At 47.5% G+C, this 115,343-nt stretch carries 111 protein-coding genes and 2 pseudogenes (1 of these 113 only partly in view); 78 read left to right on the top strand and 35 right to left on the bottom strand.

The window, feature by feature from the left end; translation table 11 throughout:
* Window positions 1–767, top strand: the 3' portion of a protein-coding gene (locus AR442_RS10120) for an ABC transporter ATP-binding protein (protein ID WP_014418811.1). 340 nt of this gene lie to the left of the window's left edge; the window shows 767 of its 1,107 coding nt (coding positions 341–1,107); its start codon lies off the left edge, out of view; the stop codon is at window positions 765–767.
* A gap of 49 nt (window positions 768–816) precedes the next feature.
* On the opposite strand, the gene AR442_RS10125 is transcribed toward AR442_RS10120, so the two are convergent.
* Entirely contained in the window at window positions 817–1,686 is an 870-nt protein-coding gene (locus AR442_RS10125; RefSeq protein ID WP_014418810.1) for an endonuclease I family protein, read from the bottom strand.
* A 195-nt stretch (window positions 1,687–1,881) separates the two neighbouring features.
* Between AR442_RS10125 and allC the strand changes: the two genes are divergently transcribed.
* The 5 genes from allC to AR442_RS10155 all read left to right on the top strand — a co-directional run bounded on the left by allC (window position 1,882) and on the right by AR442_RS10155 (window position 8,471).
* Window positions 1,882–3,123 carry an allantoate deiminase gene (allC, locus tag AR442_RS10130; protein WP_053285178.1) on the top strand — a complete coding sequence of 414 codons (1,242 nt, stop codon included), beginning with the start codon at window positions 1,882–1,884 and terminating at the stop codon, window positions 3,121–3,123.
* An 18-nt stretch (window positions 3,124–3,141) separates the two neighbouring features.
* Window positions 3,142–4,395 (top strand): pyridoxal-phosphate-dependent aminotransferase family protein, encoded by a 1,254-nt coding sequence (locus tag AR442_RS10135; protein WP_014418808.1) that lies wholly within the window; start codon window positions 3,142–3,144, stop codon window positions 4,393–4,395.
* A gap of 121 nt (window positions 4,396–4,516) precedes the next feature.
* Window positions 4,517–5,713 carry an MFS transporter gene (locus tag AR442_RS10140; protein WP_014418807.1) on the top strand — a complete coding sequence of 399 codons (1,197 nt, stop codon included), beginning with the start codon at window positions 4,517–4,519 and terminating at the stop codon, window positions 5,711–5,713.
* A 57-nt stretch (window positions 5,714–5,770) separates the two neighbouring features.
* On the top strand, window positions 5,771–6,904 hold the full coding sequence (locus AR442_RS10145) for a hypothetical protein (protein WP_014418806.1): 1,134 nt from the start codon (window positions 5,771–5,773) through the stop codon (window positions 6,902–6,904).
* 439 nt (window positions 6,905–7,343) lie between these two features.
* Window positions 7,344–8,471, top strand: coding sequence for a Rap family tetratricopeptide repeat protein (locus AR442_RS10155; protein WP_014418805.1), 1,128 nt, complete (start codon window positions 7,344–7,346; stop codon window positions 8,469–8,471).
* Window positions 8,472–8,778: 307 nt separating this feature from the next.
* Here the strand turns inward: AR442_RS10155 and AR442_RS10160 are convergent, their stop codons facing one another.
* Entirely contained in the window at window positions 8,779–10,374 is a 1,596-nt protein-coding gene (locus tag AR442_RS10160) for a PucR family transcriptional regulator (protein ID WP_014418804.1), read from the bottom strand.
* Window positions 10,375–10,553: 179 nt separating this feature from the next.
* Here AR442_RS10160 and AR442_RS10165 point away from each other — a divergent pair, with 179 nt between their 5' ends.
* The 6 genes from AR442_RS10165 (at window position 10,554) to yunB (ending at window position 16,360) form a co-directional block, all read left to right on the top strand.
* Window positions 10,554–11,918 carry an allantoinase gene (locus tag AR442_RS10165; protein ID WP_053285179.1) on the top strand — a complete coding sequence of 455 codons (1,365 nt, stop codon included), beginning with the start codon at window positions 10,554–10,556 and terminating at the stop codon, window positions 11,916–11,918.
* Between the two features lie 72 nt (window positions 11,919–11,990).
* Window positions 11,991–12,344, top strand: coding sequence for a YunG family protein (locus AR442_RS10170; protein WP_007408736.1), 354 nt, complete (start codon window positions 11,991–11,993; stop codon window positions 12,342–12,344).
* Between the two features lie 26 nt (window positions 12,345–12,370).
* Complete coding sequence (locus AR442_RS10175) at window positions 12,371–13,222, top strand: DUF72 domain-containing protein (RefSeq protein ID WP_014418802.1); 852 nt, start codon at window positions 12,371–12,373, stop codon at window positions 13,220–13,222.
* 19 nt (window positions 13,223–13,241) lie between these two features.
* Entirely contained in the window at window positions 13,242–14,063 is an 822-nt protein-coding gene (locus AR442_RS10180; RefSeq protein WP_007613562.1) for a sulfite exporter TauE/SafE family protein, read from the top strand.
* Between the two features lie 17 nt (window positions 14,064–14,080).
* The gene (locus tag AR442_RS10185; RefSeq protein ID WP_014418801.1) at window positions 14,081–15,475 is read left to right on the top strand and encodes a bifunctional metallophosphatase/5'-nucleotidase; all 1,395 of its coding nucleotides are present in this window, start codon (window positions 14,081–14,083) and stop codon (window positions 15,473–15,475) included.
* Window positions 15,476–15,601: 126 nt separating this feature from the next.
* Window positions 15,602–16,360, top strand: a complete 759-nt coding sequence (gene yunB, locus AR442_RS10190; RefSeq protein ID WP_017419459.1) for a sporulation protein YunB — start codon at window positions 15,602–15,604, stop codon at window positions 16,358–16,360.
* A gap of 37 nt (window positions 16,361–16,397) precedes the next feature.
* Here yunB and lytH read toward each other — a convergent pair whose 3' ends face one another.
* A complete protein-coding gene (gene lytH, locus AR442_RS10195) occupies window positions 16,398–17,375 on the bottom strand; it encodes an L-Ala--D-Glu endopeptidase (RefSeq protein WP_021493979.1) in 978 nt (325 codons plus the stop codon).
* Between the two features lie 202 nt (window positions 17,376–17,577).
* On the opposite strand from lytH, the gene lipA reads away from it, so the two are divergent.
* The 4 genes from lipA (at window position 17,578) to AR442_RS10215 (ending at window position 20,232) form a co-directional block, all read left to right on the top strand.
* Window positions 17,578–18,474 (top strand): lipoyl synthase, encoded by an 897-nt coding sequence (gene lipA / locus AR442_RS10200; RefSeq protein ID WP_003151923.1) that lies wholly within the window; start codon window positions 17,578–17,580, stop codon window positions 18,472–18,474.
* 218 nt (window positions 18,475–18,692) lie between these two features.
* The gene (locus tag AR442_RS10205; RefSeq protein WP_003151928.1) at window positions 18,693–18,968 is read left to right on the top strand and encodes a YutD family protein; all 276 of its coding nucleotides are present in this window, start codon (window positions 18,693–18,695) and stop codon (window positions 18,966–18,968) included.
* Between the two features lie 25 nt (window positions 18,969–18,993).
* On the top strand, window positions 18,994–19,428 hold the full coding sequence (locus AR442_RS10210; RefSeq protein ID WP_014418798.1) for a DUF86 domain-containing protein: 435 nt from the start codon (window positions 18,994–18,996) through the stop codon (window positions 19,426–19,428).
* Window positions 19,429–19,461: 33 nt separating this feature from the next.
* A complete protein-coding gene (locus tag AR442_RS10215) occupies window positions 19,462–20,232 on the top strand; it encodes a TIGR01457 family HAD-type hydrolase (RefSeq protein ID WP_007613557.1) in 771 nt (256 codons plus the stop codon).
* 26 nt (window positions 20,233–20,258) lie between these two features.
* Here the strand turns inward: AR442_RS10215 and AR442_RS10220 are convergent, their stop codons facing one another.
* Entirely contained in the window at window positions 20,259–20,759 is a 501-nt protein-coding gene (locus tag AR442_RS10220; protein ID WP_003151934.1) for a phosphatidylglycerophosphatase A family protein, read from the bottom strand.
* A gap of 153 nt (window positions 20,760–20,912) precedes the next feature.
* On the opposite strand from AR442_RS10220, the gene cotNH reads away from it, so the two are divergent.
* From cotNH to AR442_RS10245, 5 genes are all read left to right on the top strand, one after another.
* Window positions 20,913–21,929, top strand: coding sequence for a spore coat-associated protein CotNH (gene cotNH / locus AR442_RS10225; RefSeq protein ID WP_029973819.1), 1,017 nt, complete (start codon window positions 20,913–20,915; stop codon window positions 21,927–21,929).
* A 201-nt stretch (window positions 21,930–22,130) separates the two neighbouring features.
* On the top strand, window positions 22,131–23,432 hold the full coding sequence (locus AR442_RS10230; protein WP_007613551.1) for a homoserine dehydrogenase: 1,302 nt from the start codon (window positions 22,131–22,133) through the stop codon (window positions 23,430–23,432).
* Entirely contained in the window at window positions 23,432–24,490 is a 1,059-nt protein-coding gene (thrC, locus tag AR442_RS10235) for a threonine synthase (RefSeq protein ID WP_014721762.1), read from the top strand. Before AR442_RS10230 ends, thrC begins: the two co-directional genes overlap by 1 nt.
* Entirely contained in the window at window positions 24,487–25,416 is a 930-nt protein-coding gene (thrB, locus tag AR442_RS10240) for a homoserine kinase (protein ID WP_014418794.1), read from the top strand. The genes thrC and thrB overlap by 4 nt, the downstream gene beginning before the upstream one ends.
* Window positions 25,417–25,519: 103 nt before the next feature.
* Window positions 25,520–27,496 carry a S9 family peptidase gene (locus tag AR442_RS10245; protein ID WP_014418793.1) on the top strand — a complete coding sequence of 659 codons (1,977 nt, stop codon included), beginning with the start codon at window positions 25,520–25,522 and terminating at the stop codon, window positions 27,494–27,496.
* Window positions 27,497–27,536: 40 nt separating this feature from the next.
* On the opposite strand, the gene AR442_RS10250 is transcribed toward AR442_RS10245, so the two are convergent.
* Window positions 27,537–27,872 (bottom strand): NifU family protein, encoded by a 336-nt coding sequence (locus AR442_RS10250; protein WP_169510385.1) that lies wholly within the window; start codon window positions 27,870–27,872, stop codon window positions 27,537–27,539.
* Window positions 27,873–27,951: 79 nt separating this feature from the next.
* Between AR442_RS10250 and AR442_RS10255 the strand changes: the two genes are divergently transcribed.
* Window positions 27,952–28,278: a YuzD family protein gene (locus AR442_RS10255; protein ID WP_014418792.1), complete on the top strand. Its 327-nt coding sequence runs from the start codon at window positions 27,952–27,954 to the stop codon at window positions 28,276–28,278.
* Between the two features lie 37 nt (window positions 28,279–28,315).
* Here AR442_RS10255 and AR442_RS10260 read toward each other — a convergent pair whose 3' ends face one another.
* Window positions 28,316–29,383, bottom strand: coding sequence for an NAD(P)/FAD-dependent oxidoreductase (locus AR442_RS10260; RefSeq protein ID WP_014418791.1), 1,068 nt, complete (start codon window positions 29,381–29,383; stop codon window positions 28,316–28,318).
* A 266-nt stretch (window positions 29,384–29,649) separates the two neighbouring features.
* On the opposite strand from AR442_RS10260, the gene AR442_RS10265 reads away from it, so the two are divergent.
* The 6 genes and pseudogenes from AR442_RS10265 to AR442_RS21090 all read left to right on the top strand — a co-directional run.
* Window positions 29,650–29,886, top strand: a complete 237-nt coding sequence (locus AR442_RS10265) for a YuzB family protein (protein WP_007408721.1) — start codon at window positions 29,650–29,652, stop codon at window positions 29,884–29,886.
* A gap of 134 nt (window positions 29,887–30,020) precedes the next feature.
* Window positions 30,021–31,238: a NupC/NupG family nucleoside CNT transporter gene (locus tag AR442_RS10270; protein ID WP_024085753.1), complete on the top strand. Its 1,218-nt coding sequence runs from the start codon at window positions 30,021–30,023 to the stop codon at window positions 31,236–31,238.
* Between the two features lie 123 nt (window positions 31,239–31,361).
* Window positions 31,362–32,216, top strand: coding sequence for a diaminopimelate epimerase (gene dapF, locus AR442_RS10275; protein WP_014418790.1), 855 nt, complete (start codon window positions 31,362–31,364; stop codon window positions 32,214–32,216).
* A gap of 76 nt (window positions 32,217–32,292) precedes the next feature.
* On the top strand, window positions 32,293–32,655 hold the full coding sequence (locus AR442_RS10280) for a HesB/IscA family protein (RefSeq protein WP_003151967.1): 363 nt from the start codon (window positions 32,293–32,295) through the stop codon (window positions 32,653–32,655).
* A 449-nt stretch (window positions 32,656–33,104) separates the two neighbouring features.
* Complete coding sequence (locus tag AR442_RS10290; RefSeq protein WP_032863915.1) at window positions 33,105–33,470, top strand: hypothetical protein; 366 nt, start codon at window positions 33,105–33,107, stop codon at window positions 33,468–33,470.
* Window positions 33,449–33,589 (top strand): annotated as a pseudogene (locus tag AR442_RS21090) (iron-sulfur cluster assembly accessory protein); the annotation flags it as partial. The gene AR442_RS10290 and the pseudogene AR442_RS21090, both read left to right, overlap by 22 nt.
* A 142-nt stretch (window positions 33,590–33,731) precedes the next feature.
* Here the strand turns inward: AR442_RS21090 and AR442_RS10295 are convergent.
* Window positions 33,732–34,493, bottom strand: coding sequence for an SDR family oxidoreductase (locus tag AR442_RS10295; protein WP_015387769.1), 762 nt, complete (start codon window positions 34,491–34,493; stop codon window positions 33,732–33,734).
* 331 nt (window positions 34,494–34,824) lie between these two features.
* On the opposite strand from AR442_RS10295, the pseudogene AR442_RS10300 reads away from it, so the two are divergent.
* From AR442_RS10300 to AR442_RS10330, 7 genes and pseudogenes are all read left to right on the top strand, one after another.
* A pseudogene (locus AR442_RS10300) lies at window positions 34,825–35,370 on the top strand (GNAT family N-acetyltransferase).
* A gap of 258 nt (window positions 35,371–35,628) precedes the next feature.
* Entirely contained in the window at window positions 35,629–36,201 is a 573-nt protein-coding gene (locus AR442_RS10305; protein ID WP_007613520.1) for a hypothetical protein, read from the top strand.
* 67 nt (window positions 36,202–36,268) lie between these two features.
* On the top strand, window positions 36,269–36,604 hold the full coding sequence (locus AR442_RS10310; RefSeq protein WP_003151973.1) for an uberolysin/carnocyclin family circular bacteriocin: 336 nt from the start codon (window positions 36,269–36,271) through the stop codon (window positions 36,602–36,604).
* An 82-nt stretch (window positions 36,605–36,686) separates the two neighbouring features.
* On the top strand, window positions 36,687–38,342 hold the full coding sequence (locus AR442_RS10315) for a hypothetical protein (protein WP_053285180.1): 1,656 nt from the start codon (window positions 36,687–36,689) through the stop codon (window positions 38,340–38,342).
* Window positions 38,335–39,039, top strand: coding sequence for an ABC transporter ATP-binding protein (locus AR442_RS10320; protein WP_017419446.1), 705 nt, complete (start codon window positions 38,335–38,337; stop codon window positions 39,037–39,039). The genes AR442_RS10315 and AR442_RS10320 overlap by 8 nt, the downstream gene beginning before the upstream one ends.
* Window positions 39,036–39,563, top strand: a complete 528-nt coding sequence (locus tag AR442_RS10325) for a stage II sporulation protein M (protein WP_053285181.1) — start codon at window positions 39,036–39,038, stop codon at window positions 39,561–39,563. The genes AR442_RS10320 and AR442_RS10325 overlap by 4 nt, the downstream gene beginning before the upstream one ends.
* A gap of 16 nt (window positions 39,564–39,579) precedes the next feature.
* The gene (locus AR442_RS10330) at window positions 39,580–39,801 is read left to right on the top strand and encodes a DUF5970 family protein (RefSeq protein ID WP_053285182.1); all 222 of its coding nucleotides are present in this window, start codon (window positions 39,580–39,582) and stop codon (window positions 39,799–39,801) included.
* 61 nt (window positions 39,802–39,862) lie between these two features.
* On the opposite strand, the gene guaC is transcribed toward AR442_RS10330, so the two are convergent.
* Window positions 39,863–40,843 carry a GMP reductase gene (guaC, locus tag AR442_RS10335; protein WP_053285183.1) on the bottom strand — a complete coding sequence of 327 codons (981 nt, stop codon included), beginning with the start codon at window positions 40,841–40,843 and terminating at the stop codon, window positions 39,863–39,865.
* A 217-nt stretch (window positions 40,844–41,060) separates the two neighbouring features.
* Between guaC and AR442_RS20640 the strand changes: the two genes are divergently transcribed.
* Window positions 41,061–41,204, top strand: coding sequence for a hypothetical protein (locus tag AR442_RS20640; RefSeq protein WP_003151982.1), 144 nt, complete (start codon window positions 41,061–41,063; stop codon window positions 41,202–41,204).
* 38 nt (window positions 41,205–41,242) lie between these two features.
* Here the strand turns inward: AR442_RS20640 and yumC are convergent, their stop codons facing one another.
* On the bottom strand, window positions 41,243–42,238 hold the full coding sequence (gene yumC, locus AR442_RS10340) for a ferredoxin--NADP reductase 2 (protein WP_007613496.1): 996 nt from the start codon (window positions 42,236–42,238) through the stop codon (window positions 41,243–41,245).
* 310 nt (window positions 42,239–42,548) lie between these two features.
* Between yumC and AR442_RS10345 the strand changes: the two genes are divergently transcribed.
* The 4 genes from AR442_RS10345 (at window position 42,549) to AR442_RS10355 (ending at window position 45,200) form a co-directional block, all read left to right on the top strand.
* Window positions 42,549–43,769, top strand: a complete 1,221-nt coding sequence (locus AR442_RS10345; protein ID WP_007408709.1) for an NAD(P)/FAD-dependent oxidoreductase — start codon at window positions 42,549–42,551, stop codon at window positions 43,767–43,769.
* 174 nt (window positions 43,770–43,943) lie between these two features.
* Window positions 43,944–44,069 (top strand): YuiA family protein, encoded by a 126-nt coding sequence (locus tag AR442_RS20325; RefSeq protein ID WP_007408708.1) that lies wholly within the window; start codon window positions 43,944–43,946, stop codon window positions 44,067–44,069.
* Between the two features lie 68 nt (window positions 44,070–44,137).
* Window positions 44,138–44,458, top strand: coding sequence for a YuiB family protein (locus AR442_RS10350; RefSeq protein WP_003151989.1), 321 nt, complete (start codon window positions 44,138–44,140; stop codon window positions 44,456–44,458).
* Between the two features lie 100 nt (window positions 44,459–44,558).
* Window positions 44,559–45,200: a 3D domain-containing protein gene (locus tag AR442_RS10355; protein ID WP_014418783.1), complete on the top strand. Its 642-nt coding sequence runs from the start codon at window positions 44,559–44,561 to the stop codon at window positions 45,198–45,200.
* A gap of 29 nt (window positions 45,201–45,229) precedes the next feature.
* On the opposite strand, the gene AR442_RS10360 is transcribed toward AR442_RS10355, so the two are convergent.
* Window positions 45,230–45,706: a divergent PAP2 family protein gene (locus AR442_RS10360; RefSeq protein WP_014418782.1), complete on the bottom strand. Its 477-nt coding sequence runs from the start codon at window positions 45,704–45,706 to the stop codon at window positions 45,230–45,232.
* Between the two features lie 147 nt (window positions 45,707–45,853).
* Here AR442_RS10360 and AR442_RS10365 point away from each other — a divergent pair, with 147 nt between their 5' ends.
* Window positions 45,854–47,344 (top strand): leucyl aminopeptidase, encoded by a 1,491-nt coding sequence (locus tag AR442_RS10365; protein ID WP_007408704.1) that lies wholly within the window; start codon window positions 45,854–45,856, stop codon window positions 47,342–47,344.
* A gap of 132 nt (window positions 47,345–47,476) precedes the next feature.
* On the top strand, window positions 47,477–48,805 hold the full coding sequence (locus tag AR442_RS10370) for a Na+/H+ antiporter NhaC family protein (RefSeq protein ID WP_007613482.1): 1,329 nt from the start codon (window positions 47,477–47,479) through the stop codon (window positions 48,803–48,805).
* 46 nt (window positions 48,806–48,851) lie between these two features.
* Here AR442_RS10370 and AR442_RS10375 read toward each other — a convergent pair whose 3' ends face one another.
* Window positions 48,852–49,445, bottom strand: a complete 594-nt coding sequence (locus AR442_RS10375) for a biotin transporter BioY (RefSeq protein WP_007408702.1) — start codon at window positions 49,443–49,445, stop codon at window positions 48,852–48,854.
* Window positions 49,446–49,544: 99 nt separating this feature from the next.
* On the opposite strand from AR442_RS10375, the gene AR442_RS10380 reads away from it, so the two are divergent.
* The 8 genes from AR442_RS10380 (at window position 49,545) to AR442_RS10415 (ending at window position 63,293) form a co-directional block, all read left to right on the top strand.
* The gene (locus AR442_RS10380) at window positions 49,545–50,141 is read left to right on the top strand and encodes a sulfite oxidase-like oxidoreductase (protein WP_012118333.1); all 597 of its coding nucleotides are present in this window, start codon (window positions 49,545–49,547) and stop codon (window positions 50,139–50,141) included.
* Between the two features lie 176 nt (window positions 50,142–50,317).
* Window positions 50,318–51,187 carry an alpha/beta hydrolase gene (locus tag AR442_RS10385; RefSeq protein WP_021495378.1) on the top strand — a complete coding sequence of 290 codons (870 nt, stop codon included), beginning with the start codon at window positions 50,318–50,320 and terminating at the stop codon, window positions 51,185–51,187.
* A gap of 135 nt (window positions 51,188–51,322) precedes the next feature.
* On the top strand, window positions 51,323–52,108 hold the full coding sequence (locus AR442_RS10390; RefSeq protein WP_014418780.1) for a 2,3-dihydro-2,3-dihydroxybenzoate dehydrogenase: 786 nt from the start codon (window positions 51,323–51,325) through the stop codon (window positions 52,106–52,108).
* Between the two features lie 23 nt (window positions 52,109–52,131).
* Window positions 52,132–53,328, top strand: coding sequence for an isochorismate synthase DhbC (dhbC, locus tag AR442_RS10395; RefSeq protein ID WP_021495377.1), 1,197 nt, complete (start codon window positions 52,132–52,134; stop codon window positions 53,326–53,328).
* 18 nt (window positions 53,329–53,346) lie between these two features.
* Window positions 53,347–54,972, top strand: coding sequence for a (2,3-dihydroxybenzoyl)adenylate synthase (locus tag AR442_RS10400; RefSeq protein ID WP_053285184.1), 1,626 nt, complete (start codon window positions 53,347–53,349; stop codon window positions 54,970–54,972).
* 18 nt (window positions 54,973–54,990) lie between these two features.
* Window positions 54,991–55,917 (top strand): isochorismatase, encoded by a 927-nt coding sequence (locus tag AR442_RS10405; protein WP_021495375.1) that lies wholly within the window; start codon window positions 54,991–54,993, stop codon window positions 55,915–55,917.
* A gap of 14 nt (window positions 55,918–55,931) precedes the next feature.
* Window positions 55,932–63,059 carry an amino acid adenylation domain-containing protein gene (locus AR442_RS10410; protein WP_053285185.1) on the top strand — a complete coding sequence of 2,376 codons (7,128 nt, stop codon included), beginning with the start codon at window positions 55,932–55,934 and terminating at the stop codon, window positions 63,057–63,059.
* A gap of 18 nt (window positions 63,060–63,077) precedes the next feature.
* Entirely contained in the window at window positions 63,078–63,293 is a 216-nt protein-coding gene (locus AR442_RS10415; protein WP_007408694.1) for an MbtH family protein, read from the top strand.
* 44 nt (window positions 63,294–63,337) lie between these two features.
* On the opposite strand, the gene AR442_RS10420 is transcribed toward AR442_RS10415, so the two are convergent.
* The 3 genes from AR442_RS10420 to AR442_RS10430 form a co-directional block, all read right to left on the bottom strand.
* Complete coding sequence (locus AR442_RS10420; protein WP_007613467.1) at window positions 63,338–64,015, bottom strand: YukJ family protein; 678 nt, start codon at window positions 64,013–64,015, stop codon at window positions 63,338–63,340.
* Window positions 64,016–64,132: 117 nt separating this feature from the next.
* Window positions 64,133–65,263: an alanine dehydrogenase gene (ald, locus tag AR442_RS10425; protein WP_003152011.1), complete on the bottom strand. Its 1,131-nt coding sequence runs from the start codon at window positions 65,261–65,263 to the stop codon at window positions 64,133–64,135.
* A 103-nt stretch (window positions 65,264–65,366) separates the two neighbouring features.
* Window positions 65,367–66,596 (bottom strand): sporulation transcriptional activator AdeR, encoded by a 1,230-nt coding sequence (locus tag AR442_RS10430; RefSeq protein WP_014418775.1) that lies wholly within the window; start codon window positions 66,594–66,596, stop codon window positions 65,367–65,369.
* Window positions 66,597–66,911: 315 nt separating this feature from the next.
* On the opposite strand from AR442_RS10430, the gene AR442_RS10435 reads away from it, so the two are divergent.
* The 16 genes from AR442_RS10435 (at window position 66,912) to AR442_RS10510 (ending at window position 84,600) form a co-directional block, all read left to right on the top strand.
* Window positions 66,912–67,205: a WXG100 family type VII secretion target gene (locus AR442_RS10435; protein WP_003152013.1), complete on the top strand. Its 294-nt coding sequence runs from the start codon at window positions 66,912–66,914 to the stop codon at window positions 67,203–67,205.
* A 75-nt stretch (window positions 67,206–67,280) separates the two neighbouring features.
* The gene (gene yukD, locus AR442_RS10440) at window positions 67,281–67,520 is read left to right on the top strand and encodes an ESX secretion system protein YukD (RefSeq protein WP_003152015.1); all 240 of its coding nucleotides are present in this window, start codon (window positions 67,281–67,283) and stop codon (window positions 67,518–67,520) included.
* 14 nt (window positions 67,521–67,534) lie between these two features.
* Entirely contained in the window at window positions 67,535–68,821 is a 1,287-nt protein-coding gene (essB, locus tag AR442_RS10445; protein ID WP_053285200.1) for a type VII secretion protein EssB, read from the top strand.
* A gap of 54 nt (window positions 68,822–68,875) precedes the next feature.
* On the top strand, window positions 68,876–73,351 hold the full coding sequence (essC, locus tag AR442_RS10450; RefSeq protein WP_053285186.1) for a type VII secretion protein EssC: 4,476 nt from the start codon (window positions 68,876–68,878) through the stop codon (window positions 73,349–73,351).
* On the top strand, window positions 73,348–76,464 hold the full coding sequence (gene esaA, locus AR442_RS10455) for a type VII secretion protein EsaA (protein ID WP_053285187.1): 3,117 nt from the start codon (window positions 73,348–73,350) through the stop codon (window positions 76,462–76,464). The genes essC and esaA overlap by 4 nt, the downstream gene beginning before the upstream one ends.
* Window positions 76,465–76,471: 7 nt before the next feature.
* Window positions 76,472–76,945 carry a type VII secretion protein EssA gene (essA, locus tag AR442_RS10460; RefSeq protein WP_021495371.1) on the top strand — a complete coding sequence of 158 codons (474 nt, stop codon included), beginning with the start codon at window positions 76,472–76,474 and terminating at the stop codon, window positions 76,943–76,945.
* A 60-nt stretch (window positions 76,946–77,005) separates the two neighbouring features.
* Window positions 77,006–77,737 (top strand): (S)-benzoin forming benzil reductase, encoded by a 732-nt coding sequence (locus tag AR442_RS10465; protein ID WP_007408685.1) that lies wholly within the window; start codon window positions 77,006–77,008, stop codon window positions 77,735–77,737.
* Window positions 77,738–77,901: 164 nt separating this feature from the next.
* Entirely contained in the window at window positions 77,902–78,432 is a 531-nt protein-coding gene (locus AR442_RS10470; RefSeq protein ID WP_007613450.1) for an HD domain-containing protein, read from the top strand.
* Between the two features lie 137 nt (window positions 78,433–78,569).
* Window positions 78,570–78,806, top strand: coding sequence for a DUF2642 domain-containing protein (locus AR442_RS10475; protein ID WP_014418770.1), 237 nt, complete (start codon window positions 78,570–78,572; stop codon window positions 78,804–78,806).
* A gap of 135 nt (window positions 78,807–78,941) precedes the next feature.
* Window positions 78,942–80,048 (top strand): AI-2E family transporter, encoded by a 1,107-nt coding sequence (locus AR442_RS10480; protein ID WP_014418769.1) that lies wholly within the window; start codon window positions 78,942–78,944, stop codon window positions 80,046–80,048.
* A gap of 61 nt (window positions 80,049–80,109) precedes the next feature.
* Window positions 80,110–80,331 (top strand): spore germination protein, encoded by a 222-nt coding sequence (locus AR442_RS10485; protein ID WP_014418768.1) that lies wholly within the window; start codon window positions 80,110–80,112, stop codon window positions 80,329–80,331.
* A gap of 71 nt (window positions 80,332–80,402) precedes the next feature.
* Complete coding sequence (locus tag AR442_RS10490; protein ID WP_003152028.1) at window positions 80,403–80,651, top strand: YueH family protein; 249 nt, start codon at window positions 80,403–80,405, stop codon at window positions 80,649–80,651.
* 65 nt (window positions 80,652–80,716) lie between these two features.
* Window positions 80,717–81,115, top strand: a complete 399-nt coding sequence (locus AR442_RS10495; protein ID WP_003152031.1) for a YueI family protein — start codon at window positions 80,717–80,719, stop codon at window positions 81,113–81,115.
* 96 nt (window positions 81,116–81,211) lie between these two features.
* Window positions 81,212–81,763: a cysteine hydrolase family protein gene (locus tag AR442_RS10500; protein ID WP_003152033.1), complete on the top strand. Its 552-nt coding sequence runs from the start codon at window positions 81,212–81,214 to the stop codon at window positions 81,761–81,763.
* Between the two features lie 17 nt (window positions 81,764–81,780).
* Complete coding sequence (locus tag AR442_RS10505) at window positions 81,781–83,247, top strand: nicotinate phosphoribosyltransferase (RefSeq protein ID WP_014418767.1); 1,467 nt, start codon at window positions 81,781–81,783, stop codon at window positions 83,245–83,247.
* A 129-nt stretch (window positions 83,248–83,376) separates the two neighbouring features.
* Window positions 83,377–84,600: an EAL and HDOD domain-containing protein gene (locus AR442_RS10510; protein ID WP_007613436.1), complete on the top strand. Its 1,224-nt coding sequence runs from the start codon at window positions 83,377–83,379 to the stop codon at window positions 84,598–84,600.
* Window positions 84,601–84,606: 6 nt separating this feature from the next.
* Here the strand turns inward: AR442_RS10510 and AR442_RS10515 are convergent, their stop codons facing one another.
* Entirely contained in the window at window positions 84,607–84,948 is a 342-nt protein-coding gene (locus AR442_RS10515) for a YuzC family spore coat inner layer protein (RefSeq protein WP_021495366.1), read from the bottom strand.
* Between the two features lie 464 nt (window positions 84,949–85,412).
* Between AR442_RS10515 and degQ the strand changes: the two genes are divergently transcribed.
* The 6 genes from degQ to AR442_RS10545 all read left to right on the top strand — a co-directional run bounded on the left by degQ (window position 85,413) and on the right by AR442_RS10545 (window position 90,239).
* Entirely contained in the window at window positions 85,413–85,553 is a 141-nt protein-coding gene (gene degQ, locus AR442_RS10520; RefSeq protein ID WP_003152043.1) for a degradation enzyme regulation protein DegQ, read from the top strand.
* A 151-nt stretch (window positions 85,554–85,704) separates the two neighbouring features.
* Entirely contained in the window at window positions 85,705–86,610 is a 906-nt protein-coding gene (locus AR442_RS10525) for a polyprenyl synthetase family protein (RefSeq protein ID WP_014418764.1), read from the top strand.
* The gene (comX, locus tag AR442_RS10530; protein ID WP_032863917.1) at window positions 86,610–86,780 is read left to right on the top strand and encodes a competence pheromone ComX; all 171 of its coding nucleotides are present in this window, start codon (window positions 86,610–86,612) and stop codon (window positions 86,778–86,780) included. Before AR442_RS10525 ends, comX begins: the two co-directional genes overlap by 1 nt.
* Entirely contained in the window at window positions 86,758–89,109 is a 2,352-nt protein-coding gene (locus tag AR442_RS10535; RefSeq protein WP_271259836.1) for a sensor histidine kinase, read from the top strand. Before comX ends, AR442_RS10535 begins: the two co-directional genes overlap by 23 nt.
* A gap of 80 nt (window positions 89,110–89,189) precedes the next feature.
* Window positions 89,190–89,834 (top strand): two-component system response regulator ComA, encoded by a 645-nt coding sequence (gene comA / locus AR442_RS10540; RefSeq protein WP_014418762.1) that lies wholly within the window; start codon window positions 89,190–89,192, stop codon window positions 89,832–89,834.
* Window positions 89,835–89,855: 21 nt separating this feature from the next.
* On the top strand, window positions 89,856–90,239 hold the full coding sequence (locus tag AR442_RS10545) for a hotdog fold thioesterase (protein ID WP_014418761.1): 384 nt from the start codon (window positions 89,856–89,858) through the stop codon (window positions 90,237–90,239).
* A 39-nt stretch (window positions 90,240–90,278) separates the two neighbouring features.
* Here AR442_RS10545 and mnhG read toward each other — a convergent pair whose 3' ends face one another.
* From mnhG to AR442_RS10580, 7 genes are read right to left on the bottom strand one after another with little or no spacing between them, the layout of a single operon-like run.
* Window positions 90,279–90,653: a monovalent cation/H(+) antiporter subunit G gene (gene mnhG / locus AR442_RS10550; RefSeq protein ID WP_003152056.1), complete on the bottom strand. Its 375-nt coding sequence runs from the start codon at window positions 90,651–90,653 to the stop codon at window positions 90,279–90,281.
* Window positions 90,637–90,921, bottom strand: coding sequence for a Na(+)/H(+) antiporter subunit F1 (locus tag AR442_RS10555; protein ID WP_012118311.1), 285 nt, complete (start codon window positions 90,919–90,921; stop codon window positions 90,637–90,639). Before AR442_RS10555 ends, mnhG begins: the two co-directional genes overlap by 17 nt.
* Window positions 90,921–91,397, bottom strand: a complete 477-nt coding sequence (locus tag AR442_RS10560; protein WP_022553708.1) for a Na+/H+ antiporter subunit E — start codon at window positions 91,395–91,397, stop codon at window positions 90,921–90,923. Before AR442_RS10560 ends, AR442_RS10555 begins: the two co-directional genes overlap by 1 nt.
* A gap of 5 nt (window positions 91,398–91,402) precedes the next feature.
* Complete coding sequence (locus tag AR442_RS10565; protein WP_021495363.1) at window positions 91,403–92,884, bottom strand: Na+/H+ antiporter subunit D; 1,482 nt, start codon at window positions 92,882–92,884, stop codon at window positions 91,403–91,405.
* A complete protein-coding gene (locus tag AR442_RS10570; protein ID WP_003152063.1) occupies window positions 92,877–93,218 on the bottom strand; it encodes a Na(+)/H(+) antiporter subunit C in 342 nt (113 codons plus the stop codon). The genes AR442_RS10565 and AR442_RS10570 overlap by 8 nt, the downstream gene beginning before the upstream one ends.
* Window positions 93,218–93,649, bottom strand: coding sequence for a Na(+)/H(+) antiporter subunit B (locus AR442_RS10575; RefSeq protein WP_007613424.1), 432 nt, complete (start codon window positions 93,647–93,649; stop codon window positions 93,218–93,220). The genes AR442_RS10570 and AR442_RS10575 overlap by 1 nt, the downstream gene beginning before the upstream one ends.
* Entirely contained in the window at window positions 93,646–96,048 is a 2,403-nt protein-coding gene (locus tag AR442_RS10580) for a Na+/H+ antiporter subunit A (RefSeq protein WP_053285189.1), read from the bottom strand. Before AR442_RS10580 ends, AR442_RS10575 begins: the two co-directional genes overlap by 4 nt.
* A 242-nt stretch (window positions 96,049–96,290) precedes the next feature.
* On the opposite strand from AR442_RS10580, the gene AR442_RS10585 reads away from it, so the two are divergent.
* Window positions 96,291–96,509 carry a hypothetical protein gene (locus tag AR442_RS10585; RefSeq protein ID WP_014721737.1) on the top strand — a complete coding sequence of 73 codons (219 nt, stop codon included), beginning with the start codon at window positions 96,291–96,293 and terminating at the stop codon, window positions 96,507–96,509.
* Between the two features lie 44 nt (window positions 96,510–96,553).
* On the opposite strand, the gene nupQ is transcribed toward AR442_RS10585, so the two are convergent.
* The 6 genes from nupQ to malK all read right to left on the bottom strand — a co-directional run bounded on the left by nupQ (window position 96,554) and on the right by malK (window position 104,003).
* Window positions 96,554–97,513 (bottom strand): guanosine ABC transporter permease NupQ, encoded by a 960-nt coding sequence (gene nupQ / locus AR442_RS10590; RefSeq protein WP_003152071.1) that lies wholly within the window; start codon window positions 97,511–97,513, stop codon window positions 96,554–96,556.
* A complete protein-coding gene (locus AR442_RS10595; protein ID WP_014418756.1) occupies window positions 97,514–98,560 on the bottom strand; it encodes an ABC transporter permease in 1,047 nt (348 codons plus the stop codon).
* The gene (locus AR442_RS10600; protein ID WP_014418755.1) at window positions 98,553–100,085 is read right to left on the bottom strand and encodes an ABC transporter ATP-binding protein; all 1,533 of its coding nucleotides are present in this window, start codon (window positions 100,083–100,085) and stop codon (window positions 98,553–98,555) included. The genes AR442_RS10595 and AR442_RS10600 overlap by 8 nt, the downstream gene beginning before the upstream one ends.
* 141 nt (window positions 100,086–100,226) lie before the next feature.
* Window positions 100,227–101,300, bottom strand: coding sequence for a BMP family lipoprotein (locus AR442_RS10605; protein ID WP_007408665.1), 1,074 nt, complete (start codon window positions 101,298–101,300; stop codon window positions 100,227–100,229).
* A gap of 401 nt (window positions 101,301–101,701) precedes the next feature.
* A complete protein-coding gene (locus AR442_RS10610) occupies window positions 101,702–102,409 on the bottom strand; it encodes a response regulator (protein WP_003152077.1) in 708 nt (235 codons plus the stop codon).
* Entirely contained in the window at window positions 102,402–104,003 is a 1,602-nt protein-coding gene (gene malK / locus AR442_RS10615) for a malate sensor histidine kinase MalK (RefSeq protein WP_014418754.1), read from the bottom strand. The genes AR442_RS10610 and malK overlap by 8 nt, the downstream gene beginning before the upstream one ends.
* Window positions 104,004–104,177: 174 nt before the next feature.
* Here malK and AR442_RS10620 point away from each other — a divergent pair, with 174 nt between their 5' ends.
* A complete protein-coding gene (locus tag AR442_RS10620; RefSeq protein ID WP_007408662.1) occupies window positions 104,178–104,735 on the top strand; it encodes a YufK family protein in 558 nt (185 codons plus the stop codon).
* Window positions 104,736–104,749: 14 nt separating this feature from the next.
* On the opposite strand, the gene AR442_RS10625 is transcribed toward AR442_RS10620, so the two are convergent.
* The 3 genes from AR442_RS10625 to AR442_RS10635 all read right to left on the bottom strand — a co-directional run bounded on the left by AR442_RS10625 (window position 104,750) and on the right by AR442_RS10635 (window position 108,393).
* Window positions 104,750–105,163 (bottom strand): thiol-disulfide oxidoreductase DCC family protein, encoded by a 414-nt coding sequence (locus AR442_RS10625; RefSeq protein ID WP_014305710.1) that lies wholly within the window; start codon window positions 105,161–105,163, stop codon window positions 104,750–104,752.
* Between the two features lie 21 nt (window positions 105,164–105,184).
* Entirely contained in the window at window positions 105,185–107,059 is a 1,875-nt protein-coding gene (locus tag AR442_RS10630; RefSeq protein WP_014418753.1) for a transglycosylase domain-containing protein, read from the bottom strand.
* An 89-nt stretch (window positions 107,060–107,148) separates the two neighbouring features.
* Entirely contained in the window at window positions 107,149–108,393 is a 1,245-nt protein-coding gene (locus tag AR442_RS10635; protein ID WP_014418752.1) for a multidrug efflux MFS transporter, read from the bottom strand.
* 150 nt (window positions 108,394–108,543) lie between these two features.
* On the opposite strand from AR442_RS10635, the gene kapD reads away from it, so the two are divergent.
* The gene (gene kapD / locus AR442_RS10640) at window positions 108,544–109,161 is read left to right on the top strand and encodes a 3'-5' exonuclease KapD (protein ID WP_003152084.1); all 618 of its coding nucleotides are present in this window, start codon (window positions 108,544–108,546) and stop codon (window positions 109,159–109,161) included.
* Between the two features lie 24 nt (window positions 109,162–109,185).
* Here kapD and kapB read toward each other — a convergent pair whose 3' ends face one another.
* The 3 genes from kapB to AR442_RS10655 all read right to left on the bottom strand — a co-directional run bounded on the left by kapB (window position 109,186) and on the right by AR442_RS10655 (window position 112,189).
* Window positions 109,186–109,572: a kinase-associated lipoprotein KapB gene (gene kapB, locus AR442_RS10645; RefSeq protein ID WP_014418751.1), complete on the bottom strand. Its 387-nt coding sequence runs from the start codon at window positions 109,570–109,572 to the stop codon at window positions 109,186–109,188.
* A gap of 47 nt (window positions 109,573–109,619) precedes the next feature.
* Window positions 109,620–110,903: a sensor histidine kinase gene (locus AR442_RS10650; protein WP_014418750.1), complete on the bottom strand. Its 1,284-nt coding sequence runs from the start codon at window positions 110,901–110,903 to the stop codon at window positions 109,620–109,622.
* 122 nt (window positions 110,904–111,025) lie between these two features.
* Window positions 111,026–112,189 carry a MalY/PatB family protein gene (locus AR442_RS10655; protein ID WP_014418749.1) on the bottom strand — a complete coding sequence of 388 codons (1,164 nt, stop codon included), beginning with the start codon at window positions 112,187–112,189 and terminating at the stop codon, window positions 111,026–111,028.
* A gap of 86 nt (window positions 112,190–112,275) precedes the next feature.
* Here AR442_RS10655 and AR442_RS10660 point away from each other — a divergent pair, with 86 nt between their 5' ends.
* Window positions 112,276–112,536, top strand: coding sequence for a DUF1871 family protein (locus AR442_RS10660; protein WP_014418748.1), 261 nt, complete (start codon window positions 112,276–112,278; stop codon window positions 112,534–112,536).
* Between the two features lie 24 nt (window positions 112,537–112,560).
* On the opposite strand, the gene AR442_RS10665 is transcribed toward AR442_RS10660, so the two are convergent.
* Window positions 112,561–113,382, bottom strand: coding sequence for an alpha/beta fold hydrolase (locus AR442_RS10665; protein ID WP_007408654.1), 822 nt, complete (start codon window positions 113,380–113,382; stop codon window positions 112,561–112,563).
* A 152-nt stretch (window positions 113,383–113,534) separates the two neighbouring features.
* Here AR442_RS10665 and AR442_RS10670 point away from each other — a divergent pair, with 152 nt between their 5' ends.
* The gene (locus AR442_RS10670) at window positions 113,535–114,035 is read left to right on the top strand and encodes an Lrp/AsnC family transcriptional regulator (protein ID WP_003152098.1); all 501 of its coding nucleotides are present in this window, start codon (window positions 113,535–113,537) and stop codon (window positions 114,033–114,035) included.
* The gene (locus AR442_RS10675) at window positions 114,036–115,205 is read left to right on the top strand and encodes an aminotransferase (protein WP_029973792.1); all 1,170 of its coding nucleotides are present in this window, start codon (window positions 114,036–114,038) and stop codon (window positions 115,203–115,205) included. It begins immediately after the preceding gene.
* Window positions 115,206–115,343: the final 138 nt, after the last annotated feature.

Raw genomic sequence — 115,343 nt, forward strand, 5'->3', positions numbered from 1 at the left:
GAGTCCGGACGGCCGCTGATATTTTGGAAATCGGGCATCTGCTCAAGCGGAAACCGAAGGCTCTCTCAGGCGGGCAGCAACAGCGGGTTGCGCTCGGCCGGTCGATCGTGCGGGAGCCGAAAGTGTTTCTGATGGACGAGCCGCTTTCCAACTTAGATGCGAAATTGCGAGTGACGATGCGCGCCGAAATCAGCAAGCTCCATCAGCGTTTGAAAGCGACCATCGTTTATGTGACGCATGATCAGACGGAAGCGATGACAATGGGCGACCGGATTGTCGTGATGAATGAAGGAGATATTCAGCAGGCCGCAAGCCCCCATGAGATTTATCATTATCCGGCGAATATGTTTGTGGCGGGTTTTATCGGTTCTCCGAGTATGAATTTTATAAAAGGCCTCATTGAAGAAAGTCACGGGCAATGGTATTTTGCCGGTTCGTCCGTTCGTCTGCCCATTCCGAAAGAAAAAGCGGCCGTTCTTGTGCAGAAAGGATACAGCGGTAAGGAGATGATTGCGGGGCTGCGTCCGGAGCAATTGACGCTTGCCGGACAATCAGAGCACCCGCCTGAAGCGGTGTGCCGCGCTGTGGCGGAAGTATGTGAAAACTTAGGCGCGGAGATGTACGTTCATGCGGTGAGCGGAAATAACCGCATGACGATCCGTCTTGACGGCGCTTCACAGGTGAAACCCGGCGATGCCATTCTGCTTGCGGTCAATATGAACCGGGCCGTCTTTTTTGATGCCGACACTAAAAACGCCGTATATTGAAAAAGGGAGCCTGATGATCGGGGCTCCCTTATCACTTCTTATGATACGATTACCAGATTTCGTCCGCCCATTCCGGATGGTCGATAAACGGATTGCGGTTATGCTGATAGTCTTCGTAAATGATTTCGTTCCGCCGTTTTTCCTTACTGTCGACGGGGTCTTGTTGATTCCATTTGAGCAAAACGGACAGTTTTCCCATGTAAGGAGCTGAGCCGTTTCCGGTTTTATCATTCAGCTCAAGGTCAGGATACCCGTCTTCTCCTTCATAACGCACCGCCATGTAAAACAGCATGCGGGCGACATCTCCTTTGACCTCATCGCGCGGTTCCCAGGAATCACCGTCGTAATAATTGCCCGGCGCTTTCGGGTATTCTGAGCCGCCGTTATCAAAATCCATGTTTCCTCTGGCACTGTTCACCTGGACGTCTGCAGGGCGCAGATGATGAATGTCCGTCCCGGGGCCGGCAGCTGTTCCGAAGTTTCCGTGTGACTTTGCCCATACGTGTTCACGGTTCCAGTCTCCGCCGCTGCCGCCGTTTTTACTTTTGGCCCGTGATTCTTGGGTGTAGAGCAAGATGACATTGTTCGGATTTGCCGGATCTTCGTCAGTTTCCTTCAATGCATTCCATACTTGGCTGTAAGACAGCTTTGTATGTCCGCTGATGATGCGGTGCAGGGCGCTCTTTAAGGCTGTTCCGCTTTTTCCGGAAGCTTCTTTGTAATATGTGTCCGTATCCGCAGACGGAGTGATGACAGCTGAGGCAGTTTGCGGAAAAAGAGTTGTGCCGCCGGCAGTTGAAACCGCCATCCGGCTGTACAGATTCGTGTCAGCCGGCGCGCCCGCAGAGGCTGACGGCGCGGCCCATCCAAAAATGAAAAACAGGCAGACAATCGGCAGAAACCAAAGTTTTTTTGTCATGACTTGCCCTCCTTTACCTCTATTATCCAAAAAATAAATCTAATATTCTATCTTTTTTGAAAAATGGTTCCTTCGGCTTATTGGTCAAAGTATCCGGAAAATCATTGATTTTTTGGAAGATATGATAATGAACTCGTTATGCGCTCCTTCTATAATGAAGATCATCTTGTCAGCAGTTTAAAAAGGAGGGCGTGTATGGAACACCAGCAGCTTTCGGCGGCGAATATCGGGATTTCCGATGATATACAATGGCTGTCTCAATTCGGCGCTTCCGCTTCCGGCGGAGTGACGAGGCTTTTATATACGAAAGAATGGATGGACGCCCAGCTTGCCGTCAAAAAGAAAATGGAGGCGTTCGGGCTGGAAACGGCATTTGACGATGTCGGTAACGTATTCGGCCGGCTGAACGGCACAGAATCGCCTGATGAGGTGATTCTGACCGGGTCGCATATTGACACTGTTATTGACGGCGGCAAATATGACGGTGCGTTCGGCGTGCTGGCGGGCATGCTGGCGATCCGGCATTTGCATGAGACGTGCGGGCGTCCGAAAAAAACGCTGGAAGCTGTGTCGCTCTGTGAAGAGGAAGGGAGCCGTTTTCCCATCACCTATTGGGGCTCAGGCAATATCACCGGTGCTTTCTCACTTTCAGATGCGGAAACGCCGAAAGACGCGTCCGGCATTTCTCTGAAAGAAGCCATGCGGCATAACGGCTTCGGTGCAGGCCGTTATCCGGCGCCGCTGCGCACTGATATTAGTGCCTTTCTGGAAATTCATATAGAACAGGGGCAAATGCTTGAACGATCGGGAAAGGATATCGGGATTGTCACCGGGATTGCCGGACAGAGACGCTATACCGTTACGCTTGACGGTGAATGCAACCATGCGGGGACCACTTCAATGAAATGGCGGAAAGATCCGCTCGCGGCGGGAAGCAGCATCATCCATGAACTCATGCTCTCAGCGGAAAGACAGCCGGAAGAGCTCCGCCTGACGTGCGGGAAAATGACGGTTGAGCCGAATATGGCGAATGTCATTCCGGGCCGTATCCAGTTTTCCGTTGATATTCGCCACCGGCAGGAAGACGTGCTGGCAGCCTTCCATCAGAAACTGGTATCGATTGTTGAAAACATCAGCCGCAGCAAAGGAGTCAGACCCTTTATTGATGAATATATGAGGATAGAGCCGGTTCAAATGGATCAGAAACTGACGCGAACCGCAGCGGAGGCTGCAAAAGAACAGGGGGCGGACCCGGAGAAAATCGTAAGCGGAGCGGGACATGACGCCCAGATGCTCGGCAGAACCTTTCCGGCCTGCATGCTGTTTGTGCCGAGCCGTGGCGGGATCAGCCACTCGCCGCTTGAATTCACATCCGCACATCAGCTTGAAACCGGCGTCCTTACGCTGGCGAATGTATTACATAAACTTGCCTATTAACGTAAAGGGGGAATCGGCATGCCGACCAGAAAAGAATTGTGCATTCCGCAAAGAACGATTATGACACCGGGACCGACAGAAGCTGAACCGAGAGTGCTGAGGGCGATGGGCGCTCCGATCATCGGCCAGTTTGACCCGGCATTTACCGGCATCATGAACGAAACGATGCAAATGCTCCGTGAATTGTTTCAAACGGAAAACCGCTGGGCCTATCCGATTGACGGCACATCAAGAGCGGGGATTGAGGCTGTTCTCGCAAGTGTGATAGAACCGGGCGACAGCGTGCTCATTCCGATATACGGACGCTTCGGATACCTGCTGACTGAAATCGCCGAGCGGTACGGAGCGGACGTTCATACGATCGAGTGTGAATGGGGAGCGGTCTTCCGGCCTGACGAGATTATCAGCGAGATGAAAAAGATTTCCCCGAAAATCGTCGCTATGGTGCACGGAGAAACATCAACGGGGCGGATTCAGCCGCTGAAAGAAATCGGAGAAGCGTGCCGCGCCCAAGACGCACTCTTTATCGTGGATGCCGTGGCCACGATCGGAGGCTGCGCCGTAAAAACGGATGAATGGAAGATTGACGCAGTCATCGGGGGAACGCAAAAATGCCTATCGGTCCCTTCCGGAATGGCGCCGATTACTTATAATGACCGGACGGCCGCTGTCATTGCCGCGCGTAAAAAGGTAGAACGGGGCATTGCGACGGCGGCTGACGGCAAAATGCTGTCCGGTCATCGGCCCATTACGAGCAACTATTTTGATCTGAGCCAGCTCGAAGATTATTGGAGTGAAAGAAGGCTGAATCACCATACAGAAGCGACAGCAATGCTTTATGCGCTGCGGGAGGGTGTGCGCCTTGTCCTGGAAGAAGGACTTGAAGAACGGTTCCGCAGGCATCGGCGTCATGAAAAAGCGCTTACGGCGGGACTTGCAGCGATGGGCCTTGATTTATTCGGCGATCCGGAGGCGAAGCTGCCTGTCGTCACATGTGTGAAGATTCCGCCGGAAGCAGACGGCGAATCGATCAGAAGGATGCTTTTGTCTCAATTCGGAATTGAAATCGCCAGCTCGTTCGGTCCGCTGCAGGGGAAAATTTGGAGAATCGGAACGATGGGCTACAGCTGCAGAAAGGAAAATGTACTGTTTGTGCTGGCCGGACTTGAAGCGATTCTGATCAGACACGGTGTTGCCGTTAAAGCCGGGGAAGCGCTGCAGGCGGCCCTTGACATATATGATCTGCCGGCTGAAACCGGTGTGCTGTCATGAAACATGAAAACGAGATTGAAATCATCTGGACTTTTTTCCCTTTTGCCCGTTATACTGAATGGTATAAAAAATGACAAATATGGAATGGTCATCTGTTTGTCTGGGGAGAAGGTAAGAAATCATGGCGTACATAGGCCGATTGTCAATTTTAATGCTGAATATGTTTATTGCGATGCTTGGAATCGGATTGATTATTCCGATTATGCCCGCATATATTACCGAATTCGGTGCGACGGGGAGCACGATGGGTCTGCTTGTTGCGGCGGCGGGGCTTACACAGCTTTTATTTGCGCCTATTGCCGGGGAAATAACCGACAAATACGGACGGCGGAAACTGATTATTTTCGGCATCGCCGCCTTTGCCGTGTCACAACTGATCTTCGCCTTTGCCGGAAGCCTGTGGCAACTGTTCGCATCCCGGCTTTTAGGCGGAATGGGCGCGGCGTTTTTAATGCCGTCAATGTTCGCTTACATAGCGGATATTACGACCGAAGAAGAACGCGGGAAAGGAATGGGGCTGTTCAGCGCGGCGATGACGCTCGGTGTCGTCATCGGGCCCGGTGTCGGAGGCTATTTGGTTCATTACGGCATGTCTGTGCCGTTCATCGTGTCTGCAAGTCTCGCCTGCTTTTCAAGTGTGCTTTCATTTTTCTTTCTGCCCGAAACGCTGGGACGTGAAAAGCAGCTGGAAGCCCGGGCAAAAACGGAAAAACGTGAGCATCTGTTTAAGCAAATGTCACGCGCGCTCAAGTCGCCGTTCGCGTTTATGCTGATTCTGGTTTTTGTGCTGAACTTCGGAATTATGAACTTTGAATCTGTTTTCGGCCTTTACGTTGACCATAAACACGGATTTAAAGCCTCTGATATTGCCTTTATTATTACGGCTGCGGGTCTCATCGGCGTGTTTGTGCAGGCGGTCGGCGTCAGTTATCTCGTCCGCAAGTTCGGGGAAAAGCGCGTCATTAACGTGACGTTGATCGGGGCTGCTGCAGGACTTGTGTGGTGCCGGTTTGCGGGTTCCTATTGGACTGTTTTTGCTGCGGCAATCTTTTTTCTGACGCTGACATCGCTGCTCCGGCCGGCGGTTAATACGATGCTGTCGAAGCTCGCCGGTGACCAGCAGGGGTTTGCCGGAGGGATGAACACCTCATTCATCAGCTTAGCGAATATCGCCGGACCGTCAGCCGCCGGTTTTCTCTTTGATGTAAATATGGAATTTCCGTATATGCTGGGAGCGGCCATTCTCGCCATCAGTTTTCTGGCCGCGCTTGGCTGGGGCAAAAAGACACAGACCCGGCCGTTCACGCAGCAAGGATAAGAATCAAAAGCCTCCGGGTATCCGGAGGCTTTTTGCTATCTCATAGGGAGGAAAAAAATGAATAGACTTAAAACCCTGTTTATTTTCATTTGCATACTGATCGTCACAACCTCTTGCGGTCTCATCCCAACTGGGAATGAAAAAGAGGAAAAAAGCAGCAATCAAAAGACTGTATTAAAGGATATTGACAATGCGAGTTTTATTGTTGGTTTTTCCAACACTTTAGATAGGGGAAGTGAGATTGGGGTTTACAGTGAAGATGGTACTAAAATGGATAGCTTGGAATTGAAAGGTGGTATAAATTTTACGATGTCTTCACATAACAAAAACGATACGTACTTCTCATCAAATAGAAGCAATAATCACTTGATGATAGACAATAAAACCGGAACAATAAACAAAATAAATGAAAAGAGTTTGTCAAAAACAACTGAGGATGAAGGTGCTTTCTTTATAAGAAGTTCTGACGGTTATATCATCCATGACATTAACGTTGGATATACAGACAAAGGGCTGGAGAGTGAATTGGTATATTGGAAGGAAAACAGCCGAAAAAACAAGAAACAAATAAAGCTTGACGGAGAACTTGGATCAGCAATCGTCGCTAAAAATAAAATTTATGTCATTTCAAGTGATGAAGAAAGTATGTCCATCCTTTCAATTAACCCAGAGACAAATAAGCAAGAGAACAAGGCATCCATACCGAATAAAGGGATATACTTCATGGATGAAAAGGATGCATTCCAAGCTTTAGATGAAAATACATTTGTACTGGCAGTTAATGATAACGTGAATGAGAAAGAGATTTCTAAGCTCATATTAATAGACAAAGAGACGCTAAAGGTGAAAAAAGAAGTCGAGATGGAGAAAGGGTTTCATCCTGCAAAATTGAAAATAGTAAAAGATAAAGTCTTAGCCGTTTCTTTTGATGGGAAGCTGCAGATATTTGATAAAAAAATGGTTAAGAAAAACTCTTTTGATTTTTATGCTGGGGATGATAACAAATTAATGAATGATGTTCAATTCACTGACAGAGAGATGTATGTTTTACTCAAAAACTTTGATATCCAGCGCGATAAGAAGCTTGGAGACATCACGTCTTATGATTTGAAATCAGGCAAAAAGCTAAAAACAATCCCGCTAAAAGCAAAAAAAGAGTGGGAAATTGCACGTTTTGAAATTTTAAAATAAGTTTAGGTGATTAGATCAGCTCCAGTTCATTCTGCATATATTTACTCATCATTACCGGGAGATTCCAGCATGGTTCAGTGTACGCTGTATAGGACAATAAGGATCATTGAAGGGATGGATTGACATGAATAGTATTAGGTACATATTGTATTTTGTGATTTCTTTCGTTTTACAGCTTCTCTGGTTCTTCTTAGTAAAAGAAAATTCTAATGCAACTATACTGGACATGTTGATGATGTCTCTATTATTCACATTATTTATTTTCATCTTAGATAAATTTCTCAAAAAAAAGCAGGCTGCATAAGGCCTTCTTTTTTGTTGTAGACTTAAAACTCAAAACTAAGATTTATGATCAAGACAAATGAAATTTTGCGGTTTTATTGCGGACATACATAATTTTGGAAATGTTAGAATATGATATAAAAGGAGGAGTGGCCTTGTGAGTTCTGTTTTACCATCATCGGAGGTTGGCGTTAAGATTAATGAATGGTACAAAATGATACGTCAGTTCAGTGTTCCGGATGCGGAGATTTTGAAAGCGGAAGTGGAACAAGAAATAAATGAGATGGAAGAAGACGAGTATCTACTGATTTACTACACCCTCATGAAATTCCGCCATCAGCTTATGCTGGATTATTTAGAACCGGTGACTACCCGCGTGAGACCGACAATTGACGAGCTGCTGGAAAAAATTGAAGCATCAAATAAAGGAATTTCCGGCCTGCTGTGCTATTATTCTTTATTTTTCCGCGGCATGTATGAATTTGATCAAAAGCAGTATGTAAAGGCGATCGGCTTTTATAAAGAGGCTGAAAAACAACTCGTTCATGTGCATGATGAAATTGAGAGAGCGGAGTTTCATTTTAAACTGGCTGAAGCATATTACGGTATGAAACAAAGCCACGTCTCCATGCATCACGTAAAGCAAGCGCTCGATATTTACGATCAGTATGAGTTGTATAAGGTCCGGAAAATTCAATGTCTATTTGTCATATCAGGGAATTATTGTGATTTTAAACGTTATGAGAAGAGTCAGCCGCACCTTGAAAAGGCTCTTAAATTATCGAAAGAGTTAGATAATAGTAGGTTGATTAGTTCTGCTCTTTATAATTTGGGTGCAAATTACGCTGATAGGGGAGAACATTCACAGGCTGAAAACTTCTTGAAACAAGCTGTTGAAATTACAGAAAAAGCAAAGCTGAGTAACTTACCTCATTCCTTGTTTTCTTATGCGAAGGTTCTTTTTAAACAAGGGAAAATGGCTGAAGGAATGCAAGCGAGTAAGAAAGGATTATCGGCAGCAGTATCCCAAGGGGATAAGCTTTTTGAGTCACTACAAGGCTATCTCAAAGCTCTTTATGTAGACGCTGTGAATCAGCAAGGGATAAACGATACGATCGAATACCTGGAGAAAAATAAGAATTATTCATATGTTGAAGACATCGCCTGTGAAACTGCTTCGATTTATGCAGATTCAAAGGAATTTGAAACGTCTTATTTTTATCATAAAAAAATGGTAGATACGCAAACACAAATTCAAAGGGGAGAATGCCTGTATGAATTTTAAAAAAAGCATCTTCATTATTTTGGGTCTGTCGTTATCTTTAGTATGCGGATTGGGTGTGAACACAGTGGAAAAAACACATGATACCTTTCAAACTGCTTCGGATCGTTTTCAGACTTGAACAGCAAAAGCCTTTTCTTCGGGAAAGGCTTTTTTAGTTTAGATTAGAGTCTGCTGAAAATCATAACTAACGGCTGATGATGTCAATGGAAGCAGATTTTGACGGCAGCATTTTTTGAGAATTAAGCTGAATCAATCCCACTTAAATAGGATGCGGGAGAACACCCGCATCCCTGTCTCTAACGATTTCTTAACCGATCAGCCGCTGCATTCTCAGCGCGAGCCGCAGGCGCATCGTCGTTTCCGGATCTTTTAAGCTTTTGCCGAGCAGTTCCTCGCATTTTTCTAAACGATAGATCACCGTATTTCGATGGACGTACAGGCGCTTAGCCGTTTCTGAAATCTGGCAGTGGGTCTCCAGGTAAACAGACAGCGTATGAAGCAGGCTCTGGTCCTCCTTTTGCCGGTCGGCCAGGCTTTGGAGGGTGGCTTCGTAAAACTTTTTCACATCTTCCGCGGGAAGCAGGCGGAGCAGCTCCGGCACGTCTTTGGCATGATAGATTTGAATAAACTCCGCGCTTCTGGACAAATGCCCGGATGAAATGGCGTCTGAAGCTTCGGTAAAAGCGTCAGGGACGTCGATCAGCTTTTGGCATATGTTTGAGATGCCGAAGGAGACAGTCCGTTTAAACTGCGTCCGGACCTGCTTTTGAAACTGCTCCAAAAAGCTGATGACAGACGCGTGCATTTCATTCCAGCTGTCTGTCGCTTCAATTAAAAGAATACCGACATTTCCTTTAATAAAGAGATGAGGGGGAAACGGAAAGGATGACAGCTCTCCTTCAAGCAGATCAAATACATGATCGGAAACGAGCTGATTTTCGGTAAAGCTGATCGTTTTCTCATTTCGGTCAAGTTTTCCGCAAATGCACATGTATTTCTGATCCCAGCGGAGCCGGAATTCTTTGGCGCGGCTTTTGATTTCTTCATGGCCGGTAAACGAGCGGTCGATGAAATTGCTGAAAAATTCATTGCGCGCCCGTCTGCCGAATTGTTTGACGGCATTTTCTTTCAGCAGTTCAAAGGAAATGACGTTGGCCGCCTGTTCAATTGTCAAAATCATGCCTTTATCAGCGGTCTGCACCAGCTCCGGAATCACCAGATAACCGCAGTTTTTTTCAACATTCAGAATCGGAAGGACAGAATACGCCTTTCTGTCAGACAGCATGGAAAAGCAGGTGAAATAAGGCCCGGAAAGGGAATAACAGATGTTTTTCAATAAAGACGTGTCAATGGGTATGCGGTGGGACGATGATAAGAGTTTTGTATGCTGATCCAAAAGCAGCACGGGAAGCCGGAGAATGTCTGAGAGCTTCTTAAGCAGGGATTGCAGCCCCTTGCCGCTCATGATGTGGTTTGTAAATTTTTTATGGGCGTAAATGGCCTGCTGGAGCTCATTTGAACGCATATCAAGAATATGGCTCAGAGTGGCGTTGACGATATCTCCGAGCCTGATGTCTTCCGGCAGCTCAATAATCGGAAATTCATACCGGTCGGCAAGCTCCGCGGCATCTTTCGGAATGACATTAAGATAACGTTTCGTTTTGATCCCCAGTCCCGCGCAGCCCCGTTTTGCCATGAGGCGGATCAAATCTTTCAACAGCTGCGGGCGGTCCTTCAAGTGGTAAGCCGTCGTGACGAGCAATTCGTTTTTATGTAAAAAATCAGCGATGTCCGGCGCATCCATCATGTTGACGTGCTGCACCTCCCTCCAGCCGCCGGATTTGCCTGCGATTAATGCGGCCCGCTCATAAGCGGGAATCTTCATCACATCATAAATATTCATCAGTCAATCTCCTTTCAGGTTCTAAAGACAACCATTGGTTAATATGAATAAAAATCATCAAAAATTATAGCGGTTTTGCTGATGTATTACGATCATAGTAGCAGTAAACTGGCAATCATAGACGCATGTTGTGATAAAAACTGACAGAAAATCGTCATCCTTACAGGGAGGAAGATAAAATGGCCTATGACGTAATTGTAAAGGGTGCGAAAGCTGTGCGAAAAGGCGGAACAGAGCGGGTTGATATCGCCGTCAAGGACGGGAAAATTGCCTTAATCGGGCCCGGCATTGACGAAAAGGCGGAACAAGTGGTGCAGGCGGACGGCATGTATGTGTTTCCGGGAGCGGTCGATTGTCACGTGCATTTCAATGAACCCGGCCGCGAAGAATGGGAAGGCATTGAAACCGGCTCAAACATGCTGGCTGCCGGCGGCTGTACGTCTTATTTTGATATGCCGCTTAACTGCATCCCTTCGACGGTAACTGCTGAAAACCTGCTGGCAAAGGCGGAAATCGCCGAACGAAAGTCAGCGGTTGATTTTGCGCTTTGGGGCGGTTTGATGCCCGGATATACCGAACATATCCGGCCGATGGCAGAAGCGGGGGCAATCGGGTTTAAAGCGTTTCTGTCTAAATCGGGAACGGATGAATTTCAATCAGCCGATGAACGGACTCTTTTAAAGGGAATGAAGGAAATCGCGGCGTGCGGCAAGGTTTTGGCTCTGCACGCAGAAAGCGACGCCCTCACCCGATTCCTTGAAGCCGAGTACGCGCTCCAAGGGAAAATTGATGCCCGCGCTTACGCTTCCTCACGTCCGGAAGAGGCCGAATGCGAGGCTGTGCAGCGGGCGATTGAGTATGCAAGAGCGACGGGATGCGCGCTTCATTTTGTACATATCAGCACGAAACGGGCCGTGCTCTCCATTCAGCAGGCGAAAAAAGACGGATTGGATGTCACCGTTGAAACGTGTCCGCACTACTTATTATTCAGCTTTGAAGACTTCCTCAAAAAAGGGGCGGCCGCCAAATGCGCTCCGCCGCTCCGCTCAGAGGCTGATAAAGAGGAATTGATCGGGGTTTTGGCTGAGGGCCTGATTGATATGGTGTCTTCGGATCATTCTCCCTGTCATCCGTCTTTGAAACGCGAGGATAATATGTTTCTGTCGTGGGGCGGGATCAGCGGAGGCCAATTTACGCTTCTCGGCATGATTCAATTAGCGATCGATCATGGGATTCCGTTTGAACATGTGGCCCGATGGACGGCCGAAGCACCGGCCAAGCGCTTCAGTTTAACGAATAAAGGACGGCTTGAAGAGGGATTTGACGCTGATTTTGCCATTGTCCGGCCGGAACCTTTTACCGTCACAAAAGAAACGATGTTTTCCAAACATAAGCAAAGCCTGTATGAAGGCCGCACCTTTCCATACCGAATTGCTGCGACCTACAGCAAGGGACGCTGTGTGTATCAGGATGGCGGTCGTAAGCAGAGCGGGGCATTCGGAACATTCCTGAAGCCTTCTCTAATAAAAGAGCCGATTCTCTGATGAGAATCGGCTTTTTTTGTCGTTTGGAAAGCGGGTCTCGTGGTATCTTTTTATAAAAAGGAGTAAAACACATTGTATGATCAAATCTTGAACATATTAACGGCATCCTGGTCGCGCAAGACCAGTACAAAATGGACGGAAGATTGCCCGGCCAAAGGCCAGTGCGGCGTGACGGCTTTAGTCATCCAAGATGTTTACGGCGGTGACATTCTCAAAACAAAAACCGGCACAAGCTGGCATTTTTATAACCGAATAGACGGGGAGATATATGATTTCACGAGCGGTCAGTTTTCAGAGCCGATCGTCTATCAGCACATTCTTTCTTCCAGAGATGAGGCATTTTCGGACACCAATGAACATCAATACCGGTTCCTGAAAAGTGCATTCAGAAAAAACATGGAAACGGAAAGAGAAAAACACCTGTGATAAACTAGAGTGAGAGGTGAAGGATTGTGATTTATATCGGACTGACGGGGTGGGGGGATCATGACAGCATCTATCCGCCTAAAACGGCGGGCCCGCAAAAACTGCAGGCGTATTCCTCCCATTTTCCCATCGTTGAGCTGGACGCGAGCTTTTACGCGATACAGCCCGCCCGCAATAATGAAAGATGGGTCAAAGAGACGCCGGAATCTTTTCAATTTGTCATTAAGGCATATCAAGGAATGACGGGCCATCAGCGCGGCGATATTCCCTTTGAATCGAAGGAAGAAATGTTTGAGGCGTTTAAGCTGTCATTATCGCCGTATATAGAGCATGGAAAGCTTGCCATGGTGCTGTTCCAATTCCCGCCGTGGTTTGACTGCAAGAAAGAAAACGTCGCATATTTAAGATGGTGCAGGCAGCAGATGGGCGATATTCCGTGCGCGCTTGAATTCCGCAACCGGTCTTGGTTTTCCCCGCCATTTTACGAGCAGACGCTTTCCTTTATGAAGGAGGAAGGCTGGATTCACAGCATATGTGACGAGCCGCAAATCGGCGAGGGCAGCATTCCGACCGTCCTGAAAGCAACGGATGAAGAAAAAACGCTTGTCCGTTTTCACGGACGGAACAAGCAGGGCTGGATCAAACCAGACGGCGGACAAAACTGGCGTGAAGTCAGATATTTATACCGCTATAACAAACAGGAGCTCAAAGATTGGAAAAACAATCTTCAGGAGCTGAAAAAGCAGTCGCGCAATCTGTATGTGCTCTTCAACAATAACTCAGGCGGAGACGCCGCCGATAACGGGCTTGAGATGCTTGAAATGTTAGATATCTCATATACCGGGCTTGCTCCGAAGCAGCTCGACCTATTCAGCTAGAAAAGAGGTTTCAAGACACATGTCTTATCTTATTTTGATCATATTAGGATTTATCGCGGGAACGGTCGGCAGCCTGATCGGGCTTGGGGGAGGAATTATCATCGTGCCGGCGATGCTCTATTTAAGCACGATGACTCCGTTTTTTCATGACGTAACACCGCAGACTGCCATCGGCACGTCCCTTTTGGTGATTATTTTTACGGGCCTGTCATCAACTCTGGCCTATATGAAATATAAAACCGTTGACTACAAAAGCGGACTGATATTTTTTATCGGCTCCGGCCCGGGAAGCATCATCGGCGCGTATTTGTCTAAACTTTTTAATGCGCATACGTTTTCCGTCTGGTTCGGACTTTTTATGATTTTGATTTCCATTACATTAATGCTGAAGGCGAAAGCAAAACCGGTCAATAAAGCGCATAAAGGCATGATCCGGACATATGAGGATGAATCAGGTGAGCTTTATACATATTCGTACCGTATTTTCACCGGTATCGTGATTGCCTTTTTCGTCGGTTTATTGGGCGGTCTTTTCGGCATTGGCGGCGGCTCTCTTATGGTTCCGGCCATGATGCTGTTATTTTTGTTCCCGCCGAAAGTGGCTGTGGCGACGTCAATGCTCATTATTTTCTTATCCTCCGTGACGGGTTCCGTGTCACATATCGCAGAGGGCCATGTCAATTGGCTGTATGCGCTGTGCCTCGTTCCGGGCGCGTGGTTCGGCGGCAAAATGGGCGCGTGGGTCAATAAGCGGGTGCAGACGAAAACGATCGTGCTTTTCATGCGGGTCGTCTTGATTTTGATCGGCTGTGAATTGATTTATCAAGGGATATTCAGCTAAAAGGTAGGAGAGATGGTATGTTAGAGAAGCTCCGTTTATATCATACGAATGATTTGCACAGCCATTTCGAAAATTGGCCGAAAATCGTACATTATATTGAGCAGAAGAGAAATGAACATGAAAAAGACGGGGAGGAAACACTCGTATTCGACATCGGCGATCATATGGACCGATTCCAAATGATAACGGAAGCGACCTTCGGCAAAGCGAATGTCGACTTGTTAAATCGGCTTGAGATTGATGCGGCTGCCGTCGGGAATAATGAAGGAATTACGCTGCCTCACGATGAGCTGGCGGATTTATATACCCATGCCGCGTTTCCCGTCATTGTGTCCAACCTGTTTGACGCGGACGGACAGCGGCCGGAATGGGCCGAGCCCTACGTGATCAAAACGCTGAAAAACGGGATGACCGCCGGCATACTGGGCGTCACGGTGCCGTATTATCCCGTCTATCAAAAACTAGGCTGGACGGTGACGGATGCGGAAAAAAGCATTCAAGAATCACTTGACGATATCAAGGGCAAAGCGGATATCATCATTCTGCTTTCTCATTTAGGCCTGATCGATGACCGGGCCGCAGCGGAAAAATTTCCCGACATCGATGTCATTCTTGAATCACATACGCACCACCTTCTTGAGGACGGACAGGACATAAACGGTGTATTGCTTGCATGTGCGGAGAAATACGGGAACTATGTCGGCTGTGTCGAGCTGACGATAGAAAGTGAATCACGAACCATTGTCAGCAAACAGGCATCTGTACAGAAAATGGCTGATTGGCACGGGGAATCTGAAGATACGGCGGCTTTTCTGAAAGAGAAAGAAAGGGAAGCGGAAAACCTGCTCTCCGAACAAGTCGCCAACCTGAATGAAGAAGCCGGCGTGAAGTGGTTTGAGGAATCGCCGCTCCCGCTTCTATTAGCCGAAGCGCTGAAAAGCTGGTGCGGCTGTGAAGTCAGCATGGTGAATTCAGGCGTCATTTTGGGGCCTTTACAGAAGGGGCCTGTCACAAAGCTTGACCTGCACCGCATCTGCCCTCATCCGATCAATCCGGTGGCCGTTCGTCTTTCAGGCAGGGAACTCCAGGAAACAATCAGCCAGGCCGCCTCGGAACAAATGGAGCAGCTGCGGATAAAAGGTCTCGGCTTCCGCGGGGAAGTGATGGGCAGGATGGTATATGCCGGAGCGGAGGCAGAGGCCGGCATTCTTGAAGACGGTGTGACGCATCTCCTCAATGTGAAAGTGAACGGAGAAGAGATTGATCCGGAGCGGATATACTCGGTTGCCGTTCTCGACATGTTTACACTCGGAAAGCTGTTCCCTTACATCCGCGATTCAAAAGAAAAACAATACTTTATGCCTGAGTTTTTAAGGGATCTGCTCGCCTGGAAGCTCGCGCGGCAGCCGTAATGTCGTATAGCTGCCCGCCGTTCCATCTCATCCGAGTAAAGGTAAGCGGGACTTTTTAAGAGTAAAAATAAAATTCTATGTCCCCTCTTACAAGCATACATTGTGATATGTAAGGGGGGATTTTTCTTGCCTAGATACCGGAGCGCTCTTCGCAAGAGAGGGCCTTTGCCTTTTCGATATGTGCTTCTTCTGTCGTTTGCTTTTTTTATCATATCGACGGTCATCAGCCTTTGGATGATCAACTCCTCAATCAAACCGGTGCTGATGAACATAGGAGAAATGGAAACCAAACGGGTGGCAACAGAGGTCATTACGGAATCCATTGAAGAATACATGTCTCACAGCGACAATGTAAAAGATATGGTCGATATGAAAACGGATGAAAACGGAAAAGTCACAACGATGGATTTTAATACACAAATGGTCAACAGTATGAAGGCGAAAGTGACAAAGCAGCTTCAGGCTCATCTGAAGGAAGCGGAGTCGAACAATAAGCAGCATGAAACGGAAAAAGACGCGAAAACGGCCGATGAAATTATGATTAACATCCCTTTAGGGCAGGTCACGGGAAACAGCATTCTCGGAAATCTGGGGCCGAAAATCCCCGTGCGCTTTAACCTGATCGGTGATGCGTTAACTGATGTGAAAACAAAAATAAAGCCGTACGGCATTAACAATGCCCTGATCGATATCAGCATCTTTGTGGAAATAAAAGTGAAGGTCATTATTCCGTTTGCCAGTAAGACATCAGTCGTGACAAATAATATTCCGGTCTCCATTAAAGCGATTCAAGGAGAGGTGCCGCAGTTTTATAACGGAAGCGGCGGGTCAGGTGTGACGCCTTCCGTCCAGCTGCCGAATGAAAAACAGAAGAAAGATAAATAAAAACACACAGCCGCAATCTTTCCTGGCGGCTGTGTGTTTACTTTTTCCTGCGGATTTCTTTACGTTCCCATGCCCTTAAATGAGGATACGGATCAAAAGACCATTCCGATCTGCCGTTATCTTTATACATCCCGTAGTGAAGATGCGGCGGAAATTTTCCCGCGGTGCCCGGCGGTCCGTATCCGGAACTGCCGACAGAGCCGATCACCTCTCCGGGTTTGACGATCTGGCCTTTATGCACACCTTTTGCAAAGCCGTTCAGGTGAGCGAAGTAGTGATACGTGTTATTGATATCCCTGATGCCGATTCTCCAGCCGCCGAAACGGTTCCAGCCTTTCATTTCAACAATGCCGTAGCAGGTCGATCTGACGGGGAGCCCGTAACGAGCGAACAGATCCGTTCCTTCGTGTATCCGGCGCCCGCCGAAACCCCTTGCGGCGCCCCATGTGCTGCGGTAGCTGTAGTCCGTCTTCACGGGAAGCGGAAAAGCGTGCTCTCCGAGATCAAGGCGGCCGAACGTTTTAAACAGTGTCATGAATTCGGTGATAATGCCGACCGTCTGATCACGGCGGTAATAATTCCAGAGGCCGATGCGGATATGGTCAAGATCCGTTCCGAATCCCGCTAAATACTGAGCAAATGTATAAAGAATGTCCTCATCATTGCTTACCTCGGCTTTTCCGTCGCCGTCGCCGTCCAGGCCGATCCCGTCAAATACTTTAATGCTGAGGGGCGCATCGTCCTTAGGATTTGGATTTTCAGGGCCGCTCCACAAATGATCCGGAATATAAATGCTGATGATTCCCGCTTTTTCCGGCAGATCCTTTCGGTTCGAGCGGACATTTTCTTCATATTGGTCAACCGCCGCAAGCACATACCAAGGAATTTGCGTGACTGCTTCGGCTTTGCGGTACAACTGCATCCGTTCGCCGTAAACAGGAGCCGATTGTTCTTTCCCGCTTGCAGCCGGACAGAAAACTGATAAAAGGAGAAGAGCAGATAACAGAACTTTCACAACATGATCTCCTTTCAGGATTGAATACAAATAGTTTGCGGCAACAATCCGAGAAAATGTAAGTAATTCTCTTCCCTTGTCGAGAAATTTTTCCTATGTTAAAGTGACTATTGAATAGAAATCCGCAAGTTTTATATCCATCGTGAAATAGAAATTTTTCGCACACGAACATGAATAAAGGGATAATGGAGATGATGGGGAAATGGCAAAGAAAGACGAGCATCTGAGAAAGCCGGAATGGCTCAAAATAAAGCTGAACACGAATGAAAACTATACGGGTCTGAAAAAATTAATGCGTGAAAATAATCTGCATACCGTATGTGAAGAAGCAAAATGCCCGAACATCCATGAATGCTGGGCTGTCAGACGTACGGCGACGTTCATGATTCTCGGTTCCGTCTGTACGAGAGCATGCCGCTTCTGCGCTGTAAAAACGGGTCTGCCGACTGAGCTGGATCTGCAGGAACCGGAACGCGTAGCTGATTCCGTCGCGCTGATGAATTTAAAACACGCCGTCATCACGGCCGTAGCGCGTGATGATCAGAAAGACGGCGGAGCAGGCGTCTTTGCGGAAACGGTCCGGGCGATCCGCAGAAAAAGCCCGTTCACGACAATTGAAGTGCTGCCATCCGATATGGGCGGAAATTACGACAACCTGAAAACATTAATGGATACCCGTCCTGATATTCTGAACCACAACATTGAAACCGTCCGCCGCCTGACACCGAGAGTCCGGGCCCGCGCAACATATGACCGTTCTTTGGAATTCTTGCGCCGTGCGAAAGAAATGCAGCCTGACATCCCGACGAAATCAAGCATTATGATCGGTCTCGGCGAAACGAAGGAAGAAATTATTGAAGTGATGGACGACCTGCTTGCGAACAATGTCGACATCATGGCGATCGGCCAATACCTGCAGCCGTCGAAAAAACATTTAAAAGTCCAAAAATATTATCATCCCGACGAATTTGCCGAACTGAAAGAAATCGCAATGCAAAAAGGCTTCAGCCACTGTGAAGCAGGCCCGCTTGTCCGTTCTTCCTACCATGCGGATGAACAAGTGAACGAAGCGTCTAAAAAACGCCAGGCCCAAGCATAAGATAAGCCGAAAAAACCCAAAACGCCGCAGGTTTTGGGTTTTTTGTGATGGAGCTTTTTGTGCAGGGAAAAAGTCATTCTTGAATAAGGATCGTCAGAACCGCTACACTGGATATAAAAGGGGAAAATTTTTCCGTCCGTCCGAACCGTCTCATTTTGCAATTGATGGACAGAAGTCAATGAATTATGATAGTAAAGAGTGATAAAAGAGGTGAAGACATGATTCTTATTCAAAATGCCGAGTTTGAACTCGTACACGATTTTAAAAACGGCTTTAATGAAGAAGCGTTCAAAGCCCGCTATTCGGACATATTAAATAAATATGATTACATTGTGGGAGACTGGGGATACAGTCAGCTGCGGCTCAAAGGCTTCTTTGATGACCAGAATCAAAAAGCAACCTTTGAAACGAAAATCAGCACATTGGACGAATACATTTACGAATACTGCAATTTCGGCTGCGCGTATTTTGTTTTAAAACGAATCAGAAAATAATTGATGCAGAAGGGGATGCTGTCACGTGTATTTTGTTGACAGAAATAATATCGAACAAACACTCCGTTTTTTTGAGACCCAGCTGGCGCTGTTTGACAGCACGCCTGCATGGCAGAGCGAAATCGAAAAAAGGGCGCTTGAGCGGATCAGCCATCTTATGATCGAATGCATTCTCGATGTCGGAAATGATATGATTGACGGCTTTATCATGCGCGATCCGGGGAGTTATGACGACATCATGGATATTCTGACGGATGAAAAGGTGGTAGCTGAGGATGAAGGAAATAAGCTGAAGCAACTGATCTCTTCCAGAAAGCAGCTTGTCCAGGAATATCAGCACGCCGACCATCAGGAGCTGTTAACGCTGATCACGTTAAACAGAGATGTGCTGAAAGCCTTTCCGGCCCGTGTAAGAACCTACCTGGAAACAGAATTAGGGCCTGTTTCCGCATTTAAATAACAACGAGTGAGAAAATCCACAGGAGTGTTGAGTATGAAGGATTATAAAGGATATTTGATAGATTTAGACGGCACAATGTACAACGGGACGGAAAAAATCGAAGAAGCGTGTGAATTTGTGAGAACGCTTAAAGCGCGCGGCATTCCGTATTTATTCGTGACGAACAATTCTTCCCGGACGCCGAAGCAGGTGGCGGACAAGCTGATGAGCTTTGACATTCCGGCATCTGAAGAGCAGGTCTTCACGACGAGCATGGCGACTGCGCAGCATATCGCCCAGCAGAAAAAAGACGCGTCGGTATATGTGATCGGCGAAGAAGGCATCCGTCAGGCCATTGAAGAAAACGGGCTGAGCTTCGGAGAAGAAAACGCGGACTTTGTCGTTGTGGGAATCGACCGCGGCATTACATATGAAAAGTTGGCAACGGGATGCCTTGCGATCAGAAACGGCGCCCGGTTCATTTCAACAAACGGCGACGTCGCCATTCCGACTGAAAGAGGGCTTTTACCAGGGAACGGTTCGCTCACATCCGTTTTGACGGTGTCAACGGGCGTTGAGCCTGTCTTTATCGGCAAGCCTGAATCCATTATTATGGAACAGGCGATGCGTGTGCTCGGAACGGATATTTCCGAAACACTCATGGTCGGCGATAACTATGCCACGGATATTATGGCCGGCATCAATGCGGGCATGGATACGCTGCTGGTTCATACCGGAGTGACAAAGCGTGAGCATATGGCAGATTACGACCAGAAGCCGACATATGCGATTGACTCTTTAACCGAATGGATTGAACATCTATAAAAAAGGGACGGCCATGACGGCCGTCCTTATTCTGTATTTCTGGCGCTGTGAGCAAGCCGGCTTGAAGCCGCTGCTGCGATTGCGCCGACGATATCATCAAGAAACGTATGGCATTCGCCCGTAGATTTATCATTTAACCGCCCGAGAATGCCGGGTTTTTCTTTGTCAATGTAGCCGTAATTTGTAAAGCCGATTGAGCCGTATATATTCACGATAGAGAAGGCGAGCACCTCGTCAACCCCATACAGGCTTTCATCAATCGCCAGAATGGTCTGAAGCGGTTCAGACAGCTTTTTTTGTTCGGCGAGCACATCTAATTCTATTCCCGTTAAAATGGCGTTTTGCACCTCGCGTTTTGCGATGACACGGTCCACATTGAGCCTGCATACCTCCATCGTCAAATCAGGATGATATTTTTTTTGAAGGAAATACACCAGCTCGGCAATATCGTCCGTCTCAACCCCCCGTTCTTTTAAACGCGCCCTGGCGACAGCTTCCACCTGATTCAGTTGTTCCTTTTCTGACATTTGCTTCACCCAATCTTTTTTTACTAGTTTATACAACACTCTTCCGATGTGTACGATGTTTCTCCACTTATTCAAAGGATTACAATATGTATTCATAATTCCGCCGGCGTATGACTACGATGTGAATAGCTCTAATTTTTCAGGCAGGTGATTATGATGAAAAGCATCATTAAAGAAAAATACGGCATCCACGTCAGACAGCTCTCCGTTTATCAGAAATACCAATGCTTCCAGACGCCAAATTCCTTCTTTCTTATTATTCCCGTCTCCGGGTTTTCGCAATCAGAGCTGACGGAGCTTTACTACATGAGTCAGTATTTACAAGAACAAAGTGACCCATACGTTTCAGTGTTTATCTTTACGAAGGAAGGAGAACTGACCTTTGAGGACGAAGGCAAAACGTATGCGCTCTTAAAAGCGCCGATTCCCGTCTCAAACCGGTCGTTTTCTGTCGGAGGGGAGCTTGCCGAATTTCACAGAAAAGGGCGGGGTTTTCCGTACGAAGTGAAAGAAGCGGGCAGGATCGGCCAATGGAAGGACTTATGGGGAAAACGGGTGGATCAGCTGGAATCATTCTGGATGCAGAAAATTCATATGTCTCCGCTTGAACCGTTCGAAAAGAAAATGATCGAAGCATTTCCTTATTATTCAGGTTTAGCGGAAAACGCCATTCAATATTTAGTGGATACGGAGTTGGATGACAATCCCGGCGCAGAAGACTCGGGGACAATCTGCCATCAGCGGATGGAACGGGATACCTGGTCGGAGGAATCATTGATCCGCATTCCGGGCGATTGGGTATTCGACCATGCCGCCCGTGATATTGCGGAATATATGCGCAGCACATATTTGTATCATCGTGACGACCTGCTCAAAGATGGGTTTTTGTTTCTGCAGGAATATGAGCAAGTTACGCCGTTATCCTCCTTTTCCAAGCGCCTGTTTTACAGCCGCCTGCTGTTTCCGCTCCATTTCTTCGAGACGGTGGAGAGCTATTACATTTCTCATGATTCTGAAAAACAGTTTTACGAAGAGCAGCTTGACTACATTCTTGCCGACTGCACCCGCTATGAACAGTTTTTACAGACATGTCACGACATGATGAATGTCAGGTCGGCGCAGGTTTTTGTCCCGCCTGTGGCGTGGCTCGGAAAAGGAATCAGTTCGTAAGAAAATATGACGTAAAAATATTTAGAAAATAGGGAATCTTGTCATATCAGTGTGTTAAGCGTTTTCATAGCTGTAGAAACAATATTCAGCCGCTTGTCAAAACAAATGCGGGCTTATATAATATTTGTAACTTAAATGTCTGTGAAGGGTTAACAATTGTCCTTTTCTAGTGGACAAAAGGAAGAAAGGTGGAGTTTCTCTTTGGAAGCGATTCGTATTGGACTGTTAGGACTGGGAACCGTGGGAAGCGGTGTCGTCAAAATTATACAAGATCATCAGGATAAGCTTATGCACCAGGTCGGCTGTCCGGTGACGATCAAAAAAGTGCTAGTTAAAGATATTGATAAAAAACGAGACGCAGACCTGCCGAAAGAAGTGCTGACGACAGAAGTCTATGATGTAATCGATGACCCTGAGGTCGACGTGATTATTGAAGTCATCGGCGGTGTCGAACAGACGAAGCAATATCTTCTTGACGCCTTGAAAGCGAAAAAACATGTTGTGACCGCAAATAAAGATCTGATCGCCGTATATGGCTCAGAGCTTTTAGCCGCCGCAAAGGAAAATGGCTGTGACTTGTATTATGAAGCGAGTGTCGCCGGCGGAATCCCGATTTTACGCACGCTCGAAGAAGGCCTTTCCTCTGACCGGATCACAAAAATGATGGGAATCGTCAACGGAACGACGAACTTCATCTTAACGAAAATGATTAAAGAAAAAAGCCCGTATGAGGAAGTGCTGAAAGAAGCGCAGGATCTCGGATTCGCGGAAGCGGACCCGACCGCCGATGTAGAAGGGCTCGATGCCGCGCGCAAGATGGCGATTTTAGCCCGTCTCGGCTTCTCTATGGACGTTGATCTGGACGATGTCAAAGTAAAAGGAATTTCCCGGATCACGGATGAAGACATCAGCTTCAGCAAACGGCTCGGCTATACGATGAAGCTGATCGGCATCGCCCAGCGTGATGACAATAAAATCGAAGTCAGCGTTCAGCCGACACTGCTTCCGGATCATCATCCGCTCTCTGCGGTGCATAACGAGTTCAATGCCGTTTACGTGTACGGAGAAGCCGTCGGCGAAACGATGTTTTACGGCCCCGGAGCCGGAAGCATGCCGACTGCGACATCGGTCGTTTCCGATCTGGTCGCGGTCATGAAAAACATGCGTCTCGGCGTAAACGGAAACAGCTTTGTCGCCCCGCAGTTTGAAAGAAATCTGAAGCAGCCGTCTGATATCTATGCCCAGCAGTTTTTAAGAATTCACGTCAAAGACCAGGTCGGCTCTTTTTCAAAAATCACATCGGCCTTCTCAGAGCGCGGCGTAAGCTTTGAAAAAATTCTGCAGCTGCCGATCAAAGGCCACGACGACCTCGCGGAAATCGTCATCGTCACGCATCATACATCGGAAGAAGATTTCAGTGACATTCTGCAAAACTTAAATGACCTCGAAGTCGTACAAGAAGTAAAAAGCACATATCGCGTAGAAGGGAACGGTTGGAGCTAATGTGGAAAGGACTTATCCATCAATATAAAGAATTTCTGCCGGTGACGGATCGGACGCCGGCCCTGACATTACATGAAGGCAACACGCCGCTGATTCACCTGCCGAAGCTTTCTGAAAAGCTCGGAATTGAACTGCATGTGAAAACAGAGGGCGTTAATCCGACGGGGTCCTTTAAGGACCGCGGCATGGTCATGGCGGTCGCCAAAGCGAAAGAAGAAGGCAATGATACCATCATGTGCGCCTCTACAGGCAACACATCCGCCGCGGCTGCGGCATACGCGGCGAGAGCCGGCATGAAATGCATCGTCATCATCCCGGACGGAAAAATCGCCTTCGGAAAACTTGCGCAGGCCGTCATGTACGGTGCGGAAATCATTGCGATTGACGGAAACTTTGACGACGCGCTGGCCATCGTCCGGTCAATTTGCGAAAAATCACCGATTGCATTAGTGAATTCAGTAAACCCTTACCGGATTGAAGGGCAAAAAACAGCGGCCTTTGAAGTATGCGAACAGCTTGGCGGAGCGCCGGACATTCTGGCGATCCCGGTAGGAAACGCGGGGAATATCACGGCCTACTGGAAAGGGTTCAAAGAATACCATGAGAAAAACGGCACCGGACTTCCGAAGATGCGCGGTTTTGAGGCGGAAGGTTCTGCGGCTATCGTCCGCGGCGAAGTCATTAAAAATCCAGAAACCGTTGCGACGGCAATCCGAATCGGGAATCCCGCCAGCTGGGACAAAGCGGTGCTCGCTGCGGAAGAATCAGCCGGAAAAATTGATGAAGTCACAGATGAAGAAATTCTTCACGCTTATCAGCTGATTGCCCGTGAAGAAGGCGTGTTTGCCGAACCGGGCTCCTGTGCATCCATCGCCGGCGTTTTGAAACAGGTAAAATCCGGTGAAATTCCAAAAGGCAGCAAGGTTGTCGCAGTTTTGACCGGAAACGGCCTGAAAGATCCGAACACGGCTGTAGACGTATCTGACATAAAACCGATCACGCTGCCGACAGATGAGGACAGTATTCTGGAATACTTAAATGGAGCGGCGCGTGTATGAATGAGGCGGAGATGCTGTTTTCCATTACGGTTCCGGGAAGCACCGCCAACTTAGGGCCTGGGTTTGATTCCGTCGGGATGGCGCTCAGCAGATATTTGAAGCTTTCGGTTTTCCGAAACGATGAATGGCAGTTCTCGGCGGAAACCGAAACTGTCGCGGGCATCCCTCAAGGAACGGACAACCTCATCTATCAAGTCGCCAAACGGACGGCTGACCGCTATCAGAAAGAGCTGCCGCCCGCCCATGTCAAAGTGTGGAGTGACATCCCCCTTGCGCGGGGTCTCGGAAGCAGCGCGGCCGCTATCGTCGCCGCCATTGAGCTTGCGGATGAGTTATGCGGCCTGCAGCTGTCGGAAAGTGACAAGCTGCACTTAGCCAGTCTTGAAGAGGGGCACCCTGATAATGCCGCTGCTTCCCTTGCAGGAGGGCTTGTGATCGGCCTTCACGAAGAAGATGAAACACATATCGTGCGTGTTGCCGAAGCGGATATCGACGTTGTGGCAGTGATTCCGTTTTACGAAGTTCTGACCAGGGACGCAAGAGACGTGCTCCCGAAAGAGCTGCCGTACCGGCACGCCGTTAAAGCAAGCGCCGTCAGCAACCTTCTCGTTGCTGCGATCATGTCAAATGACTGGGCGCTCGCCGGGAAAATGATGAGAAAAGACATGCTCCATCAGCCGTACCGCGCCATGCTTGTTCCTGAGCTTTCAAAGGTGGAACATGCGGCCGAAATGAAAGGCGCTTACGGAACGGCGCTGAGCGGAGCGGGACCGACGATTCTTGTCCTGATTGAAAAAGGAAAGGGAGAAGAGCTGAGAAAACAGCTTTCTGAGCATTTCCCGCACTGTGAGATTGCGGCGCTTACCGTCCCGTCAGAAGGAAGCGTAATTGAACGGAATCCTTTAGAGCAGGTGAAAAGTGTATAATGATAAAAAAGCGTTCTTCCCATCAGAGAAGGACGCTTTCTTTTTCTGGAGAAGGATTTTTATTTAGGGAAGCGAAATAAAAAAGAAAAGGAGGAGAAACGATTTGAAAAAACTCATAACCGAGGAGGACATTGCGTCACTCGTATCCGTGACAGACCCGCAATATGCCCCTGACGGCAGAAGAGCCGCTTACGTCCGGACAACAGTCAATCATAAGCGTGATTCCTATTCCTCAGCCATTATGGTATATGACACAGAATCAGGCATCTCAAACCCGTGGACTTTCGGGGACAATAGAAATACAAGTCCGCGGTGGTCGCCTGACGGACGGCGCCTCGCCTTTGTTTCTGACAGGGAGAACGGCGTCCCTCAGCTGTACATCATCGACGCTGCCGGCGGAGAGGCGGAACAGGCGGCCGATATTCCTTGGGGCGTATCAGATCCGATATGGGCGCCCGACGGCAGATCCGTGCTTGTGTCCGTCAGTCTGACATCAGCGGAGCGCGCCGATGAGAAAGAAAAAAAGAAGCATGACGAGTATGAGCCGGTTGACATTCAGTCATTAACATATAAACGTGACGGGAAAGGCCTGCTGAACGGAAGCTGGGCCCAGCTTGTGCTGATTCATCTTGAAACGGGGGAGATTCAGCAGCTGACGGATCATGAAGCGGATCATTATGGCGCGGCCTTTTCACCGGATGGCAGGCAGCTTGCGTTTACCGCCAATTTATGCGAGCCGGGTGACGCCGGAAAGCCAAGCGATGTCTATCTGATGAATCTGGCGGACGGAAGCCTGAAGCAGATTACGCCGCACCGCGGTTCTTTCGGTTCCTGCGTGTTTTCATCGGACGGTTCTTATATCGCGATGCTGGGCCATGAAAATGAATTTCGCAATGCGACTTTAGAAAAAGCGTGGCTGTACGACGTGAAAACTGAGCGGCTCACCTGCCTGACCGACATGCTGGATGTTCATTTGAGCGATGCGCTGATTGCGGATTCAATCATAGGGGGAGTGACGCCCCGGCCGGTATGGACAAACGACGGGCAGGGATTTTACGTTCTCGGGAGCGAGCAGGGAAGCACCGGTATTTATTATATCTCGATTGACGGCCTCGTATATCCGATCCGATTAGAAGAAGAGTATGTGAACGGTTTTGCTTTTCATCCTGATCAGAAAAGCTGTATCGCTGTCATTGCCAAACCCGCACAGCCTTCCGAGCTTTACAGCATTTCGCTCGAAGATGGGGAAGAGAAGCAATTGACATCCGACAATGATCGGTTTATTGAGGAGCGCATCATATCCGTGCCGGAAAAGCTGCAATATGAAACAAAGGACGGGCTGACGGTAAACGGCTGGTTTTTAAAGCCCGCCGTTTTTGAAGAGGATCAAACTTATCCGCTCATTCTATACATACACGGCGGGCCTCACATGATGTACGGCCATACGTATTTTCACGAATTCCAAGTGCTGGCCGCACAAGGATATGCTGTCGTGTATGTCAACCCGAGAGGAAGCCATGGCTACGGACAGGATTTTGTCAATCGTGTCAGGGGTGATTACGGAGGCGGAGATTACCGTGATGTCATGCAGGCGGTGGATGAAGCCGTTCAGGCGTATCCGTTTATTGACAGCGGCCGTCTCGGTGTGACGGGCGGAAGCTACGGAGGGTTTATGACGAATTGGATTGTCGGGCAGACAGGCCGTTTTAAAGCAGCCGTCACGCAGCGCTCCATTTCAAATTGGTTCAGCTTCCACGGTGTCAGCGATATCGGTTTCTTTTTTACCGACTGGCAGCTCGGACATGATTTGTTTGAGGAAGCGGATAAGCTTTGGGATCGTTCTCCTGTAAAATATGCGTCCCGCGTTTCGACGCCGCTTTTGATTCTGCACGGTGAGCGAGATGACCGCTGTCCGATAGAGCAGGCCGAGCAGCTTTTTACCGCGTTGAAGAAACTGAACAAAACGACGTCGTTCATCCGATTTCCGAAAGCCACGCATGAGCTGTCGAGAAGCGGCCATCCGGAACAGCGGATGAAACGCATCCGTTATATTTGTTCATGGTTTGATGACTATTTGTAATAAATAAAAAACCAGGCTGTCATGCAGCCTGGTTTTATGATTAAAATACTTGTTCTACTTCAACGACACCCGGTACTTCTTCAAGAAGGGCGCGTTCGATTCCGGCTTTCAGCGTAATCGTTGAACTTGGGCAGCTGCCGCATGCGCCAAGGAGGCGAAGCTTTACAATGCCTTCGTCTACATCAACAAGCTCACAGTCACCGCCGTCACGAAGCAGAAACGGACGTAATTTATCCAATACTTCCTGTACTTGCTCTTTCATTTCAACCTCAGTCATGAGATTCGCTCCTTTCATATACATAAAACCATTATATTCACAGTAACGGTAAAAATCTAATGTTTGGTTTGCAAAGCTGCTTTCTCCATTATAGCATATTTAAACTTGAACATAAAAACCGTTTTTTATACAAAAGCTGCCCCGTCCTTTGTATACTGGTGTAAAGGGGATGATGTACATGACAAAGCCGGTTACGCTCAGTGTTTACGGCGCTGAAACGCTTTGCGCAAGCTGCGTGAATATGCCGAGCGCCAAAGATACGTTTGAATGGCTGGAGGCGGCGCTGAAACGGAAATACCCGGAGCAGCCTTTTAACATGCGGTATATTGATATTGACGCACCGCCTCAGCAAAAGGAGACAGAAGAGCTTGCGGAGCGCATCAGAAACGATGAATTTTCCTATCCGCTCGTGCTGGTGGAGGATGTCATTGTGGGGGAAGGGAATCCGCATTTAAAAGATATATATGAAGAAATGGAAAAGCGCGGCTATGTGGCAGGCTCTTAAAAATGGCCGCTGATCGCAATCAGCGGCTTTTTTCTTATCAGCCGTTATGATGCTTGTACATCCATAAAAGGCCTGATTTTAATAAACGGGGCACACGCCCGATGAGCGGACGGTCGTTGACAAGACCGAAGCCCGCTTTTTTTCCGAGTGAACCGAGAACGCCTTTCAGCTTAAATTGCGGCATTGTTTCCGGCAGCTCTTCATTGTTCCAGCGTTTCAGGAGGATCTGCACAATTTGTTCCGCTTGTGCTTCAGCCAGCTGGGCGCTCGGCGCATGCGGCAGGCTCGCGCAATCACCGACGACGTAAACATGCTCATCGCCCGGAAGATTGTGGTGCGGTGTTAAAACGATGCGGCCCTGCGGATCTTTTTCAGCGTCCATTTCTCTGACGGCTTTATTCGGCTGAATTCCCGCCGTCCACACGATGGCATCGGCCGGTATTCCTTCATCATGATTATAAACGATCCCGTCTTCCACTTTTGTAATATTCGCATTATTGATAATGGTGACGCCGTGTTCTTCAAACCATTTCTGAACGTACTTGCTGAGTCTTTTCGGAAAGCTTGATAAAATCAGGTCGCCCCGGTCAAATAACATAATCTTCAGATCGTCACGGCTCTCTCTTAATTCACTGGCAAGCTCCACGCCGCTTAATCCCGCTCCGACGATAGCGACAGATGCATTGGCGCCGAGGTTGTTCAGCTTTTGATAGGCCTCGCGTGACTGATCAATGGTCTGAATGCTGTAAGTATGTTCCGGCGCGCCGGGCACGTTATGATACTTATCCTCGCAGCCCAGTCCGATCACCGCGTCATCGTAAGAAATCGGTTCGCGGTCATGAAACAGAACCTGTTTGTTTTTCGTGTCGACGGAAGCCACCTCACCGTATTGAACATCCAGATTCGGATGCTCAGGAAAAGACACCCTGATATGATGATCAGAAATCGTGCCGGCAGCGAGCGCATAATATTCTGTTTTTAAGCAGTGATACGGGTTTCTGTCAATCAGCGTGATGGATATATCTGACGGAAGCTGGTTCGGCAGTAAGCGGTGCAGCACCCGCATGTTTCCGTAACCCCCGCCGATCAAGACCAATTTTTTCATAATGATTCCCCTTTTGCCCGAAAAATATGGTAGTCAATGTTGTTACAAAATAACGAACTATGTAAAATAACATCTAGAATTATATCGAATTTGATCTAAAACCACAATAATAGTTTTAAAATAACCTACAAATTGACCACAAAACACGTAATAGTAAAACCTTTAACCTGAATTAATATGTTACGATAACATTGAGCGTGAAACCGGATCTTTGACGAATAGAGGAAATTCCGTTAGGATAAGGTACATATGTGAGGTGAAACCGCATGAATCCGATGATTGAATTCTGTGTCAGCAATTTAGCGCGCGGTTCCCAGGAAGCACTTGAGATCTTAGAGAAGGATCCGAACTTGGACGTGCTTGAATACGGCTGTTTAAGCTATTGCGGAAAATGCATGGAGTCCCTGTTTGCCCTAGTTAACGGCGAAGTGGTCACGGGAGGCACGCCTGCTGAACTGGTTGACAACATATATACATTCATAGAAGAAAATCCGATGTTTTAATCAGAGGCTCCGAACGGGGTCTCTTTTTTATTGCGCCCCGGGTTTTGGCAAAATAAAAAATTTGTAGACAGCAAAAATAAATATTGTTATCTTAATAAAGACTTTTTTTAAATAAAATTTTAGAGGTGGATTCATTGAATATCGTTTGGGGGCTGCTCGGGGCAGTTGCTATATTAGCCATTGCTTTTTTGTTATCAGAGAAGAAAAGCAAAATTAACCTGCGAACCGTCATTGTCGGTTTATGTTTACAAATGGCCTTCGGATTCATCGTATTAAAGTGGGACGCCGGCCGGGCCGTATTTTTATGGTTCTCAAGCCGTGTGCAGCTTCTCATTGATTATGCGAACGAAGGCATCAGCTTTATTTTTGGCCCGCTGTTAAAAGTGGGCAGTAGCCCGGCTTTTGCGCTGAGCGTTCTGCCGGTCATTATCTTTTTCTCAGCGCTGATTGCCGTTTTGTATCACTTGAAAATCATGCAGCTCATCTTTCGCGTCATCGGAGGCGGACTGTCAAAACTTCTTGGGACAAGCAGAACGGAATCGCTTGCGGCGGCTGCGAATATTTTTGTCGGACAGTCTGAATCACCGCTTGCCATTAAACCGCTGATTGCGGGATTGACCCGTTCCGAGCTGTTTACGATTATGACGAGCGGCCTTTCGGCTGTAGCGGGTTCGACGCTTTTCGGTTACGCCCTGTTAGGCATTCCGATTGAATACCTGCTGGCGGCCAGCTTTATGGCGGCTCCCGCCGGTCTCGTGTTCGGAAAAATGTTAATACCTGAAACGGAAAAAACGCAGACGATAAAAGGCGATTTTAATATGGACGAAGAAGGCGAAGGCGCCGCTAATGTGATTGATGCAGCGGCAAAAGGCGCGTCAACGGGCCTTCAGATTGCTCTAAATGTCGGCGCCATGCTGCTTGCGTTTGTCGCGCTCATCGCCGTAGTGAACGGAATTCTCGGCGGAATCGGCGGCTGGTTCGGTTTCAAACATATTACATTAGAATCCATTCTCGGTTACGTGTTTTCACCGATCGCATTTGTAATCGGCGTTCCTTGGCATGAAGCGCTCGGAGCGGGAAGCTATATCGGACAGAAACTTGTTCTGAATGAGTTTGTCGCTTATTCAAACTTCGGTCCGCATATTGCGGACTTTTCTAAAAAAACGTCTACGATTATCAGCTTTGCGCTGTGCGGATTTGCCAACTTCTCTTCGATTGCGATTATGCTCGGCACACTGGGCGGATTGGCCCCAAGCCGCCGTTCGGACATTGCGCGCCTCGGATTAAGAGCGGTTATTGCGGGAACACTCGCAAACCTTCTCAGCGCGGCGATTGCCGGCATGTTTATTTAGTAAACGATAAAAGCTCCCTGCATATGCAGGGAGCTTTTATGTATGAAAAACGGGGGATATTTGTATTGTGTCCGAGCAGAAGAGCTTTTATACTAAGTAAAAGAAAAAAAGTTGGAGGCCGATATGAATTCATTCCGTTTTACCAAGATGCACGGTCTTGGAAACAGTTATATATATGTAAATCAATTTGAAGAACAGCTGCCGGAAGAACGGCTGGCTGAGATTGCCGTTAAAGTGTCCAGCATTCACACGGGCATCGGCTCTGACGGAATGATCCTCATCTGTCCGTCAGAAAAAGCGCCCGTCAAAATGCGGATTTTTAATAATGACGGCTCAGAAGGGAAAAATTGCGGCAACGGCCTTCGCTGTGTGGCAAAGTACGCATACGAACATAAGCTGACAGAAGAAACGTCCTTTTTCATTGAGACGCTTTCAGGTCTTGTGAAAGCAGACATTACAGAGGACAACGGGATTGTGCGTGAAGTCGCCGTCGATATGGGCGAACCGCGCCTCACCAAAAAAGAGCTGCCGATGCTCGGCAATGAAGATGAACGGACGATCGATGAAACCTTTGTTTTTGGAGAAACGGAGCTTTCCGGAACAGCCGTATCAATGGGAAACCCCCATATTGTTTTTCCGGTTGCGGATATCAATCAAGCGCCTCTTACAACGCTCGGTCCCGTCATTGAAAAAGACCCGAGATTTCCGGAAGGCGTCAATGTCGAATTTGTGGAAACCGTCAGCGCCGATGAACTTCATTTCCGCGTATGGGAACGCGGCTCCGGCATTACACAGGCTTGCGGAACAGGCGCCTGTGCGGCGGCTGTCGCATCCGTATTGAACGGTGTTTCCGAACGAAACCGGGATATCACCGTTCATTTAGCGGGAGGCGACCTTGTGATTAATTGGCAGGATAACGGGCACGTGCTGATGACGGGACCCGCCGAAACCGTATGCAGCGGCGTCTTTTATTTGTAAACAGCTCGTTTGAGAAATACTCTCCTCAAGGTTTATAATAGATATCAGCATTGTTTTTAAAAAAGGAGGTCTACCTATGAGTGTTCCAGTAACCATCACTGAAGCAGCGGCTTTGCATATAAAAGATATGATGAAAGAGCATGAAGAAGAAAACGCGTTCCTCCGTGTGGGCGTAAAAGGCGGCGGCTGCAGCGGCCTGTCTTACGGAATGGGATTTGAGCATGAAAAAGGCGAAAAAGACAGCATGTTTGAACAGCACGGAATCACCGTCTTGGTCGACAGCGAAAGCCTCGATATCATGACCGGCACGATCATTGACTTCAAACAGTCCATGATGGGCGGCGGTTTCACCATTGACAACCCGAACGCCATCGCTTCCTGCGGCTGCGGTTCATCTTTCCGCACGGCCAAAAACGCCGGTACGCCGGAAGAGTGCTAAGGGTCAACCCGCCATTCTTAGGATGAAAAAATATGACGTCTTTCTTTTCGATGGCGCTTGCACCATTGTTAAGAAAGGCGTTTTTATTATGGGTATAAACCAAAAACGGGGGAGAGTTGCGGGCGTTTTCAAGAGAAAGTTGTTACTCAGTGAAGCAATAGAAATTATTTTGAGCGAAAAAAGGTCGGGAGAACTGCGTGAAGTGATTAATAAAAAAATCGCACGTTTTCTAATATTGTAAATTATATCCAATTAATGCAGTGTGGTTGATACATAGAAGAAATATAAGAATGTTGCAAATGGTATATGTAATGTAAACATGATAACGAAGAGCTTTACGGGCACTTGCGCATGAATACGTAGGTGTCCGTGTTACATAACGAACAGGTGTTGTGGAAAATCGTAGGTGTCTGGTATAATTTTACTATAAATAGGGGAGGTGTGGAATTTTGGAGAAGATTACTGTTAAAGTGCTCATGTATTTGAGCGTTATTTGTGTAATAGCGGGGATTATTGCGGGTTTCGTAATATATGATAGGGACGTAGCAGAAGATGCAAAAACGAGTAAGAAGGTAAGCGAGGAGCTATACGATAATTCTGTCGCGCAAGCGCAATATAAAACGGACAAAGCATTAGCGAACAGTATGCAGTTTTCCGTATTCTTTAGCGTCTTGGCCGGTGTAGTATCCGGCGCCATCCTTTTCGGGCTAGCAATTATTATCCGAATCTTAGATGAAGCGAATAGTAGAGCGTATGATTCAGCGAGTGATCTACGATTAATAAAAAACGTTATTCAGGAACAAACCGCGAAATAAAAAGCAGCCCGAGTGCAGGTAGATCATTTATCGTAACTGAAGTAAACGCCATCGCTTCCTGCGGCTGCGGTTCATCTTTTCGCACGGCCAAAAACGCCGGTACGCCGGAAGAGTGCTAAGGGTCAACCCGCCATTCTTAGGATGAAAAAATAAGACGTCTTTCTTTTCGATGGCGCTTGCACCATTGTTAAGAAAGGCGTTTATCTGTTTAATAAAAGGAAAACCCGCTCAACAGAAGCGGGTTTTCCTTTTTCAAAGATGTTATTCAATTGTATGTTTCATTGCATTGTACATATTTGCCGTATGTTCATCGGCTTTATCCCGTGACATGCGCAGCCGTTCCGCTGAAGAACCATATCCGATTTCTAGTTTGCCCTCTTTCAGTCCTTTAAAAATCCCATCAGCGAATTCATCCAGCGGTTCTCCTTGAGTATGCAGCCCTGCTCCGCCTAAATCTGTATTCACCGCCGGAGGCGCAACTTCAATCACTTCTACAGATGAATCAGAAAGCTGATGTCTCAGACTCATTGTAAATGAATGAAGCGCCGCTTTCGTTGCTGAATAGATCGGTGCAATGGCAAGCGGTGTAAAAGCCAATCCCGAAGAGACGTTAATGACAGCCGCATCTTCTTTTCCGGCAAAAAACGGAGCGAACAGCATAGACAGGTGGAAGGGAGCTTCAATGTTCGTTGTGATTTCTTTATTGAAATAGTCCCAATTGTCCTTCGCATCCGCTTTCAGCACATGAAAACGTTGTTGAATCCCCGCGTTGTTTACTAACACATTCACTTCCGGATAATTTTCTTTCACCCAATCAAACAGTGATATACGTTCAGATGGAATGCTCAAATCACTGACATATGTAATAAGATCCGGGAATGTTTCCTTTGCTTTTTGAAGAGCGTGCTCACGCCGTCCGGTCACAATGACTTTATTTCCCGCTTTTAAAAACCGTTCTGCGAAAGCCAATCCTATTCCGGCATTTCCGCCTGTAATCAGTATTGTATTTCCCGTCAGTTTCATATTAACTCCTCTTTTCCGATTGTTTCATACTTCTTAGATAACATTTCAGCTCCCGCTTCTATCCTGCAGCTGCAATCCAATCAATATATTTTTTGGATGATCGGGAAACCGCCAAAGTTATTCTTTCCTTGTCACAATATGATGATACGGCTTAAAGCACGGTTTAAGTCAACAAAAGAATCTTGTGATTCCGTTTCGGTTACTCACATCAGACATAGGTCACGAAAGGTGAATGTGAAGTCTTGGAATTTTCTTGATGTGATAAAGCGTACCGTATCACATGGGTGAGAGGCAATTAAAAAACGTTTCTGATCAAAACAAAAGGACGGCGATGCATGTGCAGGAAGGAAACAGCGTTGATATCAGGCCGCTCAGCCTGAATGATGCAGAGCAGGAACTGGTTTTGCAGACGGAAAACCGCATGTTCTTTGAACGGTTTGCCATGTCGAGACAAGAGGATTTTTATACGCTGGAAGGCCGGAAAAGACGAATTGAACAATCACTGAAGAATGCGGAAAATGACACAGAATACAGCTTCGGCATTTTTCTTCAAGATCAGACCCTGATTGGCACGATCAGCCTTTTTCAGGTGGTTCGGGGTTCCCTCCAAAGCGCTTTTATCGGTTATTTTTTAGATGGCAAACATAACGGGAAAGGCTATGCGACGAAGGCTGTCAAGCTGGCAGTCGATTATGCATTCAATGAGCTGAAACTGCATCGGATATAAGCCGGAGTCATGCCGCACAATAAGTCGTCAATCCGGGTGCTCGAAAAAGCTGGTTTTCATAAAGAAGGCATTGCGAGAAAAAATGTAAAAATAAATGGAAAATGGGAAGATCATCAGGTGCTGGCGATCATACATCCGGAGGATACATGACGATATCCTCCTTTTTTATATCCTTCGTCTCTTTCGACAGGTTCTTCCTAAAACTTCAAATCAATTGTCTAAATCATACTATTTGCAAATTCAAAAAAAAATAAAGGGTATATAGAACTGAAAACTCTGAAAGATGTGCTCATTGTCAACACGTCCTAAAGTCATATTTTTCGAAAGGATATTGATTTTTTGATAGGATTAAACTAAATTGTAAAAGTATAGAATAGTTAATTTATTTTGTAAGAAAAGGATGATAATATGATAGGTCAATTGAGCAATAAAAAAATATTTTTAAGTTCTTTTTTCATCATTTTGATCTGTTCATTACTCTTCCAATTCAGTATTTCAGATAAAGTTCTGCAGTCGTATTATTCTTCCGTCGGAGAAAGTACCTACGATATCGGGGAGAAAAGTGTTCGTACGATTGTCATGTTTCTGCAAGGGTTTATGATCTTCACAACTTTTGTGGAAATTCTGATAGGCGGATTTCTGTTATTCGTTGCCGCTTTTATTCTCGGTACAAAAAAACCGAAAAAAATATATTTGCTTCTATATACACTGACTTCTTTAATCTCGGCATTTAAAATGTTGATTCTTTCAGTTGTTAACTACTTAACGGCTGATTCCTCGCTTATATATTCTGCCGGCGGCACCAGCTTGAGTCTGCAGCTGCTGGACCCATTTCTGCTCATATCAATCGCGGCTCTTTATGCTGCCGCAGGAAAACTGACCGATCTCAGTAAAGGCAAGAGAATCATTTTGACTGGATGTTTTGTTTTACTAAAACTCTTTACTATTTTCTTAAACTATTTTATGGCGGATAAAATTTAGCTCGGGAGAGAGTCAATTAAGCTGAATTTTATTATAAATTAAAAAAACAGAGTAGGGAGATGTTATGATGAACTTAGTAAAATCTAATAAAAAGTCTTTCATTTTGTTTGGCGCGGCTCTTGCTGCAGCAACATTGGTTTATGCACTATTATTAACGGGAACTGAATTAAACGTGGCGGCGGCTCATGCATTCTCAGCCAATGCTGAATTAGCTTCTACTCTCGGCATCTCTACAGCAGCAGCTAAAAAAGCAATTGATATTATTGATGCAGCATCAACAATTGCTTCTATCATTTCTCTTATCGGTATCGTTACAGGCGCAGGCGCGATTTCTTATGCAATCGTTGCAACAGCAAAAACAATGATTAAGAAATACGGCAAAAAATACGCAGCTGCTTGGTAAAATCGATCAATAAATAATTGCTCTTTTTGTACAAGCTGCAAAAAGAGCCTCTCTCCCAAATACATATGCAAGGATTGAAAGTATGATAGTCAAACAAATTGCGGCTCTTATCAAATATAATACCCTGTCATCGTTTCGAAAAAGAAAGGAAGATTGGGGCATTCCTCAACTCAACAGCAAACTGCTGTCTGCCATTATTATTTCTCTGTTATGTTTATATCTCGTTTTCCTGGGATGCGGTGTTGTATTCGGGACAAAACTGATTCAGCTGCCCCTCAGCGCATGGGGGCAATTTGTTTTAATCGCCGTTTCACTTGAGCAGCTTTTTTGGGCTGCCGGCTTCTTTAAAGAACATCACAATGCCTTTCTGCTGGATACGCGTAAGGTCATTCATCAATTAAAAAAGGTGCGTTTTTTACAGCTGTTTTCTGTTTTTGCCGGCCAGGCGATCAAAAAAACCATTTTCGTATGGTATCTTTTTGTTTTTCCGGTCTTTTTGTTTTTATCAAGCGCAGGCATGACCGGGTCTGCGGCGATCATCGTATTTTTCTTGGGCTTCGTTTATTTTCTTCTCAATTTATTTTTATCTATGCTGTTTTCTTATGTTGTTTATCTTCTTACAAATATGTGGAGCAAATTGTTTTACTTGAAAATCATGAAAGGCATTTTATTCAGCGTCAGCCTGCTGGTTCCGCTTGCAGTCGGGTATGCCGTTTATCTTCTCGTGTTTGGGGAGTATACCGCAAAGGATCTTTCAAGCTTTACGGAGTCACCGGCTTTCCGGAACATCCTCATGAATACGCCGTATGTATGGTTAGCATTCCGCTCACATTCCGTGCTCGTTTTCGCTGCGGTGTTTGCGGCCGCCGTCCTTTTAACGGCGGGAATGTTTAAACTGTGGTCGGCCACCCTGAAGAAAATGGACCTTATTCCTTATATGTTTTTGACAAACGCAGATTTTGCGCCAAAGCTGAAATTATATAGAAATAACAAAATATTTCATGCCGTTTTTCAAAAGGACCTCCTGTTCTTATCGAGAATTGACGGGTTTTTTATCAGGAACTTCGGCAGTATGCTGTATTTGTTCATGCTGTTTTTAGGTTTTTGTATTCCGCTTTTATCGCATCACTTTATCGGGTATTCGGCAGCCGCCATCGTGTCTGCGGCGGTTATCATTGCGAACTTTTCGTATCAGCTCGTCGGAGATGCGCTCAAAACAGTATTATCAGTGGACGGGGAAATAAAAAATCAGCATTTGTTTCACCGGAATATCAAACATGCGTGGCAGCTGGTGTTTCCGAAAGTATGTATTTATAATCTCGCCGCTCTTATCTATTCGTTCATCATCACCATTTTGATTACGGTGTTTTTTCCGTCTTCTGCGGCGCTGACGATTTACTTGTTTATTGTGTTTTTATGTTCGGGTTTTTTATACAGTCTTGTCCAGATTTCAAGCACCGCCCTGTATCCTAAGAAAAACTGGGAGCATCTGTACGAAATTGGAGAAGCGGGGAAAGCAAAGACGTATAACAACTTATACAGTTCTTTCATTTTCATTGTGTCGCTTCAAATCGCTGCGATCACATCGTATTTTATCTATAAAAAGCCGGAACTTGAAACGATGCTTATTCATTCTGCATCAGGTATTTTTGTCCTGTTCACACTATTAAACTATGGAGTCATGTTTCTGTTTCTTCGCAGAATCAATATGGCGGAAAGGTTTGCGAACAATGATTAAATTAGTGAATATACAAAAAAACTATAGTGAAAAACAGGTGTTGAAAGATATTTCGTTTGAGGTGAAAAAAGGCTCAATTTATGCTTTGCTGGGGACTAATGGAGTCGGGAAAACAACGACTTTGAAAATCATTTCGGGCCTGCTTAAACCGACTTCAGGCCGCGTCATGATTGACGGCAAGGAACTGGATTCAGAAGAGGGGGGGCAACTATCGGCTGATATCGGTTTTGTGCCCGACCATGCTTTTTTATATGATTACTTAACGGGAGTCGAATACTTGCGTTTTACAGCGGAGATGTTTCAAGTGCCGTCTCAGCGGACAAATGATTATATAAAGAATATGTTAGAGACGCTGAAGCTTGCTCAAGACGGAAATCAGCTGATTAAAACATATTCACACGGAATGAAACAAAAATTATCAATTGCGGCCGCGCTCATTCATCAGCCAAAGATATTAATTCTTGACGAGCCGCTGACGGGCATTGATTTAATCAGCGGTAAAACGATACGGACGTTATTAAAGGAGTACGTCAAGCAGGGAAATACGGTCCTGTTATCGACTCACCTGCTGGAGCTGGCACATTCGCTGTGCGATACGATCGGTATTATACATGAGGGCGTTTTTGCGGCGGAGTATCAGTCATCCGAGCATTCATTAGAAGAGATTGAAGAATTGGCTGAGAGTATCTATACATGATGAACCGCCTGTTGCCGGCAATCAGGACGTCTGTCATTCCGTTAACCGCGTCATTGCTGTTTTTTTCAGGGGGTGTGATCGCTGCGTTTTTTTCCGATCACTTTGTTTCATCAGCGTCTTACAACGGCTCGTCAGGCGCGGTTGAACTGCTGAAAAATAATGCAATCGCTTGTCTGTTTTTAGCCGCGGGTTTTTTTACCTTTGGGTTGACCTCAATCTTTTATTTATTCACCAATGGGTTTATTTTAAGCGGCTCTATTATAGAAAATCTGCATAGCGGGGTTCCTTTTTATCAGATTTTTTTACTGCTAATTCCTCATGGTATATTTGAAGTTCCTGCGTTATTATTAAGTGGCGCCATTGGTTTTAAGGGCGTTGAATTGGTCATCAGGCTGTGTTTTTCTAAGGAAAAAAAGATAATCGCTTCAATGTTCAGGCATATTGGAATATTGGTGCTGCTTATTATTTGTCTGCTGATCGCCGCTGCCATTATTGAAGCTTACATCACACCAATTTTTAAGTAAAAGGGGCAGAAATCATATGAGAAGTAAATTATCATTAATCGGTGTGCCGATTGTTATGATTATCGGTTATATCATTTCTTTATCCTTTGAGTGGCTGTTTCCTGTTCTTACTTTTGGGGTGGCAGGACTATATCTCTTTATATTTGCTCCGGTGCAAAATAAATTCATTCGTTACATCTTTTTGTTTATTTTTGTGATTAATCTGTTAGCCAGTGCGGCTCTTTATCTCGGTATTTAATAAAAAAATGACATTCATATTGAATGTCATTTTTTTTATCTTCGAGCGGCTCTGCTGCGTGTTAAAATCTGTCGCCGTTGAAAATAGAGTTTTTTACGATCACGTAGTCGACATTGCGGATGGCTTCGAGTGTATTGCCGCCGGCGTAAGAGATGGAAGATTGCAGATCCTGCTCCATTTCAACCAGCGTGTCCTGTAAAGACCCTTTATGTTCGACATGCATTTTTTTGCCTTCGACGTTTTTCTTTTCGCCTTTTTGAAATTCGGAAGCGGAGCCGAAATATTCTTTGTACAGCTTTCCATCGATTTCGATCGTTTGTCCCGGTGATTCTTCGTGGCCGGCGAATAATGATCCGATCATGACCATGGATGCGCCGAATCGGATGGATTTCGCGATATCGCCGTGCGTGCGGATGCCGCCGTCAGCAATGATCGGTTTGCTCGCCGCTTTTGCGCACCAGCGAAGCGCGGCTAATTGCCACCCGCCGGTTCCGAAGCCGGTTTTAATTTTGGTGATGCAGACTTTCCCGGGGCCGATTCCCACTTTTGTCGCGTCGGCGCCCGCGCGTTCCAGCTCCCTTACGGCTTCAGGCGTCCCGACATTCCCTGCGATGACAAAGCTTTCCGGGACATGTTCTTTAATAAATTGAATCATGCTGATCACGGCATTGGAATGGCCGTGCGCGATATCAATGGTAATATAATCCGGCACAAGCTCCTGTGCTTTCAGCTCCCGGATGAATTCATAATCATTTTCCTTCACGCCGACACTGATGGAAGAAATCAGTCCGCGCGCTTTCATATCCCGGACAAAAGCCAGGCGTTTTTCCGGCTCGAAGCGGTGCATGATATAAAAATACCCGTTTTCCGCGAGCCAGGCCGCGATGTTTTCATCTATAATCGTCTGCATGTTGGCCGGCACGACCGGAAGTTTAAACGTGTGCCCGCCCAACGTAACTGATGTATCACATTCAGATCGGCTTTCAACAATGCATTTTGCAGGAATCAGCTGAATATCTTCGTAATCAAATACATTTTCCATATATAACACCCCTAAAAGCGAATAATAGAATTAAATAAAATTAAAATGTTCGTCTTTTTATAATGTACTTTGTTTTGTCAGGAATGTCAAATGATTTCATGCCGCCTCATCTGCGGTCAGCTTGTCATCCATTTGCAGTTTGGTTATCATAGTAGTATTGGGTGTTGTAAGACATTTGTTACGATAGATAGATTTGCAGAAGAAGGGAGGGGCCGGTGTGGAACAAAAACAGCCCGGGCACAGCCCGAAAGCCCAGAAAATTCAGGACCGGATTATTTTAGGCACGATTTGGGTCGTGTCGGCGCTTGTCATTGCGCTTGTTGTCGGAACCGTCATGAATTATATTTGGATGTTTAAATAAAAAAGAGTCTGTGCCGGTATGACACAGACTCTTTTTTATTATTTTTCAAACATGCTTGTAGAATGCAGAGGCTGGACGCGCGCTTTCGGGTCCATGTAAGCCTTCGCGTTGTTCACGGCTGTCGGAGCTTCGCCGAAACCGCTGGCGATCAGCTTGACCTTGCCTTCATATGTGCAGATATCTCCGGCGGCAAAGAAGCCTTCGATATTCGTTTCCATTGTGCTTTTGACGACGATGGAATTTTTCTCGATTTCAAGGCCCCAGTTTTTAATCGGGCCGAGAGAAGAAACAAAGCCGTAGTTTACGATCAGGTCATCAATTTCAATGATTTCTTTACGGTCGCCTTTCACTTCTTCGAGAACGAGCTGTTCGATCCGGTCTTCACCGACAAGTTCAGCGGGAACAAACGGTGTCAGCACGTTGACTTTAGAATTATGCAGGTTTTCGACACTGTGCTCATGCGCGCGGAATTTATCACGGCGGTGGATGATGCTGACTTCTTTGGCGATCGGCTCAAGCATGAGCGCCCAGTCAACCGCGGAATCGCCGCCGCCCAGAACGGCAACGCGTCTGCCTGCGAATTGATTGAGGTCGTCAATGAAGTAGTGCAGGTTTTTGCCTTCATATTGTTCCGCTGATTCCAGCTCAAGCTTTCTCGGCTTAAATGCGCCGTTTCCCGCGGTGATAATAACCGTTTTTGAATAATGCGTTTCTGAATTCGTGACAAGCTTAAACACACCGTCCGCCTGTTTTTCAACAGATTCAACGGCCTGCTCTAAGCAGATGGTCTGATCGAACTTTGCCATTTGCTCTTTTAAGTTGTTCACAAGTTCTTGGGCGCGGATTTTCGGGAATCCGGCTACATCATAAATATATTTTTCAGGGTACAGCGCGCTGAGCTGGCCGCCAAGCTGAGGCAGGCTCTCGATGATTTTGACGCTCGCCTGTCTCATTCCCCCGTAAAAAGCGGTAAACAGGCCGACCGGGCCGCCGCCGATGACCGTAATATCATAAACCTTTGAATCCTCTTGCATACCAAATTGCCTCCTAATTGAAAATTGTTATTAATTATAACATACAATTTAAAAGGATGACGAGTGCCGAAAACCGCCCGGCCGCTTCATTCTTGAAAAAAATTGCGGCCGCGCTAATATGGGGACAAATTCCAATCTGTTTTTTCCTGAATGTTTTCTGATTCTTCCGGATAGTATGGTGATATGCAGACATGTGCGGTTTTCTAAAAAATTTTATATTTCATTTCATAAAATCCCGCCAATAAGCTGAAGCTAATACAAATGTTGATTTGATTATGCGTCTAACAGCAAAAAAAAGAAGGTGGATGTGATGGCATTGAATAAACCCAAAATCGTGGTTTTAGGTGCAGGTTATGGTGGATTAATGACAGTAACAAGGCTTCCGAAGCATATCGGGGCAAATGACGCTGACATTACTTTGGTCAATAAACACAATTATCATTATGAAACGACATGGATGCATGAAGCGAGCGCAGGAACGCTGCATCATGACCGCTGCAGATATCAAATAAAAGATGTAATCAATGAATCACGGGTCAAATTTGTGCAGGATACCGTAAAAGCGATAGATGTGCAAAATAAAAAGGTGACGCTTTCACAAGGGGACATCCCTTATGATTATCTCGTCATCGGGCTTGGCGCCGTCCCTGAAACATTCGGGATTAAAGGCTTAAAAGAATTCGCTTTTCCGATCGCGAATATTAATACGTCGCGCCAGCTGAAAGACCATATTGAGCTCCAATTTGCGACATACAATACGGAGGCTGAAAAACGCCCTGACCGCTTAACCATCGTTGTCGGCGGAGCGGGCTTTACGGGAATTGAATTTCTCGGTGAACTTGCGAACCGCAAGCCGGAGTTATGCAGATATTATGATATAGATGAAAGTCTCGTCCGGATCGTCTGTGTCGAGGCCGCCCCGACGGTTTTGCCGGGATTTGATCCGGAGCTTGTCGATTACGCCGTTCAATACCTTGAGAGCAAAGGCGTTGAATTTAAAATCGGCACCGCGGTTCAAGAATGCCGCGCAGACGGTGTCACAGTCGGCAAGAAAGATGAAGAGCCGGAAGAAATCAAATCGCAGACTGTTGTCTGGGCCGCGGGCGTGCGCGGACATCCGATCGTGGAGGAAGCGGGTTTTGAAAATATGCGCGGCCGTGTCAAGGTCAACCCTGATCTTCGGGCGCCGGGACATGATGACGTTTTTATTCTCGGCGACAGCTCGCTCTTTATCAATGAAGAGACGGAACGGCCGTACCCGCCGACTGCTCAGATCGCGATGCAGCAAGGAGAAACGGTCGCCAAAAATCTGGGCGGTTTGATTAAAGGAGGCCAGCTTGAAGAGTTCAAGCCTGACATTAAAGGAACCGTCGCCTCCCTCGGTGAGCATAACGCCGTCGGAGTCGTATACGGCAGGAAGCTCAAAGGCATGCCGGCGTCCTTTATGAAAAAGGTCATTGACAACCGCTCGCTCTTTATGATCGGCGGTCTGGGCCTGACGCTGAAAAAAGGGAAGTTTAAATTCTTCTGAAAACCCGCGGCCGCGGGTTTTCTCTTTTTTTTAGAAAAGAGCGATATAAAAAGCATGTAAGAGAAAAAAATGAATGTTTCCGCTTACATGAGTTGATTTGTTACATATTCTGACTTGGTGCTTGACAGTAAATATGGTATATTATCAGAAAATTAAGAAAAAAGGGTGATCCGCATGAAAACGACAGCAAAAAGCACGGCGGCGTGTCCGTTCTGCTCAGGTAAAGGGTATTTTCAATTGCTTCTTGGCGGCTCCGAAACATGTCCCTCCTGCCAGGGAAGCGGCAAAGAGAGACGCTGATTTTTCCAGACGTTGACTTTTTTACCGTCCCCGAGGTACACTGAAAGTGCTGTAGGGGGTGGATGTTTGTGATTAGTTTGCCGGTTGTCCTGATCTCAATCGTACTATTTTTTGTACTGTTTTTCGGCATAGGCTTTCTGTTGAACATGCTGCTTAGAATGTCGTGGATTATGGCTGTTGTCTATCCGATTGTATGCCTTTTCATTATCAGCAATAAAAAGATGATCAGTTACGTGCAGGCGCCGGGGGAATCCTTTCAAAGCCTGTTTCAGCGCATCATGTCATTAGCGGTTGCGGATGTTGTGATTTTGGCGGGCGGACTGGCGGGAGCCATCATGTCAGGCATTGCCATAAAGGCGCTCAGAAAAAGAGGATATCAAATGTTTTAAGCCGCTTTCTTATTCGAGAAAGCTTTTTTTGTGTCGCGGCGCTTTTTGTATAGCACCTCACCGAGTTGGGAACAATGACTCGGAGGAGAGTGATTTCAGATTGACGATAATCAGACGCGTATTCATGATCGTGCTCTTTTTGGGCGCATGCCATGCGACATACTTTTCCATAACCGGTGTTGAAGCAAAGGATCTGACAAATTGGATGACGGAACATCGCGGCGCCGTTTTGAAAAACATCGCAACTCCGTTTCAATCCTTACAGAATCAGCCGGAAAAGAAGGCATCAGGCAGGATAAAACCGCTGGAAGAAGCTTTTGACTGGGAACGCTATCCGTCACAAAAGGTGACGGCCACCGGTTATACCGCCGGAGCGGAATCTACCGGAAAATCTCCGGGGCATCCGCAGTACGGAATTACATATTCAGGCGTGAAGGTCAAACGAGATTTATATTCAACTGTTGCGGCCGATCCGTCTGTTTTCCCGATCGGGACGATTCTGTTTATACCGAATTACGGTTACGGGGTTGTCGCCGATACCGGCTCAAAAATTAAAGGCAGCCGCCTTGACCTCTACTTTGACACCGTCAAGGACGTCTATAACAATTGGGGCAAAAAAACACTTGAGGTCTACATTATTAAAAAAGGGAACGGCACAGTGACCGAGGACGAACTTGTAAAGCTGAACGAAACCAAGTCGCTGCAAGTGTTCAGAAATCAATACAAAACGGTAAAAGAATAAAAACGCTTCAGCATCCGCTGAAGCGTTTTTTACATAAAGAGATAATCTAAAATCAATGTCAGCACAATACCGGTGACGCCGCCGAAGAATACTTCAATCGGCTGATGGCCGAGCAGTTCTTTCAGTTTCTTCTGTTTTTCCTTCTCTTCCGCTTTCTGAAAGTCCTTCGCTTCGCTGACAAACCGATTAAAGTCGATGACAAGTTTATTAATGACCGTCGCCTGTTCACCCGCATGCCGCCTGACACCTGTAGCGTCGAACATCGTAATGACGGCGAAAATCGCGGCGACTGCAAACAGGGGCGAGTCCAGCCCCTGTTGCAAAGCGACTCCGGTTGACAGCGCAGTGACGGCGGCGGAATGGGAGCTCGGCATGCCGCCTGTGCTCGTCACAAGAGACCAGTCAAGTTTTTTGGATACGATAAATTGAATAGGCACTTTTACAACTTGGGCAAAAATAATGGCGGCAAAACTCGCCAGTAAAGGAAAATTCATAAGTACATCCATATGCGACATCCTTTCTGTATCTGCTGATTCCGATCGCATCGAAAAACTGCAGAAAACGCCCTTAGTTTGGTAAAATAAAATCAATGAAAAATGTTTTTTCATTATACCACTTTACATAACAAATACCCACATAAGGAGTGTGTACTCATGTTTTATGCATCTGATCAACTGCGGCATCCCGAAACACTGGTCATCGGTCTTTTTCAAAAAAGCACGCTGAACGGATTTACGAAGGAATTGGATGATAAATTGGACGGTCATCTGACCCAGCTGTTAAAGGATGGTGATGTGTCCGCCAAACGCAATCGTGTATCAAAAGTATACCCTCCGGCTGCGACCGGTATGAAACGTATTTATTTTATCGGCCTGGGAAGAGAAGCGGATTATTCGTTTGAAGATACGAAAGAATGCTTTGCACGAGTATTTCAGCAGGTTCATCAAGATAAAAAACAGGAAGTATCCGTGTTGCTCGATACATTCGTCTCCGGTGAAGTGCCTGCCGCCGATGCCGCTCATGCGCTTTCAGAAAGCTGTCTGCTTGCGGTTTACGAAGTGCAGGATTATAAACATAAATCGAATGAGCCGGATCAGGAACTGAAATCAGTCTGCGCCGTGACCGAAGAAGACCTGAGGGAAGTGCAGGCCGGCCTGAACGTCGGAGCGGCATACGGCCAAGGGACGAATTCAGCCCGCACGCTTGTGAATATGCCGGGTAATATGCTGACGGCCACTGATTTGGCGTCATATGCCGCTGAGCTTGCGGCGAAATACGATTTCGAGTGTGAAATTTTAGAAAAAGATGAAATGGAAGAGCTCGGCATGGGAGGGCTGCTTGCTGTTAACAAGGGCTCATCCGAACCGCCGAAAATGATCGTTCTGAAGTATCAGGGCAAAGATCAGTGGGAAGACGTCATCGGCCTGGTCGGTAAAGGAATTACCTTTGATACGGGCGGATATTCAATTAAGCCGAAAACCGGCATTGTCGGCATGAAAAGCGATATGGGAGGGGCCGCCTCGGTATTAGGGGCAATGGAGATTATCGGCGAACTGCGGCCTGAACAAAACGTGCTCGCTGTCATACCGTCTACGGACAACATGATTTCGTCCGATGCGATGAAGCCGGATGATGTCATCGTTTCGCTCAGCGGAAAAACCATTGAGATCCTGAACACCGATGCGGAAGGGCGTCTCGTGCTTGCCGACGGCATCACATACGCCAAGCAGCACGGAGCCTCTGTCCTCGTAGACGTCGCAACGTTAACGGGCGGTGTCATTGTCGCCTTAGGGAACGAAATGACGGGCGCTATGACTAATCACGCCGCGTTTTATGAACAGGTGGCGGAATCGGCGAAAGAATCCGGCGAGCCGATCTGGCAGCTTCCGATTACAGAAAAGGATAAAAAACGGGTGAGAAACAGTCAGATGGCTGATTTGAACAATTCTCCGGGAAGAGAAGGCCACGCGATTATGGCGGGGGCATTCATTGGTGAATTCGCGGAAAACACGCCGTGGGTTCATCTCGATATTGCGGGAACCGCAACGGCGAATAAAGCGACATGCTTCGGCCCTGCCGGCGCAACAGGCGTCATGGCAAGGACGTTGGCTGTTTTGACTGAGCGGTTTACGCCCGAAAGATAACAGCAACCCGCTGCCTTGATGCAGCGGGTTTTTTGATTTCCAAAATCTTTAGTTGACTAAAGCGCAGAATCTATGGTAACTTTAATTATCTACTACATTAGCAAACTAAAGGATTTTTGGAGGGACTCATCAATGAATGCTGTTGTTGTCGCAGTATTGCTTATGCTCGTCTTAAGCCTGCTGCGTGTCAATATTATTATAGCTTTAATGATCGGCGCGCTTGCCGGCGGGCTGACCGGCGGCTTAGGCCTCGGAGAGACGGTGAAGGCTTTTACGGACGGTCTCGGCGGAAATGCCACCGTCGCGGTCAGCTACGCGCTGCTCGGAGCATTTGCCGCGGCGCTGACAAAGACGGGGCTTCCCGATGCAATGGTGGAAGCGTCTGTCAAACTAATCGGAAAAAAGGAAGATTCGCGGAAAAAAGCACTGTCAAAAGTGTTAATCGTACTGATTATTTTAATCATATCCTGTTTCTCGCAAAACGTGGTGCCCGTTCACATTGCGTTTATTCCTGTATTGATTCCGCCGCTTTTAAAAATATTTAACGAACTTGAAATAGACCGCAGGCTGATCGCGTGTGTGATGACATTCGGACTGACTGCGCCGTATATCGTTCTGCCTGTCGGATTCGGACAGATTTTCCAGGGGATGCTGAGAGATAATATGGCGTCAGCCGGTTTAAAGGTGCCGCTCAGTGATATCCCGTATGCTTTAATCATCCCGACGGCCGGGATGGCGGTCGGTTTAATTTTAGCCGTCATCGTCTTCCGGAAACCGAAGAAATATGAGACGAAGGAGATTGCCGGACTATCGTCTTCTCCTTATACGAAAAAAAGCATTGCCATCGCCCTGATCTCCATTGCCGTGTCGCTTGCCGTTCAGCTCTATCTGTCACAGGTGCTCGGAGTGGAAGGTATGATCATGGGCGCGCTTGCCGGCTTGTTTACGCTGTTTATCAGCGGAGTCATGAAGCGCAATGAAGCGGATAAGCTGATCACGGACGGCATGATTCTGATGGCTTTTATCGGGTTTGTCATGCTTGTTGCAGCCGGTTTTTCAAATGTATTGAATAAAACGGGCGATGTGGCTTCCTTGGTCAAAGCATCAACAGGCTTTATCGGCCACAGCCAATCATTAGGCGCGCTCCTGATGCTGGTGGTCGGTTTATTAATCACGATGGGAATCGGATCATCATTTGCAACCGTACCCGTCATTACGACCATATTTGTCCCGCTGTGCGCTCAGCTCGGATTCAGCCCGATGGCGACGATCGCCGTAATCGGAGCGGCCGCCGCGGTCGGTGATGCGGGTTCTCCTGCAAGTGACAGTACGCTCGGGCCGACGTCAGGCCTCAGCGCCGACGGACAGCACCACCACATTTGGGATACGTGCGTACCGACATTTATTTTCTATAACATTCCGCTTGTGATATTCGGCTGGATTGCCGCGCTTGTCCTGTAAAAAAAGGCTCCCGGAAAGGGGAGCCTTTTTGTATGCTGAGAACATCTTACGCCGGATTTCTGCTGAACCCCGTCGCTTTATGAATAGACCTGTATACGGCAGGCGCGATTGATGCCAATAACAGTGCTAAAACGATATCTTTTATGAAAAACCATATCATGTAAAACCAGGCCATTCCGTAGCTGATCGGAGCATGAAGCCATAATTTCAGCGCAATATACGTATAGGTCGTGCCAATGATATAAATGACGGCGGTACCGATCAAAGAGGCCCATGCATAATGCAGGCGGCCGGGTTTTTTTGTTTTTTCCAGCAGCCATCCGGCTGCAAATGCCGCCGGGATGTAAGCGAGAATAAATCCGCCGCTCTTTCCGATAAACGGCGCAAAGCCTGCTGAGAATTGGGCGAAAACAGGCGCCCCCGCGAGTCCGGCCAATGCGTATACCGTCATTGCAATGGCTGCCCGTCTGGCGCCGAGAAGCATCGCGGCTAACAGACAAAAGAAAGGCTGCAGCGATAACGGAATTCCCGCAACTTGCAAAAAAGGAGCCATTGATGTAATGTTGGCGCCGACGGCCATCAGTGCGGCAAACATGCCGATAAGCGCCATATCGCCCGCACGAAGGTTGCGTTGTTTCATTTGTTTTTCCCCCTTACACTTGTACCAGATTAGCGTAATCGAAGGGTGATTGATTGTCAACAAAGATTTAATGCAGGTTTACTAAATGGAGGGAGCCATATGTTTTTCGGGAAAACGAAACAAACAAAACAGTCGGAACGGATTCCGCCAAACCAAAATGTCACAACGAAGTTTCCCGTGCTTCACGCCGGAAATGTTCCTTATTATGAAGATATGTCAAAATGGAATCTGCAAGTGTACGGGCTTGTTGACCGTCCTATGCTGTTAAGCTTTGAAGATATCAAAGCCTTTCCTGAAGCCGAAGTGAAAAATGATATTCATTGCGTCACGGGCTGGTCCCGTCTTGATAATATCTGGCAGGGAATACGCGCCAAAGACATCGCTGAGAAAGCGGGCGTGCACAAAGAAGCGGGATTCGTCATTCTGCACGCTGAAGAGGGCTGGACGGCCAACCTGCCGCTTTCTGATTTTACGCGGGAAACATCCCTGCTGGCATATGCGCATAACGGCGAGCCGTTAACGCCAGAGCACGGCTATCCGCTAAGAGGCGTTTTCCCCCATCTTTATTTTTGGAAAAGCGCAAAATGGCTGCGCGGCATTCAGTTTACAAAGGAAAACCACCCCGGCTTTTGGGAGAAAAACGGCTACCATATGAGGGGAGATCCATGGAAGAATGAGCGCTTTACATGGGATTAAGCCTCCTATCACTATATAGTTCTTAGGTACCTTATTGAAATAAGGTGCTTTTTTTATATCAAAAATCCATTGACTTTGTTTGGCAAAAAACCTATTATTTGAGGTGTCTTTTGATATTGAAAATCATTATCAATAAGCATAGATAAAGCAATTGCCGCAAAGGGGATGAACACATAATGGACGGAAAACAAATAAAGCGGGGTTTCGCGCCGGCCGGCCGATACGCGGTTCCGGGCACAGAAGTAAGAGAAATGCGCTCAAAAGGAGGCCGTACGTATCGTATCTTTGTCTCTTTTCCTCAAGAAGAACCGCCTGCATCCGGCTTCCCCGTCATATACCTGCTCGATGCGAATTCCGTATTCGGCACAATGGCCGAAGCTTTGCGGGTGCAAAGCCGACGGCCTGAAAAAACAGGCGTTGTTCCGGCGGTGATTGTCGGAATCGGCTACCCGACAGATCAGCCGTTTTCCGCCGAACGTCACAGTGATTTTACGATGCCGCTTTCTGAATCAGAACTGCCGGTGCATCCGCGCGGCGCGGCATGGCCCGAACAGGGAGGGGCGGAAGCATTTCTGGAGTTTATAGAAGAAGAAGTAAAGCCCGCGATGGAGCGGGATTATCCGATCGACAGAGGCAGGCAGACGATTTTCGGCCATTCGCTGGGCGGTCTTTTTGTGCTGCAAGTGCTTTTGACGAGGCCGGACATGTTTCAGACCTATGTTGCCGGGAGTCCGTCAATTCACTGGAACAAGCGTTTTATTCAGGAAAAAGCGGAACGTTTGTCAGACCGGCTCTCTGCGGAAAATCTTCAAGTCAGCGTATTGCTGGCTGCGGGAGAAATTGAAAAAACACATAAAAGCAGAATCCCGCAGCACGCAGAGGCGCTGTACTCTTTATTATCCGGGTTTGAAGATGATGGAGTCCGTGCTGAATACAGCGAGTTTGAAGGAGAAGGCCATATTTCTGTCCTGCCCGTTTTAATCAGCAGAGCCCTGCGTTTCTGCCTGAATCCGGGAGGGCCGCATACCCCGTATTCTCCCGTATGAGAAAAAACAGGCCCTTCGAACTAAATGCGGCTGATTCTAATTTTCTAATTGACTGCGTGTTTTGATTTGGATATGATTGTCTTGAATCATAATTGATAATGATAATCATTATCAATATAGAAAGGGAATGATAATATGGACGCATTGGGAATGAAAGGGAAAACGGCCGTTGTCACCGGCGCCGCTCAAGGCATCGGAGAAGCAACAGCGCTTGCCCTTGCTGAACAAGGCGTAAATGTGGCAGCTATAGATACAAATGAAGACTTGCTTCTCGGGCTTACTGACAGACTTCGGAAAAAAGGCGTGCAGGCGCAGGGGTTTGCCGCAGATGTATCTGACAGTGCGGCTGTCAATGATATCATCGCCGCCGTTGAACGCGACATGGGGCCTATTGAAATATTGGCGAACGTTGCGGGCGTGCTGCGGCCGGGTCCGGTGCAATCCCTCAGTGATGAAGATTGGGATCAAACATTTTCTGTTAATACGACCGGCGTTTTTCATGTATCGCGGGCTGTAAGCCGGTACATGATTGAGCGTCAAAAAGGCGCCATCGTTACGGTCGGTTCGAATGCAGCCGGCGTTCCGCGTGCTTCCATGGCGGCTTATGCGGCGTCAAAAGCGGCTGCCGTCATGTTTACGAAATGCCTCGGACTGGAGCTTGCGGCCCATCATATCCGCTGCAACATCGTATCTCCGGGTTCAACGGAAACCGACATGCAGCGGGCGCTGTGGCAGGACGAGAACGGAGCCCGGGACGTCATCAGAGGTTCGCTTGATACATATAAAACGGGAATTCCGCTTCAAAAGCTGGCGAAGCCTTCTGATATTGCAAATGCCGTTTTGTTTCTGGCTTCTGAACAGGCAAACCATATTACGATGCATGATTTATGCGTTGATGGCGGCGCTACTTTAGGCGTTTGATTTAACGAGAAGGAGGGACAAACATGACAAATCAACATTTATTGGCGGAAGTGTCAGCAAAAGAGGTGCTGGACGCTTACAAGCCCGGGGCGTTCTTTTTAGCTTCCCCGAAAAGTACGATGCTTGCGGAAGGAATGTTTGCGGAAGTGCCTGATACAGACGCGGAAAATCAGCTGGATTCACTGCCTGAACGCGTGAGACAGACGCTTCTTGAGGCAAAGCAAGCCGGCATCAAACATCCGATTGCGGCCGGCGCCATTCCTTTTGACAGCAGAAAAGCTTCCCGGCTTTTTGTACCGAAGAATGTCCATACGGCAGGCCCGCTTTCGTTTGCGGTATCTTCCGCAGAAAAGCCGCAATCCAATACATATGACATCTGTCCCGTTCCGGAGCCTGAGGGCTTTATGAGCGGTGTGGAACAAGGCGTATTCAACATTACGGACGGTCCGCTCAGCAAAATCGTGCTGTCAAGGACGCTTCATCTGACCGCTGAAAAGGATATCGACATTCCTCAGGCCGTCAAGCATTTGGCGCAGCACAACCCGCGCGGCTATACATTCGCTGCGGATGTGACGGGAACGTCAGAAACAAGAAAAACGCTTTTCGGCGCAAGTCCTGAACTGCTGCTGTCCAAAAACGGAACATCAATTCTGTCCAATCCGCTGGCAGGTTCCAGACCTCGCAGCACAGATCCCGCCGAGGATCAGAGAAGAGCGGAAGAACTGCTGCAATCAGCAAAAGATCTGCATGAACATGCCGTAGTCGTGGCCGCCGTGGCCGCCGCCCTTAAACCGTTCTGCCGTGTGCTTGATGTGCCGGAAAAACCGTCACTCATTAAAACTGAGGCGATGTGGCACCTGTCCACCGAGGTAAAGGGAGAGCTGCGTGATCCGTCAACGACATCACTTGAGCTGGCCATCGCCCTGCATCCGACACCCGCGGTATGCGGAACGCCGACGGATGCGGCGAGAGAAGCGATTCAGGATATTGAGCCGTTTGACCGCAATTTCTACACGGGAATGGCGGGCTGGTGTGATGCTGAGGGTGACGGAGAATGGATTATCGCACTCCGCTGCGCCGAAGCGGAAACAAGGTCTCTCCGGCTCTTTGCGGGTGCCGGGATTGTCGCCGGATCAAAGCCGCAGGATGAACTGGACGAGACCTCGGCCAAATTCCGCACCATGCTCCGGGCGATGGGGCTTTACCAAGATGAGTTGTAAAAAAGGAGGGAACGGATCGTGCTGACTGGATTTACGCCATGGCCGGAAGAATGGGCTGACAAATACCGAAAAGACGGCTGCTGGAAGGGTGAGACGTTCGGAGGAATGCTGAAAGAGCGCGCGGCTTTATACGGAAATCAAACTGCCGTGACGTGTAAAGATGTACATTGGAGCTACAAAGAATTAGATGAAAGGGCCGATCGTTTAGCGGCGGGACTGCATAAGCTCGGAATTCAAAAGGAAGACCGCGTTGTCGTTCAGCTGCCGAATATCGCTGAGTTTTTTGAAGTGATTTTCGCGCTGTTCCGGCTCGGAGCACTGCCCGTTTTCGCACTGCCTTCTCATAGAAGCAGTGAGATTACGTATTTCTGCGAGTTTGCAGAGGCGAAAGCATACATCATTCCTGATATGCATTCAGGTTTTGATTACAGAGCGCTTGCCAGACAGGTGAAAGACAAACTTCCGGATTTGGCGCATGTCATTGTGGCCGGCGCAGCTGAAGAGTTTCAAGAACTGAGCAGCCTGCATAGAGAGCCTGTTCAGCTGGAAGATATAAGCCCGGCGGAAGTCGCCTTTTTACAGCTTTCAGGAGGCAGTACGGGGCTGTCCAAGCTGATTCCGCGAACACACGACGATTACATATACAGTTTGCGCATCAGCGCGGAAATATGCGGCTTGGATCATCACAGCGTTTATTTGGCCGCTCTGCCGACAGCGCATAATTATCCGCTCAGCTCGCCGGGTGTGCTGGGAACTTTATATGCCGGAGGCCGGGTTGTTCTGTCACCGACGCCGAGTCCGGATGACTGCTTCCCGTTAATTGAAAAAGAACGTGTCACAATTACAGCGCTCGTCCCGCCGCTTGCGATGGTGTGGATGGACGCATCCGGTTCGCGAAGTGATGATTTATCAAGCCTTCAAGTGCTGCAGGTGGGAGGCGCCAAATTCAGCGCTGAGGCGGCCCGCCGCGTGAAGAGCGCTTTCGGATGCACCCTTCAGCAGGTTTTCGGAATGGCGGAAGGATTGGTGAATTATACGAGACTGGATGATCCTGAAGAGATCATTGTCAATACGCAAGGCAGACCGATGTCACCTTTTGATGAGGTCAGGGTTTTAGACGATAACGGGCGGGATGTCGCCCCCGGTGAAGCGGGACATTTGTTTACACGCGGCCCTTACACGATTCGCGGATATTATAAAGCGCCTGAACATAATGAAAGATCATTCACAGCCGACGGATTTTATCAGACCGGCGATATCGTCAAACTGACGGCGGACGGCTATATCATCGTCGAAGGACGTGCGAAAGATCAAATCAATCGGGGCGGTGAAAAAATAGCCGCTGAGGAGGTGGAAAATCACCTTCTTGCGCATCCTGCCGTTCATGATGCGGCCATGGTTTCAATGCCGGATGATTTTCTCGGGGAGAGATCCTGTGTGTTCGTCATCCCGAAAGGAGAAGCGCCGAAACCGGGAGAGCTGAAAGCATTTTTACGTGAGCGCGGATTGGCGGCATATAAAATCCCCGACCGGATTGAATTTATCGCTTCTTTCCCGAAAACCGGCGTCGGCAAGGTCAGTAAAAAGGATCTTCGCGAAACGATCGCCCAAAAAGTAAAGCCGGCTGAAATCAAACAATCTTAAAAAAAGGAAGTGTTTACATTGGCTATACCGTCTATTCCCGCATATGCGCTGCCGACAGCGTCAGATATGCCTGAAAATAAAGTATCGTGGACGCTGAATCCGAAACGCGCGGTGCTTCTGATCCATGACATGCAGAATTATTTCGTCGATGCTTTTGCGAAAGGTGAGGCTCCGATCACGGAGGCGGCTCAGAATATCAAAAAAATAAAAGAGCAATGCAAAGCACTCGGCATTCCGGTGGTGTATACCGCGCAGCCGGGCAGCCAAGACCCGGCGGACCGCGCGCTGCTGACGGATTTTTGGGGGCCGGGGCTAAAAAGCGGGCCTTATGAAGAAAAGGTCATTCCGGAGCTTGCCCCGGATGATCAGGACATTGTCCTCACAAAGTGGAGATACAGCGCGTTTAAACGGACGAATCTCCTTGACATCATGCGTGAAAGCGGCAGAGACCAGCTCATGATTACGGGAATTTATGCACACATCGGCTGTCTCGTCACAGCCTGTGAAGCATTTATGGATGATATCCAAAGCTTCTTTATCGGAGACGCCGTGGCTGATTTTTCTTCGGAAAAACATAAGATGGCCATCGAATATGCGTCTCAGCGCTGCGCTTACACGGCTTTGACAAACGAAGTACTGGAGCTGCTGGGCGGCGCGCCGGTTTCTGAAGGAGAAGAGAAGGCTTCCGCCGTATTGACAAAAGACCGGGTGCGGGAACAAATTGCGGCGATTCTTCAAGAATCACCGTCTGATATTCCGGATCATGAAGACCTGCTGGATAGAGGTCTTGACTCCGTCAGAATCATGAGCCTTGTCGAACAATGGCGCCGTGACGGAGCTGAAGTGACGTTTGTGGAACTGGCGGAGAACCCGACGCTGGAAGAGTGGTGGAGACTTCTTTCTTCCCGATCTCAAAAAGTCTTGCCGAACGCAGATTATTTATAAAGGGAGAGAATAGAATGCATGATACACAACAGCTGCCTCTGACAGGCGCACAGGCCGGTATCTGGTTTGCGCAGCAGCTTGATCCTGATAATCCGATTTACAATACAGGCGAGTACGTTGAGATAAACGGCGCGATCGATGTGAACATATTTAAAACCGCTCTCGAACGCGTGCTGACAGAAGCCGCGTCATTACACGCCCGCTTCGAGGAGGGGGCAGACGGGCCGAAGCAGATCATCAATCCTCCATTTGAGGCTGCGATCGATGTCATAGATGTGAGTTCAGAAGCTGATCCGAAGCAGGCCGCACTCAGACTCATGCAGACAGATTTGGATGAGCCCGTCGATATGGCGGCCGGGCCTTTGTTCCGCGACATTTTATTTCAGGCGGGACCGGAACGCTTTTTCTGGTATCAGCGCATTCACCACATTGCGATAGACGGCTACGGTTTTTCACTGCTGGCACGGCGTACGGCGCATGTGTACACCGCAATACGGGAGGGACGTCCGGATAACGGGCGCTCCTTCGGTTCTTTGGAGGAGCTGGTAAAAGAAGAACAAGAGTACCGCGCGTCTGATCAATTCCTGAAAGATCGGGAATTTTGGATGGAGAAATTTGCAGATGAACCTGATGTCGTCAGTTTGGCGGAAAGAGCGCCGAGAACGTCAACACGTTTTCGGAGAAGCACGGCTTATCTTTCTGAAACGGCTTTACAGCATGTAAAAGCGATTCCGAACTGGCATGAAGCCGTCACGGCTGCAGCGGCGGTATATGTCCACCGGATGACAAACGCGGGGGATATCGTGCTCGGCTTACCGATGATGGGGCGGATCGGCTCGATTTCACTGAATATTCCGAGTATGGTCATGAATCTTCTGCCTTTACGGCTTTCTCTTCGCCCGGATATGAATTTTCATGAGGCCGTCAGCCAAGTGGCAAAAGAAATCCGAAACATCCGGCGCCATCAGAAATACCGCCATGAAGATATGCGCCGCGACCTTAAATTGCTCGGAGAAAATCGCAGGCTGTTCGGCCCGCAAGTCAATGTGATGCCGTTTGATTACGCGCTTGATTTCGCCGGAGCGCCGGGCACCGTTCATAATTTATCAGCCGGGCCCGTTGATGATTTGTCAATTAACGTTTACGACAGAGCGGACGGAAGCGGAATGCGTGTGGACTTTGATGCGAATCCGGAAGTGTACAGCGCCGAAGATATTGAAAACCATCAAAAACGATTCCTGCTTCTGTTGGAATCCGCTGTGAAAGACCAGACACAAAAAATCGGCACACTCAACCTTCTGCTTGAAAGTGAACGTCTCCGCGTACTGGAAAGCTGGAATGACACGCGCAAGGCCGAGAAGCAGAAAAGTCTGCCGGAGCTGTTTTACGAACAGGCCGTAAAAACACCGGACCGGCCGGCAATCATCACCGAAAACGAAGAGCTCAGCTATGCCGAATTGAACAAGCGCGCGAACCAGCTTGCCGGCATGCTAAAGGAAAAGGGGCTCGGACCGGAACAATTTGCCGCTTTGCTGCTTCCGCGGTCACAGGAGTTGGCCGTGAGCATGCTGGCCGTTTTGAAAACGGGAGCCGCATACCTGCCGCTTGATCCTGATTTTCCTTCTGAGCGGATCACATACATGCTCAAAGATGCACAGCCTGCATGCCTGATTACAACGATGGAATTATCCGGCCGCATGCCGGAAGACAGTGATGCAAAAAGGATCATTCTCGATGACCCGGATACGGTAAAAACCGTTGCCGCTCAAAATGCTGACTGTCCCGCTCAGGCGGAATGTTCGCCTTTGCACCCCGCTTATATCATTTATACATCGGGCTCAACGGGCAAACCGAAAGGCGTAGTCGTCACATTAAAAAGCGTAAGCAATTTCCTCTTATCCATGCGGGAAATGTTCCCGCTCGGCGAACAAGACCGCCTGCTTGCCGTTACGACTGCGGCGTTTGATATTTCCGGACTTGAGCTCTTCCTTCCGCTCATCAGCGGGGCGGGGGGCGTCATCGCACGTAAAGAGACGATTCAGGAACCGCGGGCGCTTGCGCACATGATTCACTCATACGGTATTTCAATCATGCAGGCAACGCCGACATTGTGGCATTCATTAGTCACCAATGAACCGGATTCTCTCCGGGCGCTGCGGGTGCTTGTCGGAGGTGAGGCGCTTCCGAACGCGCTTATGCATGCTCTGCTTGAATCAGGCTGTACGGTGACGAATCTGTACGGGCCGACTGAAACAACAATCTGGTCGGCCGCACAGCCGCTTGCAAAAGACCATACGGGGGCGCCTCCGATCGGAACGCCGATTTGGAACACGCGGGTATATGTGCTGGACGCCGCATTGCAGCCCGTCCCGCCGGGAATCGCGGGCGAGCTTTATATCGCGGGCGAGGGGCTTGCCAGAGGTTATTATAACCGTCCTGATTTAACAGCTGAAAGATTCATTGCCGATCCGTACGGGCCCGCGGGCGCGAGGATGTACCGGACGGGAGATCTCGTGCGCTGGCGTGAGGACGGCTCGCTTGATTATATCAGCAGAGCCGATCACCAAATTAAAATCCGCGGGTTCCGGATAGAATTAGGAGAAATTGAGTCAGTGCTGTCGAAATACCCGGGTATTTCGCAGGCCGCCGTCATTGTCCGTGAAGACCAGCCGGGAGATAAGCGGCTGGCGGCTTACGCTGTCGCGGATCAGCCCCTTGATATCGGCGGACTTCGTGCATATATGGCCGAAAGCCTGCCGGATTATATGGTGCCGGGCGCGTTTGTACAGCTGAAAGAATTGCCGCTGACACCGAATAAGAAGCTCGATCGCAGCGCTCTGCCTGCACCTGATTTTTCCGCTGTCCTGTCTGACAGAGGGCCGCGGACGCCGCAGGAGGAAATATTATGCGATCTGTTTGCCGAGGTTCTCGGTCTCGCGCGGGTCGGAATTGATGACGGGTTCTTTGAATTGGGCGGACATTCGCTCTTAGCCGGACGCCTGATGAGCCGGGTTCGGGAGACGATGGGCGCAGAGCTTGGCATCGGCCGTCTGTTTGATACGCCGACCGTTGCCGGGCTCGCCGCACAGCTTGACACCGCAAAGAGTGCGCGGCCTAAGCTCAAGCCGTTTGACCGGCCGGAGCACATCCCGCTGTCATTTGCGCAGCTGCGTCTTTGGTTTCTCTACTGTCTTGAAGGGCCAAGCCCGACTTACAACATTCCGGTGATTGTCCGCATGTCAGGCAAGCTTGACCAATCAGCGCTGAAACACGCCTTTTACGATGTTGTCAGCCGTCATGAAAGCTTGCGCACCGTTTTTCCGGAAAATAAGGGATCATCTCATCAGCTCATTTTATCTGCTGAAGAAGCCCGCCCTGTGTTTACCGAGACACGTGCGGACAAAAACGAGCTCCAAGACATGCTTGCCGCTGCGGCACGATATCGGTTTGATCTCGCTAAAGAGCCGGCCGTCCGGGCTGAGCTGTTTGATCTTGGTGACGGCGAGTATACGCTGATGATTCTCCTGCATCACATCGCAGGTGACGGCTGGTCCTTGAATCCGCTCATGCGTGACTTATCCATAGCCTATATCGCCCGGCAAACAGGTGAAAAAGCAGAATGGGCGCCGCTGGCGGTTCAATATGCGGATTATGCGCTTTGGCAGCAGCAGCTTTTAGGCAGCGCGTCTGATTCTGAGAGCTTAATTGCGCGCCAGCTGGATTTCTGGAAGAAAACGCTTGAAAATGTACCGGATCAGCTGGAGCTGCCGTCTGATTTTCCGCGTCCTGCTGAATCAAGCTACAGGGGCGGCGTCATTCCGGTCAACATCGGCCAAGAGCTTCATGCCCGTCTTCTCTCACTTGCCAGAAATCAGCGCGTAAGCCTGTTTATGGTGCTTCAATCAGGGCTTTCCGCGTTACTGACCCGGCTCGGTGCAGGGACCGATATTCCGATCGGCAGTCCGATAGCCGGCCGCAGTGATGACGCATTGGGAGACCTTGTGGGTATGTTCATTAATACACTCGTACTGAGAACCGATACCTCTGGCGATCCGAGCTTTTGTGAGCTCCTTGAAAGGGTCAGGGAAATGAATCTCGCAGCATATGAACATCAGGACGTGCCGTTTGAACGTCTCGTGGAAGAATTGAATCCGGTTCGTTCCCGGTCAAGACATCCGCTGTTCCAAGTGATGCTCGCATTCCAAAATACGCCTGATCCTGTACTCAGTCTTCCTGATATGGAAACAAGCCTGCAAATCAGCAGTGTCGGATCGTCCAAATTTGATTTGACGCTGGAATTGGCTGAACAGCGCCATGACGACGGTACGCCTGCCGGTATTGAAGGTCTGCTGGAATTCAGTACGGACTTATTCAGAAAAGAAACGGCTGAAGCACTTGCCGGACGCCTGCTTCTTCTGCTCGAAGATGCCGCATCACATCCGGATAAACCGATCGGAAGCTTAACCATTCTTTCTGATGAAGAGCGCCGGAAGCTTTTGCCGGTTAAACGGGCAAAACAGCATATTCAGCCTCGGCAGACACTGCCTGAATTGTTTGAAATACAGGCCGCCGCAAAAGCGGATGAAACGGCGGCAGTATTTGAAGAGAGCGGGCTCACTTATAAAGAGCTGAATGAAAGAGCCAATCAGCTCGCGCATATGATGATTGCCCGCGGCGTCGGCCCGGAGCAGTTTGTCGCACTGGCGCTGCCGCGTTCTTTAGATATGATTGTCGGGCTGTTAGCCGTCCTGAAGACGGGGGCAGCGTATTTGCCGCTTGATCCTGATTATCCTGCGGACCGCATTGCTTTTATGTTACATGATGCCAAGCCTGTATTTATGCTCACCAATCGTGAAGGCGCAAGTAAGCTCTCTATCGAAAGCGGCATGCCGGCCTTCATCTTGGATGATCCGCAGAACAAGGAAACACTTCGGCAATATGCCGTCACGAACCCTGAGAATGCCGACCGTATTCGTCCGCTGTCACCGCTTCACCCGGCCTATGTCATTTACACGTCGGGATCAACAGGTGTGCCGAAAGGTGTCATCATTCCGCACAGCAATGTTATCCGGCTGTTTGAGTCGACGCGGCATTGGTATCACTTTCATTCTGATGATGTATGGACGATGTTTCACTCCTACGCTTTCGATTTCTCTGTCTGGGAAATGTGGGGGCCGCTGCTTCACGGCGGACGTCTCGTCATCGTGCCGCATGACATCAGCAGATCGCCGGAAGCGTTTTTACATCTCCTCGTGAAAGAGCGGGTGACTGTACTTAACCAAACGCCGTCAGCGTTTTACCAGCTGATGCATGCGGAAAAAGAACAAAAAGAGCTGGGGCGTCAGCTCGCACTCAGATATATCATCTTCGGCGGCGAGGCGCTTGAGCTGAGCCGGCTTGAGGATTGGTACAGCCGCCACGCAGACAATCAGCCGGTGCTCGTGAATATGTACGGCATTACGGAAACGACGGTGCACGTCAGTTACCTTGAATTAGACAAAAACATTGCCGAACTGAGAGCAAACAGCCTCATCGGCTGCGGCATTCCTGATCTGAACGTATATGTGCTTGATGACCGGCTGGAGCCTGTGCCCCCGGGCATCACGGGCGAAATGTATGTGGCCGGAGGAGGCGTGGCACGCGGCTACTTAGGGCGGCAAAGCCTGACCGCCGAACGCTTTGTAGCTGATCCGTACGGCCCGCCGGGAACAAGAATGTACCGGACAGGGGATTTAGCCCGTCTGCGGACGGACGGTTCTCTTGATTATATGGGCAGAGCGGACCACCAGATTAAAATCCGCGGCTTCCGGATTGAATTGGGAGAAATCGAAGCGGTTCTCGTCAAACATCCGGATGTCGAGGATGCTGCCGTAGTCGTCCGTGAAGACCGGCCGGGAGATAAACGGCTGGCCGCCTACCTTGTCCGATCTGCCGGCAGCACCTTGGACACGGGGGACATGCGCCGGTTTGCCGAAGAAAGCCTGCCGGATTACATGGTTCCGTCAGCTTTTGTCCAAATGAATGAACTGCCGCTGACACCGAATGGAAAGCTTGACCGAAAAGCGCTCCCTGCGCCTGACTTCCAAACGGAGGTCACCGGCCGGGGACCGAGAACGCCGCAGGAAGAAATGCTGTGTGAGCTGTTCGCAGAGGTGCTTCACCTGCCGCGTGTCGGTATTGATGACAGATTCTTTGATTTAGGCGGCCATTCTTTGCTTGCGGTTCATTTAATGAGCCGTATTCGGGAAGCGATGGGAGCCGAGCTGAGTATCGGAACATTATTTGAAGCTCCTACGGTGGCAAGCCTTGCTGAAAGACTTGAGTCAGGAACGGGCGCAAGCGCGCTTGATGTTCTTCTTCCGCTCAGAACGGCAGGAGAAGAAACACCGTTGTTCTGTGTCCATCCGGCCGGCGGTCTCAGCTGGTGTTATGCCGGGCTGATGTCTTCTTTAGAGGCTGATTATCCGATATACGGCTTACAGGCGAGAGGCATCGGAAAAAAAGAACCGCTTCCGCAAAGCTTAGATGACATGGCGGCGGATTATATTGAAAAAATCCGCACCGTGCAGCCGAAAGGGCCGTACCGTCTGCTCGGCTGGTCTCTCGGAGGGAATGTCATTCAGGCCATGGCGACACAATTACAGAGCCGGGGTGAAGAGGTTTCGCTTTTGGTGATGCTTGACGCGTATCCGAATCATTTTCTGCCGATAAAAAATGCGCCTGATGACGAGGAAGCCGTTATTGCGCTGCTTGCCCTGGGAGGATACGACCCGGACAGCCTCGGGGATCAGCCGCTTGATTTTGACACCGCGCTGACCATTCTCCGCCGTGAGGGAAGCGCATTAGCCAGCCTGGATGAGTCAGTGATGATGAATCTGAAAGACACGTACGTTAATTCTGTCGGGCTGTTAGGAACATACAAGCCGAAGCCGTTCCACGGAGATGTGCTGTTCTTCAGATCCACGATTATTCCGGAGTGGTTTGACCCGATTGAGCCGGATACTTGGAAACCGTATATTACAGGGAAAATCGAGCGGTATGACTTAGACTGCCGCCATAAAGATATGTGCCAGCCGGGCCCGCTTGCCGACATCGGCGCGATTCTGGCAGAGAAATTAAACGGACGGCGTACAGTCCGGTAAAGAAAGGAAAGAGATGATATGACAAATCCATTTGAACGGGAAGACGGCTCATACCATGTGCTCGTCAATGCTGAAGGCCAGTACTCACTGTGGCCGGCCTATCTGGATGTACCGGACGGCTGGGAAACCCGCCTGACGAATGAAACCCGCCCCGTTTGTCTCGAATATATTGAAACAAACTGGCGTGATATGAGGCCGGAAAGCCTGAAACAGGCCGAAGCCGCTAAAATGTAATAAGAAAAGCCTGCCGTTATTTCGGCAGGCTTTTTATGCGGACATCAGCCGTTAAGCTGTGTATGATCACAAAATGTATAAGGGTGGCCTTCTTCATTCGTGCACCATGACTGAGACAGAAAAGCCAAAAAGACCGCGGCCCACTGGTCTGCAAACTGGATTAAAATACCGCCGTCGTGCCACGTTCCGTTATCCTTCTTCCAGCGTGTATCAATTGGGTTTCCCTGATTCATATGAATATTATGCATGCCGTTTGTCGGCTTGAACCCGAAAATCTTATCAGCGCCCGGCTCCGGCCCGAATTTAGAGCCGTAAATATAGACGGTGGCTTTTTCTGATTTGGCTTTTTGCATGTACGTCTCAATAAAGTCATTTAAGTCATTATCCGGACCGGTGACTTCATGCGGGAGGGGCACCATGTTCCGGGGATCAAACAATCCGCCGCGGACATAATCCAGCGCCAGCTCACGGCTGGTTTCATCAATTGGGGTATATCCATACGGAATGTTGGGCAGCAGGGTGATCGCGCTTGCGTCAAAATGATCGCGTGCCGCATACAGAACCTCTGATTCTTTTGAACTTGACATGACATTGATCGCACAGCGATAGCGCGTATCAGGCTCGCCTAGCACCTCGACTTGAAAATGCGGAGAATCATCATCTGTTTCCCTTTTCATATCTGACACAGTGCCTTTTAATACACCATAGTGCTGAACAGCCATATGAATCCTCCTTTTTCTTCCGGGATATGAATTGATATTCGAGACAGGGGGCCGTTTTTCCTTTTATGAGAAAGAAAAAAGGACAGCCCGCTGATCAGGCTGTCCTCTTCATATCTATTAAGCTTTTGCAGCCGAACCTTGCATTGCTTTTTCAGCAGGCACGTAGTCATAGCCTAAGTCTTTGGCTACCGCTTCATACGTGACATGTCCATTAGCCGTATTTAAGCCCGCTTTAAGCGCAGGGCTGTCTGCAATGGCTTGTGCCGCGCCTTTATTGGCGATTTGAAGCGCGTAAGGAACGGTTACATTCGTTAATGCGAGCGTAGACGTACGCGGTACGGCGCCCGGCATATTGGCGACAGCGTAGTGAACGACGCCGTGTTTTTCGTAAGTTGGATTATCGTGGGTTGTAATATGATCAACGGTTTCCACAATGCCGCCCTGATCGATGGCAACATCAACAATGACGGAACCCGGTTTCATTTGTTTAACCATTTCTTCCGTAACGAGAGTCGGCGCTTTGGCTCCCGGGATGAGCACGGCGCAGATCAGAAGATCCGCTTCCGCGACGGAATCTGCAATATTTACAGGGTTTGACATCAATGTTTTAATCTGATGCCCGAAAATATCATCAAGCTGACGCAGTCGGTCTGCGTTCAAATCGATCATTGTCACATCGGCACCGAGTCCGACAGCCATTTTCGCGGCATTTGTTCCGACGCCGCCCCCTCCGATGATTGTGACTTTTCCGCGGGATACACCCGGTACGCCGGCTAATAAAATTCCTTTTCCGCCCTTTGGTTTTTCAAGAAACTGAGCCCCGATTTGAGCGGCCATTCTGCCGGCCACTTCGGACATCGGCGTAAGCAGCGGAAGGGAACGTCCGTCCGTTACCGTTTCGTACGCGATAGCTGTCACGCCTTTTTCTGTAAGCGCTTTAGCTAATTCCGGCTCTGCAGCTAAATGAAGGTAAGTGAATAAGACCAGACCTTGACGGAAATACGCATACTCTTCAGCCAGCGGTTCTTTTACCTTCATGACCATTTCCGCATCCCATACTTGCTTTCTGTCCTCCAGAATTTCCGCCCCTGCTGATACGTAATCTTCATTTGTAAAGCCGCTTCCGAGTCCCGCTCCGGATTCCACAAGAACCCGATGGCCGTTTCCGATAAGCTGTGAAACGCCTCCAGGTGTTAATGCCACTCGATTTTCATTGTTTTTGATTTCCTTTGGAACCCCGATAATCATGTCTGTTTCCCCCAATGTTTGTGTGATGCTTCAAGTGTAGCGCGATTTTTGCGAAAATTCTTTGTTTGAAACAGAAAATAAAAAAACACGGATTTGTGAAATTTCACGAACCCATGCTGCGAAGTTTGATATCAAGGTAAATCGTAAACTTTTCATTCACATTTTTTAAGTCGATTTCTGCGATCTGGCTGATTCTTTTCAGCCTGTAATTCAATGTATTGACATGGATGTTAAGCGCTTTAGCGGCGGTGTTGACGTTGCTGTCGGCATCAATAAAATGTTCGAGCGTTTTTACCATATCGGCTTGGTGCTCCCTGTCATACTGCTCAAGCTTTGAGAGAGAATAGTTCATATAGCCGCTGTGCTTGCGTTTTTCATCCAACACATCCAGGTACTGATAAATGCCGAGTTCAGAAAAGCTGAAAAGGTGTTTGGTTTCTCTCACAAACCGCTCTTTCGCTTTTAATACGGAAAGCGCTTCCTGATAGGAGCGGTAAACATAAGAAATCGATTCGTAAATACCGCCGACCGCAATCGACGCATCCTCAATTTTATATCGTTCCTTCAGCTGTTTTTGAATATGAAGGGCGAAGTGCTTTAAATCTTTAAAAGGCTGATCGGTTTTCGGCGCGGCTAATAAGATTAATTCATTTGAATCAACAGTCGCCAGCATGACATGAATCTGCTGTGTCGTTTCCTGCAAATATTGCAGCTGCTGTTCCGTCTTTTCAGTCAGCTCATCATGTAAACGGATGATCATGACGCTGAACACGGACGGCAGCGCCATCCCGAGCTTATGAAACCCTTCGGCCATTTCGGCTTCCTGATAAATATGGCCGGTCAGCATTTTCCAAAAAAACTCCTGGCCCCGCTCTTCGATTTTCGTTTTGCGGATCTGCAGGTGCAAAAGCTTGTTCCGCACCGCTTTGGCTGCCAGCTGAAGTGTCTTCAGATCTTCGTCATTGAGCTTTTTTTTGATCTCAAGCGCCCAAATAAATCCGAGAACCTGACTGTTTTTCCAGATGGAAATCGCCACGCGGTTGCTCAGGCCCACCTCGTCAATTTCTTTCACTTTGATCGGCTGGTCCGTTTTTAAAAGGGCCGGAATGGTTCCGTCTTTCCACAGTTTGTTGATGACTTTTTCCGGCACCCTCCGCCCGATAATCGTCGACGTCCGGGCCGGATCTGTACAATCGCTGTGCGTGCTGTATGCAAGCAGTTTATGATTAACGTCTTCTATTGTAATGGGGCATTGAAGAACTTCACTGATATGGTCGGCAACATCTTCAAGCCTGTCGAAACTGTACTTAAATGGATCCTTTGGATTGGTCATCTGTATCCCTACTTTTTCATAGCTTCATATCTTGATCTTACCATCTTGCTTTTCAGACTGAAAGGCATCTTTGCAGGGAAATGGACTAGGACAATAAGATCATTCGATGAAATCGAAAATAATAAGAAAATCATACTATTGTATTTACAAAATGTGTAAATGTGACGAAAAATCCAATATATCATAAGACTCATTTTGTAAAATTAAAACAGATTTGTTTGACTGTACCGAATGGTTGTTTTTATAATAATGACGTTCAAAAAATAAGTGAATTAGCCCATATTTAGGCTGATGACACAGGAGGGTATAAGGAATATGTCTGGATTAATTCGTGTCACACCCGAAGAGCTAAGAGCGATGGCTAAGCAATATGGCGTTGAAAGTCAGGAAGTCATGAATCAGGTTGACCGCCTGAACCGCATGATTTCTGATTTGAAAGGCATGTGGGAAGGTGCTTCAAGTGAAGCATTTGCGGATCAATATGAGCAGCTGAAACCTTCATTTATTAAAATGTCTGAATTGCTTCAAGATGTGAATCATCAGCTCGATCAAACGGCAAATACGCTTGAGTCTACTGACCAAGATATCGCTAACCAAATTCGCGGATAATAAGATGAATGAAGAAACGGAGCGCCTGATTCAATCAAGAAGACGGCGCTCTTTCTATGTAAGGGTGATATGAATATGTATATCGATATTACAATAGATTTAACACATTATAACGGCAGCGTCTTCGATCTCAGATTGTCAGATTACCATTCTGTGAAAAAAGTCATTGATATTGCCCGGCAGGCTCAGCATGTATCCGTTCCGCCGCGTGAAGGCTATTGGATCAGAGTAGTCAATAAAGAAACGGTTTTTTCCGGAGAACAAAAGCTATCTGACTGCGGCATTACGAACGGAGACCGCCTTGAAATTTTATGAAAGGACATGGTGGAATGACAGGTCATAACAGATCTTATTTAGAAACAGAATTAGACGCCATCCGGGAAGAAACCGAATCAGGCTTCACGTTCACCTTCCAGCGGGAAAAAATCAAGCTTCTTGACGGGCTGGAAGCAAATGTGATTAAAGATGCTGATCCTTTTTTTCAAAAAGAGGTCTCAGTTTCAGAAGACGAAGTAACCATCACAATTAAACCTCCTTCTTCTTATCAGGCTTTCCGCTATATAAAAGGAAAAGATAAAAAAAGCAGGTGGCAATTTGCCTACCGTCTCGTCCAAGCCGTGAAACAGCATAAGCTGAAACGTCTCAATCTGATTGCCGCCCCTGAAAATATCGTGTTTGATAAAGCGCTGACGCCTTACTTTCTTCATTACGGCGTAAAGGAGAGCCTTCCGCCTTATGAGGAAGATAGAGAAAGGGTATTAAAAGAGCTCAAAGCCTGTGCGGCGCTTGCAGCTGACGGGGCGTACACCTTCGATGAATATTTGAAGTACAAGGAGACGCTTCACTTCTCTCCTGAGGTGAAAAGCGTGCTAGAGGCGGAGACGATTGAAGAACTGGAAGAAACCATTCAAACCGCAATTGATTCCCTCGAAGAAAGGGACAAGACATACATAAAACTGCCGAAAAAGAAATGGAAAATCCAAAGATACGCCGGTCTGGCGCTTGCCGTCCTCCTTGTGCCGACACTTCTTTACTCCTTATACGTTCTGTTTTTCGCCCAGCCGAAGCAAGAGGCAATTACAGAAAGCAACCGCTATTTTTTAAATCAGCAGTACAGCAAAGTCATTGACACACTCGCTAAATACGATGCGGAAAGCCTCCCGGAATCTGTGCAGTATGAGCTTGCTTCCTCTTATGTGGCAGTTGAAAATCTGAGGGAAGAGCAACGGAAAAACATCGGGAATCTGGTCACGCTGCAATCAGACCCGAAGCATTTCCTTTATTGGATTGATATCGGCAGAGGGGAAAATGAAGAAGCCATCAAAATCGGCCGCAATCTTGAGTACAACCCGTACATCTGGCTCGGACTTACAAAATATAAACAGCAATTATTAGCGGATGACAGTATGAAAGACGACGAAAAGCAGAAAGAACTGGACGCCGTGGAAAGCGAGCTTGCGAAGGCGAAAAAAGAGGCGGAGGAACAGCATAAAGAAGCGAAGGAAAACGGTGACACCGCCGAAGCTTCCGCCGGACAGGATGAAAGCAAACAAGACAAAGCGAAAGATAACAAAGAGAACGACAAGAAAGATGAGAAAAAAGATGAAAAAAAATAACAGCACACATCAAATGGCCGCAGGTAACGATCAGGCTGTCAGGAGGTTCGCCATATGAGTCTGTTATGGGTCTTTTACCGAGAGCACGTACAAAAGATTCAGCTGTCTGAACTCCCGCCGTCTCAGCCGATTACGATCGGTCCGGATATGAAAGATACAATCACGTTCGGCACACTTCCGTTACGGCAAAACGCCGCAACCCTTTATCGAAAAGAAACAGATCGTTATGATGTTTTCCTGGGAAATAACTGTGCCGGCGAATTGACAATAGGAAATGAAATGCCCTGCCGGATTGAAGAAGAGACGATGCGGCTTCTGCTCACCCCTGACCGGGAAGAATCCTCCGTCTATTTTATCGGCGGGAAGGATGAGATCGTTTTCTCATCAGAAACAGAGGAAGCGGATATATACAAAGAGCCGTCCTCCGCTCAAACAGGGGCTTTTTATCTGCGAAAGTCGGCAGGATGCTGGTCTGTCGTCCCTGATGGCCAGGACGTTTATGTGAACGGAAAGCTTGCAGAAGCTCCCGAAAGGCTCCGCACGGGAGATGAGCTGCTGTGGAATTTTCTGCGTGTGAGGCTGACGGAGGACGACCTTTTAGAAGTCGTTCATCACGAAAAGCTTCAAACCGGTTTAACCAAAACGGTAAAACCAAGCACCGAAATGAAAAAGAAATACCCGCAATATCGAAGAACGCCGCGCATGGTCTACGATCTTCCAGAAGACCGCGTTTCATTCAGCTTTCCCTCGCAGGAAAGCGAACAGAATAACCGGGGGCTGTGGCTCGTCATTCTGCCTCCTTTGGTCATGCTGATTGTAATGGGGGTTGTCGCCATTATACAGCCGAGGGGCATATTCATCCTTGTCTCTTTGGCGATGTTTATGATGACTCTCATTACGTCCACCGTGCAGTATTTCCGTGAAAAAAACCAGCGGAAAAAACGGGAGGAAAAACGGGAGCGTGTGTACAAGCAGTATTTGGAAAGCAAACGGGAAGAGCTTCAGACGCTGTCGGAAAAACAGCTGCAAGTGCTGACGCATCATTTTCCCCCGTTTGAAAAAATGAAATATTTAACTTCTGAAATCAGCGGCCGCATTTGGGAGAAATCGCTGGAAAGCAGGGATTTTCTGATGCTTCGGCTTGGAACGGGCACGGTCCCGGCAAGCTACGAGATTTCAATGAGCGGCGGAGACCTGGCGAACCGTGATGTGGATGACTTGATGGAGCAGTCGCAGCACATGCAGCGTGTGTATAAAGATATCCGCCATGCGCCCGTGACCGTTGATTTACAAGAAGGGCCGATGGGGCTTGTCGGGAAACCCCAGATCGTCAAAAATGAAATTCACCAGCTGATCGGCCAGCTCGCGTTCTTCAACAGCTACCATGACCTGCGATTTGTCTTTATCTTTCATGAGGACGAATATAAGGAATGGGAATGGATGAAGTGGCTGCCGCAATTTCAGCTGCCTCATATGTATGCGAAAGGATTTATTTACAATGAACAGACCCGCGATCAATTGTTATCGTCCATTTACGAGCTGCTGCGGGAGCGGGATTTGGAAGAAGATAAAGAAAAGAAGATCTTCCAGCCGCATTTTGTCTTTGTCATCACAAATCAGCAGCTGATCGCAGAGCACGTCATTTTAGAATACATCGAAGGCCGGCATGAGCATCTCGGCATCTCGGCAATCATCGCCGCGGAAACGAAGGAAAGCCTGGCGGAAAACATTCACACCCTCGTACGCTACATTAATGAAGATGAGGGAGACATTCTCATTCAGCAGAAAAAAGCGGTACAGATCCCGTTTAAGCTGGACAGGCACGAACGGACAAACAACGAGCGGTTTTCCCGGACGCTTCGGACATTGCACCATCAGGTCGGAATGACGAATTCCATTCCTGAAACGGTCTCATTTCTGGAGCTGTTTCATGCGAAGGAAGTAAAAGAAATCGGCATCAGGCAGAAGTGGGAGACAAGTGAGTCTGCAAAATCGCTGGCTGTTCCGATCGGCTATAAAGGAAAAGACGACATCGTCTATTTAAACCTGCATGAAAAAGCGCACGGGCCGCACGGATTGCTGGCGGGAACGACCGGCTCCGGGAAAAGTGAATTTCTGCAAACGTACATCCTGTCATTGGCCGTTCATTTCCACCCGCATGAAGCGGCGTTTTTGCTGATTGACTATAAGGGCGGAGGAATGGCCCAGCCGTTCCGCAAGATGCCGCACCTTCTCGGAACCATCACGAATATTGAAGGAAGCAGAAACTTCAGTATCAGGGCGCTTGCATCCATTAAAAGCGAGCTGAAAAAACGGCAGCGGCTGTTTGATCAATATCGCGTCAATCACATCAATGACTATACAAAGCTGTATAAACAGGGAGAAACGGATATTCCGATGCCGCACCTGTTTTTGATTTCAGATGAATTCGCCGAGCTGAAAAGCGAAGAGCCTGACTTTATCAGGGAGCTTGTCAGCGCGGCCCGCATCGGACGGAGCCTTGGTGTGCATTTAATTCTCGCCACGCAAAAGCCGGGCGGCATCATTGACGACCAAATATGGAGCAACTCACGCTTTAAGGTCGCGCTGAAAGTGCAGGATGCAAGTGACAGTAAAGAAATCCTGAAAAACAGTGATGCGGCGAATATTACGGTCACCGGACGCGGCTACTTGCAAGTCGGAAATAACGAAGTGTATGAGCAGTTCCAGTCTGCCTGGAGCGGCGCCCCTTACATGGAAGATGTATACGGCACCGAGGATGACATTGCCATCGTTACCGATACCGGCTTAATTCCGCTGTCTGAGGTGGATGCGGATGATGCGGCGAAAAAAGACGCCCCGGCAGAAATAGAAGCCGTAGTCGAAGAAATCGAGCGGATTCAAAATGAAATGGGCATTGAAAAGCTGCCGAGCCCGTGGCTTCCGCCGCTTGCCGAACGTATCCCGCGCACGCTTTACCCTGCGCAGGAAAAAGACCGGTTCTTCATCGCCTGCGTGGATGAGCCTGATCAGCAAAGACAGGCGCCTCTCGCTTATACGATGATGGATGACGGCAACATCGGCATTTTCGGCTCATCCGGCTACGGCAAGTCAGTGGCTGCCATCACCTTCCTGATGAACTTCGCGGAAGGATACACGCCGGAAGAGCTTCATATGTACATCTTTGACTTCGGAAACGGCACGCTTCTGCCATTGGCAAAGCTTCCGCACACCGCAGACTATTTCTTAATGGATCAAATGAGAAAGATCGAAAAATTCATGATCCGCATCAAGGAAGAAATCGAGCGGCGGAAACGGCTGTTCAGAGAAAAAGAAGTCAGCCATATCAAAATGTACAATTCGCTCAGTGAAGAAGAGCTGCCGTTTATATTTATCACAATTGACAATTTCGACATCGTAAAAGATGAAATGCATGAATTGGAAAGCGAATTTATCCAGATTTCACGCGACGGGCAAAGCTTAGGCATTTACTTCCTGCTGACCGCAACGAGGGTAAACGCCGTCCGCCAGTCGCTGTTAAACAACATAAAAACGAAAGTCGTCCATTATTTAATGGATCAGTCAGAAGGATACTCCATTTACGGGCGTCCGCCGTTCAGTCTCGAACCGATCCCGGGCCGCGTCATGATCCAAAAAGAAGAACTGTATTTCGCGCAAATGTTTCTTCCGGCTGAAGCGGAAAATGACCTCGAGATGTTCCAGGCGCTGAAAGCCGATGTCAAAGCATTAGCTGAACGCCACGCCGGAACAGCCGGCCCAGACCCGATTCCGATGCTTCCGGATAGGCTGACGGCCGGCGAATTTTCACTCCGTCTCGGCCCGGAACAAGAACCGTTCCGCATTCCTGTCGGGCTTCATGAGGAAAAGGTCAGCCCTGTGTACTTTGATCTGGGCAAAAATAAACATTGTCTTATTTTGGGCCAGACACAGCGTGGAAAAACAAACATCCTGAAAGTGATGCTGAATCACCTGCTGCGTGAAGGTACGGAACGGGTCGGGCTGTTTGACTCGATTGACCGCGGACTGTCGCAGTATGCGCAGGAAACAAAGGTCAGCTATCTGGACACAAAAGAAGACGTCCGGCAGTGGATCGAAACGGCAGAAGCCATTTTCACGGAGCGCGAAGCTCAGTATGCGCAGGCCGTCAAAAATGGCGATGTGCACAAACTCAGTTTCTCTCCGGTCGTGTTAATGGCCGACGGCATTACAAGATTCCAGCAGACGATCGACACCGCCATTCAGGACAAACTGGCGATGTTTATGAAATCTTACGCGCATGTGGGCTTCAGTTTTATTCCGGCGGGCAATCACAGCGAATTCTCAAAAGGCTATGATTCCTTAACGACGGAAATGAAACAGATCCGCCACGCGATGCTGCTTGTGAAAAAATCCGAACAAAATGTCATTCCGCTGCCTTACCAAAGGCAGGAACCGGACATTCAGCCGGGCTTCGGCTATTTGGTTGAAAACGGGAAGGAGCAAAAAATCCAAATACCTTTATGTTCAGCGGAAAGGGAGGCCGTCAGATGACTGAACAACGAAAAAGCCTGATCAAATTAATAGCCGCGGTCGTCATCATTCTGCTACTGCCAGTGCTGTTTTTCCGGTTTATCGGCGATGACCCGGGAAAACAAAAAATCAACGCCACCCGCCAAATCGCAGTCGTGAATGAAGACATGGGCTTACAAACAGATGAAAATGAGGAAGAGGAATCCGTCCATTTCGGCAAAGAAGTAGCGGCCGCTCTCGGCGGCCGTCCGGATTATTCATGGACGGTTGTCAACAGGAGCGCGGCTGAAAACGGCCTGGCGGCTAAGAAGTATGACGCCGTCGTTTACATTCCATCCGATTTTTCAAAAGATATCTTAAGCTATGACAAGGAGCGTCCGCAAAAAGCCACGCTGACATTCAATATTCAAAGCAACCTGAACGCCGTCAACAAAGAAAAAGTGCAGCGTGAGCTAGAAGACGCCCAAAAATCAATGAATAAAAAAATGTCGGCATTATATTGGAATTTCGTCTCACAAAAAGTGAACAATGTCCGAGGCGATTTTGACAAGATCGTCAATAAAGAATCAGAATTTCAAAACGTTATGTACAATTTTTACAAGCCGAGCTCCAATGACTTGGCAGGTGAAATCAAACGGCAAAAAGACCTGATTGACGAACTGAAAAAATCAATGAATGAAGCGCAGGGCGCGGCAAAAGAAAAATTGACCTCGGCAGATGAAGCCAAAACCACGCTCAAAGACTTTGCCGATACGGTCGAGCGCTATAAACAATATCAAGAAAATCAGAAAAAACTGCTGATGGCCGCGCAGGAACAAAATCAAAAGCAAATCACAACCGGACTGAATGCCATTAAAGCACAGCAGGCCGCCAACCAGTTCAGCACGATGATGAGCGGGCTGTCTTCAGGCATAAACCAGGCGCAGACACAGCTTGCCCAGACGGGATCGGCTCTTTTTGCCGCCCAACAGGTGAGAGAAGCGCAGGTTCCTGATCAGGAACGCGGGATGGCGAATATTCAATCCAATTTACTGGACAATTATTTGACTCAATATAAAGCTCAAGCAAGATTTGAAACACTGAACAGCATCCAAACCCTTATGAAAAGGGATCGGCAGGCATTAACCGTTCCGGAAAAGGACCCGGGGGATGACGGCTCGGATGAACCGAAAGAAGAAGAAAAACCGGAAGAAGAAAAACCCGGCGATCTGAAAATTGACCTTGACGATCAGCGTGACGAGTTAAAACGCATCTCCGCTGAAATCAATCACATTTCTGACGGATTAAAAGAACCGGAAAAAGAAAAACCGGAACCCGAAAACCCGGGCCAAGGCGATGACGGTGAAAACTCCGGCGATACCGATCCGAATAACGGAACGAATCCCGGAGAAGACGGAAAAACGGAAGACGGCACAAAAGAAGAGCAGCCTGCTTCTGATAACACAGGCGATCAGGAGCCAAAAACCGTCCAGACCGCGACAGCCGCTAAAAACGTCACTCCGCCTGCTGATGAGCCGGCGGACGATCCGAACGATTCTGAAGGGGACGGCGGCACAGACATATCTGAGGCGAAAGAAAGGCTGAACCAAGCCGCAGAGCGCATTCAGAAAATTGAAAAAGAGCTGGAAGAAAAACAGCAGACTCATAATGAAGAACTGAAAAAACGTCTCGATGCTCTTGATGAAGAAATCCAAGGCCTTAAAGACCAGATTGATGACGTCAAAAAACGCGCAAAGAAAAAGCTAGAAGAATTGGAAGAAAAGAGAAAACAAGACTTCAATACCATTTACAGAATGATTGTAAGAACAGAACAGAACATTTTGAACTACCCGTCATTGGATAGCGGCCGCAAATCTGCTCTTGAACAGATATTTGCCGCTGATATCAATACAAAAGAAATATCCGATTTAATGAGTTACTATAATGATTTATCCCTGTATGAGGCGACACTCTATCACTCTCTTGACGCGGGCTCGCTGCCTGATGTGAAAAACAGGGTGCTGAAAGCCCAGCAAGGCGAAGTTCAAACCGTTCTCGCCATCAAACCGGTGGAAACGGCAAGCTGGGAAAACCTGAAAAACAACAAGATGCAGACAGATGAAGACATCAGCAATTTCATTAAAGGCATGACCGAATTCTCGGATAACTACAGCTCGTATATCAGAGATGAACAAGCCGGAGTGCTCGATGAGCTCGCCAGCATTTCAGACAGCGCGGCGAAAGCATCCGATCAGCTGGCTGAAGGCGCTGTGCAGGAAGCGGCCGCATTCAGCGGAGACGGATTAACCGGAACGATGGCGCTCGGCGCTCAGGATACCGTCGGCCGCGAAGTCCTGCAAATGTCTGACACGATGGGCCATCTGTCAGAACGCCAGTCCGGCATCATCAGCTATACCGACAATATGCAGCAAAGCGTAAATGACGTCCAGCAAAAAGCGGACACCCTGAACAGCAACTGGGGCAAAAACGTCAATTCCACGAAATTGATCAGAAATGACGTGTACGGCATTTTAGGGAACGCGCTCGTTGACGGACAGGAAAACGGCTACGTTTATGATTATCTCGCCAACCCGCTTAAAATCAGCGGAGAGGTGCCGGAAGACCGGGTTCAGAATGTTCCGCCGGTCGTCATTTTGGTGATCGTCCTGATCAGCAGTCTTCTGATCGGCTATTTCAGCTCGTATTATCAGCAGGCGCCGCTTCTTGTCAAAGGCGCGCTCTTTGGGATTTTAAACATTATGGTCGGATTGATGATCAGTCTGTTCGGTCTGAATATCTACTCGCTTCCGGACGATCAGACGATTAAATGGTCAGTCTTTACGATTCTCTTGCTTGCGGCGAGTTCAGCTTTTATCCGGGCAGCCTTTGTCTTCAGCTCGATTACCGGATGGATCGCATCATCAGCGCTCATTCTCTTTTATGTGGCGCCTTTGATCGACCTGATTATGCCGAACTTCACCTTTGACAGTCCGGTTTCGAAAGTCTATATCGATATTCAATACGGAACGGGCCATCTGTTTGCGATGGGGGTAACGGTTCTTGCGATCATTACGCTGATTGCGGCGGCGCTTCCGCTCGTCATTCGGCTGTTTGCGGAAAAAACGGAGGAAAGTGATCAGTCTTATGAGGCGTAACACGTTCATGGAAAAAGGATTGCTGCTGTTTGCTCTCTCCTTTTTCCTTTTCCTTCCCCAAGCCGCAGCCGCGAATGAGGAAAATACTGATGTCAAGCCGAATGAATATGAAAAGAAAGACATTGAAATTCGTACGGATTACCTGCACGACGATGCCTACTCTGAGGAAAAAACGGCGCTTCCGAAAGAACAGAAGGATATCACGTTTGATCAGCCGGCCGAAAACCCGGATGACAAACTGATATCAAATTTGTTTACATCGTCAGACACGGAGCCGAATACGATCAAAGCGCAATCGAAAAAACTGGGTATCACATTTGCCGAGCCGGCGGTGAGGCGTACCTCGGCAGATATGGAAACGGAAGAGAAAAAGACTTCTTTTCTGCTGCCTGTCATTTATGCCGTCTTGATCCTCCTCGGGATTGCGGCCATGATCTATCTGATCCCGAAAGTCACGGCGCAGGAAAAGGCAAAGCGGTAAACGGATCGCTTGTGTTTGCGGGAAGACAGCCCGTAAAATAAGAAAAAAAGGAGGAGTTTCATGCAGTTTTTTCTTATAACAGGCGCGTCAAAAGGCTTGGGCCGGGCGCTTACGGAACAGGCGCTTCAAGAAGGAGCCGAAGTCGCCGCGCTTTCAAGAACGATAAGCGGGGAAAAGCGCGAGGGACTGACAGAATACAGTGTTGATCTAACCGACCTGGCAGATACCGGGCGGCAGATGAAGGCGATTCTTGATCAAGCAGAGGAGAAGGGGTACTCCGCCGTCACACTGATCAACAATGCCGGAATGGTGGAACCGATCAAGCGGGCGAAAGAGGCTTCCGCCGAAGAATTGAACCGCCATTACACCCTTAATCTGACGGCGCCCGTTTTGCTCAGCCAAATGTTCACAAAGCGTTTCGAAGCGTTCAGCGGCAGCAAAACAATTGTCAACATCACATCGGGCGCGGCGAAAAATCCTTATAAAGGCTGGAGCGCGTATTGCAGCTCAAAAGCGGGGCTTGATATGTTTACGAGAACATTCGGGTTTGAACAGGAAGATGAAGAACTGCCGGTCCGCATGATCTCATTCTCGCCGGGAGTGATGGATACAGACATGCAGGCTGTCATCCGTTCTTCGTCAAAAGAAGATTTCCATGACATCGAACGGTTCCGCAATCTGAAAGAAACGAAAAACCTCAGAAGTCCTGAATACATCGCCGGCGTCATTCACTCACTGATCGCGGGCGAGCCGGAAAACGGACGGATATACGATATCAAAGAATTTTTGTAGAGCAGCTTTCACGCTGCTCTTTTTTGTTTGTACAATCACTTCGGAGTCCGGCGGCATATGATGAATGAAACAACGTATAAGGGGTATAAGAAATGTATCAGATGAATTGAGTTTCTTCTCGATTTATGTTAGGATTCTAAAAATATAAATAAGGAGGGGTTTCCATGAGAAATGTAACGTTAATGGATGTCTTCACCCATCCAATCGCACAAAAGTATTTACAGCGTTCCGGTGTCGCCCATGCGATCGCCTGCGCGTTTCATGCATACCGTCTTGCCGTAAAAGCAGGTGTCAGCCCGGATCTTGCGGCGAAAGCGGCTTTACTGCATGACGTCGGCCATTATGAATGGTACACAGACGGCAAATGGGATTATGAAAAGTACAGAAGAAACGATATCCATGCCATTAAAGGCGCGGAACGGGCGCATAAGCTGCTCATCCGGCTCGGTGAAGAACCGAAAGCGGCGAAGGACATTGCGCTGGCGATTCTGCTTCACACCGATTCCTATCTGCCTGAAGGCGAACTGGACAAGAATACGCTCCAGCAAATCGTGAAACAAGCGGATGAACTCGATGAAGAACCCGGCGGACATCACCATTACCGCCAAATGGATCACACGGCCGCGCTCAAACAAATCCAAAAGCTTGATCAGTTAATTGACCAAGCCCAATATCCCATAAGAAGCTCAGTCTAGGCCACTCATGCGGCCTTTTCCGCTTACATAACTCCGCATGCTCACTAACACCTTTTCCGCTCCGATAGACGTACTGTGTCAAAGCCTTTGTCCGCTGCATATGCTGAAGGAAAACATAGTAAAGGGGATCAGCGAAAATGGCCCATCAAGGAAGCCCGCAAATCGTCTCGTTAGTGGACCCTTACGTTTATCAGACCATCCATAAGCTTATCGGCTCAAGGTTTATTATTCAAACCGTCAGACGCATTATCAGAGGACGGCTGATTGATGCCACTCCGGATCACATCGCCATTGAAGAAACGCATGACCGTGTATTTTATATCAGAAACCGCCATGTGGTTTCCGTCATGCCTGATTATACCGAACGCGTGTAACAGCCCGAATAAGGCGCAAACCGGAGGCGGCTCTATAGAACCCCGGTGCGTCTTCTTTTTGAGATACATAGATGCACGGCGGCTTTTTTTGGTACAATCACAGTACAAGTTCACATAACAATAGGAGGAAACCGCTTGTTGAAATCAAAGGTCCATTTTTGGACGCTGCAAATTTTGCTCGTTTTGCTCATTATTTACGTATCAACGAAAGTCTCGTTTATTTTTCAGCCGTTTTTCGGTTTTATCACCACTCTGTTTTTCCCGATTTTGATCTCGGGCATTTTGTTTTTCATTTTTAATCCGATCGTGCGCCTGCTTGAGAAAAAAATCCCCCGGACATTGGCGATCCTGCTCATTTATCTCGTTTTCATCGGCCTGATTGCCTTTATGTTCACCGCCATCGGACCGATTGTGGCTTCCCAGGTCACGGGGCTGATTAACAATTTCCCTGATTACATTCATCAGATTCAAGTCTTGACGGCGCAATTATCCCATTCCAAATGGTTTACGTGGATGATGACGCAGGATTATGTGTCGATAGAAAAAATCCAGCAGTCTCTGACGGGATTTTTACAAAGCCTTCCGCAAAATATTACGGCAAGCCTGTCGGCCGTGTTCGGCGTCGTTACGAATATCACGCTTGTCGTGATCACCGTTCCGTTCATTTTGTTTTATATGCTGAAGGACGGCCGGCGGTTTCCGCTCTTGGCAGTCAAAATCCTGCCTTCTTCCTACCGGGCGGAAGGCAGGAAAATATTTAACGACTTATATGTCACATTGGCCGCCTATTTCCAAGGCCAGCTGCTGATTTGTCTCTTTGTCGGAACGGCATGCTTTATCGGATATTGGATCATCGGCCTGCAGTATGCGTTAATTCTCGGGATGGTGATCGCCGTCACCAATATCATTCCGTACCTGGGGCCGTTTCTCGGGGCGGCGCCCGCGGTGATTATCGCGTTTATGGATTCGCCGGCTAAGGCGCTGTTTGCCGTTATTGTTGTCGTTGTCGTCCAGCAGCTTGACGGGAACCTGCTTTCTCCGCTTGTCATCGGGAAACGGCTGAATACCCACCCGCTCACCATTATTCTTCTGCTTATCGGAGCGGGCAGTTTCGGCGGCATTCTCGCAATGATTCTGGCCGTGCCGGTTTACGCGGTTTTAAAAGCTTTCGTCTTAAATATCGTCCGGCTTATCAAACTTCGTCAGCGGTCAAAGCTCGAAGACAGCCGCAAGCCGAAATAAAAACGGGCACAACTCCCGATGCAGCGCATAAAATGCTGTAAAGAAAAGCGGAGGTGTGGGTATGCCTGCAATTGTGGGACCGATTTATATTATGAGTTTAGCCGGAGACGCTGCGGCGAGCTTCGGTGACGTGTTTGCCATTTCTCCCAAAGCCGTTGACCACTCAGGCGCGGGGGCAGGGGCGTTTCATTCCGGAGATTTTATCAAAGTCACTAATAAATTCAGCAAAACGCGCTTTGAAGACATCGATGTGTTTGACGAACCTGATTGGTTCAACGCGTGACAGCCTCCTTTTAGGAGGCTGTCGCTTTTTTGTAGTATAATAGAATCAGTCTTTATAAAAGGGGAATTTTTATGAAAATCAGAAAAGCGAATATTACCGTGCAGTCCGGAATGATCGGTGATGTATATCTGCATGAAAATAAAAAAGAACAGCATACCCTTGTAGCCGTTCCGGAACTTGAGTGGAGCACGATCATTTCCTATGAGGAAGAGAAAAAGGCGCTGGCGCAGCGGCTTTTACAATCATTCAGCAAGCTGATTGAAGAAGAGCCCGCCGGAGAGCTCGCCGGAAAGATCTCCCATTGGGTGGCTGAAATGTAACGAAGCGGTTTACCGCGTCCCGTCCGGGGCGATAATTGTAAAACAAGCTGAGGAGGGACAGGCCGATGAGCGACAAAACGGTTGACCTTTATTTACAGCAGGGGATGTACGGCCCTCTGCAGACGAAACCGGATGAACGCCATTTATTTTTAGGCTCGCTGCGTGAAAGAGTCATCATTGCCCTGACGAAGGGACAGGTGCTGCAAAAGCAGCCGTATGAAGAAGTGAAACAGGCGCTGAAAAGCCGAAAAGACGCGGTGCTCTATATAAACGGAAGGCTCCCGTATCATGCTTATTCACCATATATGAAGCTTGCCGCACTTGCCGGTGTCCGAAGCTCCGTCATATCGGACCTTCAATTCGAAACGCCGCTCGGCCTGGTTTTTGCCGCCGATTATGCCGTGAACCTTGACGGCATTTACGTACAGGATGACATTTTTCAGCGCTCACTCCTGAAATCTTAAAAGGGCAAAACACCGTTTGTCATTTTACAATGCCAATTCACTTACAAGTGGAGATAGGATATAATGGTTTTCATATGAATGGCGGGGAGGCCGGCTATGAAAAAAGCATTTATATGCATTGATTATACGAATGATTTTGCAGCAGAGAACGGGGCATTAACCTGCGGAGAACCCGCGAGACAGATTGAAGATACGATTGTCAGTTTGACGCAAGCATTTATAGAAAACGGTGATTACGTTGTCTTTGCGGTAGATTCGCATGATGCAGACGATGACTTTCATCCCGAGACACGCCTGTTTCCTCCGCATAATATTAACGGCACGGAGGGCAAAGAGCTGTACGGAAGGCTATCGCCTCTTTATGAGAAACATAAACACGCAAAAAACGTAAATTATATGGAAAAAACGAGATATTCTGCTTTTGCGGGAACGGATTTAGAGCTGAAACTGCGGGAACGGCAGATCACTGAGCTGCATCTTGCGGGCCTGTGCACGGACATCTGCGTTCTTCACACGGCGGTTGACGCCTACAACAAGGGCTTTCAGATCGTCATTCATCAAAACGCTGTGGCCAGCTTTAATCCGGAAGGGCATGAATGGGCCCTGTCCCATTTTAAGAACAGCATCGGAGCGCAAGTGGCAGAGTAAGGAAGGGGAAAATAATTTTGGTGGAGCATGGTTTTAAAGACGACAGTTTGTCTTTACATACAGATCTTTATCAAATTAATATGGCCGAAACGTACTGGAGAGACGGCATTCATGAGAAAAAAGCGATTTTTGAGCTTTTTTTCAGAAAGCTTCCCTTTGAAAACGGCTATGCGGTATTTGCGGGCTTAGAAAAAGCAATCGAATACTTGGAGAACTTCAAATTTACCGACAGCGATCTGAATTATTTAAAAACGGAATTGCACTATGCTGATGATTTCATTGATTATTTACGGGATCTTTCTTTTACCGGATCTCTTTACAGCATGAAAGAAGGCGAGCTCGTTTTTAACAACGAACCGATTATGCGGGTCGAAGCGCCCCTGATCGAAGCCCAGCTGATTGAGACGGCTCTGCTTAACATTGTGAATTACCAAACATTAATCGCCACGAAAGCGGCCCGCATCAAAGGCGTTGTCGGTGACGAAGACGCCCTCGAATTCGGAACGCGGCGCGCCCATGAAATGGATGCGGCCATGTGGGGAGCGAGAGCGGCTTTGATCGGCGGCTTCAGCGCAACGAGTAATGTAAGAGCCGGAAAGCGTTTTAATATACCGGTATCCGGCACGCACGCTCATGCGCTCGTACAAGCGTACCGCGATGAATATACGGCATTTAAGAAATATGCGGAGACCCACAAAGACTGCGTATTTCTCGTAGATACGTACGATACGATCCGTTCGGGCATGCCGAATGCGATTAAAGTCGCAAAGGAATTCGGCGACCGGATCAACTTCATCGGCATCCGCTTGGACAGCGGGGACTTGGCGTACCTGTCAAAAAAAGCGCGTGAAATGCTTGATGAAGCGGGTTTCACAGACGCAAAGGTCATTGCTTCAAGCGATCTTGACGAGCACACGATATTAAATCTGAAATCCCAAGGAGCGAAAATCGATACGTGGGGCATCGGCACGAAGCTGATTACCGCATACGATCAGCCGGCCCTCGGCGCGGTTTACAAGCTTGTCGCCATTGAAGAGGACGGCAAACTGACTGACACCATTAAAATTTCGTCAAACCCTGAAAAAGTGACAACGCCGGGAAGAAAGAGAGTATACCGGATTATCAACAAGCTGAATCACCACTCGGAAGGTGATTATATCGCGCTTTATGACGAGCGGGTAAATGATCAGAAACGTTTAAAAATGTTCCATCCCGTCCACACGTTCGTCAGCAAATTCGTCACTGATTTCTATGCGAAAGACCTGCATGAGCCGATCTTTGAAAACGGCGTTTTATGCTATGATAATCCCGAAATTACCGACATCCAGCAATACGTGCAGGATAACCTCAAACTTCTGTGGGAGGAATACAAACGGATCAGCAAGCCGGAAGAATATCCGGTCGATTTAAGCGAAGACTGCTGGAGCAACAAGATGCAGCGGATTCATGAAATCAAAAGCGAGCTGAAACGGGAACTTGAATAGAAGACAAAGCGGCCTTTCCTTTCTCTGGAAAGGCCTTTTTGTTGTGATAATATTTTTCACATTTAGACAAATTTCGTCAAATTATTTGATATACTTATGTTCGAAGGCCGTATCTAAGGGGGTAAATGAATGAAGGTGTTTGTTGCGAGACAGCCTATCTTCAACAGAAACGAACAGGTTGTTGCTTATGAACTTCTTTACCGGGAGAGCGAAGAGAACCGTTATTCGGCCGCTGACGGAGATAAAGCTACGACGGATCTCATTATTAACAGCTTTATCAACATCGGAATCGAAAAGCTGACTGAGGGGAAACGCTGCTTTGTGAATTTTACAGAAAGCCTGATGTTTTCAGATCTCCCTACCTCCTTTGATCCTGACCAGCTTATTATCGAAATTCTTGAGGACATACCGATCACTCCGGCACTCATCTCAAGATGCAGACAGCTGAAGAAATTAGGATATACATTAGCACTTGATGATTTTTACGCCATCAATCCGGAAAATGAAGAGTTAGTGGAACAGCTGATGAAATATATTGATATTTTAAAAATCGACTTTTTGCAATCCTCGCGTCTGGAGCGCAAAAAAATCATTCAGACGTACAGCTGTAAAAGTCTGATTTATTTAGCGGAGAAAGTGGAGACGAGAAAAGATTATAAACAGGCGGCCATAGACGGCTTTCACCTGTTTCAAGGATATTTTTTCAGTGAACCGCGTGTCATCAGCGGAAATGATCTGACGTTTCATTTTCATTCTTACTACCAGCTTTTAAGCGAATTAAACAATGACCAGCCCAATATACAGCGCGTGACGGAATACATAGAGCGGGACGTCAGCTTATCGTATCAGATTCTGCGTTTTTTAAACGGATCGCAAACAAGGCTGAAAAAAAAGATAGACAGCATCCAGCAGGCCATCATGATGCTCGGGCTGAATGAGATTAAGCGCTTGATTTACATTCTTTCATTCAGAGATTTAACGGCGAAAAGCCACTCAAGCCAAAAAGAAATCATTAAGATTTCCTTAATCAGGGCCAAACTGTGCGAACTGCTGGCGAAAAGAACCGGAAGGCCCCAGCCCTCTTCTTACATGCTGATCGGCATGTTTTCGCTCATCGATACGCTTCTCCACAGGGAGCTGGAGGATATCATCAAAGAACTGCCTTTAATCGATGAAGTCGGACAGGCGCTGCTCGGTTATGAAAACGATTATTATAAGATGCTCGCGCTCGTCAAAGCCATTGAATGCAACAACTGGGACTGTGACGAGTGGGGAAAAGAACTGAACAAAGAAGAAGCGTATGAATGTTACCTACAGGCGATCGAATGGTGCCGGCAGCTGATCGTGGATTGAGCCGCTTTAAGCCGACCACCTGAGGGCGATGATAAATCGGCTTTGCTCTCTGACCAGACTGACACGGATGCCGTCGGGATTATACGTCACGTCAAAGTCATTTTTGATGCCGGTCTGCTTAATGAGCCGCTTGACCGCTGCGGTGTCAGATGATTGCGCTGCGGTGAGGATGCGGCGCGCAAGCTCTTTTGACGCCGACAGCCGCGCAAGGAGCAGGCGCGCATCCTCCAGCATGCCCGCAGCTTCTTTTGCGGACGCTGTCAAAATATCTGCGTGAACCGGAGGACTGGGTGCAGGATTCCGGTATGGCGCGGCGAAAACAGGGAAGCATGGATACACATAATGCATACGGCGGCCTCCTTCCTGAGAAAACATTCGTTATACATGAGTATAGGCGGCGTGATAACGAGTTATGACATGCAAAAGACCACAATGCGGGGGTTGCGGTCTTTTCGGTGTTTGTCGGTGGTTATGCGACGTTGTTCGCCCATTCTGTTTTGAAATTGCGACGGCAGGGACTATAGTCCTTGCCGGTTTGTCGGAAAACCGTTAAAAAAACAGCAGAACCGCCAGATTGGTCTGCTTCATCCTAAACGTCTGCCTTTCTGGTAGTTATATAGTCCTGTTCGCTAAATGCTCCGTTCGGGACTATGGGATTACCTCGGTTTGCGGTGTCACGCAGATACTTTTACACATACTTTTCGGTGAAAAATCCCGCAAAAACGTTTACACTATTAGTAACAGATCAAATACCTAGGACTCGTTCACCATACACAATTCATTGATCTTTCAAAAAAAGGAGTGTGGAAACGGTGGAAAACAAATTAGAAGAAGTAAAGCAATTATTATTCCGACTTGAAAATGATATCAGAGAAACAACCGACTCATTACGAAACATTAACAAAAGCATTGATCAGCTCGATAAATTCTCATATGCAATGAAAATTTCTTAAAAAGACTTGGAAACAAGTCTTTTTTTTGTGCATTTTTTATCCATTTCGTGGATAAAGTATTATACGATTGTTAAAAAACGAAAAACCTGCTGTCTTTCATCACCTGCATTTAGTAAAATAGAATGGGAGGGTGAAGACAATTATTGAGCAAATGTGTTTAGATGCCGAAACGATTAAAGAGAAGATGAAGGAAATTGTAAATGATAATCTTTACAATTCAGATTTGATCAGTCTGCTGTGCTCTTTCATTGAAACAAAAGAATCCTTCTTTTTTGGAAACCTGGCATATCAGCATTACATAGCATTTAACGGAGCAAATTTCAAAGAAATAGAGCTACTGGCTGTTGGAATTGAATTGTTGATTTTATCATTTGATATCTTGGATGACCATGAAGATGAGGATAATGACAGTGCTCTTTGGATGAAAATTGACCGCTCAGTTTCGCTAAATGCATCAACATCTCTCTATACAATTAGTCTCCATCTCATTAATTCGCTTTGTACAGTTTCCGAATTTTCTCAGTTAGCCTTAAAATATGCATTAGAAGCAATGCAGGGGCAGCATGATGACTTAAGGAATGTGGCCGAGACTGAAGAAGAGTGCCTCGAAATGATAAAACATAAATCAGGTTCACTTACTGCGATGCCATGTGTACTGGGAACAATGCTTGCATCCGGGGAATATAACGAGACTGTTGAGAATTATTCTTACTTGTTAGGAATTGTGAAACAAATAGAGAATGATTATTATGGGTTATTTAATAAAGAACGCAGTGATATTAACAAAAAAAGAAATAACTTAGTTTTATTATACTTAAAACGAAAATTTAATCCGATGTCAGTATTAATTCTTAAAATAATGAATTCAAACCAGGAATATCAATTATTGCTTTCAGATAAAGACGCGTTCAAACAAAAGCTTTGGGATGCTGGGGTGATTCAATATATTTCTATCATGATTAAATTATATGAAGATAAAATAATGAATGAATTAAACAAAATAAATATTGAAATTGAGTTATTGCATTACAAATCATTGAATGAGGGCACAGTATAATGAATCAAGACATCGTAAATTATTTAATGAAAAACCCAGAAGTACTAGAGAAATTAAAAAAAGAAGAAGTTAGTTTACTTAGTATCCCAAATTCACTTATCCCAACTATTCTTGAGATTTTTGATAATAATGTAAAAATAAGAAGAAATGACCCAGCTTGGTTTACTTAAAAAACAAGAGAGTTGTGGTTCCTTGAGACAATTGCTGAAATGTTTTACGGTTGCTTTATTATTGTTCGGAATTTTTTATTTTACTTTTATAATTTATTATACTCAGAATGGAATATTAATAGGAACAAAAGTAGTTCAGTCTTCTAACCAAGAATTAAAAGTTGTGGATATTTCAAAATCTTCTTATGGAAGAATAATGGGTCTAAAAATTGGGGACAGAATTACTGAAATAAATGGCGGAAAACCTAAAAAAGAAAATATTTATGGTTCATACCTTGCGAAAATTAAGTATTTAAAAGTTGAGAGAGACGGGCGTTTAATAGAACTTAAAAATATTGAATTCATTTATTTAGATAGTCCATATAGTTTCTTTTCGTATATTATTCCGTGTATCTTTTTTCTTCTTAGTTTAATATGCATATTTTATATATTTAAAGTCAACCTAAGAAAAGATAGCGTCTCAGCGTATATTCTTATTTGCTTTTTACTGTGTATTTCTATTGCATACTTAAGCGCAGGAGGGGTTACAAGAGGTTATCGTATTAATAGGTACATTAATCTTTACACCTTTTTAGCTGTGCCTGTTTTATATCTAAATTTCTTGCATCAATATTTCAAAGAACTTAAAGTGAAATTTTCGAGAGGAATTTACGTTGGTTTATTGTACCTTCTTCCTCTAATTAATATCCTGCTTGAATTATTTAGAGATAGAATAGGTCATCATTTAATTGTAAGCCTTAACCTTTTAACATTTTTATTAGAAATGATTGTAGTTTATGTTAGTCTCATATTATATCAAATAAAACATAGAAAAAAGGATTTCTCTTACCTGTTAAAAGTACTTCTGGTTTCTAATACAATTGCTTTTTTACCCTTTTCTTTATTATATATTGCTCCATTGATTATTTTTGGACAATATGTATATAGCGCTGTAGTTACTGCACCTTTTCTTCTGCTCATACCTTTAGCATTGGTATATCAATTTGTCGTAAATAAGATTTACAACATTGATTTCTTGTTAGGCCGTTTGAGGTATTATTGCTTGTTAGCAGTTATTCCGACGATAGGAATCGTTTGGGTATTTGTAGTATTCATCAACAAAAATAAAAATTTTGACACTTTCCAAATTACATTGTTTGTATTTCTAATCATGCTAGCCGTTTTTTATTTCAAAGAAGTTCTAGACTTTAAGTTTCGCTTAAAGCGTTTCTCTGAAAAATACAATTACCAAGACAGCATATTTAAATATACACAGCTTCTTAAAAGCGTATCAGCTTTAAATCAAGTGTTTATGAATTTGAAAAAGACTATTTTGGACGTCTTGCCTGTTAGTAAAGCTTATATATTTGAAATCAATTCTGACGGAGACATTCTGTATTTTGATAAACAGAACAGTGAACCGAACTGGCAGCCGTATAAAAAAGAATTTGATAAAGTCACATCAGAGATTGGCAAGATTATTGAAGTAAATCAAGGTTTTCTGATGAAGATTGGAGAAAGAGGGGCAAACTCATACGTTCTGCTTTGTTTGTCGAGCATTAATACTCCAAGACTGACAAGAGATGAGATATCTTGGTTAAAGACATTGTCTTTTTATACAAGTGTTTCGATGGAAAACATATTGCAGATCGAAGAACTCATGAACCATTTACAAGATCTAAAGCAACAAGGCTCAAACCCGGTCTGGCTCAAAAAGCTGATGTTTACGATCGAGGAAAAGCAGCGTTCGGATTTGGCCCGTGATCTGCATGATTCAGTGCTGCAGGACTTGATTTCTTTGAAGCGCCAGTGTGAGCTGTTTCTGGCCGATTTTAAGAAAGAGGAGCCTTGCCAGTTAGAGGTGCAGGACAAGCTTCATCAGATGAATGAGCAGATGTCGGATGTCATTTTGATGACCCGGGAGACGTGCCATGAGCTTCGTCCTCAGCTGCTGTATGATTTGGGTCTGGTCAAGGCGGTATCCAAGCTTGCCGCGCAGCAGCAGGAGCGTGCGCCATTTCATATCCGTCTGAATACGGGCCGGTTTACGGCGGCGCTGGATTTGGATACACAGCTGAATTTGTACCGCATCATTCAGGAATTTCTTTCGAACGCCATGAAGCATTCACAGGCGAATGAGGTGCTGATTATGCTGATCAGCATTCAAAATAAAGTGATTCTGCATTATGAAGACGACGGTGTCGGATGCAATCAGGAAGAAGGCGGCGGGCAGTCGATGAGCATGGGTCTTTCGGGTATTAAGGAGCGTGTCCGGGCGCTTGACGGACGGATGAAAATCGACACAAGTGAAGGAAACGGTTTTAAAGCGGATATTGAAATGGAATTGTAACCAATTTATCACCAAATCGACTTGGCAGAAGCCAAGTCTTTTTAATAAAATGGAAATGAGTGAGTAAAAGGGAGGAAACCATGAAAAAGATACTAGTGATTGATGATCATCCGGCTGTCATGGAGGGCACCAAGACGATTCTGGAAACGGACACGAATCTTTCTGTCGATTGCCTCAGTCCTGATGCCAGTGAACAATTCGTTCTCCGGCATGATTTTTCAGCTTACGATCTCATATTAATGGATTTAAATCTGGGTGATGACATCAGCGGCATAGAGCTTTCCAAGAAAATCTTAAAAGAGAATCCTCTCTGTAAAATCATTGTCTACACAGGCTATGAGGTTGAAGATTATTTTGAAGAATCCATCCGCGCGGGCCTTCATGGCGCCATCAGCAAAACCGAATCTAAAGAGAAAATCATGCAATACATATATCACGTGCTCAACGGACAGATTTTAGTTGATTTCTCCTATTTCAAACAGCTGATGACCCAGCAAAAAACAAAAACGTCTTCTTCCCCTCAAAGTGAGCAGGATCGGTTAACACAGAGAGAGCGCCATATTCTCCAAGAGGTCGAAAAAGGTTTGACCAATCAGGAAATCGCAGATGCGCTTCACTTAAGCAAGCGGTCGATTGAATACAGCCTGACATCCATTTTTAACAAGCTGAATGTCGGCTCCCGCACTGAAGCGGTGCTGATCGCCAAGTCAGATAACGTACTATAAATCTTGAAGGGAGAATGACCTATGAATCTGAACAATACATTGCTCGGCGCACTCGGTATTGAAATCACTGAAAACACGCCGGAGAGATGCGTGGCGGTGATGCCGGTGGATAAGAGAACGGTGCAGCCTTTCGGATATCTGCATGGGGGCGCGTCAGCAGCGCTGGCGGAGACTGTTGCAAGTGTCGGGGCCCAGCATTTTATCGACCGATCGAAACAGGCGTGTGTCGGGCTTGAGATTAATGCCAATCATTTAAAATCCGTGAAAGAGGGCGGGACGGTCACGGCGATTGCGAAACCCGTTCACACAGGCAGGGCAACCATTGTGTACGAGATTAACATTTTCGATGAACGGGAAAGGCTGATCTGTGTTTCCCGCTGCACGCTGGCTGTTATAACAAAATAAACAAACAGCCGGAACCCTGAATCGTCCGGCTGTTTGTTTTTACAAATATGAATCTTCTTTTCGTTTGATCACAAAGTTTCTGATCCCTTTGTAATCATCCTGAACGCTTCTTTTATCAAGCGCCGCTCCCGAATTGTACGCGGCCCTGCATATGAGGTGCGCTCCGACCGGCGCCGTCAGCAGGATAAAAATGATGCCGAGCAGTATTTTTACAGAAATTTCTCCGGTCAGCATCCACAAGTAGCCTAACACCCCGAGCAATACCAAATTAACGCCGAGTGTCGAGCCTTTTGAAGAGGCGTGGGCGCGCGTATACACATCAGGAAGCCTGAGTGTGCCGAAAGACGCGACCAGGCAGATCAGCGATCCCATCAGAATACAAACGGCGACGGCCCATTTAACGATTTCGATCATTTTCGATAATCTCTCCTTTCTCCAAAAACTTAGCAAAGGCAATCGTGCCGATAAACGATAAAATGCCGAGCAGCAGTATGATGTCCAAAAAGGCCGATGTGTTTAAGAGAATGGATACAAGCGCGGTCATGGCAATCAGATTAATGCCGATCCCATCAAGCGCGACGACCCGGTCCGGTATCGTAGGCCCTTTTATGACGCGAATGACGTACAGAAGAGTCGAAACCGCCATAATGCCGAGTGATAATTGCAGAATAAACGTAAACATCAGCGGCTCACCTCCTGAATGGCTTTCTCAAAAGAGACGCGGATGTCATGGATTGCTTTCTCCGCATCTTCAATGTCCATGGCGTGTATATAGAGAATCGACCGGTCATCGGAGATATCCATCACGAGCGTACCCGGTGTTAAAGTGATTAACAGCGAGAGCAGCGTGATCTCCCAATCCTCCGTCAATTCCGTCTTAAATGCGAAAATGCCCGGGCGGATGTTCAGTTTCGGCGATATAACGGTTTTCAGCACGCTGACATTGGCCAAATATAATTCTTTTATAAAGATCAGCATCAGTCTGATGACCGACCATATTTTCCAAATGTAAAACGGCCGCGAGAAGAAGCGCCGGAAAAAAAACAGCGCCGCCAATCCCGCGATAAATCCGGTCAAAAAACCCGCCGCGCTGAGGCTGTTTGTGAGAAACATCCAGCAAACAGCGAGAAGAACATTTAATAATAGTTGAAAAGCCATGCCATCTACTCCTTCAAAACAGCTTCAATGTATTTTTCCGGATTCAGCAGATTCTCAGCCGTCTGATTGACATACGGTGAAACCCATTCGGTTCCGAGCCCGAACAGAAGCGACAAAAGGAGAAAAGCGGCTGCCGGATAAAGAAGTCCTTTTGCGGACCGTCCGCCTGCGCCGGGGATTTCTTTTTCTTCCCCCCAAAAAGCCGTCGTAAAAACCTTCAGCACGGAATAGAGCACAAGCAGGCTTGATAAGAGAATCAATACGGAAAACAATGTTTCCCCCTTATCGAACCCGCCTTCCGCGATCTTCAGCTTGCCCACAAATCCGCTGAACGGCGGGATGCCGGCCAAAGATATGGCTGAAATAAAGAACATCCATCCTAAAACGGGATAACGGGTGATCAGTCCGCCCATTTTATGCAGGCTGGCAGTGCCTGTCAATGCGATAAGCGTGCCGGCAAGCATAAACAGCGCTCCTTTAATCAGCATATCGTGAATCAAGTAATAAACCGCTCCTTGAATGGAGGCCGGCGTGTTCATGGCAATGCCGAACAAAATCACGCCGACGGCTGTAATAATATTGTAGATGACGATTTTCATGACATCCGAAAAGGCGATAGATCCGATTACGCCGAATAGCACCGTCAGCATCGCAAGCCACATCATCAATTGGTGGGTAAAGCCCGTATCGTGAATAAAGATCAGAGTGAATACTCTTAAAATGGCATACAGTCCGACTTTCGTCAAAAGAGACCCGAATAAAGCCGAAATTGCAGCCGGCGGGGCGTAATAAGAGCCCGGCATCCAAAAATACAGCGGGAATATTCCGCCCTTTAAACCGAAAACGACGAGAAGAAGGACGCCGATGACGGTGATCAGCCCGGTCTGGCCCGATTCGCTTATTTTTACGCTTAGATCAGCCATATTCAGCGTGCCCGTCACCGCGTATAAGTAACCGACGCCGATGACAAAAAACGCGGATGACACAATGTTAAACACGATATACTTCAATGATTCTCTTAATTGAATTTTCGTTCCGCCAAGCACGATCAGCATGTAGGACGCGATAAGCAGAAGCTCAAAAAAGACGTACATGTTGAACAGGTCACCCGTCAAAAACGCTCCGCTTACGCCGGCCAGAAGAAACTGCACCCCTGAATAATAGAAAGCGCGCTCCCTTTTTTCTCCGATGGAGCGGAAGGAGTACAGGGTGACGAGCAGCCCGATTATGGCGGTTGTCAAAACAAGCAGTGCGGCAAGCTGATCCGCGGCGAGCACAATGCCGTACGGCGCTTTCCAGCCGCCGAGTGTCAGCGTCTGAATCCCGTGTGTGAAAACCGTCTGAACGAGAGCGGCGCTGATGGCGATGGAGACACAGGAAGCGGCAGTGCTGAATATCCGCATCAGCATCACGCGCCTGTTCATAAAAATCAGCAGCACTGCGGCAAGCAGCGGCACCAGAATAGGCAATATCACAAAGTTATTCATGTTGATCATTTCCCCTCATTCGATCCATATCGTCCGTTTTCAGTTCCTGATAGGCGCGAAACGCCATCACAAGCAAAAAGGACGTGACGCCGAACGAAATAACGATCGCCGTCAGTATGAGTGCCTGCGGCAGCGGATCGACAAACGACGTGCTTTTTCCGCCCAGTATGGGAGGAGCGCCTTTTTTCAGTCCGCCCATGGTCAGGAGCAGCAAATGGACGCCGTGGCTTAAAAGCGCGGTGCCGATAATCACGCGCAGCAGACTTTTAGAAAGCAGCAGGTAGGTTGCCGCCATAAACAAAATACCGGCAATGACAGACATTAAGATTTCCATTATTCTTCCTCTCCAATCGTTTGAATAATGGTCATCGTCACGCCGACAACAACGAGATACACACCTAAATCAAACAAAGTGGCCGTTGCAAGCTCCGTATTCCCAAGCACCGGGAGATGAAAATGGCCGAATGTATGGGTGAGAAAGGGTGCTCCGAATAAGAACGAACCTGCACCCGTTGCAATCGCGATAAGCAGACCCGCGCCCGCCACATAAATAAAATTGACGGGCAAAATCGATTTGACGGTTTTTAAATCAAAGGCCAAAAGCAACAGCACGATGGCCGAAGACGTAATCAGTCCGCCGACAAATCCTCCGCCGGGAGCGTTATGCCCCGATAAAAATAAATAGAAAGAGAAAAGCAGAATGATAAAAGATACAAGCTTCGTTGCCGTCTGAAGGATGATGTCGTTTGTTTTTTGCTGTCTCAACGCTCTTCTCCCTCCTCTTTTACTTTCGTTCTGATCATGCCGTAAATCCCGAGTGCGGCAATCGACAGCACCGTGATTTCAAACATCGTATCAAATCCCCTGAAATCAACGAGGATGACGTTGACGATATTGTTTCCTCCCCCGAGCTTATGGCTGTAAGCGGTGAAAAAGGAGGAGATGCTGTCTTTTGTTTTTTCGCTGGAAGACGCGATTCCGAGCATTGTCACGATGACGCCGACACCGAGAGAAATGATAAAATTCGTCATCCGGAATGTTCTTGTCTTCTTTTTCCGCCGCATTTTCGGCAGATGGTAAAAACAAAGAAGAAACAAGGCGACGGATATCGTCTCAATGACGAGCTGCGTGAGCGCCAGATCGGGCGCTCTGAAAATCACGAAAAACAGCGCGAGTGTGTACCCGACAACACCGAGTGAGATAATGGCCGTCAGCCGCGATTTGGCGAACACAGTCGCAATCGTTGCGCTCACCATAACGAGGGACAGCACGATTTCATACAGGCCGATTTCAGCCATGCCTTTCGTTGTCATGGAAAAGCCGCCTTTCATGACGAACGCCGCTCCGATGAGAATGATAAACGCCGCAAAAATATACAGCAGATAATCCCGCAAAAATCCGGTCATATACGATGACGTCAGCTGGTAAGATCTTTTTTCCATACTGCCCGTCACCGCATCGTAAAGCTTGTTCAGCGTCAGTTTTTTCGGAAACAGACCGTACAAACGCTCCCATTTAGACAGCGTTACGTAACCGATCGTGCCGACAATGATGATGCCGAGGGTCATCATTACCTCAGCCGTCACCCCGTGCCACTGGGAAATATGGACATGGAATGTATCTCCGCCGGTTAACAGAGCCGGATAAATGGAGTTCATCGCCGGTTCAATCAGGCTGTAAGACAAAACGTTCGGTGCAAAAAACAGACTGACGGCGCAAGCGGCAAGGATCACCGGCGAAATCAGCATGCCGAGCGGTGCTTCATGCGGCGTCTTTTCAAGCTGATCAGGTTTGCGCGCGCCGCTGAACGTTCTGAAAAACAGCTTCATGCTGTAGATGAAAGTGAAGACGCTCCCGATCCATGCGAGAACGGGGAACAGCACGCCCCACGTATCCAGGCTGAAAATATCTGCATGAGCAATCCGCAGCATACTTGTAAAGAACATTTCTTTACTTAAAAAGCCGTTAAACGGAGGGAGGCCCGCCATGGAAAACGTTCCGATCAGTGAAACGGTGAACGTTACCGGCATAAGCGCCATCAGGCCGCCGAGCCTGCGGATGTCCCGTGTTCCCGTTTCATGGTCGATAATGCCGACCGCCATAAATAAACTTCCTTTAAAAGTAGCATGGTTAATTAAGTGAAACACAGCCGCGGTGACAGCCGCCGTAAAATACTCTGAATGCTGGTAATGAAGCGCGGCGGCTCCTGCGCCGAGCATCGATACAATCATACCGAGCTGACTGACTGTGGAAAATGCCAGAATCGCTTTTAAATCGGTTTGTTTAATCGCATTGAAGGAAGCCCATACCATCGTGATCAGACCGACTGAGGCAACCGTCCAAAACCAGACGGGTGAAAATGCAAAAACCGGACTGAATCTGGCAATCACATAAATGCCCGCTTTCACCATTGTAGCCGAGTGCAGATAGGCGCTGACAGGAGTCGGCGCCTCCATGGCATCAGGCAGCCAGATATAAAACGGAAACTGCGCTGATTTCGTAAAGGCCCCCAATAACAGGAGAACCATCGCCGGAATAAAGAACGGATGGCCTGCGATAATATGCACCTGGTTGACCATTTCCCTGATACTGAAAGAATCCGTCATCAGATACAGCAGGATAAAGCCGCCGAGCATGCACAGTCCGCCGCCGACGGTAATCAGCAGTGACTTTTCCGCCCCGTAGCGTGATTTCTTCCGCTTATGCCAATACCCGATTAATAAGAAGGATGACAGGCTTGTCAGCTCCCAGAACATATAAAGCACGATGACGTTATCGACGAGCACAACGCCGAGCATCGCGCCCATAAACATCAGCAGGTACACATAAAAGGGGCCGAGCTTTTCTTTGTCCTTCGATAAGTAAAAAATACTGTAAAGCGTCACCAAAGAGCCGATGCCCGTAATCAATAAAGCGAATAACAGCCCGAGTCCGTCAATATAAACGGTATAGTTAATACCGAGGGACGGAATCCATTCGGCCGCATACCGGACGGTTTCCCCAGCCATTGTGACAGGGAGCTTGCTGATAAAGTAAACAAACAGCACAACGGGCACTATCAGCACAAACCAGCCTGTATGGACTTGTTTTACCCGTTTATAAAGAAAGGGAACGATAAATGCAAATAAAAAAGGCGCCAAAATCGCGAAATGTAACAGCTGCAACAGAAGACCTCCTTTGCTTGTTTTTCATCAAGCAACTGCTTTATGTAAGAGTGAATCAATCAATTCACGGTCATAGGACCCAGTACAAATTATATCGCACTTTTTTTTACCCTGCTACGGCATAATGTATTCCTTTCTGTGTTTTTGTGGTCTTTTGAACCCAAAATAAATTTATCAAATATCCTGATCTTTGTATATACATTTATCTTTCAGATCAAGCTTTTAAAAAAGGAGCTGGTCAGATGAAGAGAAAGGCGGCGGCCTGTATTGGAATATTTTGTTCTATTATTGCAGGAACATTCATAGCGGACGATTTCTGCAAAGGGAGGCAGCAGACGGAGGCGGATAATTGGGAGCGTTTTTTTCTCGGTGCGGAATACGCAGAAGACAAGCTGAGTGCGGCTGAATCAATGCAAACGCCGTTTCAGCCGCGTGAGTATATCAGAATCGTATATAGATGAAAAGAGTTCCGGCACCAGGGTGCGGAACTCTTTTTGTGTGGCAATCAGCGTTTTCCTTTAATGTAAGGGATGCCGTTGGCTTTAGGCGCGTCCGCGCGGCCGATGAAGCCGGCAAGCGCGAGAATGGTCAGAATGTAAGGAGCCATCAGCATGTATACATTCGGAATGTCTTTGAACAGGGGCAAAAGCGAGCCGATAATGCTCAAACTCTGCGCAAACCCGAAGAACAGCGCCGCCCCGAGCGCGCCGATCGGATGCCATTTGCCGAAAACCAGCGCGGCAAGAGCGATAAAGCCTTGCCCGGAAATGGTGGAGTGGGTGAAATCAAGCGCGATCGTGGAAGCATATACACCGCCGCCGAGCCCGCCGAACAGCCCGCTGATCATAACGCCGATATAGCGCATGCCGAACACATTGATTCCCATCGTATCGGCCGCCATCGGATGTTCCCCGACAGAACGGATGCGGAGGCCGAACGGCGTTTTGAATAAAATAAACCAGGAAACAAAGGCCAGTACGATGGCTAAAATCGACGTATAATATACGTCGGAAAAGAAAATCTTTCCTAAAACCGGAATATCGCTTAACCCGGGAATGTTCGTTTTGTAAAAGGGCTCCGGGATTTTATCAGTCTGGGCCTTTCCGTAAATCAGCTTGACGATAAACAGTGTCGCTCCTAACGCGAGCATATTGATCGCCACACCGGTTACCGTCTGATCGGCGCGGAAAGAAACCGCGGCAGCCGCGTGGATCAGTGAGAACAGTCCGCCGGCAATCATAGCCGCAGCCAAGGCGAGCCACGGAGCGGCGGCGCCAAGCTCGCGTCCGAAAAATAAGTTGAACATGACGCTTGTAAAGGCGCCGATAATCATCAGTCCTTCAAGACCGATGTTGACAACTCCCGATCTTTCAGAAAACACGCCGCCGAGAGCGGTTAAAATAAGCGGAGCCGCATATACGAGTGTTGCCGGGACAATAATGGATAAAATCTGCAGGAAGTCCACTTACTTCGCCCCCTTTTTCTTCAATTTATCAAGGATGAGACGGATGGCGTAGCTTGATGCCACAAACAAAATAATAATGGCGATGACGATGTCAACGACTTCAGAAGGCACCCCGGATTCAATCGGCATATTTAATGCCCCGACTTTAAGGCCGCCGAGAAGACATGCCGCCAGAACAACGCCGATTGCCGTGCTGCCGCCGAGAAGCGCAACCGCAATGCCGTCGAAGCCGACGCCGGTAAAGGCGCCCTTAACCGCCGCGTATTGAAAGGTTCCGAGTCCTTCCATCGCGCCGGCAAGCCCTGCGAAGGCGCCGGAAATCATCATGGCGTACATCATATTTTTTCTGACGCTCATTCCGGCGTATTGTGCGGCGTGCTGGTTAAAGCCGACAGCCCGGAATTCAAATCCGCTTTTTGTTTTATGAATGATAAACCACATGAGAACTGCCGCAAACAGAGCGATCAGAATGCCCCAGTGAAGGCGGGAGTAATCTGTCAGCTGCTCTAAAAACGGCGAGCGGAGCGACGCGCTTTCATGAATTTTGTCTGTTTTGTCCCGGTGGTCCGTCATGACATCGGAAATGAGATAATTGGTTAAATGAAGAGCGATATAATTCATCATGATCGTGACAATCACTTCGTGGACAAAAAAACGGGCTTTTAAAAATCCGGGAATCAGGCCCCACATGCCGCCCGCAGCCGCGGCCGCCAATAACGAAAGCGGAAGGTGGATGTAAGCGGGGGCGTCAAAGGAAGCGCCGACCCACACCGCGGCGGTCCAGCCGACAAGGAGCTGTCCTTCAACCCCGATATTAAACAGGCCGGTCCGAAATGCGAATGCCACGGCCAATCCGGACAAAATATATGGCGTAATCTGCCGGATCGATTCCCCGATGTAATACACTTCACCGAAAATGCCGCTCCAAAGAGCCGAATACCCGCTTACGACATTGTAGCCGCTGGCGAGCATGATGACCGCACCCGCAGCTAACCCAAGGATGATCGCAATCAGCGGCACAGCCAGATGAGAAAGTCGATTAATCATGTGTTTTCCCCGCCTCCATTTGCTTACTTCCCGCCATTAAAAGTCCGAGCTCCTGCTCGTTTGTTTCAAGCGGATTGACGTTTGCGATGATGCTGCCTTCAAAGATGACGGCGATGCGATCGCTGAGATTCATTATTTCATCAAGTTCAAAAGATAACAGAAGCACCGCTTTACCGGCATCACGCTGCTCAATGAGCTTTTTATGGACGAATTCAATCGCGCCGACATCGAGTCCCCGCGTCGGCTGGGCCGCAATTAAAAGATCCGGATTTCTGTCCACTTCCCGGCCGATAATGGCCTTTTGCTGATTCCCCCCGGAGAGAGCGCGCGCAGGCGTATATTCATCAGGTGTTCTGACATCGTATTCTTCAATCAGGCTTCGCGCTTTGTCATAAATCGTGTGTTTATTTAGTATGCCGAAAGAAGAGTAGGGCTTTTGGTAATAACTTTGCAGCACGATATTTTCTCCGATCGGAAAATCAAGGACGAGCCCGTGTTTATGCCTGTCCTGCGGTATATGCCCGATTCCGGCTTCAGTGACTTTCCTGGGCGGCATGTTTTGCAGCTGTTTGCCGTTTAACGTGATCGTGCCGGCATTTGTTTTTCTGAGACCTGTAATGGCTTCAATTAATTCAGACTGGCCGTTTCCGTCAACGCCCGCAATGCCGACGATTTCACCGGCTCTGACTGAGAGGGAGAGCTGCTTGACCGCCTCAACGCCGCGCGCGTCTTTAACCGTTACATCAGAAAGCGAAAGCACTTCTTGTTTCGGATCGGCCGCTTGTTTATCCGTCTTGAATGACACTTCGCGTCCGACCATCAGGCTTGCCAGTTCATCTTGATCCGTATGTGCGACATCGAGTGTTGTAATGCCTTTTCCTTTCCGGATGATGGTGACACGGTCGCAGACTTCCATAATCTCTTTTAATTTGTGGGTGATGAGGATAATTGATTTTCCTTCATTGACAAGATTTTTCATAATCTGAATCAGTTCTTGAATTTCGTGCGGAGTCAGCACCGCGGTCGGCTCGTCAAAAATGAGAATGTCGGCCCCCCGGTAGAGGGTCTTTAATATTTCCGCCCGCTGCTGCATACCGACGGAAATATCGGCAACTTTGGCTTCAGGATCAATGTGCAGGCCGTAACGGTCGGAAATATCGCGCACGTCCCGGGCGGCGCGCTGTCTGTCAATCCGGCCGAATGTTTTCGGCTCTTTTCCGAGAATGATATTTTCTGAGACGGTAAAGGTATCCACAAGCATAAAATGCTGGTGCACCATCCCGATGCCGAGATCGTTGGCTTTGTTCGGGCTGTTGATGTGAACGCGCTCGCCCCGCACCCGGATCTCGCCTTTTTCCGGCTGATACAGGCCGAATAAAACGTTCATGAGTGTCGATTTTCCGGCGCCGTTTTCACCGAGAAGGGCGTGTATTTCGCCTTTTTTCACTTGAAGCGTGACGTCATCATTGGCGACGATTCCGGGAAACTCCTTGCGTATATTAAGCATTTCAATGATATAATCCACCGATTTGACGCTCCTTTTCAGAGATACTTTGATGAGAAAGAGCTTGGCAAAAGAAAAGCTGCAAGAGATGCAGCTTTTCCTTCACCGCTCTTTTCATAAAAGAGAGGGGATAAGCACGGAAGTCTCCTTATCCCCTGGTTCTTACTCAGCCTTGAAGGATTTCAATTCTTTTTCAGTTGAAGGGATCTCGAGCCCGTCCGCGATTTTCTTCTTCCAATCGTCTGTTGCTTTGATGACATCGTCAGAAAGGTTCTCCTTGTGATCCGAGATGCCGACTGCATCTTGCGCCAAACCGTATGTTAATGTTTTGCCGCCCGGGAATTTCCCGTCACTCGCTTTTTTCGTTAAGTCCTCTACGGCTGTATCCACTTTTTTGACCATTGATGTGAGAGTGACATTGTCTTTTGTGCCTTTGACTTGACCTTCCGCGTACTGGTCTTTATCAACACCGATAACCCATACGTTCCGCTTCGGATCTTCTTTTTTCAGATTTTTCGCTTCTGTGAAGACGCCCGTTCCCGTTGCGCCGGCCGCGTGATAAATGACGTCAACGCCTGATTTGTACATGCTTTCAGCCGTCGCCTTACCGACATCGGCTTTGTCAAATCCGCCCGCATATTTCACTTCGACGGTCGCTTTCGGATTTGCGGCTTGTACACCCGCGCGGAAGCCGATTTCGAATTTTTTGATCAATTCAGACTCCATTCCGCCCACGAATCCGACTTTTCCCGTTTTGCTCGATAGCGCAGCGGCCGCTCCCACGAGGAATGAACCTTCCTGCTCTTTAAATGTAAGGCTCGCCACGTTGTCTTTTTTGACAACGGCGTCAATGATCGCAAAATTTGTGTCTTTGCGCTGATCGGCGATTTCGCTGATGGAATCCTGCATCAGATACCCGACGCCGTAAATCAGGTCAAAGTGTTCCCGCGCTAATTTATTTAAGTTCGTTGTATAATCCGCATCTGATTTTGATTGAAGATAGTCAAAACCGCTTTTGCCTTTTGTAAGCCCGTTGTCTTTTCCGAATGCCTGAATACCTTCCCAGGCGGACTGGTTAAATGATTTGTCATCGACACCGCCGATATCCGTTACCATGCCGACGGTAAAGTTTTTGCTGCCGGAGCCGTTTGCTTTGTCACTTGAACCGCATGCGCTTAATATGGTTCCGGCCGCCGCGATGAGCGCCATCGCCATTCCGATTTTGCGTTTTTTCAAAGATATAACCCCCCTGTAAAATATGGCTGTGCCGTTCAATTCAGACTTGAGTCCCCGTACCGGATGCAGAATCGAAAAAACTTTCTGATAATAATGATGAGACGTCTCTCTTTTTCCCGCTTTGAGCGGCTGTCTCTTCCGGGTTCGGGACTTATGACTTATCTGAAAAGATCTGCTAACCAATCATAATTTATCATTTTACCCGTCATAAATAAATAGAAATTTGCTTATTTTTTAAAAAATATCAATTTTATGAATCAGCTTCCTCATCTGGATAAAACAGAGGAGGATCAGCCTAGTCATTATCCTTATATAGCATACAAAAAAGGAATCTCAATCCTTTTGTTACGGGATATGACAGTAAAAAAGCACCGTTCACAGCGGAACGGCGCTTTTTGACATTATAAATATTGTTTGATGCTGCTGACATTGCCGGTGTTGATATGATATTGAAAGACGGGTCTGCCGATCGTGCCGTACGCCATCTCTACATTCAGCACTTGTATGTCTTCCAGAAATTTAAGGTATTTCCGGATGGAGACTTGCGAGATTTCAGTATGCTTGGCGAGATCTTCCGTGGTAAAAGAGCCGTCACCGAAAGACTCAATGCTCGCCCAGATGAGTTTAAGCGTACTTTTTGTCAATCCCTTCGGAAGGTGAACCTTTTCCGCCGCTTCTTTCTTTTGAAAAAGCTCGGCATCCAATTCTTTCTGTGTCATGCTTCTGTGTGATTGATAAACTTTCTGCTTGCGTCTGTAGTCGGAAAGAGCGGTTTGAAAGCGGTCAAATTCAAATGGTTTGATTAAATAATCGACGGCGCCGTACCGAAGCGTTTTTTTGATGACGTCCAGCTCGCTTGCGGCCGAAATGACGATGACATCAACCGATTCATTTTGCTTGCGGATTTCCGTTAAAAGCTCAAGCCCGTTTTTTCCCGGCATGTAAATGTCAAGAAGGATGAGATCGATATGATGCTCGCTCAGCACGTGCAGCGCGCTTTGAAAGGATGATGCGATCCCTTTCAGCTGAAATCCTTCAATCTGGCTGAGATAGCGTTTATTTAATTCACCCACCATGGGGTCGTCTTCAACTATGAGTACATTAATCATCATTTTCCTCCTTCGGTTCATACGGAATGCGAAGACTGAAAGTCGTTCCTTCATTCTTTTCACTTGTCACAATCATATGGCCTTTTAAATTTTCTGTTGCCTGCTGGGTGAAATAGAGGCCGAACCCCCGGTTTGTCCCTTTCGTGGAATAACCTTGTTCAAAAATACGGGCTTGGTCTGCCGCAGACATTCCGGCTCCCGTGTCCGTAATCTCTATATCAAGCTGACGATCCTGAAACCGCATTGAGCACGTAATGTTTTTTTTCGGCATCTGCGCCACCGCGTCGAGCGCGTTGTTTAACAGGTTTCCGATAATCGTAATGAGCTCATGGATGACGGCCGGATCTGCCGCATTCGGGATCAGGCTGCCTAGCTGAATGTCCAGATCAGCACCCTGTTCGCGTATGTAGCTTTGTTTTCCTAGAAGAAACCCTGCGAGAACCGGACTTTTGACATCACTTATAATTTCGCTTGTTTCCGTCTTCTGCTGAATGGCAATGTCTTTAATGTAAGTGCCGAGATCATCGTATTCTTTTAACTGGACAAGCCCTAAAATGACATGAAGCTTATTCATGAATTCATGAGACTGGGCTCTTAATGCGTTTGCATACATTTTAACACCGGACAGCTGTTCTGCTAAATGTTTGACCTCCGTTTTGTCCCTGAACGTGGCGATCGCTCCGACGGTTTGTCCTTTCAGATGAATCGGAACCTCATTAAAGACCAGCTCAAGTCCGTTAATGCGGATATCCCTGTCCTGAAGCGGTTTTTTCGTTTCAATCACCTGTTTCAGCCGGCTTTTCGGGAGAATATCGTTCACATCTTGATCGACCGGATTAGTCGGAATACCCATTTTAATAAAAAGCCGTTTCGCTTCCGCATTGGCAAGCTTAATTTTTCCCCGCGCGTCAACCGCCAGAATGCCTTCTTTCGTTGATTCGAGCATGGCGCTCCGCTCTTCCAGCAGGGTGGCGATTTCATAAGGCTCAAGACCGTACATAATGTTTTTGACGGTGCGGGCGACAATGACGGCTCCGATGACGCCGACAAAAATACTTACGCAGATGATGAAATAAAGCGGTCTCAAACTGTGGCTGACGACATCCTGTATTTTGTTAAGCGAAATTCCGACCGAAACGACGCCCACTTGTTTTTTATCTTTTCCATAGATCGGTACGAAGGCTCTCATGGATTTCCCGAGGGTTCCCGCTGATGTGCTCGTTTTGATATGGCCGTGCATCGCCGGCTGTTCGTCTCCGCCGGTGAATTTCTTCCCGATTTTATTTGCGTCGGGGTGGGTGAGGCGGATGCTGTTCATATCCATCACCACGACAAATTCGGTACCTGTCGTATGCTGGACGTCTAATGTATAATCCCGGAGCTCTTTCAGCCCTTTTCTTGTTTGCAATGCCTGCGTGACACTCGGTGTTTCCGCGACCAGCTTTGCGGTGCGCAGCGCGGTTGTCCGTTCTTCTTCTTTCACGCGGTCTGCTGTTTGGACGCTGATCGTGAAAAAGGTGATACAAAGTGCGATAAGGACGACAATACAGACGAATATCGTTAATCGGGTTTGCAATTTTAATGTTTTTTTCATAACAGCCTTCCTTACGTTTATCATTCCCGCGTTCTACTTTACTCCGAAAAAGCCGGTTTGTGAAGATCAGGCCCTTATTTCGTAAAAGTGAGGAAAAATGGTATTTTTTATCTTGTCAATGTGTTTTAAGTCCTCCATAATAAGTGAGGTAGATTACAGAAAGGGACTTTTTATATGAAAAATACTTATTGGACGGGTTATTTTCCGCTCGTTGCGATTCTGCTTTTTAGTTCGTCATTATCCATTTCTACCTCGCTTTATGTCATGAAGATACTTCAGACGCTCGGCATGTATCAGGGGATGCTGGATTATTTCTCTGAGAAAGGGATCAGACTGGCGCTTTTTGCAGCGTTCGCCCTTGTGTATTTTATGCTCTTTTCGGCTTTGAAGCTGATTGCAAACACAGTGACAGAGCTGTCTCTTTTGTTTTTCACAAATGACCCTGAGGGGGACAATCTGAAAAAAATCAGATTAGGCTCTTTAATTTATGTAGGCGGAGGAATTCTTTCCTTTGCGCTCGTGCAGAATGGTTTTTGGATTGCGGCGTTATTTGCCGTTGTTACGCTCGTTTATTTGATTTTCATGGTGTACAGAATCTATTCGACACTCTCTATCGTTTCGCTGATCGGTTTTATATTGCTTGAGATTCTGTTTTGGTTTACTTTTGTTATCGGTATTTTGTACATCTTTATCAAGCTTTATAATAGCATAATGGCTAGCTTACCTGTGTAAGCTAGCCATTTTTGTTAAGACAGAAATCTGTTTTTGATCTCAGGGGAGGGGAGCATGCATGCTTCCCTTTTTCCGAACCATTTGTAACGGCGCCGGGCGATGAAAGAATAGGCTCTGTCCCTGAGGGGGCGGGGCACTGCGAAAAAAACCGCTGACAGCCGCCAGGCTCCGCGGAGATGACGTGAAACCTTTAACACGGCTGCGGATTTTTTGTATATCCGCCCGTTTTCGATAAAAATCATGCTGTCAAATTGTTCTGTCGGAAGTCCTTCTGATGCCAAAAGCTCCCGGGCGGTATCTGATTGCAATGAAGCAAATGAGATTTTGCCGGCCGGATCGCGTTTAATGATGAATTGAACGGCGCCGCTGCATAAGTTGCAGACGCCGTCAAACAAAAGCACGCGGTCCGGAAGCTGAGCTGGTTTCAAAGCGGATCCCCTCCGTTATCTTTAGTAAGCTGCCTGCAGCGTGTTTTTCCAGATCGAAAGCTGAGGGCTTGCGTCATGAAGATATTCGACGCTTGACGGTGTATCCTTGCCGACCCATACCCCCATCGTATAAGCGTCCGTCAGACCGACAAACCACATATCGTGATAGTCATTTGACGTTCCTGATTTTCCGCCGACGTACGGAGCTTTAAAGTTCGCTTTCTTTCCTGTACCGCTTTTGACGACGGCTTTCATCATTTCTTTGATCTGCATGTTGGTCCGCACGCTGAATACCTGCGTCGGCTCATCTTTCCATTTTAATATCGTTTTTCCTTTTAAATCAGTCACTTTTGTAATCGCGTGACTCGGCGTATAAACGCCGTTGTTGCCGAACGTGGTATACGCATTGGTCATTTCAAGCGGCGTCATGCCGTTTGTAAAACCGCCCAGCGCCGCAGGCAGACGGTAATCCGCGCTGACCAGCTTCGCGAAATGAAACGGTTCAAGGTAGCTGAACGCCTTATTGACGCCGACGCGGTCCATGATTCTGATGGCCGGTGTGTTGTACGAGTATTTAAACGCCGTTTCCAGCGTGACCGTGCCGTACGTGCGGTTATTATAGTTCTGCGGGCAGTAATCCGCACTGCAGAATTTGCTTGCGTCAATCTTGCTGTGTGGCGTTGCGCCGGTCTTTTCAATGTAAGGTCCGTAATCAAGCAGCGGCTTAATGGATGAACCGGGCTGTCTGTATGCTTGATAGGCGCGGTTGAAATCATATTTATGATAATCTTTCCCGCCTGAAAGCGCGATAATCTGATGCGTCTGATGATTAATCACGGCCGCTCCGCCCTGGACGCCTGCATACGGCAGATTTTGATTCACTTGGGCGACGACCTGGTTTTGCATATACGGATTCAGCGCCGTATAAATCTTCACGCCGTCTTTTAACAATGTGCTGACCCTGTCGGAAAGCTCACTCTGTATTTTTTGTTTCGCCTTTCCGGAAGCTTTTTCAAGACGTTTGTCATAGCCTTCGGATGATGAAACAAGCTGTGTGAATTCATCATTTACATAGGAAACATAGTCAGGATATTTATTTGTTTTTTCGTTTATATCAAGCTTGATCTTTTCCTTTTCGGCTTTTTTCAGCTGTTTCCCGGATATAACGCCTGCTTTTTTCAATCCGTTAAGCAATCTGACTTGTCGTTTTTTCGTATAATCAAAATGCTTGAGAGGATCATATAATGTAGGGTTATTAGGGATAGCGCAGATAAAGGCCATCTCTCCCAAAGTGAGAGATTTCAGCGGCTTGCTGAAATAAAATTGTGCCGCCGAACCGACGCCGTATACGCCGTTATTAAAATAAATCGTATTTAAGTAGCCTTCTAAAATCTCATCTTTGCTGTATTTTTTCTCAAGCTGATAGGAATAGGCCAGCTCCGTCAGTTTTCGGCTGAAGGTGCGTTCATGGCTTAAATACACATTCCTTGCCAGCTGCTGGGTGATGGTGCTGGCGCCCTGATCAATTTTATGATCTTTGAAATTGGAGGCGGCCGCCCTGACCATCCCCATAAAGTCAAACCCTTTATGCTCATAAAAATGACGGTCTTCAGAGGTTAAAAACAGCTGTTTTACCTCATTCGGTATTTTATTAAAGGGCACGATCACGCGGTTCTCATGATCGCTGACAATCTCAGAAACAAGGCTTCCGTCCCTGTCATACATGTAACTGTTTTGAACCAGGTTGATCGCTTTTAAATCAATATGTTTATCGAGCACCTGATCAAAAGGCTTGATTTGTTTTACCTCTTTGCCGGAAGCAATAACTGTAAATGCAAACAACGGGATAATGCCGAGCAGCAAAATCCATCCGATTATTTTACGTACCATGGTCACTCTCTTTTCTCCTGATTTCTAGCCATATCGTATCATTCTTTTAAGAATACGAGAAGGTTAAATTTAGAAGAAATCGTGATCGCTGCCGGTCAGCCCGCATTTGACGCTGTATCCTTTTGCAAATGTCCCGCCATCCATAAAAGCCCCGCGCCTATTAAAAAGAGAAAGGCGGTGACGTAGAAAGCAGCCGAAATGGAAAAACCGCTCGAGACCGCACCTCCGAGCAGAGGGCCGAGCACATTTCCGAGAAAACGAAAGCTGACGTTATAGCCGAGCACCTCTCCCTGGATGCTGCCCGGCGCCCTGACGCGGATTGCGGCCGTAATGCAGGGGAGCGTGCCGCCCATGACCATGCCGAACAGAAATCTGAAGACTAAAAGAATGGAGAGGGAGGAGGCGAGCGCCTGCGGAATGAAAAACACCGCTGAGGCAATCAAAAGCACGATTAAGATCCGGCTGTGGCCGAAGCGGTCGCCGAAGTCCCCCCATTTCCGGGCAAGCAATAAGCTTCCGAGTCCGGTCGCTGAAAACGCCATTCCGGAGAAAAAAGCTAAATTAACAGGTCCGTGCAGCTCATTGACATATAAAGCGAGCAGCGGCTGAATGCTGAAATTGCCGGTCTGCACGATCATAGTAAGCACCATCATCGCCCAAAGCGCGGGCTGGTGAAAAATATAGGAGAGCACCTGTTTTCTGGAATAGGTTTTCCGCTTGTTTTGTTTCTCGCCGAGCGGCTGCTCATTCACCTGAAATAAAACGAGAAGCACAGATGCGAAAATGACAAAGGACGTAATAAAAAATGTGTACGTAAACCCGAAGCTGTCAGCGAGCAGCCCGCCCAGCATCGGTCCGAATAAAGTTCCTGACACCTGACCCATCTGCAGCGTGCCGAGCGTCTTCCCGGCAGTCTCTTTCGGCGTCTGCGCCGAAATCATGGCAAGCGATGTCGGAACAAAGCCTGTTACTAGACCCATAAGCAGCCGCAGGACAAACAGCTGATAAACGGATGTCACAAACCCCATCAATAAAATGCTGATGGCAATGCCGGTTCCTGTAATCAAGAGAATTTTTTTGTAGCCGCGCTTATCGCCGAATCTTCCCCAAAACGGGGAAATCACAAATGCCATTAAAAACGTGACGCCGAACACATACCCGCTCCATCTCTGCACATACCCGCCCGAATGGGGGCTGATCGTTTCGATATATAACGAAAGAAACGGAACAATCATGGTCATGCTGGCGGAAATAAAGAAATTTGTAATCCAAATGACGACGAAGTTCTTCTTACGGACAGAAATAACATCACCTTCTTTACTTTTCGTGTATCTAATCATTAGTATATAGGAATGAATCCGGTATTTGTATTTTCGATGCGGATATAGGAAAATTCATTATTTTTAGAAAATGAAGAAAGTTTCAGAGGGGAAACTGATATACTATCATAAAATATCATTTTTGATCGGAGGAAAGGCAGGTGTAAAAAAGTGGATCAGCGCAGTCTGCTCATTATTGATTTTGAATTTACGATGCCTGACGGAAAATACAGCCCGCAAAATTTCTTTCCCGAGATTATTGAAGCGGGGATTGTCAAGACGGTGAATGATGAAGTGACTGAAACGTTTTCGAGTTATATCAAACCGAAAAAATTTCCGAAGCTGACGAAACGATGCAAAACCTTTCTGAACATCACCCAAAAAGACGTGGACGGCGGAATCACGTTTAATGAATTCATCCGCAAATTAAATGAGCTTGATCCTGATAAAAACTGCACGATCGTCACCTGGGGCAATATGGATATGAAAGTGTTAAAGCAAAATTGCATGTTTAACCATATCCCTTTTCCGTTCAAAGGAGAACTTCGGGATCTGTCCCTTGAATACAAAAACTTCTTCGGCGACAGAACATTGACCGGCCTTTGGAAAGCGGCAGAAGAGTATGGCGATAAAGGGACGGGCACGCATCATAAAGCGCTGGATGATGCGCGGACGACATACAAATTATTCAAGCTTGTCGAGCGGGATAAACAATATCTTGAAAAACCGAAACCTCCGACGATCGGTGATCGCGTCGATCTGACTGAACTGTTTCGCCGGGCCACATAAAAAAACCCAATCATGCCGACTGGGTCAAGTTCTTTTAAAATAGTCACGCTCTAACGCGGCCAAGTTGGCGAGCGAACGTTCCGCCCATTCTGAGCCGTCCGCTGTAAGCTGATCTTTCAGCCGGGCAGACGCCGCTTGTAAGGAAGCCGTATAATCAGGCACCTCGCCATCAAACGGTTTGACCATCTGATGCGGTATGTTTGTCTGTTCCCCGAATGCAAGCGCTCTTCTTTCATGAAAAAACGGAACATCCGCCTGCTTCGGATGATGAAGATCTCCTTGAGCGGGATGCGTCAGAACGGCTTTAATTTTCACTAAATAGTGATTGGGCCTGATGTCTGTCACTTCCCCTATGTATGCTCCTGTTTTATAAAACCCTTTTACGATTGTGCCGATTTCAAACGTATTCATAGCGTTCACCTCTCTCTAGTTATTCTATAAAAGATCAACGCGGTTGGCTAGTGAACAGCTGCCGGAAGCCTGACTGAGGCCGTTGTGCCCGAGTGCTCGCCGCTGGTGAAACAGACGGAGCCTTCATGATGCTGAATAATCGAGAATGTCACGGTAAGCCCGAGCCCGGTGCCGTTCGTTTTCAGCGTATAATACGGCTTGCCGAGTTTCTGCAGTTCTTCATCGGACATGCCGATTCCGTTATCCGTAATCTGAATGAGAATCATCTCTTCCTGTTTTTGGACGGAGACCTCGATTCGGCCGTTTTCAGAGGGCACGGCTTCAATACTGTTTTTAATCAGATTAATGAAGGCCTGTTTCAGTTTTTTTACATCGCCGAACACATATAAATCAGGCTCGCTTCGAACCGTAACGGTCACCGATTTAAAATGGGCATAAGACTCCATTAAGGAACCTGTTTCCTTTACGAGCAGAGAAATATCAAACTTTTCTTTTTCATAGTCATCCTGCTTCGCCATATCGAGATAATTCGTAATGATCGTCTGAGCCCGGTCGAGTTCGGACAGCACAAGTTTCTGATATCCGGAGTGGGATTTGTCCTGAAGCTGCTCGCCGCTGAACAGCAGCTGCACAAAACCTCTGACGACCGTAAGCGGATTGCGGACTTCATGGGCGACGCTTGCCGCAAGCTCGCTGACGACGGCCATTTTTTCTGAGTGAATCAGCCTTGCCCGCATGGACGCATTCTCATCAATGATCTCAATCAAATAAATGCACAGCAAAAGGGCGCTGACTTGAAAAAAAACAGATACTGCCGCCTCATAATAAACGGAAGGTAGATTTTGAAAATTGAAAATATTGGTCGCGGAATAGATGAAGACAGATGCGGTTAATAAGGCGGTTTCAGTGCAGCCGATGAGAAGAGCGAAAAGCAGTTTCTTCCGCTTTGAAAAAAAAGGCCATTTCGTTTGGAGCTGGATAGGGATGATGATTAAAAAAGGAATTAAGGATAAGAAAAAAAGAGCGGAAGGTTCAAACCATATGAGCTGAAAAAAAACGGATGCCGCCCCTGCGGCAAGTCCTGCGGCGGTACCGGAATAAAGCAGGCAGACGATAATGGGAATCAGCTGCAAACCGTAACGGACGGAATGAAGCTCCTGGATGGGAAAAGCCGTACATAATAAGGAAGATGACGCTGCAAATACGGCGACCAGCAGGCGGTTCGCTCTCGGCACAAGCAAATCGGGCTTGCTGAGCCAGAAGACTTGATAAAGAAAAATAGGGAATAAAATAAAAGAGAAGTGAAGCAGGTAATCCTTTACAATCTCCATTTATGCGAAATCCTTTCCTATGTAAATATGAATCTATTATAACATCTTTACCGGAAAAAAAAGTATATATTTCTCTAAAGCGAACGCCCTTATCTCATCTGATAAAGGCGTTCTTTCCGCTGCTAAGCGAGCGCTGCTTTCATTCTCTCAAGCCCTTCTTTTACGGCGGCGGCTGAACAGCCGACATTAAGTCTCATAAATCCTTCGCCGCCCGGTCCGTATTTTGTTCCCGGCTCTAATATGATTTTCCCTTTTTTGAGCATTCTTTCTTTGAGCTCGGCATCCGAAAATCCGTACTCGCTGAAATCCATCCAGATCAAATAGGAAGCGTCAGGCTTCATCATACGGACTTTCGGCAATTCTTGTCTTAAAAAGTCCTCAGCCAATTTCATATTCCCTTCAATGTAAGGAATCAGCGCGTCAAGCCAAGGGCCTCCCTTTGTATAGGCCGCTTCGATTGCTGCAACCGCAAATGTGTTGAGGCTGGAAATCCCGTTCTGATGCAATGCGGCGGAGAATTTCGCCCGCTTATACCGATCGGGAATGATAATGGCGGATGCCTGAATGCCGGCAATATTAAACGTCTTGCTCGGCGCGACACAAGTAACGGAAATCCGCGCAAACTCCTCAGACAGAGCAGCGAAAGGCGTATGCGGCTTTCCGTACAGCATCAAGTCGGAATGTATCTCGTCAGAAACGACGGTGACGTTATGGGCGGCGCACAGCGATCCGAGCTTCATAAGCTCATCCCGGCTCCACGCTCTGCCGGACGGATTGTGGGGGTTACAAAGAATCATCAGCTTGACCTCAGAATCGTTCAGCTTTTTCTCAAGATCCTCAAAATCCATACAGTAGACGCCATTTTCTTCCCGTAATGGGTTATGTAAAACCTGCCGTTTGTTTTCCTTGATCATCTGATAAAAAGGCGTATACACCGGTGATTGAATCAACACCGGATCGCCCGGTTCGGTAAAGGCTTGTACGGCCATGCTGATTGCCGTGACAACACCGGGACTGAACGCGATGCTTGCGGGATCGGGCCGGTAGCCGTGCCGCGTCTCAAGCCATGAAGCGACGGCTTCTCTTGTGTTTTCGTCAGGAGACGTATAACCGAATATGCCGTGGTCAAGGCGGGCTTTTAAGGCGTCAGTGACCGCTTCGGGAGCGCGGAAATCCATATCGGCAACCCACATCGGAAGCGCATCCGATACGCCGAATAACGCTTCCGCCTTGTCCCATTTCACCGATTGTGTGCCAAGACGGTTTTCTCGAAGATCAAAGTTCATGTATGTCACTCCTGTAGTATCATTATTTTGCACAGCGTATCTATGATAAAATAGAATTGCAAACTTTATTATAAGCGGTGATGAAAATGGAAGAAAGCCAAGCGGTCATGGAAATGATGAAAATCATTGCCAAGTGGGACCCGTTTAAATATGGAGAAGATTTTTATGAGACAGAAGCCGTCGACATCGTTCAGGCCGTCTACAGTGAAGACCGTGCCGACAAGCTGGCAGCAGCCATTCAGGATATCTTTGAAGCTTCATTTGAGCAAAAGCTTCCGATCGAAGGCTGCCAAAAGGCCGCCGAGCAGCTTCTGTCCATAAAAGAAAGCAGCTCCTGCACCCCTTAAAAACCGGCGGTTCCGCCGGTTTTTTTATTGAATAAATTCAAAAATCCGCTCCGAAACAAACTCCGGGCGCTCTTCGGGTACGAGGTGCCCCGTATCCTTCAGTGAATACAGAATGGAATCCGGCAGGTCGTCATGAAGCCGTTTTCCGACTGAGACCGGAACGACCCGGTCTTCTTCTCCCCAGATTAAAAGAGCGGGGTTTTGCACTTTCTTCAAATCCTCGGGCTCTAAATCGCCCTCCCTGTGTCTGATAAACCTTGTCATCGCTTTGAAAATCTGGCGGTCTGTAAATGGTTTTTCGTAACCGTCAATCATTTCCTGATCGATAAGCGTCCGGTCGTGAACGACATTTAACAGGTTGTTCAGCACGCCGTCTTTTGAAAGCCAATACTTAAGATACAGGTCAAAACAAGGGAGATGCGTCCCGAATATAATCGACGGGTGCGAGCGCTTTAAATACCCCGAGCTGCACAGCAGGACGATTTTAGAAAAAAGCTCGGGTCTGAGAAGAGACGCGGATAAGGAAATCTGGCCGCCCATTGAATGGCCGATGAGTGCGGCCCGGCTGATACCGAGCTTTTCCAGAAGTCCGATCAGAAGCTTGGCGAGGTTTGCGTAAGTATATACGAAAGTCCGTGACTTTTCCGATTGCCCGAAAGGAGGCAGGTCAACGGCGATAATATCATAATGGTTTCTGAGCAGCGGGATCAGTTTTCTGAAGCTGAATGCCGAAGATAAAAAACCGTGTACGCAGACGAGTGTCTGTCTGCCGGGATTTTCATAATGCTCGTAATACAGCTCAACTCCGTCTATCGCGGCCCGTTTAATCGGTGAAACAGCTTCCATGAGAGCCTTCGCCGTCCTTTCTTTGTTGTAATGTAAAGGCTTTTTTAATTGTCAGATTTTAGCTTTGGTTTCTTTCGGGTTTTTCTTAGCATTTGTCGAAAATCGTGATATAATGTCATGAAGATTTTTGATAATGCAAAGGTGTGAAACGTATGAAGCTGACTGAAAAAGAAACAGAAATATTAGAAATTTTAGACGAAAACAGCCGCGTTGATGCGGAAACGATTGCGAAAATGGCAAACATTCCCGCTGAAGAAGTCAAAAGCATCATTGAAAAGCTTGAAAAGGAAAAAGTCATCATTGATTATGCGGCGATGATCGACTGGCGCAAAGTCGACGGTTTGGAAGGCGTCACGGCGATGATTGACGTAAAAGTCACTCCGAAACGAAATGTCGGCTTTGATGAAGTCGCTGAGCGGATATACAGATTCCAGGAAGTTGAATCAGTGTACCTGATGTCAGGGGTGTATGACTTATCTGTCGTTATTCGCGGCAACACGATGTCAGACGTGGCAAGCTTCGTGTCTGAAAAATTGTCCACCCTTGAGTCTGTCGTTTCCACGACAACGCACTTCATCCTGAAAAAATATAAGCATGACGGCAAAGTCTTTGAAAGCGGAGACGATGACAAAAGAATCGTGGTGTCTCCGTAAATGGAAACGAAGACTTCTTATTTATCTGACTACGTGCAGCAGATTAAACCGTCAGGCATCCGCAAATTCTTTGATCTGGCCGCTACGATGGAAGGCGTCATTTCACTGGGAGTGGGAGAGCCTGACTTTGTGACGGCCTGGAACGTGAGGGAAGCGAGTATTCTTTCTTTAGAACAGGGTTATACGGCTTATACGGCAAATGCGGGTCTTTATGAACTGAGAGAAGAAATCAGCCGCTACTTAGATCAGCGGTTCGGCCTGAGCTATTCGCCTGACAGTGAACTGATCGTTACTGTAGGGGCAAGCCAGGCGCTTGATCTCGCTGTCCGCGCCATTATGAATCCCGGGGAGGAAATGTTAATTCCCGAACCGTGTTTTGTCGCATATGAATCACTCGTGACCCTGACGGGGGCGAAGCCGGTGCCGATTCAGACTGTCGCTGCAAAAGGTTTCAAAGCATCCCCAGCCGATTTTGAAGCAGCCCTGACGGACAAAACAAAAGCGCTGCTTCTATGCTCGCCGTCAAATCCGACAGGTTCTGTCTATTCGAAAGAAGAGCTTGAATCCATCGCTGCTTTCGCTGAAAAACACGACTTGATCGTGCTTGCCGATGAAATTTATGCCGAGCTGACGTATGATGAGCCATTCACGAGCATGGGGGCCATCCGCGGCATGAAGGAACGCACGGTTCTCATTTCCGGCTTCTCCAAAGCATTTGCCATGACGGGATGGAGACTCGGGTTTACGGCGGCGCCTCCAGTGATCAGGGATGCGATGCTCAAAATTCATCAGCACGCGATGATGTGCGCGCCTTCCATGGCTCAGTACGCGGCACTTGAAGGGCTGAAAAACGGCCAGGAAGACGTCGAAAGAATGAAGAAAAGCTATCGGAGACGCCGAAACCTGATTGTGGAGACATTGAACGAAATCGGACTCGGCTGCCACCACCCCGGCGGAGCATTTTACGCCTTTCCTTCCATTCAGTCGACTGGCATGAGTTCAGAAGAATTCGCGGAACAGCTGCTCATTGAGGAAAAAGTAGCCGTCGTTCCGGGGAATGTATTCGGCCCGAGCGGCGAAGGCTACATCAGATGTTCCTATGCGACATCCATTGAGCAGATTCAGGAAGCGCTCGTCAGAATCAAACGGTTTGTTGAAAAAAGGGCATAAAAAAAGATACGAACCCGGTTCGCATCCAAATAAAAGGGGGGAATACTAGAAAGCCTTCGTAATCATAGTATACCCCCATTTTTCTGTGCTTAAACATGATCATGTGAAAAAGTTCTCTTTGCGAAAAACAAACTTGTA

The organism is Bacillus velezensis (genome assembly GCF_001461825.1).
Taxonomy (GTDB): Bacteria; Bacillota; Bacilli; order Bacillales; family Bacillaceae; genus Bacillus; species Bacillus velezensis.

What these genes read in the sequence shown, in the direction of transcription:
- AR442_RS10125 (WP_014418810.1), bottom strand. Translation starts at nt 1,686, where the DNA reads ATGACAAAAAAACTTTGGTTTCTGCCGATTGTCTGCCTGTTTTTCATT.
- allC (WP_053285178.1), top strand. Translation starts at nt 1,882, where the DNA reads ATGGAACACCAGCAGCTTTCGGCGGCGAATATCGGGATTTCCGATGAT.
- AR442_RS10135 (WP_014418808.1), top strand. Translation starts at nt 3,142, where the DNA reads ATGCCGACCAGAAAAGAATTGTGCATTCCGCAAAGAACGATTATGACA.
- AR442_RS10140 (WP_014418807.1), top strand. Translation starts at nt 4,517, where the DNA reads ATGGCGTACATAGGCCGATTGTCAATTTTAATGCTGAATATGTTTATT.
- AR442_RS10145 (WP_014418806.1), top strand. Translation starts at nt 5,771, where the DNA reads ATGAATAGACTTAAAACCCTGTTTATTTTCATTTGCATACTGATCGTC.
- AR442_RS10160 (WP_014418804.1), bottom strand. Translation starts at nt 10,374, where the DNA reads ATGAATATTTATGATGTGATGAAGATTCCCGCTTATGAGCGGGCCGCA.
- AR442_RS10165 (WP_053285179.1), top strand. Translation starts at nt 10,554, where the DNA reads ATGGCCTATGACGTAATTGTAAAGGGTGCGAAAGCTGTGCGAAAAGGC.
- AR442_RS10180 (WP_007613562.1), top strand. Translation starts at nt 13,242, where the DNA reads ATGTCTTATCTTATTTTGATCATATTAGGATTTATCGCGGGAACGGTC.
- AR442_RS10185 (WP_014418801.1), top strand. Translation starts at nt 14,081, where the DNA reads ATGTTAGAGAAGCTCCGTTTATATCATACGAATGATTTGCACAGCCAT.
- lipA (WP_003151923.1), top strand. Translation starts at nt 17,578, where the DNA reads ATGGCAAAGAAAGACGAGCATCTGAGAAAGCCGGAATGGCTCAAAATA.
- AR442_RS10205 (WP_003151928.1), top strand. Translation starts at nt 18,693, where the DNA reads ATGATTCTTATTCAAAATGCCGAGTTTGAACTCGTACACGATTTTAAA.
- AR442_RS10215 (WP_007613557.1), top strand. Translation starts at nt 19,462, where the DNA reads ATGAAGGATTATAAAGGATATTTGATAGATTTAGACGGCACAATGTAC.
- AR442_RS10220 (WP_003151934.1), bottom strand. Translation starts at nt 20,759, where the DNA reads ATGTCAGAAAAGGAACAACTGAATCAGGTGGAAGCTGTCGCCAGGGCG.
- cotNH (WP_029973819.1), top strand. Translation starts at nt 20,913, where the DNA reads ATGATGAAAAGCATCATTAAAGAAAAATACGGCATCCACGTCAGACAG.
- thrC (WP_014721762.1), top strand. Translation starts at nt 23,432, where the DNA reads ATGTGGAAAGGACTTATCCATCAATATAAAGAATTTCTGCCGGTGACG.
- thrB (WP_014418794.1), top strand. Translation starts at nt 24,487, where the DNA reads ATGAATGAGGCGGAGATGCTGTTTTCCATTACGGTTCCGGGAAGCACC.
- AR442_RS10255 (WP_014418792.1), top strand. Translation starts at nt 27,952, where the DNA reads ATGACAAAGCCGGTTACGCTCAGTGTTTACGGCGCTGAAACGCTTTGC.
- AR442_RS10260 (WP_014418791.1), bottom strand. Translation starts at nt 29,383, where the DNA reads ATGAAAAAATTGGTCTTGATCGGCGGGGGTTACGGAAACATGCGGGTG.
- AR442_RS10265 (WP_007408721.1), top strand. Translation starts at nt 29,650, where the DNA reads ATGAATCCGATGATTGAATTCTGTGTCAGCAATTTAGCGCGCGGTTCC.
- dapF (WP_014418790.1), top strand. Translation starts at nt 31,362, where the DNA reads ATGAATTCATTCCGTTTTACCAAGATGCACGGTCTTGGAAACAGTTAT.
- AR442_RS10280 (WP_003151967.1), top strand. Translation starts at nt 32,293, where the DNA reads ATGAGTGTTCCAGTAACCATCACTGAAGCAGCGGCTTTGCATATAAAA.
- AR442_RS10295 (WP_015387769.1), bottom strand. Translation starts at nt 34,493, where the DNA reads ATGAAACTGACGGGAAATACAATACTGATTACAGGCGGAAATGCCGGA.
- AR442_RS10305 (WP_007613520.1), top strand. Translation starts at nt 35,629, where the DNA reads ATGATAGGTCAATTGAGCAATAAAAAAATATTTTTAAGTTCTTTTTTC.
- AR442_RS10310 (WP_003151973.1), top strand. Translation starts at nt 36,269, where the DNA reads ATGAACTTAGTAAAATCTAATAAAAAGTCTTTCATTTTGTTTGGCGCG.
- AR442_RS10315 (WP_053285180.1), top strand. Translation starts at nt 36,687, where the DNA reads ATGATAGTCAAACAAATTGCGGCTCTTATCAAATATAATACCCTGTCA.
- AR442_RS10320 (WP_017419446.1), top strand. Translation starts at nt 38,335, where the DNA reads ATGATTAAATTAGTGAATATACAAAAAAACTATAGTGAAAAACAGGTG.
- AR442_RS10325 (WP_053285181.1), top strand. Translation starts at nt 39,036, where the DNA reads ATGATGAACCGCCTGTTGCCGGCAATCAGGACGTCTGTCATTCCGTTA.
- AR442_RS10330 (WP_053285182.1), top strand. Translation starts at nt 39,580, where the DNA reads ATGAGAAGTAAATTATCATTAATCGGTGTGCCGATTGTTATGATTATC.
- guaC (WP_053285183.1), bottom strand. Translation starts at nt 40,843, where the DNA reads ATGGAAAATGTATTTGATTACGAAGATATTCAGCTGATTCCTGCAAAA.
- yumC (WP_007613496.1), bottom strand. Translation starts at nt 42,238, where the DNA reads ATGCAAGAGGATTCAAAGGTTTATGATATTACGGTCATCGGCGGCGGC.
- AR442_RS10345 (WP_007408709.1), top strand. Translation starts at nt 42,549, where the DNA reads ATGGCATTGAATAAACCCAAAATCGTGGTTTTAGGTGCAGGTTATGGT.
- AR442_RS20325 (WP_007408708.1), top strand. Translation starts at nt 43,944, where the DNA reads ATGAAAACGACAGCAAAAAGCACGGCGGCGTGTCCGTTCTGCTCAGGT.
- AR442_RS10360 (WP_014418782.1), bottom strand. Translation starts at nt 45,706, where the DNA reads ATGGATGTACTTATGAATTTTCCTTTACTGGCGAGTTTTGCCGCCATT.
- AR442_RS10365 (WP_007408704.1), top strand. Translation starts at nt 45,854, where the DNA reads ATGTTTTATGCATCTGATCAACTGCGGCATCCCGAAACACTGGTCATC.
- AR442_RS10370 (WP_007613482.1), top strand. Translation starts at nt 47,477, where the DNA reads ATGAATGCTGTTGTTGTCGCAGTATTGCTTATGCTCGTCTTAAGCCTG.
- AR442_RS10375 (WP_007408702.1), bottom strand. Translation starts at nt 49,445, where the DNA reads ATGAAACAACGCAACCTTCGTGCGGGCGATATGGCGCTTATCGGCATG.
- AR442_RS10380 (WP_012118333.1), top strand. Translation starts at nt 49,545, where the DNA reads ATGTTTTTCGGGAAAACGAAACAAACAAAACAGTCGGAACGGATTCCG.
- AR442_RS10385 (WP_021495378.1), top strand. Translation starts at nt 50,318, where the DNA reads ATGGACGGAAAACAAATAAAGCGGGGTTTCGCGCCGGCCGGCCGATAC.
- AR442_RS10390 (WP_014418780.1), top strand. Translation starts at nt 51,323, where the DNA reads ATGGACGCATTGGGAATGAAAGGGAAAACGGCCGTTGTCACCGGCGCC.
- dhbC (WP_021495377.1), top strand. Translation starts at nt 52,132, where the DNA reads ATGACAAATCAACATTTATTGGCGGAAGTGTCAGCAAAAGAGGTGCTG.
- AR442_RS10410 (WP_053285185.1), top strand. Translation starts at nt 55,932, where the DNA reads ATGCATGATACACAACAGCTGCCTCTGACAGGCGCACAGGCCGGTATC.
- AR442_RS10415 (WP_007408694.1), top strand. Translation starts at nt 63,078, where the DNA reads ATGACAAATCCATTTGAACGGGAAGACGGCTCATACCATGTGCTCGTC.
- AR442_RS10420 (WP_007613467.1), bottom strand. Translation starts at nt 64,015, where the DNA reads ATGGCTGTTCAGCACTATGGTGTATTAAAAGGCACTGTGTCAGATATG.
- ald (WP_003152011.1), bottom strand. Translation starts at nt 65,263, where the DNA reads ATGATTATCGGGGTTCCAAAGGAAATCAAAAACAATGAAAATCGAGTG.
- AR442_RS10430 (WP_014418775.1), bottom strand. Translation starts at nt 66,596, where the DNA reads ATGACCAATCCAAAGGATCCATTTAAGTACAGTTTCGACAGGCTTGAA.
- AR442_RS10435 (WP_003152013.1), top strand. Translation starts at nt 66,912, where the DNA reads ATGTCTGGATTAATTCGTGTCACACCCGAAGAGCTAAGAGCGATGGCT.
- yukD (WP_003152015.1), top strand. Translation starts at nt 67,281, where the DNA reads ATGTATATCGATATTACAATAGATTTAACACATTATAACGGCAGCGTC.
- essB (WP_053285200.1), top strand. Translation starts at nt 67,535, where the DNA reads ATGACAGGTCATAACAGATCTTATTTAGAAACAGAATTAGACGCCATC.
- essC (WP_053285186.1), top strand. Translation starts at nt 68,876, where the DNA reads ATGAGTCTGTTATGGGTCTTTTACCGAGAGCACGTACAAAAGATTCAG.
- esaA (WP_053285187.1), top strand. Translation starts at nt 73,348, where the DNA reads ATGACTGAACAACGAAAAAGCCTGATCAAATTAATAGCCGCGGTCGTC.
- essA (WP_021495371.1), top strand. Translation starts at nt 76,472, where the DNA reads ATGGAAAAAGGATTGCTGCTGTTTGCTCTCTCCTTTTTCCTTTTCCTT.
- AR442_RS10465 (WP_007408685.1), top strand. Translation starts at nt 77,006, where the DNA reads ATGCAGTTTTTTCTTATAACAGGCGCGTCAAAAGGCTTGGGCCGGGCG.
- AR442_RS10470 (WP_007613450.1), top strand. Translation starts at nt 77,902, where the DNA reads ATGAGAAATGTAACGTTAATGGATGTCTTCACCCATCCAATCGCACAA.
- AR442_RS10475 (WP_014418770.1), top strand. Translation starts at nt 78,570, where the DNA reads ATGGCCCATCAAGGAAGCCCGCAAATCGTCTCGTTAGTGGACCCTTAC.
- AR442_RS10485 (WP_014418768.1), top strand. Translation starts at nt 80,110, where the DNA reads ATGCCTGCAATTGTGGGACCGATTTATATTATGAGTTTAGCCGGAGAC.
- AR442_RS10490 (WP_003152028.1), top strand. Translation starts at nt 80,403, where the DNA reads ATGAAAATCAGAAAAGCGAATATTACCGTGCAGTCCGGAATGATCGGT.
- AR442_RS10495 (WP_003152031.1), top strand. Translation starts at nt 80,717, where the DNA reads ATGAGCGACAAAACGGTTGACCTTTATTTACAGCAGGGGATGTACGGC.
- AR442_RS10500 (WP_003152033.1), top strand. Translation starts at nt 81,212, where the DNA reads ATGAAAAAAGCATTTATATGCATTGATTATACGAATGATTTTGCAGCA.
- AR442_RS10510 (WP_007613436.1), top strand. Translation starts at nt 83,377, where the DNA reads ATGAAGGTGTTTGTTGCGAGACAGCCTATCTTCAACAGAAACGAACAG.
- AR442_RS10515 (WP_021495366.1), bottom strand. Translation starts at nt 84,948, where the DNA reads ATGCATTATGTGTATCCATGCTTCCCTGTTTTCGCCGCGCCATACCGG.
- AR442_RS10525 (WP_014418764.1), top strand. Translation starts at nt 85,705, where the DNA reads ATGTGTTTAGATGCCGAAACGATTAAAGAGAAGATGAAGGAAATTGTA.
- comX (WP_032863917.1), top strand. Translation starts at nt 86,610, where the DNA reads ATGAATCAAGACATCGTAAATTATTTAATGAAAAACCCAGAAGTACTA.
- AR442_RS10535 (WP_271259836.1), top strand. Translation starts at nt 86,758, where the DNA reads ATGACCCAGCTTGGTTTACTTAAAAAACAAGAGAGTTGTGGTTCCTTG.
- comA (WP_014418762.1), top strand. Translation starts at nt 89,190, where the DNA reads ATGAAAAAGATACTAGTGATTGATGATCATCCGGCTGTCATGGAGGGC.
- AR442_RS10545 (WP_014418761.1), top strand. Translation starts at nt 89,856, where the DNA reads ATGAATCTGAACAATACATTGCTCGGCGCACTCGGTATTGAAATCACT.
- mnhG (WP_003152056.1), bottom strand. Translation starts at nt 90,653, where the DNA reads ATGATCGAAATCGTTAAATGGGCCGTCGCCGTTTGTATTCTGATGGGA.
- AR442_RS10555 (WP_012118311.1), bottom strand. Translation starts at nt 90,921, where the DNA reads ATGTTTACGTTTATTCTGCAATTATCACTCGGCATTATGGCGGTTTCG.
- AR442_RS10560 (WP_022553708.1), bottom strand. Translation starts at nt 91,397, where the DNA reads ATGGCTTTTCAACTATTATTAAATGTTCTTCTCGCTGTTTGCTGGATG.
- AR442_RS10565 (WP_021495363.1), bottom strand. Translation starts at nt 92,884, where the DNA reads ATGAATAACTTTGTGATATTGCCTATTCTGGTGCCGCTGCTTGCCGCA.
- AR442_RS10570 (WP_003152063.1), bottom strand. Translation starts at nt 93,218, where the DNA reads ATGGAAATCTTAATGTCTGTCATTGCCGGTATTTTGTTTATGGCGGCA.
- AR442_RS10585 (WP_014721737.1), top strand. Translation starts at nt 96,291, where the DNA reads ATGAAGAGAAAGGCGGCGGCCTGTATTGGAATATTTTGTTCTATTATT.
- AR442_RS10595 (WP_014418756.1), bottom strand. Translation starts at nt 98,560, where the DNA reads ATGATTAATCGACTTTCTCATCTGGCTGTGCCGCTGATTGCGATCATC.
- AR442_RS10610 (WP_003152077.1), bottom strand. Translation starts at nt 102,409, where the DNA reads ATGATTAATGTACTCATAGTTGAAGACGACCCCATGGTGGGTGAATTA.
- malK (WP_014418754.1), bottom strand. Translation starts at nt 104,003, where the DNA reads ATGAAAAAAACATTAAAATTGCAAACCCGATTAACGATATTCGTCTGT.
- AR442_RS10620 (WP_007408662.1), top strand. Translation starts at nt 104,178, where the DNA reads ATGAAAAATACTTATTGGACGGGTTATTTTCCGCTCGTTGCGATTCTG.
- AR442_RS10635 (WP_014418752.1), bottom strand. Translation starts at nt 108,393, where the DNA reads ATGATTAGATACACGAAAAGTAAAGAAGGTGATGTTATTTCTGTCCGT.
- kapB (WP_014418751.1), bottom strand. Translation starts at nt 109,572, where the DNA reads ATGAATACGTTTGAAATCGGCACAATCGTAAAAGGGTTTTATAAAACA.
- AR442_RS10650 (WP_014418750.1), bottom strand. Translation starts at nt 110,903, where the DNA reads ATGGAGATTGTAAAGGATTACCTGCTTCACTTCTCTTTTATTTTATTC.
- AR442_RS10655 (WP_014418749.1), bottom strand. Translation starts at nt 112,189, where the DNA reads ATGAACTTTGATCTTCGAGAAAACCGTCTTGGCACACAATCGGTGAAA.
- AR442_RS10660 (WP_014418748.1), top strand. Translation starts at nt 112,276, where the DNA reads ATGGAAGAAAGCCAAGCGGTCATGGAAATGATGAAAATCATTGCCAAG.
- AR442_RS10665 (WP_007408654.1), bottom strand. Translation starts at nt 113,382, where the DNA reads ATGGAAGCTGTTTCACCGATTAAACGGGCCGCGATAGACGGAGTTGAG.
- AR442_RS10670 (WP_003152098.1), top strand. Translation starts at nt 113,535, where the DNA reads ATGAAGCTGACTGAAAAAGAAACAGAAATATTAGAAATTTTAGACGAA.
- AR442_RS10675 (WP_029973792.1), top strand. Translation starts at nt 114,036, where the DNA reads ATGGAAACGAAGACTTCTTATTTATCTGACTACGTGCAGCAGATTAAA.